This window comes from Actinomadura parmotrematis (genome assembly GCF_019458805.1).
In the GTDB taxonomy this organism is placed as follows: domain Bacteria; phylum Actinomycetota; class Actinomycetes; order Streptosporangiales; family Streptosporangiaceae; genus Spirillospora; species Spirillospora parmotrematis.
Map to the genome: position 1 here is coordinate 1 of NZ_JAIBOA010000014.1, position 111,507 is coordinate 111,507.

General features: G+C 74.3%; 112 protein-coding genes (1 of these 112 only partly in view). 87 read left to right on the plus strand and 25 right to left on the minus strand.

Annotated features, from left to right (window positions below; genetic code table 11):
- The first annotated feature begins 81 nt into the window (after positions 1-81).
- From folP to K1Y72_RS21445, 5 genes are read left to right on the plus strand one after another with little or no spacing between them, the layout of a single operon-like run.
- A complete protein-coding gene (gene folP / locus K1Y72_RS21425; protein WP_258573203.1) occupies positions 82-990 on the plus strand; it encodes a dihydropteroate synthase in 909 nt (302 codons plus the stop codon).
- Positions 987-1,403, plus strand: a complete 417-nt coding sequence (locus tag K1Y72_RS21430) for a nuclear transport factor 2 family protein (RefSeq protein WP_220168200.1) — start codon at positions 987-989, stop codon at positions 1,401-1,403. The genes folP and K1Y72_RS21430 overlap by 4 nt, the downstream gene beginning before the upstream one ends.
- Positions 1,400-1,765 carry a dihydroneopterin aldolase gene (folB, locus tag K1Y72_RS21435; RefSeq protein ID WP_220168201.1) on the plus strand — a complete coding sequence of 122 codons (366 nt, stop codon included), beginning with the start codon at positions 1,400-1,402 and terminating at the stop codon, positions 1,763-1,765. The genes K1Y72_RS21430 and folB overlap by 4 nt, the downstream gene beginning before the upstream one ends.
- A complete protein-coding gene (gene folK, locus K1Y72_RS21440) occupies positions 1,762-2,340 on the plus strand; it encodes a 2-amino-4-hydroxy-6-hydroxymethyldihydropteridine diphosphokinase (RefSeq protein WP_220168202.1) in 579 nt (192 codons plus the stop codon). Before folB ends, folK begins: the two co-directional genes overlap by 4 nt.
- Positions 2,337-2,810, plus strand: a complete 474-nt coding sequence (locus K1Y72_RS21445; protein ID WP_220168203.1) for a DUF3180 domain-containing protein — start codon at positions 2,337-2,339, stop codon at positions 2,808-2,810. The genes folK and K1Y72_RS21445 overlap by 4 nt, the downstream gene beginning before the upstream one ends.
- Positions 2,811-2,841: 31 nt before the next feature.
- On the opposite strand, the gene K1Y72_RS21450 is transcribed toward K1Y72_RS21445, so the two are convergent.
- From K1Y72_RS21450 to K1Y72_RS21460, 3 genes are all read right to left on the minus strand, one after another.
- Positions 2,842-3,864: a hypothetical protein gene (locus K1Y72_RS21450; RefSeq protein ID WP_220168204.1), complete on the minus strand. Its 1,023-nt coding sequence runs from the start codon at positions 3,862-3,864 to the stop codon at positions 2,842-2,844.
- Positions 3,865-3,869: 5 nt separating this feature from the next.
- Positions 3,870-4,076: a hypothetical protein gene (locus K1Y72_RS21455; protein ID WP_220168205.1), complete on the minus strand. Its 207-nt coding sequence runs from the start codon at positions 4,074-4,076 to the stop codon at positions 3,870-3,872.
- Positions 4,077-4,137: 61 nt separating this feature from the next.
- Positions 4,138-5,286 carry an NADH-quinone oxidoreductase subunit D gene (locus K1Y72_RS21460; RefSeq protein WP_220168206.1) on the minus strand — a complete coding sequence of 383 codons (1,149 nt, stop codon included), beginning with the start codon at positions 5,284-5,286 and terminating at the stop codon, positions 4,138-4,140.
- A 139-nt stretch (positions 5,287-5,425) separates the two neighbouring features.
- On the opposite strand from K1Y72_RS21460, the gene K1Y72_RS21465 reads away from it, so the two are divergent.
- The 3 genes from K1Y72_RS21465 to K1Y72_RS21475 are packed head-to-tail and all read left to right on the plus strand — an operon-like array spanning position 5,426 to position 8,777.
- Positions 5,426-6,007, plus strand: coding sequence for a PH domain-containing protein (locus K1Y72_RS21465; protein ID WP_308287171.1), 582 nt, complete (start codon positions 5,426-5,428; stop codon positions 6,005-6,007).
- Positions 6,004-7,521 carry a PH domain-containing protein gene (locus K1Y72_RS21470; RefSeq protein ID WP_308287172.1) on the plus strand — a complete coding sequence of 506 codons (1,518 nt, stop codon included), beginning with the start codon at positions 6,004-6,006 and terminating at the stop codon, positions 7,519-7,521. The genes K1Y72_RS21465 and K1Y72_RS21470 overlap by 4 nt, the downstream gene beginning before the upstream one ends.
- A gap of 47 nt (positions 7,522-7,568) precedes the next feature.
- On the plus strand, positions 7,569-8,777 hold the full coding sequence (locus tag K1Y72_RS21475; RefSeq protein ID WP_258573208.1) for a cytochrome P450: 1,209 nt from the start codon (positions 7,569-7,571) through the stop codon (positions 8,775-8,777).
- Here the strand turns inward: K1Y72_RS21475 and K1Y72_RS21480 are convergent.
- The gene (locus K1Y72_RS21480) at positions 8,753-9,763 is read right to left on the minus strand and encodes an SAM-dependent methyltransferase (RefSeq protein ID WP_308287173.1); all 1,011 of its coding nucleotides are present in this window, start codon (positions 9,761-9,763) and stop codon (positions 8,753-8,755) included. The two genes, K1Y72_RS21475 and K1Y72_RS21480, sit on opposite strands and share 25 nt — an antisense overlap.
- Positions 9,764-9,869: 106 nt before the next feature.
- Here K1Y72_RS21480 and K1Y72_RS21485 point away from each other — a divergent pair, with 106 nt between their 5' ends.
- From K1Y72_RS21485 to K1Y72_RS21505, 5 genes are all read left to right on the plus strand, one after another.
- Positions 9,870-11,066, plus strand: coding sequence for a sensor histidine kinase (locus K1Y72_RS21485; protein WP_220168208.1), 1,197 nt, complete (start codon positions 9,870-9,872; stop codon positions 11,064-11,066).
- A gap of 26 nt (positions 11,067-11,092) precedes the next feature.
- The gene (locus tag K1Y72_RS21490; protein WP_220168209.1) at positions 11,093-11,773 is read left to right on the plus strand and encodes a response regulator transcription factor; all 681 of its coding nucleotides are present in this window, start codon (positions 11,093-11,095) and stop codon (positions 11,771-11,773) included.
- A gap of 164 nt (positions 11,774-11,937) precedes the next feature.
- A complete protein-coding gene (locus K1Y72_RS21495) occupies positions 11,938-12,174 on the plus strand; it encodes a chaplin family protein (RefSeq protein WP_220168210.1) in 237 nt (78 codons plus the stop codon).
- 263 nt (positions 12,175-12,437) lie between these two features.
- Positions 12,438-13,199: an ABC transporter ATP-binding protein gene (locus K1Y72_RS21500; RefSeq protein WP_220168211.1), complete on the plus strand. Its 762-nt coding sequence runs from the start codon at positions 12,438-12,440 to the stop codon at positions 13,197-13,199.
- A 4-nt stretch (positions 13,200-13,203) separates the two neighbouring features.
- Positions 13,204-15,702: an ABC transporter permease gene (locus K1Y72_RS21505; protein ID WP_220168212.1), complete on the plus strand. Its 2,499-nt coding sequence runs from the start codon at positions 13,204-13,206 to the stop codon at positions 15,700-15,702.
- Between the two features lie 730 nt (positions 15,703-16,432).
- Here K1Y72_RS21505 and K1Y72_RS21510 read toward each other — a convergent pair.
- Positions 16,433-16,705, minus strand: coding sequence for a hypothetical protein (locus tag K1Y72_RS21510; RefSeq protein ID WP_220168213.1), 273 nt, complete (start codon positions 16,703-16,705; stop codon positions 16,433-16,435).
- Between the two features lie 277 nt (positions 16,706-16,982).
- Here K1Y72_RS21510 and K1Y72_RS21515 point away from each other — a divergent pair, with 277 nt between their 5' ends.
- The 7 genes from K1Y72_RS21515 to lysX all read left to right on the plus strand — a co-directional run bounded on the left by K1Y72_RS21515 (position 16,983) and on the right by lysX (position 24,162).
- A complete protein-coding gene (locus tag K1Y72_RS21515; RefSeq protein ID WP_220168214.1) occupies positions 16,983-17,921 on the plus strand; it encodes a Rossmann-like and DUF2520 domain-containing protein in 939 nt (312 codons plus the stop codon).
- The gene (panC, locus tag K1Y72_RS21520; RefSeq protein WP_220168402.1) at positions 17,918-18,769 is read left to right on the plus strand and encodes a pantoate--beta-alanine ligase; all 852 of its coding nucleotides are present in this window, start codon (positions 17,918-17,920) and stop codon (positions 18,767-18,769) included. Before K1Y72_RS21515 ends, panC begins: the two co-directional genes overlap by 4 nt.
- Positions 18,770-18,816: 47 nt before the next feature.
- On the plus strand, positions 18,817-19,233 hold the full coding sequence (panD, locus tag K1Y72_RS21525; protein WP_220168215.1) for an aspartate 1-decarboxylase: 417 nt from the start codon (positions 18,817-18,819) through the stop codon (positions 19,231-19,233).
- A 106-nt stretch (positions 19,234-19,339) separates the two neighbouring features.
- Positions 19,340-20,950: an L-aspartate oxidase gene (locus K1Y72_RS21530; RefSeq protein ID WP_220168216.1), complete on the plus strand. Its 1,611-nt coding sequence runs from the start codon at positions 19,340-19,342 to the stop codon at positions 20,948-20,950.
- Positions 20,947-21,804 carry a carboxylating nicotinate-nucleotide diphosphorylase gene (gene nadC / locus K1Y72_RS21535; protein ID WP_220168217.1) on the plus strand — a complete coding sequence of 286 codons (858 nt, stop codon included), beginning with the start codon at positions 20,947-20,949 and terminating at the stop codon, positions 21,802-21,804. Before K1Y72_RS21530 ends, nadC begins: the two co-directional genes overlap by 4 nt.
- 14 nt (positions 21,805-21,818) lie before the next feature.
- Positions 21,819-22,601, plus strand: a complete 783-nt coding sequence (locus tag K1Y72_RS21540; protein WP_220168218.1) for a type III pantothenate kinase — start codon at positions 21,819-21,821, stop codon at positions 22,599-22,601.
- Positions 22,602-22,668: 67 nt separating this feature from the next.
- Positions 22,669-24,162 (plus strand): bifunctional lysylphosphatidylglycerol synthetase/lysine--tRNA ligase LysX, encoded by a 1,494-nt coding sequence (gene lysX / locus K1Y72_RS21545; protein WP_220168219.1) that lies wholly within the window; start codon positions 22,669-22,671, stop codon positions 24,160-24,162.
- Between the two features lie 21 nt (positions 24,163-24,183).
- Here the strand turns inward: lysX and K1Y72_RS21550 are convergent, their stop codons facing one another.
- Positions 24,184-25,398: a cytochrome P450 gene (locus K1Y72_RS21550; protein ID WP_220168220.1), complete on the minus strand. Its 1,215-nt coding sequence runs from the start codon at positions 25,396-25,398 to the stop codon at positions 24,184-24,186.
- 76 nt (positions 25,399-25,474) lie between these two features.
- Complete coding sequence (locus K1Y72_RS21555) at positions 25,475-26,512, minus strand: LacI family DNA-binding transcriptional regulator (protein WP_220168221.1); 1,038 nt, start codon at positions 26,510-26,512, stop codon at positions 25,475-25,477.
- A gap of 617 nt (positions 26,513-27,129) precedes the next feature.
- Between K1Y72_RS21555 and K1Y72_RS21560 the strand changes: the two genes are divergently transcribed.
- Positions 27,130-27,360: a LuxR family transcriptional regulator gene (locus K1Y72_RS21560; RefSeq protein ID WP_220168222.1), complete on the plus strand. Its 231-nt coding sequence runs from the start codon at positions 27,130-27,132 to the stop codon at positions 27,358-27,360.
- Between the two features lie 239 nt (positions 27,361-27,599).
- Here the strand turns inward: K1Y72_RS21560 and K1Y72_RS21565 are convergent, their stop codons facing one another.
- Complete coding sequence (locus K1Y72_RS21565; RefSeq protein ID WP_308287174.1) at positions 27,600-28,649, minus strand: C40 family peptidase; 1,050 nt, start codon at positions 28,647-28,649, stop codon at positions 27,600-27,602.
- 383 nt (positions 28,650-29,032) lie between these two features.
- On the opposite strand from K1Y72_RS21565, the gene K1Y72_RS21570 reads away from it, so the two are divergent.
- From K1Y72_RS21570 to K1Y72_RS21630, 13 genes are all read left to right on the plus strand, one after another.
- A complete protein-coding gene (locus tag K1Y72_RS21570) occupies positions 29,033-29,545 on the plus strand; it encodes an amino-acid N-acetyltransferase (protein WP_220168223.1) in 513 nt (170 codons plus the stop codon).
- 3 nt (positions 29,546-29,548) lie between these two features.
- Entirely contained in the window at positions 29,549-30,466 is a 918-nt protein-coding gene (locus K1Y72_RS21575; RefSeq protein WP_220168224.1) for an RDD family protein, read from the plus strand.
- Between the two features lie 3 nt (positions 30,467-30,469).
- Positions 30,470-31,045, plus strand: a complete 576-nt coding sequence (locus tag K1Y72_RS21580; RefSeq protein WP_220168225.1) for an RDD family protein — start codon at positions 30,470-30,472, stop codon at positions 31,043-31,045.
- Positions 31,046-31,767: 722 nt separating this feature from the next.
- Positions 31,768-32,088: a histone-like nucleoid-structuring protein Lsr2 gene (locus K1Y72_RS21585; RefSeq protein ID WP_220168226.1), complete on the plus strand. Its 321-nt coding sequence runs from the start codon at positions 31,768-31,770 to the stop codon at positions 32,086-32,088.
- 376 nt (positions 32,089-32,464) lie between these two features.
- The gene (locus tag K1Y72_RS21590; RefSeq protein ID WP_220168227.1) at positions 32,465-34,978 is read left to right on the plus strand and encodes an ATP-dependent Clp protease ATP-binding subunit; all 2,514 of its coding nucleotides are present in this window, start codon (positions 32,465-32,467) and stop codon (positions 34,976-34,978) included.
- A gap of 206 nt (positions 34,979-35,184) precedes the next feature.
- A complete protein-coding gene (locus K1Y72_RS21595) occupies positions 35,185-36,003 on the plus strand; it encodes an SCO3242 family prenyltransferase (protein WP_220168228.1) in 819 nt (272 codons plus the stop codon).
- Complete coding sequence (locus K1Y72_RS21600) at positions 36,000-36,836, plus strand: sugar phosphate isomerase/epimerase family protein (protein ID WP_220168229.1); 837 nt, start codon at positions 36,000-36,002, stop codon at positions 36,834-36,836. The genes K1Y72_RS21595 and K1Y72_RS21600 overlap by 4 nt, the downstream gene beginning before the upstream one ends.
- Positions 36,826-37,425 carry an EboA domain-containing protein gene (locus K1Y72_RS21605; protein ID WP_220168230.1) on the plus strand — a complete coding sequence of 200 codons (600 nt, stop codon included), beginning with the start codon at positions 36,826-36,828 and terminating at the stop codon, positions 37,423-37,425. Before K1Y72_RS21600 ends, K1Y72_RS21605 begins: the two co-directional genes overlap by 11 nt.
- Complete coding sequence (locus tag K1Y72_RS21610; protein ID WP_220168231.1) at positions 37,425-38,279, plus strand: TatD family hydrolase; 855 nt, start codon at positions 37,425-37,427, stop codon at positions 38,277-38,279. Before K1Y72_RS21605 ends, K1Y72_RS21610 begins: the two co-directional genes overlap by 1 nt.
- Complete coding sequence (gene eboE, locus K1Y72_RS21615; protein ID WP_220168232.1) at positions 38,280-39,392, plus strand: metabolite traffic protein EboE; 1,113 nt, start codon at positions 38,280-38,282, stop codon at positions 39,390-39,392.
- A complete protein-coding gene (locus K1Y72_RS21620) occupies positions 39,389-40,744 on the plus strand; it encodes an alkaline phosphatase family protein (protein ID WP_220168233.1) in 1,356 nt (451 codons plus the stop codon). Before eboE ends, K1Y72_RS21620 begins: the two co-directional genes overlap by 4 nt.
- 11 nt (positions 40,745-40,755) lie before the next feature.
- Positions 40,756-41,544, plus strand: coding sequence for an N-acetylmuramoyl-L-alanine amidase (locus tag K1Y72_RS21625; RefSeq protein ID WP_220168234.1), 789 nt, complete (start codon positions 40,756-40,758; stop codon positions 41,542-41,544).
- A 38-nt stretch (positions 41,545-41,582) separates the two neighbouring features.
- On the plus strand, positions 41,583-42,176 hold the full coding sequence (locus K1Y72_RS21630; RefSeq protein WP_220168235.1) for a hypothetical protein: 594 nt from the start codon (positions 41,583-41,585) through the stop codon (positions 42,174-42,176).
- Here the strand turns inward: K1Y72_RS21630 and add are convergent.
- Both add and K1Y72_RS21640 read right to left on the minus strand, forming a co-directional pair.
- Complete coding sequence (gene add, locus K1Y72_RS21635) at positions 42,170-43,150, minus strand: adenosine deaminase (protein WP_220168236.1); 981 nt, start codon at positions 43,148-43,150, stop codon at positions 42,170-42,172. The two genes, K1Y72_RS21630 and add, sit on opposite strands and share 7 nt — an antisense overlap.
- Before the next feature lie 167 nt (positions 43,151-43,317).
- On the minus strand, positions 43,318-45,267 hold the full coding sequence (locus tag K1Y72_RS21640; protein WP_220168237.1) for a hypothetical protein: 1,950 nt from the start codon (positions 45,265-45,267) through the stop codon (positions 43,318-43,320).
- Positions 45,268-45,599: 332 nt separating this feature from the next.
- On the opposite strand from K1Y72_RS21640, the gene K1Y72_RS21645 reads away from it, so the two are divergent.
- Positions 45,600-46,547: a PRC and DUF2382 domain-containing protein gene (locus K1Y72_RS21645; protein WP_308287175.1), complete on the plus strand. Its 948-nt coding sequence runs from the start codon at positions 45,600-45,602 to the stop codon at positions 46,545-46,547.
- A 70-nt stretch (positions 46,548-46,617) separates the two neighbouring features.
- Here K1Y72_RS21645 and K1Y72_RS21650 read toward each other — a convergent pair whose 3' ends face one another.
- Positions 46,618-47,499 carry an iron-sulfur binding domain-containing protein gene (locus tag K1Y72_RS21650; protein ID WP_220168405.1) on the minus strand — a complete coding sequence of 294 codons (882 nt, stop codon included), beginning with the start codon at positions 47,497-47,499 and terminating at the stop codon, positions 46,618-46,620.
- 67 nt (positions 47,500-47,566) lie between these two features.
- Between K1Y72_RS21650 and K1Y72_RS21655 the strand changes: the two genes are divergently transcribed.
- On the plus strand, positions 47,567-48,238 hold the full coding sequence (locus tag K1Y72_RS21655; RefSeq protein WP_220168238.1) for a hypothetical protein: 672 nt from the start codon (positions 47,567-47,569) through the stop codon (positions 48,236-48,238).
- 39 nt (positions 48,239-48,277) lie between these two features.
- On the opposite strand, the gene disA is transcribed toward K1Y72_RS21655, so the two are convergent.
- Both disA and radA read right to left on the minus strand, forming a co-directional pair.
- Positions 48,278-49,360 carry a DNA integrity scanning diadenylate cyclase DisA gene (disA, locus tag K1Y72_RS21660; RefSeq protein ID WP_220168239.1) on the minus strand — a complete coding sequence of 361 codons (1,083 nt, stop codon included), beginning with the start codon at positions 49,358-49,360 and terminating at the stop codon, positions 48,278-48,280.
- Between the two features lie 114 nt (positions 49,361-49,474).
- Positions 49,475-50,935, minus strand: coding sequence for a DNA repair protein RadA (gene radA, locus K1Y72_RS21665; protein ID WP_220168240.1), 1,461 nt, complete (start codon positions 50,933-50,935; stop codon positions 49,475-49,477).
- A 178-nt stretch (positions 50,936-51,113) separates the two neighbouring features.
- Between radA and K1Y72_RS21670 the strand changes: the two genes are divergently transcribed.
- Positions 51,114-51,998, plus strand: a complete 885-nt coding sequence (locus K1Y72_RS21670) for an SGNH/GDSL hydrolase family protein (RefSeq protein WP_220168241.1) — start codon at positions 51,114-51,116, stop codon at positions 51,996-51,998.
- A 6-nt stretch (positions 51,999-52,004) separates the two neighbouring features.
- Here the strand turns inward: K1Y72_RS21670 and K1Y72_RS21675 are convergent, their stop codons facing one another.
- Complete coding sequence (locus K1Y72_RS21675) at positions 52,005-53,066, minus strand: alpha/beta fold hydrolase (protein WP_220168242.1); 1,062 nt, start codon at positions 53,064-53,066, stop codon at positions 52,005-52,007.
- 69 nt (positions 53,067-53,135) lie between these two features.
- Positions 53,136-53,834: a class I SAM-dependent methyltransferase gene (locus K1Y72_RS21680; RefSeq protein ID WP_308287176.1), complete on the minus strand. Its 699-nt coding sequence runs from the start codon at positions 53,832-53,834 to the stop codon at positions 53,136-53,138.
- A 207-nt stretch (positions 53,835-54,041) separates the two neighbouring features.
- Between K1Y72_RS21680 and K1Y72_RS21685 the strand changes: the two genes are divergently transcribed.
- The 8 genes from K1Y72_RS21685 to K1Y72_RS21720 all read left to right on the plus strand — a co-directional run bounded on the left by K1Y72_RS21685 (position 54,042) and on the right by K1Y72_RS21720 (position 60,636).
- A complete protein-coding gene (locus K1Y72_RS21685; protein WP_220168244.1) occupies positions 54,042-54,926 on the plus strand; it encodes a sugar phosphate isomerase/epimerase family protein in 885 nt (294 codons plus the stop codon).
- Positions 54,923-55,519, plus strand: coding sequence for a TetR/AcrR family transcriptional regulator (locus tag K1Y72_RS37270; protein WP_220168245.1), 597 nt, complete (start codon positions 54,923-54,925; stop codon positions 55,517-55,519). Before K1Y72_RS21685 ends, K1Y72_RS37270 begins: the two co-directional genes overlap by 4 nt.
- A 58-nt stretch (positions 55,520-55,577) precedes the next feature.
- Positions 55,578-56,363, plus strand: coding sequence for an ABC transporter ATP-binding protein (locus K1Y72_RS21695; RefSeq protein ID WP_220168246.1), 786 nt, complete (start codon positions 55,578-55,580; stop codon positions 56,361-56,363).
- Positions 56,360-57,106, plus strand: a complete 747-nt coding sequence (locus tag K1Y72_RS21700) for an ABC transporter permease (RefSeq protein ID WP_220168247.1) — start codon at positions 56,360-56,362, stop codon at positions 57,104-57,106. The genes K1Y72_RS21695 and K1Y72_RS21700 overlap by 4 nt, the downstream gene beginning before the upstream one ends.
- 46 nt (positions 57,107-57,152) lie before the next feature.
- A complete protein-coding gene (locus K1Y72_RS21705; protein WP_220168248.1) occupies positions 57,153-58,289 on the plus strand; it encodes an LCP family protein in 1,137 nt (378 codons plus the stop codon).
- Between the two features lie 109 nt (positions 58,290-58,398).
- On the plus strand, positions 58,399-59,319 hold the full coding sequence (locus K1Y72_RS21710; protein WP_220168406.1) for a proline dehydrogenase family protein: 921 nt from the start codon (positions 58,399-58,401) through the stop codon (positions 59,317-59,319).
- Positions 59,320-59,370: 51 nt separating this feature from the next.
- Positions 59,371-60,165: a pyrroline-5-carboxylate reductase gene (gene proC, locus K1Y72_RS21715; RefSeq protein ID WP_220168249.1), complete on the plus strand. Its 795-nt coding sequence runs from the start codon at positions 59,371-59,373 to the stop codon at positions 60,163-60,165.
- Between the two features lie 36 nt (positions 60,166-60,201).
- Positions 60,202-60,636, plus strand: coding sequence for a hypothetical protein (locus tag K1Y72_RS21720; protein WP_220168250.1), 435 nt, complete (start codon positions 60,202-60,204; stop codon positions 60,634-60,636).
- Between the two features lie 57 nt (positions 60,637-60,693).
- Here K1Y72_RS21720 and K1Y72_RS21725 read toward each other — a convergent pair whose 3' ends face one another.
- Positions 60,694-61,836, minus strand: coding sequence for an alpha/beta hydrolase (locus K1Y72_RS21725; RefSeq protein ID WP_220168251.1), 1,143 nt, complete (start codon positions 61,834-61,836; stop codon positions 60,694-60,696).
- 197 nt (positions 61,837-62,033) lie between these two features.
- Here K1Y72_RS21725 and K1Y72_RS21730 point away from each other — a divergent pair, with 197 nt between their 5' ends.
- From K1Y72_RS21730 to K1Y72_RS21755, 6 genes are all read left to right on the plus strand, one after another.
- Positions 62,034-63,266 carry an acetoin utilization protein AcuC gene (locus K1Y72_RS21730; RefSeq protein WP_220168252.1) on the plus strand — a complete coding sequence of 411 codons (1,233 nt, stop codon included), beginning with the start codon at positions 62,034-62,036 and terminating at the stop codon, positions 63,264-63,266.
- Complete coding sequence (locus K1Y72_RS21735) at positions 63,266-64,102, plus strand: phosphatase (RefSeq protein ID WP_220168253.1); 837 nt, start codon at positions 63,266-63,268, stop codon at positions 64,100-64,102. Before K1Y72_RS21730 ends, K1Y72_RS21735 begins: the two co-directional genes overlap by 1 nt.
- Positions 64,103-64,450: 348 nt before the next feature.
- A complete protein-coding gene (locus tag K1Y72_RS21740) occupies positions 64,451-64,654 on the plus strand; it encodes a helix-turn-helix domain-containing protein (RefSeq protein ID WP_187233448.1) in 204 nt (67 codons plus the stop codon).
- Positions 64,655-65,032: 378 nt separating this feature from the next.
- Entirely contained in the window at positions 65,033-65,131 is a 99-nt protein-coding gene (locus K1Y72_RS21745; RefSeq protein ID WP_018654693.1) for a 30S ribosomal protein bS22, read from the plus strand.
- Between the two features lie 46 nt (positions 65,132-65,177).
- Entirely contained in the window at positions 65,178-66,194 is a 1,017-nt protein-coding gene (locus K1Y72_RS21750; RefSeq protein WP_220168254.1) for an NAD-dependent epimerase/dehydratase family protein, read from the plus strand.
- Between the two features lie 10 nt (positions 66,195-66,204).
- Positions 66,205-67,149, plus strand: coding sequence for a lysophospholipid acyltransferase family protein (locus tag K1Y72_RS21755; RefSeq protein WP_220168255.1), 945 nt, complete (start codon positions 66,205-66,207; stop codon positions 67,147-67,149).
- 17 nt (positions 67,150-67,166) lie between these two features.
- Here the strand turns inward: K1Y72_RS21755 and K1Y72_RS21760 are convergent, their stop codons facing one another.
- Together K1Y72_RS21760 and K1Y72_RS21765 are read right to left on the minus strand one after the other, a co-directional pair.
- Positions 67,167-68,039: an HAD family hydrolase gene (locus K1Y72_RS21760; protein WP_220168256.1), complete on the minus strand. Its 873-nt coding sequence runs from the start codon at positions 68,037-68,039 to the stop codon at positions 67,167-67,169.
- A 93-nt stretch (positions 68,040-68,132) separates the two neighbouring features.
- Positions 68,133-68,789: a sigma-70 family RNA polymerase sigma factor gene (locus K1Y72_RS21765; RefSeq protein WP_220168257.1), complete on the minus strand. Its 657-nt coding sequence runs from the start codon at positions 68,787-68,789 to the stop codon at positions 68,133-68,135.
- 132 nt (positions 68,790-68,921) lie between these two features.
- On the opposite strand from K1Y72_RS21765, the gene K1Y72_RS21770 reads away from it, so the two are divergent.
- The 8 genes from K1Y72_RS21770 (at position 68,922) to K1Y72_RS21805 (ending at position 77,169) form a co-directional block, all read left to right on the plus strand.
- A complete protein-coding gene (locus K1Y72_RS21770) occupies positions 68,922-70,148 on the plus strand; it encodes a putative quinol monooxygenase (RefSeq protein WP_220168258.1) in 1,227 nt (408 codons plus the stop codon).
- A gap of 14 nt (positions 70,149-70,162) precedes the next feature.
- Positions 70,163-70,420, plus strand: coding sequence for a glutaredoxin family protein (locus tag K1Y72_RS21775; protein ID WP_220168259.1), 258 nt, complete (start codon positions 70,163-70,165; stop codon positions 70,418-70,420).
- Between the two features lie 285 nt (positions 70,421-70,705).
- Entirely contained in the window at positions 70,706-71,443 is a 738-nt protein-coding gene (locus K1Y72_RS21780; protein WP_220168260.1) for a redox-sensing transcriptional repressor Rex, read from the plus strand.
- 22 nt (positions 71,444-71,465) lie between these two features.
- Positions 71,466-72,860: a glutamyl-tRNA reductase gene (locus K1Y72_RS21785; RefSeq protein ID WP_220168261.1), complete on the plus strand. Its 1,395-nt coding sequence runs from the start codon at positions 71,466-71,468 to the stop codon at positions 72,858-72,860.
- A complete protein-coding gene (hemC, locus tag K1Y72_RS21790) occupies positions 72,857-73,774 on the plus strand; it encodes a hydroxymethylbilane synthase (RefSeq protein WP_220168262.1) in 918 nt (305 codons plus the stop codon). Before K1Y72_RS21785 ends, hemC begins: the two co-directional genes overlap by 4 nt.
- Positions 73,771-75,351 carry a bifunctional uroporphyrinogen-III C-methyltransferase/uroporphyrinogen-III synthase gene (locus tag K1Y72_RS21795; RefSeq protein WP_220168263.1) on the plus strand — a complete coding sequence of 527 codons (1,581 nt, stop codon included), beginning with the start codon at positions 73,771-73,773 and terminating at the stop codon, positions 75,349-75,351. Before hemC ends, K1Y72_RS21795 begins: the two co-directional genes overlap by 4 nt.
- 19 nt (positions 75,352-75,370) lie before the next feature.
- Positions 75,371-76,357 (plus strand): porphobilinogen synthase, encoded by a 987-nt coding sequence (hemB, locus tag K1Y72_RS21800; RefSeq protein WP_220168264.1) that lies wholly within the window; start codon positions 75,371-75,373, stop codon positions 76,355-76,357.
- Between the two features lie 158 nt (positions 76,358-76,515).
- Positions 76,516-77,169 carry a bifunctional DNA primase/polymerase gene (locus K1Y72_RS21805; protein ID WP_220168265.1) on the plus strand — a complete coding sequence of 218 codons (654 nt, stop codon included), beginning with the start codon at positions 76,516-76,518 and terminating at the stop codon, positions 77,167-77,169.
- Between the two features lie 29 nt (positions 77,170-77,198).
- Here the strand turns inward: K1Y72_RS21805 and K1Y72_RS21810 are convergent, their stop codons facing one another.
- Positions 77,199-78,872 carry a serine/threonine-protein kinase gene (locus K1Y72_RS21810; protein ID WP_220168266.1) on the minus strand — a complete coding sequence of 558 codons (1,674 nt, stop codon included), beginning with the start codon at positions 78,870-78,872 and terminating at the stop codon, positions 77,199-77,201.
- 155 nt (positions 78,873-79,027) lie between these two features.
- Between K1Y72_RS21810 and hemL the strand changes: the two genes are divergently transcribed.
- Entirely contained in the window at positions 79,028-80,332 is a 1,305-nt protein-coding gene (hemL, locus tag K1Y72_RS21815) for a glutamate-1-semialdehyde 2,1-aminomutase (RefSeq protein ID WP_220168267.1), read from the plus strand.
- Here hemL and K1Y72_RS21820 read toward each other — a convergent pair.
- Both K1Y72_RS21820 and K1Y72_RS21825 read right to left on the minus strand, forming a co-directional pair.
- Positions 80,275-81,150, minus strand: a complete 876-nt coding sequence (locus K1Y72_RS21820; RefSeq protein ID WP_220168268.1) for a dihydrodipicolinate synthase family protein — start codon at positions 81,148-81,150, stop codon at positions 80,275-80,277. The genes hemL and K1Y72_RS21820 overlap by 58 nt on opposite strands.
- 5 nt (positions 81,151-81,155) lie before the next feature.
- Positions 81,156-82,058: an EamA family transporter gene (locus tag K1Y72_RS21825; protein WP_220168269.1), complete on the minus strand. Its 903-nt coding sequence runs from the start codon at positions 82,056-82,058 to the stop codon at positions 81,156-81,158.
- A gap of 73 nt (positions 82,059-82,131) precedes the next feature.
- Here K1Y72_RS21825 and K1Y72_RS21830 point away from each other — a divergent pair, with 73 nt between their 5' ends.
- From K1Y72_RS21830 to ccsB, 7 genes are all read left to right on the plus strand, one after another.
- Positions 82,132-83,031 carry a LysR family transcriptional regulator gene (locus K1Y72_RS21830; RefSeq protein ID WP_220168270.1) on the plus strand — a complete coding sequence of 300 codons (900 nt, stop codon included), beginning with the start codon at positions 82,132-82,134 and terminating at the stop codon, positions 83,029-83,031.
- Positions 83,032-83,098: 67 nt separating this feature from the next.
- Positions 83,099-83,701: a hypothetical protein gene (locus tag K1Y72_RS21835; protein ID WP_220168271.1), complete on the plus strand. Its 603-nt coding sequence runs from the start codon at positions 83,099-83,101 to the stop codon at positions 83,699-83,701.
- A 46-nt stretch (positions 83,702-83,747) separates the two neighbouring features.
- Positions 83,748-84,386 carry a histidine phosphatase family protein gene (locus K1Y72_RS21840; protein WP_220168272.1) on the plus strand — a complete coding sequence of 213 codons (639 nt, stop codon included), beginning with the start codon at positions 83,748-83,750 and terminating at the stop codon, positions 84,384-84,386.
- Positions 84,387-84,434: 48 nt separating this feature from the next.
- Complete coding sequence (locus K1Y72_RS21845; RefSeq protein ID WP_258573224.1) at positions 84,435-85,025, plus strand: TlpA family protein disulfide reductase; 591 nt, start codon at positions 84,435-84,437, stop codon at positions 85,023-85,025.
- On the plus strand, positions 85,022-85,762 hold the full coding sequence (locus tag K1Y72_RS21850) for a cytochrome c biogenesis CcdA family protein (RefSeq protein ID WP_220168273.1): 741 nt from the start codon (positions 85,022-85,024) through the stop codon (positions 85,760-85,762). The genes K1Y72_RS21845 and K1Y72_RS21850 overlap by 4 nt, the downstream gene beginning before the upstream one ends.
- Before the next feature lies 1 nt (position 85,763).
- The gene (gene resB, locus K1Y72_RS21855; RefSeq protein WP_220168274.1) at positions 85,764-87,392 is read left to right on the plus strand and encodes a cytochrome c biogenesis protein ResB; all 1,629 of its coding nucleotides are present in this window, start codon (positions 85,764-85,766) and stop codon (positions 87,390-87,392) included.
- 5 nt (positions 87,393-87,397) lie between these two features.
- Positions 87,398-88,480, plus strand: coding sequence for a c-type cytochrome biogenesis protein CcsB (gene ccsB, locus K1Y72_RS21860; protein WP_308287177.1), 1,083 nt, complete (start codon positions 87,398-87,400; stop codon positions 88,478-88,480).
- An 8-nt stretch (positions 88,481-88,488) separates the two neighbouring features.
- Here the strand turns inward: ccsB and K1Y72_RS21865 are convergent, their stop codons facing one another.
- Positions 88,489-88,692 carry a hypothetical protein gene (locus tag K1Y72_RS21865; protein ID WP_220168275.1) on the minus strand — a complete coding sequence of 68 codons (204 nt, stop codon included), beginning with the start codon at positions 88,690-88,692 and terminating at the stop codon, positions 88,489-88,491.
- A gap of 161 nt (positions 88,693-88,853) precedes the next feature.
- On the opposite strand from K1Y72_RS21865, the gene K1Y72_RS21870 reads away from it, so the two are divergent.
- Complete coding sequence (locus tag K1Y72_RS21870) at positions 88,854-89,765, plus strand: hypothetical protein (RefSeq protein WP_220168276.1); 912 nt, start codon at positions 88,854-88,856, stop codon at positions 89,763-89,765.
- A 19-nt stretch (positions 89,766-89,784) separates the two neighbouring features.
- A complete protein-coding gene (locus K1Y72_RS21875; protein ID WP_220168277.1) occupies positions 89,785-90,033 on the plus strand; it encodes a hypothetical protein in 249 nt (82 codons plus the stop codon).
- 250 nt (positions 90,034-90,283) lie between these two features.
- On the opposite strand, the gene K1Y72_RS21880 is transcribed toward K1Y72_RS21875, so the two are convergent.
- Positions 90,284-90,481, minus strand: coding sequence for a BldC family transcriptional regulator (locus tag K1Y72_RS21880; protein WP_220168278.1), 198 nt, complete (start codon positions 90,479-90,481; stop codon positions 90,284-90,286).
- A 291-nt stretch (positions 90,482-90,772) separates the two neighbouring features.
- Between K1Y72_RS21880 and K1Y72_RS21885 the strand changes: the two genes are divergently transcribed.
- The 18 genes from K1Y72_RS21885 to K1Y72_RS21970 all read left to right on the plus strand — a co-directional run bounded on the left by K1Y72_RS21885 (position 90,773) and on the right by K1Y72_RS21970 (position 110,632).
- The gene (locus K1Y72_RS21885; RefSeq protein ID WP_220168279.1) at positions 90,773-91,006 is read left to right on the plus strand and encodes a DUF4229 domain-containing protein; all 234 of its coding nucleotides are present in this window, start codon (positions 90,773-90,775) and stop codon (positions 91,004-91,006) included.
- Positions 91,007-91,119: 113 nt separating this feature from the next.
- Positions 91,120-91,896: a demethylmenaquinone methyltransferase gene (locus K1Y72_RS21890; RefSeq protein WP_220168280.1), complete on the plus strand. Its 777-nt coding sequence runs from the start codon at positions 91,120-91,122 to the stop codon at positions 91,894-91,896.
- Positions 91,897-92,043: 147 nt separating this feature from the next.
- Positions 92,044-93,300, plus strand: coding sequence for a geranylgeranyl reductase family protein (locus tag K1Y72_RS21895; RefSeq protein ID WP_220168281.1), 1,257 nt, complete (start codon positions 92,044-92,046; stop codon positions 93,298-93,300).
- A 270-nt stretch (positions 93,301-93,570) separates the two neighbouring features.
- Positions 93,571-93,930: an NADH-quinone oxidoreductase subunit A gene (locus K1Y72_RS21900; protein WP_220168282.1), complete on the plus strand. Its 360-nt coding sequence runs from the start codon at positions 93,571-93,573 to the stop codon at positions 93,928-93,930.
- Between the two features lie 2 nt (positions 93,931-93,932).
- Positions 93,933-94,481, plus strand: coding sequence for a NuoB/complex I 20 kDa subunit family protein (locus tag K1Y72_RS21905; protein WP_220168283.1), 549 nt, complete (start codon positions 93,933-93,935; stop codon positions 94,479-94,481).
- Position 94,482: 1 nt separating this feature from the next.
- The gene (locus tag K1Y72_RS21910) at positions 94,483-95,229 is read left to right on the plus strand and encodes an NADH-quinone oxidoreductase subunit C (RefSeq protein WP_220168284.1); all 747 of its coding nucleotides are present in this window, start codon (positions 94,483-94,485) and stop codon (positions 95,227-95,229) included.
- A 95-nt stretch (positions 95,230-95,324) separates the two neighbouring features.
- Entirely contained in the window at positions 95,325-96,575 is a 1,251-nt protein-coding gene (locus tag K1Y72_RS21915; protein ID WP_308287185.1) for an NADH-quinone oxidoreductase subunit D, read from the plus strand.
- Positions 96,572-97,411, plus strand: a complete 840-nt coding sequence (gene nuoE, locus K1Y72_RS21920; RefSeq protein ID WP_220168286.1) for an NADH-quinone oxidoreductase subunit NuoE — start codon at positions 96,572-96,574, stop codon at positions 97,409-97,411. The genes K1Y72_RS21915 and nuoE overlap by 4 nt, the downstream gene beginning before the upstream one ends.
- On the plus strand, positions 97,408-98,706 hold the full coding sequence (nuoF, locus tag K1Y72_RS21925; RefSeq protein ID WP_220168287.1) for an NADH-quinone oxidoreductase subunit NuoF: 1,299 nt from the start codon (positions 97,408-97,410) through the stop codon (positions 98,704-98,706). The genes nuoE and nuoF overlap by 4 nt, the downstream gene beginning before the upstream one ends.
- Positions 98,703-101,441 (plus strand): NADH-quinone oxidoreductase subunit G, encoded by a 2,739-nt coding sequence (locus tag K1Y72_RS21930; RefSeq protein WP_308287178.1) that lies wholly within the window; start codon positions 98,703-98,705, stop codon positions 101,439-101,441. Before nuoF ends, K1Y72_RS21930 begins: the two co-directional genes overlap by 4 nt.
- The gene (gene nuoH, locus K1Y72_RS21935) at positions 101,438-102,772 is read left to right on the plus strand and encodes an NADH-quinone oxidoreductase subunit NuoH (RefSeq protein ID WP_220168288.1); all 1,335 of its coding nucleotides are present in this window, start codon (positions 101,438-101,440) and stop codon (positions 102,770-102,772) included. The genes K1Y72_RS21930 and nuoH overlap by 4 nt, the downstream gene beginning before the upstream one ends.
- Positions 102,759-103,292: an NADH-quinone oxidoreductase subunit NuoI gene (gene nuoI, locus K1Y72_RS21940; RefSeq protein ID WP_220168289.1), complete on the plus strand. Its 534-nt coding sequence runs from the start codon at positions 102,759-102,761 to the stop codon at positions 103,290-103,292. The genes nuoH and nuoI overlap by 14 nt, the downstream gene beginning before the upstream one ends.
- A complete protein-coding gene (locus K1Y72_RS21945; protein ID WP_220168290.1) occupies positions 103,289-104,218 on the plus strand; it encodes an NADH-quinone oxidoreductase subunit J in 930 nt (309 codons plus the stop codon). The genes nuoI and K1Y72_RS21945 overlap by 4 nt, the downstream gene beginning before the upstream one ends.
- The gene (nuoK, locus tag K1Y72_RS21950) at positions 104,215-104,514 is read left to right on the plus strand and encodes an NADH-quinone oxidoreductase subunit NuoK (RefSeq protein ID WP_220168291.1); all 300 of its coding nucleotides are present in this window, start codon (positions 104,215-104,217) and stop codon (positions 104,512-104,514) included. Before K1Y72_RS21945 ends, nuoK begins: the two co-directional genes overlap by 4 nt.
- Positions 104,515-104,524: 10 nt before the next feature.
- On the plus strand, positions 104,525-106,438 hold the full coding sequence (nuoL, locus tag K1Y72_RS21955) for an NADH-quinone oxidoreductase subunit L (RefSeq protein ID WP_220168292.1): 1,914 nt from the start codon (positions 104,525-104,527) through the stop codon (positions 106,436-106,438).
- The gene (locus K1Y72_RS21960) at positions 106,435-108,012 is read left to right on the plus strand and encodes an NADH-quinone oxidoreductase subunit M (RefSeq protein ID WP_220168293.1); all 1,578 of its coding nucleotides are present in this window, start codon (positions 106,435-106,437) and stop codon (positions 108,010-108,012) included. The genes nuoL and K1Y72_RS21960 overlap by 4 nt, the downstream gene beginning before the upstream one ends.
- Positions 108,009-109,571, plus strand: a complete 1,563-nt coding sequence (gene nuoN / locus K1Y72_RS21965; RefSeq protein ID WP_220168294.1) for an NADH-quinone oxidoreductase subunit NuoN — start codon at positions 108,009-108,011, stop codon at positions 109,569-109,571. The genes K1Y72_RS21960 and nuoN overlap by 4 nt, the downstream gene beginning before the upstream one ends.
- Positions 109,572-109,633: 62 nt before the next feature.
- The gene (locus tag K1Y72_RS21970; RefSeq protein ID WP_220168295.1) at positions 109,634-110,632 is read left to right on the plus strand and encodes a polyprenyl synthetase family protein; all 999 of its coding nucleotides are present in this window, start codon (positions 109,634-109,636) and stop codon (positions 110,630-110,632) included.
- Positions 110,633-110,708: 76 nt separating this feature from the next.
- Here K1Y72_RS21970 and K1Y72_RS21975 read toward each other — a convergent pair whose 3' ends face one another.
- Both K1Y72_RS21975 and K1Y72_RS21980 read right to left on the minus strand, forming a co-directional pair.
- The gene (locus K1Y72_RS21975) at positions 110,709-111,308 is read right to left on the minus strand and encodes a GTP-binding protein (protein ID WP_220168296.1); all 600 of its coding nucleotides are present in this window, start codon (positions 111,306-111,308) and stop codon (positions 110,709-110,711) included.
- On the minus strand, positions 111,289-111,507 hold the 3' portion of the coding sequence (locus K1Y72_RS21980) for a DUF742 domain-containing protein (protein ID WP_220168297.1). The gene runs 231 nt beyond the window's last position; only the last 219 of its 450 coding nucleotides appear in the window; the start codon falls outside the window, past its right edge — the gene reads right to left on this strand; it ends in the stop codon at positions 111,289-111,291. Before K1Y72_RS21980 ends, K1Y72_RS21975 begins: the two co-directional genes overlap by 20 nt.

Below are 111,507 nucleotides of genomic sequence, written 5' to 3' on the forward strand. Positions count from 1 at the left end.
CCCGCCCCGCACGCGCGTTGGGCGGGAGCGGAGAGGACGGGCGCGGAGAGGGCGGGGGCGATCTGGGCATAGGGTTGGGGCATGACCAGTGCCGACGTTCCCGGGATGCCCACCCCAGGGCGGTGCCTGGTGATGGGTGTGGTCAACGTCACCCCCGACTCGTTCTCCGACGGAGGCGCCTGGTTCGACGCGGACAAGGCCGTCGGGCACGGGCTCGACCTCGTCGCCGAGGGCGCCGACGTCATCGACGTGGGCGGGGAGTCCACCCGGCCGGGGGCGCAGCGCGTCACCGAGGCCGAGGAGCTGCGGCGGGTCGTGCCCGTTATCGAGGCGTTGGCCGCCGAGGGCGTTCCGGTCAGTGTCGACACGATGCGCGGGTCCGTCGCCGCCGCCGCGGTCGAGGCGGGGGCGCGGCTCGTCAACGATGTCAGCGGCGGGTTCGCCGACCCCGACATGCCCGCGGTCGTGGCGGCGGCGGGCGTGCCCTACGTGGTGATGCACTGGCGCGGGCACAGCGACGACATGTACAACCGCGCGGTCTACGCCGACGTCGTCACCGAGGTCCGCGACGAGCTGCTGGCGCGGGTGGACGTCGTGCTGGCCGCCGGCGTGGACCCCTCGATGATCGTGCTGGATCCGGGGCTCGGCTTCGCCAAGAGCCCCGACCAGGGCCACAACTGGGCGCTGCTGGCGCATCTGGACGCGCTCACCGCCACCGGCCATCCGGTGCTGGTCGGCGCGTCCCGCAAGCGGTTCCTCGGGCGGCTGCTGGCGGGCCCGGACGGTGAGCCGCGGCCGTTCGCCGGCAGCGACGACGCGACGGTCGCGGTGTCCGCGCTCGCCGCGGCCGCCGGGGCGTGGGGGGTGCGGGTGCACCGGGTGCGGCCGAACGCGGACGCGGTGCGCGTCGCGCAGGCCGTCCGGGACGCCGGCGGCGTGCTCGCCGACCGCGCGGACGGTGACAGCGACATGAGCGGAGACTCTCCTTGACCAAGGAGCTGGACGAGGTCCACGCCGAGTTCTACGCCGCGTTCGAGGCCGGTGACCTCGACCGCATGGCGGCGGTGTGGGCGGACGGCGCGTTCGCCGCCGGGGTGAGCTGCGTGCATCCGGGCTGGCCGATGCTGCGGGGCCGCGACGAGGTGCTGCGCTCCTGGGCGCTGATCATGGCGAACACCACCTACATCCAGTTCGTCCTCACCGGCGTGGAGACCGACGTGTACGGCGACCATGCGGTGGTGACGTGCGAGGAGAACGTGCTGACCGCCGACGACGAGAACGAGGACGGGTTCCTCGCCGGGGGCAGCATCGTCGCGACGAAGGTGTTCGTGCGGGACGGCGGGGAATGGCGCCTGCTGCTCCACCACGGTTCGCCCGTCCTGAACAGCGCAGAGGAAGAATGACTCTCGACCGCATCGAACTGCGCGGGCTGCGGGCCCGCGGCCGGCACGGCGTCCTGGCGGCCGAGCGGGAGCTCGGGCAGGAGTTCGTCGTGGACGTCGCGCTCGGGCTCGACACCCGCCCGGCCGCGGCGGCGGACGACCTGTCGCGTACCGTCGACTACGGATCACTCGCGGGCCGTCTCGTCGCCGCCGTGGAGGGGGACCCGGTCGACCTCATCGAGACGCTCGCCGACCGGCTCGCGGGGATCTGTCTGGAAGACCCGGTCGTGGCGGAGGCGGAGGTCACCGTCCACAAGCCGAGCGCCCCCGTGCCGCACCCCTTCACGGACGTGGCCGTGAAGATCAGGAGGAGTCGCCCATGACAGCGTCCGACCCGATGCCCGACCGCACCGCGACCGGTGGCCACATGCTCGTGCAGCACCGCGTGGTGTTCTCCCTCGGCAGCAACCTCGGCGACCGCCTGGACAACATCCAGGAGGCCGTCGACGCCCTCTTCGACGCGCCGGGCCTGCATTTCGTGGCGTTCTCCCCGGTGTACGAGACGGCTCCGTTCGCGCCTCCCGGGCAGGACATCCCCGAGCAGGGCGACTTCCTGAACATCGTGCTCGTCGCCGACACCCGGCTCCCTCCGGAGAACCTGCTGGAGCGGGTGCTGAACATCGAGAACTCGATGCGGCGGGTCCGCGAGGTCCGCTGGGGTCCGCGGACGCTGGACATCGACATCGTGGTGTTCGGCGACGTGTCGTCCGACGACCCTGATCTGACGCTGCCGCACCCGCGCGCGCACGAGCGGGCGTTCGTGCTCGTGCCGTGGGCCGATATCGAGCCCGACGTGCTGCTGCCCGGTCACGGCCGGGTCGGCGATCTGGCCGAGGCCGTCGGTGCGAAGGACGCCGTGACGCGGCGCGACGACCTGACCCTCCAGCAACCTGCATGAAGCCGTCGAAGCCTCCGTTCCTCGTCGCCCTGGTGGTCGTCGTCGCGGCGATCACCTGGGCGGTGGTGCGGACCGCCTACCTGTCGCTGCCGCCGCTGCCGTGGACGGCGGTCCCGACGCTGCTGCTCCTCGCCGCCGGGGAGGTCATCGCGGGCGTGAACGTGCTGCGCCGGATCCGGCACCGGCCGGGGACGCGCCGGGTCGAGCCGCTCGCGGTGGCGCGGATGGCGGCGTTCGGGAAGGCGAGCGCGCACGCGGCGGCGGTGCTCGCCGGGGTGTTCCTGGGGTTCGCGGCGAGCCTCGGCGGCGATCTGGACAAGCCGACGCCGCGCCACGACTTCTTCGTGAGCGGCGGGACGGCGGCGGCGGCGCTGGTGCTGGTCGGCGCCGCGTTCTTCCTGGAGTTCGCGTGCCGGGTGCCGAAGGACCCGGACGAGGAGAGCCGCACCCGCGGGGCGTCCCGCGCCTGACGGGCGGGCGTCCCGCGCCCGGGGGAGGCCCTCAGGGCTTCAGCAGGTACGGGACGCCGGCGTCGAGGAGGCGGCGCGGGAACGCGTCGCGGAGCCGCCAGAGGCCCGCGTCGACGACGAAGTGCGCCATGACGGCGCCGAGGTAGGCGCCGTACAGGGCGCGGGCCGCGCCGTCCGGCGAGCCGTGCAGGTGGGACGCGTAAGCGAGGCCAATGCCGCCGAGGACGGCGATCGCGGTGAGCGCGAGCGTCCCGGCTCCGGGACGGTGGCCGGGGCGCGGCGCGCCCGACAGCAGGCCGACGAGGAGCAGGTACTGGAAGCCGTGCGCGATGGTGAGGCCCGCGACGGCCGGGTACGGGGTGCCGAAGGCGAACACCGGCGCGAAGAACAGCAGCGAGATCAGGTAGACGGCGACGAAGGGACGCGGCCGGGCGGTGCGGCGTGCCAGCCCGTACAGGCCGACGGCGGCGCCGGCGGCGAACACGGCGAGCGCGGCGGGGAACAGGGGCCGCAGCCGCGCGTCGACGCCGAGCTGGAGCAGGTCGGGGTGGGTGAGCAGGCCGGCGATGCCGCCGACGCCCGCGATCATGATGCCGAGGCGCTCGGGGCGCGACAGGGAGCCGCCGCCCTGGCAGATGCCGGCGAGCGCCGCCATGCCGAGGTTCTGCTTCTGGAAGTGGAAGAACTGCCAGGCGAAGAACGCCAGCAGCGCCCACTGGAACCGGCTGTAGGGGACGGCGACCGCGGCGGCGGCGGTCCCGGCGACCAGCGCGGCGGGCGCGACGATGTAGCGGCCGGGGTGGGTGCGGGCGTGGCCGCGGACTTCGGGGAGGGTGAAGAACCATGCCGTCGAGGCGACGTGCACGGACGAGCCGAGGAACAGCAGCGTTCCGAGGGCGGCGCCCGGGTCGTCGCCGGCGGCCGGGGCGAGCGCGATCGCGGCGGCGAACGCCGCCAGCGACAGCGCGATGGTGCCCGCCAGCCAGGTGCGGCGCAGCGTCCGGAACACCGGAGGCTGCGCCACGCCGGCGGCGGTGGGGGACGCCGTCGTCATCGCGGTCAGACGCCGCCGCAGCTTCCGGCGGCGCCCGCCGAGTCGCCGACGACCAGGAACGCGAACGCGGCGGCGGCGAACACCAGCACGATCAGCGCCGCGATGGCGACGCCGAGCAGCGCGCGCTTCGGGCCGCGGCCCTTGCCGGGCTGCGGCGGCTGCGGGCGCCAGCCGGCCCACGGGTCGGCGGCCTGGACGTCCATGGAGGTCATGGGGACTCCTCTCGTCGCGTATGGGACGGCGGAGAGGAGGTGCCGGTTCGCGTCATATGAACTATTTGTCGATATCTCCAACGACGAAGAACATCGACCCGAGGATCGCCACCATGTCGGCGACGAGGGTGCCGGGCAGCATCTCCGACAGCACCTGGACGTTGGAGAACGACGCCGAGCGCAGCTTCAGCCGCCACGGCGTCTTCTCGCCGCGCGACACCAGGTAGTAGCCGTTCAGGCCGAGCGGGTTCTCCGTCCAGGCGTAGGTGTGGCCCTCGGGGACCTTCAGCACCTTCGGCAGCCGCTGGTTGATCGGGCCGGGCGGCAGCTCGGCGAGCCGGTCCAGGCAGGCGTCGGCGAGGTCCAGGGAGGCGTGCACCTGGTCGTGCAGGCACTCGAACCGGGCGAGGCAGTCGCCGCCCGCGCGGGTGACGACGGGGACGTCGAGGTCGCCGTAGGCGAGGTAGGGCTCGTCGCGGCGCAGGTCGAAGTCGACGCCGGAGGCGCGCGCGATCGGCCCCGACACCCCGTACTGCAGGATCTGCTCGCGGGACAGGACGCCGACGCCGCGGGTGCGGGCCCGGAAGATCTCGTTGCCCATGATCACGTCGGTGATCCGGCCCATCCCGGCGCGTACGCCGGCGACGGCGGCGCGGGCGCGCCCGGTCCAGCCGAGCGGCGGCTCCTCCTTGAGGCCGCCGACCCGGTTGAACATGTAGTGCATGCGGCCGCCCGACACCTCCTCCATGACGCGCTGGAGGCGCTCGCGCTCGTCGAACGCGTAGAACACCGGGGTGATCGCGCCGACTTCGAGGGGGTAGGAGCCGAGGAACATCAGGTGGTTCAGCACCCGGTTGAGCTCGGCGAGCAGGGTGCGCGTCCACACCGCGCGGGCCGGGACCTCCATGCCGAGCATCCGCTCGACCGCGAGGACGACGCCGAGCTCGCTGGAGAACGCCGACAGCCAGTCGTGCCGGTTCGCCAGCACGATGATCTGCCGGAAGTCGCGGACCTCGAAGAGCTTCTCGGCGCCGCGGTGCATGTACCCGACGATCGGCTCGGCGGTGCGGATGCGCTCGCCGTCCAGGGCGAGGCGGAGCCGCAGCACGCCGTGCGTGGAGGGGTGCTGCGGGCCGATGTTGAGGACCATGTCCTCGGTGGCCAGCTCGGCGGCGCCCGCGCCGATGCCCACGGTCCGTTCGGTGCTCATGTCAGAACTCATGGTCACGACTCCGTCGTTCCGCCTCGCGCGATCACTCCGCCATCGTCCCATGGCGAACCGTGCCGCTTTTCCGGTTGACTATGCGGCAATGAACGCATCCGCTGGCGAATCACCCCAAGACGCGCCGGTGCCCCAGGCGCCGGCGCCGCCCTCCGCGCCGCCCCCCGCGCCCCGGCAGCCGGGCGGGCCGCCGCCGCACGCGCAGCCGCACTATCCGGTGGACGCGGTGTTCGCGACCGGGGACGGGCGGCAGTGGGCCCGGCTGTCGCGGCGCTACCCGTGGGAACGCCGGATCTCCATGACGCTGTGGGCGGTGCTCACCGGTGCCGTCGGCGCGCTCGTGCTGTGGCGGAGCGGCGGGACGCTCGCCGCGATCCTCTGGACGGCCGCCGTGGTGCTCGCCACCGTCCTCGGCTGGATCGCGGCGGAACTGGCCTACCGGGCGTACGGGTACGCCGAGCGGGCGGACGACCTGATCGTCACGCACGGCGTGCTGGTGAAGCGCCTCATCGTCGTGCCCTACGGGCGGATGCAGTTCGTGGACGTCACCGCGGGCCTGCTGGAGCGCTGGTTCGGTGTGGCGACGGTGCGGATGCACACCGCCGCCGCCGCGACCGACGCCCGCATCCCGGGCCTGCCCGCGGACGAGGCCGCCCGGCTGCGCGACAGCCTCGCCCGCAAGGGCGAGGAACGGAGCATGGGCCTGTGAGCAGCCCCTACAACCGGCCGATCGGCCCCTACGGGAGGCAGGGACCGTACGGGCCGCAGGGGCCGTACGGACCGCCGCAGGGCCCGTACGGTCCGCCGCAAGGCCCGCCGGGCCCGTACGGGCCGCCGCCGCAGCCGTACGGCCCGCCCCGCCCGCCCTACGGGCCGCCCGGCGGTCCCGGCGCGTACCAGGCGCCTCCCGTCCGCTTCTCCGAGGGGACGCACCGGCTGCACTGGGCGACGATGCCGCTGCGCGGGTTCGCGTTCCTGATCGTCTACTTCGTCCTGCTCGGTTTCCCGCTGCTGCTGACTCGCACGAGCGACGACGAGACGGTGCTGTCGAGCCCGTTCATCGCGCTCCGGTTCCTGATCGTGACGGCGGTGTTCGCCGTGCTAGCCGCGGTCGCCGGCCTCTGGGGCTGGCTCGCGGTGCGGTTCCGGGTGGACGGCGACGACCTCGTCGTCGAGAACGGGCTGCTGCGCAAGCGCGCGCGGCGGATCCCGCTGTCGCGCGTGCAGGCCATCGACCTGGTGCGGCCGCTCGTGACGCGCATTTTCGGGCTGACCGAGGTGCGCGTGGAGCTGGCGGGCGGCGACCAGGGCGAGATCGCGCTGCGCTACCTCGGCCGCAACGCCGCCCAGCAGCTCCGCGCGGAGCTGCTGGCGCGCGCCGCGGGCCTGCCGGGCCACACGCCCGAGGCGCCCGAGCGGCCGCTCTGGCGGACGCCGTTCGGGTCGCTGCTCGGGTCGCTGCTCATCCGGCTGCCGGTCCTCGCCACCGTGCTGCTGTTCTTCGCGTCGCTGATGTTCATGGTGGTCGCCCGCGAGCCGGGCATGCTCGCCGTCGCCGTCCCCGCGCTGCTCGGCCTGATCCGCGCGGTCATCGCGCCGATGGTGATGTACGCGGGGTTCACCGCGGCGCTGTCGCCCGACGGCGTCCGGCTGCGGTACGGGCTGCTGGAGACGCGCATGCAGACGGTGCCGCCGGGCCGGGTGCAGGCGGTCGCGCTGGTCGAGCCGGTCCTATGGAAGGCGCTCGGCTGGGCGCGGCTGGACGTCACCGTCGCCGGTTACGCGGGGGAGCGGCAGGCACTGTCGTCGACGCTGCTGCCGGTCGCGCCGCGCGCGGTCTGCCTGCACCTCATCTCGCAGGTCTTCTCGGGCACGAACGTGGACGCCGTCCCGCTGGTGCCGGCGTCCGGGCGCGGGATGGCGCTCGACCGCGCGGACGGCGCCGGTACCGACGAGCGCATCTTCGTGTCCCGGCACGGCTGGCCGGGCCGCCGTACCGACGTCATCGCGCACGCGCGCGCGCAGAGCGTGCGGCTCACCGTGAACCCGATGCAACGCCTCCTCGGCCTGGCGACCGTGCACGTGGACGCGCCGCCCGGCCCGGTGAAGGTGGACGCCGCCGACCGCGAGCTCGGGGAGGCGCGCGCCATCGTGGACGCCGTGGCGAAGCGCTCGCTCGCCGCCCGGCGCGCCGGGGGCGACAAGGCCCGCTGGGCGCGCTGATCGCGAACCGGGTCCGCAGGCCCCACCCGGCCGCATATTGTCCGGGCATGAGTGAGATGTCCTACGACCCCTGGTCGCCGGCGTTCGTCGCCGACCCCTACCCGGCGTTCGCCCGCCTGCGCGCCGAGCGCCCGGTCTTCTTCGACGAGCCGACCGGCCAGTGGGTGGTGAGCCGCCACGCCGACGTGGACGCGCTGCTGCGGGACCGCCGCCTCGGCCGCTCCTACCTGCACCTCGCCACCCACGAGGAGTTCGGGCAGGCCGCCGAGCCGGAGTTCCTGCGCCCGTTCTGGGACCTGGTCAGGGCGGGCATGCTGGACGTCGAGCCGCCCACCCACACCCGGCTCCGCCGCCTCGTGTCCAAGGCGTTCACCGCCCGCATGGTCGAGGGCCTGCGCCCGATGGTCCGCGCGCTCGCGACCGGCCTCGCCGAGGGTTTCGCGGCCAAGGGCGGCGGCGACCTGCTCGCCGAGGTCGCCGAGCCGCTGCCGGTCACCGTCATCGCCGAGATGCTCGGCGTGCCCGAGTCCGACCGGCCGCTGCTGCGCCCCTGGTCCGCCGACATCTGCGGCATGTACGAGCTGAACCCCTCGCAGGAGGCGCAGGAGACCGCGGTGCGCGCCGCCACCGAGTTCTCCGACTACCTGCGCGGTCTCGCCCGCGCGCGCGCAGCCGAGCCCCGCGACGACCTCATCAGCGCGCTCGCCCAGGTCGCCGACGAGGGCGACCGCCTCACCGAGGACGAGCTCATCGGCACCTGCGTGCTGCTGCTGAACGCCGGGCACGAGGCGACCGTGAACGCCACCGGCAACGGCTGGTGGTCGCTGTTCCGCAACCCCGGCGAGCTGGAGCGGCTCCGCGCCGACCACGGCCTCCTCGCCACCGGCGTCGACGAGCTGCTGCGCTACGACACCCCGGCGCCCATGTTCGAGCGGTGGGTGCTGGAGGACATCGAGATCGGCGGCGTCACGATCCCGCGCGGCGCCGAGATCGCGCTGCAGTTCGCCTCCGCCAACCGCGACCCCGAGGCGTTCGACGACCCCGACCGCCTCGACCTCGGCCGGACCCGCAACCCGCACATCACCTTCGGGCTCGGCGTCCACTACTGCCTCGGCGCGCCGCTCGCCCGCATCGAGATGGCCGAGTCGTTCGGCGCGCTGCTGCGCGCCGCGCCCGGCATGCGGCTCGCCGCCGAGCCCGCGTGGAAGGCCGGGTTCGTGCTGCGCGGCCTTCAGGGGCTCGCGGTCGAGATCTGAGCGGGCAGCGGCGCCCCGACCGCCTGGGCGAGCCAGCCGAAGCCGCCGAGGCCGCCCGGATCGGTCAGCTCGGCGTCCTCGCCGGCCGCGCAGAGCGCCGCGACGTAGCCGCGCGGGTCGCGGTGCGCGAGCTCGACGGGCGGCCGCGTCCCGGCGAGGCCGAGGCCGCGCAGCGCCGCGCGCTGCGTCGTCAGCAGCGTCGCGGTCGCGCCCGCCCGCTCCCCGGCGGCCGCGCAGGCGTCCAGCGCGACGTGCGCGGTCACGTCGCACGACCCGTCGGGGACGGGCGGCACCGTCGCGCCGTCCCGGTAGCCGGTGAGGGTGCCGTAGGCGGGGCGGGCCTCGCGGGTGTGGGCGTAGTCGATCGCGATCGCCACGCCCCGCTCCAGGCGGCCGACGACGTCCGCCCACGCCGCGCAGCGCGGGCCGCCGATCTCGGCGCGGTCGCCGGGGGCGCGGAGCGGCCACCAGCGGGCCAGCCAGTCCAGCGCGTCGCCGGGCGGCGGGCCGCCGAGCGTCTCGGCGCCCGTCGGCGGGTCCACCAGCACGGCCCGCGGGCCGTCCGGGGTCTGCTCGACCACGTCCAGCGGCACGTTGTCGAGCCACTCGTTGGCGATCACCAGGCCGGTGACGGACGCCGGCGGGTCGGACCGCCAGGCGACCGCGCCGGGGACGCCGTCCGGGCGCGGCGCGATCTCCACCGCGGTCGGCGCGAGGCGCGGCGCGAGGTCCGGCCCGGCGGCGGCGAGGACCAGCGCGAGCAGCCGCCCCGAGCCCGCGCCGACGTCCACCAGGTCCAGGCGCGGCGGGTGGCCGAGGGCGGCGTCCACCTCGGCGAGCAGCCGCGCGACCGCCTGCGCGAAGCGCGGCGAGGCGTGCACGGACGTGCGGAAGTGCTCGGCCGGCCGCTCCCCGCGCCGGTAGAAGCCGTCCTCGCCGTACAGGGCCCGCTCCATCGCGGTGCTCCAGGTCGTCCACGCCGCCACGGCAGTGACGTTACCCGCCCCCGGCGCCCGGCCGGGGCCGCCCGGTGCCGAGGGTGTCCACCTTGAGAGCGATGCCGGGCGGGCGGCGCGTCCCTAGGCTGGTGGCATGGCCGGGAGAGCGGGCGGGCTGTGGGACGCGTGGCGGGCGCGGCGCGAGCTCGTCGACGCGGCCTTCCTCGCGCCCGTCGCCGTCCTCATGGCGCTGGAGTGGCCCGCCGCCACCGCATCGGGGCCGGCGCACGTCGCGGACCCGCTGCCCTACCTCGGGCTGAGCCTGCTGCTGCTCGCCCCGCTGGTGGTGCGGCGCCGCCGGCCGCGCACGGTCTTCGCGGTGGTCGCGGTGGTGGCGTTCGGGCAGTGGCTCAGCGGCACGCCCCTGGCCATCGCCGACGTCGCCGTCCTCATCGCCATGTACACCGTCGCGTCCTGCTGCACCCGCTGGTGGGGGCTCGCCGCGCTGCTGGTGACCGAGGCGGGCTGCGCCCTGGAGGCCGCCCGGCAGTACCCCGGCGACTGGACGAGGGCGCGCGGGCCGTTCCTGTTCCTCGGCGTCGTGGCCGTCGGCATCGGCCTGTTCGGCGTCTACATGCGGACCCGCCGCGAGCACCTGGCGGCCCTGGAGGAGCGGGCGGCGCGGCTGGAGCGCGAGCGCGACACCGAGGTGCGGATGGCGCGCTCGGCCGAGCGCGCCCGCATCGCCCGCGAGCTCCACGACGTCGTCGCCCACAACGTCAGCGTCATCGTCGTGCAGGCCGACGGCGCCGCGTTCGCCATCGACACCGACCCGGCGCGCGCCAAGCAGGCCCTCGCCGCGATCTCCGGCACCGGCCGGCTCGCCCTCACCGAGATGCGGCGCCTGCTCGGCGTGCTGCGCGAGGCCGACGACAGCGGCCCCTTCGCGCCGCAGCCCGGGGTGGAGCAGCTCGCCGACCTCGCCGACCAGATCCGCCGGGCCGGGCTGCCGGTCGCCGTCCGGGTCGAGGGGACGCCGCGCGAGCTGCCCGAGGGCCTGCAGCTCACGGTGTTCCGCATCGTGCAGGAGGCGCTGACGAACGCCCTCAAGCACGCCGGGCCGGACGCCAGCGCCGAGGTCGTCCTCGGCTACGGCGGCGACGCCGTCGCGGTCCGCGTCGCCGACGACGGGCGCGGCGCCGCCGCCGTGTCCGACGGGCGCGGCCACGGCCTGGTCGGCATGCGCGAGCGGGCCGCCGTCTACGGCGGCGAGGTGACCGCCGGGCCCCGGCCCGGCGGCGGGTTCGAGGTCGCGGTGCGGGTGCCGGTCCCCGCCGGGGTGCGGGCGTGAGCGGACCGGCGGACGGGGGGCTCCCGATGATCAGGGTGGTGCTGGTGGACGACCAGGAGCTGGTCCGGGCCGGCTTCTCGATGGTGCTGGACGCCCAGCCCGACATCGAGGTCGTCGGCGAGGCCGGCGACGGCGCCGACGTGCCCGCGCTGCTCGACGCGCACCGCGCCGACGTGGTCCTCATGGACGTGCGGATGCCGCGCGTCAACGGCATCGAGGCGACCCGCCGGATCGCCGCCCGGCCCGGCCCCGGCGCCCCCAAGGTGATCATCCTGACGACCTTCGACCTGGACGAGTACGCGTTCGCCGCGATCAAGGCGGGCGCCGCCGGGTTCCTGCTGAAGGACGCCGGCCCGGCCCAGCTCGTCGAGGCGATCCGGGCCGTGCACTCGGGGGACGCGGTGGTCGCGCCGAGCACCACCCGGCGGCTCCTCGACCGGTTCGCGCCGCACCTGCCCGAGGCCGGGCCGGCCGCGCACGGCGTCCTCGCGACCCTCACCGAGCGCGAGCGGCAGGTGCTGCTGCAGGTGGCGCGGGGCCTGTCCAACGCCGAGATCGCCGCCCGGCTGCACGTCTCGGAGGCGACCGTGAAGACCCACATGGGCCGCATCCTCACCAAGCTCGGCGTCCGCGACCGGGTGCAGGCCGTCGTGGTCGCCTACGAGACCGGGCTGGTCGCCGGCGGCCGCACCCGGGACGTTCTGTAACGAGATTATTACTCTCCGGTGACTTTTTGCCTGCAGTGCCGGGCGGCTGATTCCCTTACCTCCGGGTAGCTGACTAACTACCGTGAGTGAGTTCGCCGTGCGGCGGCTCATCTGGACGTGCATGTCAGGTCGGGTCCCCGGCCCGTACGTATGGGAGGAACTTCATGTTCAAGAAGCTCGCCGTCACCGGCGCCCTCGGCATGGCCGTCGCCGCCTCGGTGCTGGGCGCCGCGCCCGCCAACGCCGACATCAACACGAGCGGCGCCGGCGGCGTCCTGTCCGGCAACCAGGTCGTCGCGCCGATCTCCATCCCGGTCGACGTCTGCGGCAACGCCATCGCGGTGCTCGGCATCGCCGGCGCCGGCTGCCAGGGCGGCGCCGCCACGCACACCCACAGCTGACGCGCCGGCCCGGCACGCCCCGCGCGGGGGGCGCCGGGCCGCGCGACCGGCGGTACGGAACGCCGGGACCCCGGGCGGTCGGGGTCCCGGCGTTCCGCGTTCCCCGGGGGCGCCGGGGGCCATGGGGCGTCCGTCCTGAGTCGTACGCGGGGGCGCGGGATCGGACGAACGGCCGACCCGATCACGGCCTGCGGGCCGATGTCCCGCGCCGTCCCGGTTCCTAGCGTGGTGGGTGTCCCCAGCGCCCACCCGAGGAGCCCACCGTGACCAGCACGTCCGTCGAACCCCCCGAGACGGCGGCGGCGCCCGCCGTCACCGCGACGCGGGTGACCAGGGTGTACGGGACCGGCGACGCCGCCGTGCACGCGCTGCGCGGCGTCGACGTCGCGTTCGCCCGCGGCGCCTTCACCGCGATCATGGGGCCCTCCGGGTCGGGCAAGTCGACGCTCCTGCACTGCCTCGCCGGGCTCGACGCCCTGGACGGCGGCGGCGTCCGGATCGGCGACGTCGAGCTCGCCGGGCTCGGCGACCGGCGGCTCACGCTGCTCCGCCGCGAGCGGATCGGGTTCGTGTTCCAGGCGTTCAACCTGCTGCCGACGCTCACCGCCGAGCAGAACATCCGGCTGCCCCTCGACCTCGCCGGCCGCCGCCCCGACCCCGCGTGGTTCGCGCGCGTCGTGGACGTCCTCGGGCTGCGCGACCGGCTCGCGCACCGGCCCGCCGAGCTGTCGGGCGGCCAGCAGCAGCGGGTCGCGTGCGCGCGGGCCCTCGTCACCCGCCCCGACGTCGTCTTCGCCGACGAGCCGACCGGCAACCTGGACTCGCGGGCGGGCGCCGAGGTGCTGGGGTTCCTGCGCGCCTCGGTCCGCGACATGGGGCAGACGATCGTCATGGTCACCCACGACCCGGTCGCCGCCGCCCACGCCGACCGCGCGGTGTTCCTCCGCGACGGCCGCATCGTGGGCGACCTGCACCGGCCGACGCCCGAGCTGGTCCTCGACCGGCTGAAGGCGCTGGGCGGCTGACCCGATGCTGAAGACGACCCTCGCGGGCCTGCTCGCCCGCCGCGTCCGGCTGCTCCTCACCTCCGTCGCCATCGTCCTCGGGGTCGGGTTCGTCGCCGGCACGCTCGTGCTGACCGACTCCATCGACCGCGGCATCGGCGCGACCTTCGCCCGCTCCGCCGGCAAGGTCGACGCCGCCGTGCTGCCCCCCAAGGGCACCGACGGCGGGATCCCCGCCGCGCTCGTCGCGCGGCTGCGCGCCGTCCCCGGCGTCACCGCCGTGCACGGCCTCGTCCGCGGCGACGCCGCCCTCGTCGGCCGCGACGGCAAGGCCGTCGGCGTCCAGGCCACCGCCGGGATGTCGGTGCCGGCCGGGCGGCTGCTCCGCTACGGGTTCGACGCGGGCCGCCCGCCCGCCGGCCCCGGCGAGGCCGTCCTCGACGGCCCCACCGCCGACCGCGAGCACTTCCGCGTCGGCGACGCCGTCACCGTCCTCGACTCCCGGCAGCGGCCGCACCGCTTCACCCTCGTCGGCGTCCTGGACCCCGGCCTGGACCCCGACGCCGCGGCCCGCGGCGCCGTCGGCTTCGACCCGGCGACGGCCGCCGCGATGACCGGGACCCGCACCGTCGCGGAGATCGACGTCGCGGGCGCCGCGCCCGCCGCCGTCGCGGCCGCCGCCGGGCCCTCCTACCGGGTGCTGAGCGGCCGCGACCTCGGCGCCGAGCAGGCCCGCGCGGCGGGCGCCGACGTCCGCGTCTTCACCGCCGGGCTGCTGCTGTTCGCGCTCGTCGCGCTGCTCGTGTCGGCGCTGGTCATCTACAACACCTTCGCGATCCTCATCGCCCAGCGGGTCCGCGAGATGGCGCTGCTGCGCTGCGTCGGCGCCACCCGCCGCCAGGTGTTCGGCGGCGTCGTCGCCGAGGCCGCCGCCGTCGGCCTGGCCGGGTCGCTGCTCGGCCTCGCCGCCGGGCTCGGCCTCGGCGCGGGCGCGCTCGCGCTGCTGCGGGCGTCCGGCGCCGACCTGCCGGACGGCGGCGCCGCCCTCACCCCGCGCACCGTCGCGGTGGGCCTCGCCGCCGGGATCACCGTCACGGTCGTGTCGGCGCTGCTGCCCGCCCGCGCCGCCACGCGCGTCGCGCCGGTCAGCGCGCTCCGCAGCGGCACCGAGCCCGCCGGGCCGTTCCGCCTCGGCCGGGTCCGCTCCGCCGTCGCCGCGCTGCTGCTGCTCGGCGGCGGCGCGCTCGCCGGATACGGCGCGACCGGCATGGCCAAGGGGCCCGCGGCGATGTACACGGTCGCGGCGGGCGGCGCCGTCGCGTTCCTCGCCGTGATCGCGGCGATGCCCGCGCTCGTCCGGCCGCTCGCCCGCGCGGTCGGCGCCGTCCCCGCCCGCCTCGGCGGCGTGCCCGCCCGCCTCGCCGTCGGCAACGCCCAGCGCACCCCGCGCCGCACCGCCACGACCACGATGGCGCTGACGGTCGGCGTCGGCCTGGTGACGCTGTTCGCGGTGGTCGCCGCCGGGGGCAAGGCCACCTCCGACGCCCGGCTGGCCCGGTCCTTCCCGGTCGACTTCATGCTGTCCCCGCAGTACGGCGGCGCGTCGGCGGACGCGACCGTCCCCGGCGGCCTCGACGCGCGGCTCCGCGCCCTCCCCGAGCTCGCCGCCGTCGCCGGCGTCCGCGAGCAGGAGGTCCGCGTGGACGGGCGGAAGAGCCGGGCGCGGAACATCACCGGCGGGGCGCTCGGCACCCTCGTCAAGCCGGTCTTCACCAGCGGGTCGCTCGCCGCGTTCGGCCCCGGCACCGCCGTCGTGGACGAGCGGACCGCCGCTGGCCTGCACCTGCGCACCGGCGGGACGGTCCGGGCGGCGGCGGGCGCCCGGACGGTGACGCTGCGGGTCGCCGGGGTGTTCCGCAACGACCTGCCGATCGGCGGTCTGCTCGTCCCCGCGGACGCCTTCGACCGGCTCGCGCCCGGCCGCGGCGCCGCGGCCCTGTACGCCAAGGTCCGCGACGGGGCGTCCGCGGCCGCCGCGCACCGCGCGGTGGAGGCCGCCGCCCGCCCCTACCCGACGGTCAAGGTGGTGTCGCAGGCCGAGCTGCGCGAGCAGCTCACCCGGGCGATCGACACCCTCCTGGCGGTCTTCGCGGGGCTGCTCGGCCTCGCGATCGTCATCGCGCTGTTCGGCATCGCCAACACCCTGACGCTGTCGGTCGTCGAGCGGACCCGCGAGTCGGCGCTGCTCCGCGCCCTCGGCGTCACCAAGCGGCAGCTCCGCCGGATGCTGTCGGTGGAGGCGCTGGTGATGGCCGTGATCGGCGCGGTCACCGGCGTCGTGCTCGGCGCCGCGTTCGGCTGGGCGGGCACGAAGGCGATGACGCCGGGCGCGGTGGTCGCCGTCCCCTACGGGCAGATCGCCGCATTCGTCGCGCTGGCGGGCGCCGCCGGGATGCTCGCCGCGGTCCTGCCCGCCCGCCGCGCCGCCCGCGTCCCCCTCGCCGCGGCCCTGTCGGAGGACTGACCCCCGGGCGCGGGCCCGCCCTGCACGCGAGCCCGCCCCCGGACGCGGACCCGGCCCCGGACGCGGGCACGACCCTGGACGTGGGCACGACCCTGGACGTGGGCCCGACCTGGACGTGGGCCCGCCCCCGGAGGCGGGCCTGCCCTGCACGTGGGCCCGGCCCTGGACGCGGGCCTGCCCTGCACGTGGGCCCGGCCCTGGACGCGGGCCTGCCCTGCACGTGGGCCCGGCCCTGGACGCGGGCCTGCCCTGCACGCGGACCCGGCTCCGGACGTGGACCCGGCCCCGGACGCGGGCACGACCCTGGACGTGGGCCTGCCCTTGGACGTGGGCCCGCCCCCGGAGGCGGGCCTGCCCTGGACGCGGACCCGGCCCCGGAGGCGGGCACGACCCTGGACGCGGGCCTGCCCTGCACGCGGGCCCGGCCCCGGACCGGACCCGGCCCCGGACGCGGGCATGGCCTGGACACGGGCACGGCCTCGGACGCGGGCCTGCCCTGCACGCGGGCACGATCCTGGACGCGGGCCTGCCCTGCACGTGGGCCCGGCCCCGGACGCGGGCATGGCCTGGACGTGGGCACGGCCTCGGACGTGGGCCCGCCCCGGGCCGTGGGGGGTCCGGGGCGGGCGGGGGCGGTCGGGCGGCGTCACGGAGGGGCGGGCCAGGCGGGACCGCTCATCGTGCGGGGGTCGCCCGGACGGCCGGACGGGGAACGGGCTCGTCCCTCCGGTCAGTCGTTCCCGTCGCCGGTCGCGCCGGCGGTGCCGCTGTGGTTGGCGTGGTTGTGGACGCCGTTGCCGTTGCAGTCGGTGCCCGACTGGCCGGCGACGGAGACCGAGCCGCAGGTGACGCCGTACCCGCCGACGATGGTGACGGCGACGTTGTTCCCGACGGCGTTCCCGTGGTTGCTGTTGGAGGTGCCAGCGAAGGCGGGGGCGGCCATGAGGGCGGTGCCGGCGAGCGTCGCGGAGACGGCGGCGGTCCTGAGAGCGATCTTGATCACGCTGTGCTCCATCTCTTGGGGGGCGGAGCGCCCGGTTCTTCCTTCACCTTGCGTGACGGCCGTCACATCTCAGAGTTACTCCGGCCGGACGACTCGCCACAAGTGTTCACGGTGAGTCACTGTTCAAGTGTGACGCGTTACCGCAAGTTAGGGTGACGCCCGGTGTTCGTACCGTCACCCTGCGGTGATGGCGGCCGGGATGATGGACGTCCCGCACGCCGCGGGTACCCTGGGCGCGTAACGTCCGGTACCCGTCACGAGGACTGGAACGAGAAGCATGGACGCACCACCGCCGCACTTCGGCGTGCCCGGAACCGACCCGCGCGACCGTCCCGCCCGGCTGGACGTCGGCGTCGTCGGGGCGGGCCGCGTCGGCACCGCGCTCGGCGAGGCGCTCGCCCGCGCCGGGCACCGCACCGCCGCCGCCTCCGCGGTCTCCGCGGCCTCGCGCGAGCGCGCCGCCGAGCGGCTCCCCGCCGCCCGCCTCACCGCCCCGCAGGACGTCGTCGCCGCCGCCGACCTCGTCCTGCTGACCGTCCCCGACGACGCCCTCGGCCCCCTCGCGGCCGGGCTCGCCGCGACGGACGTCCCGGTCGCGGGCAAGCTCGTCGCGCACACCAGCGGCCGGCACGGCACCGCCGTGCTGAACCCGCTGACGGCCGCGGGCGCGCTGCCGCTCGCGCTGCACCCGGTGATGACGTTCACCGGCCGCGCCGACGACGTGAACCGGCTGGACGGCGTCGCGTTCGGCGTGACCGCGCCCGACGTGCTGCGGCCGGTCGCCGAGGCGCTGGTGCTGGAGATGGGCGGCGACCCCGTCTGGATCACCGAGGAGCGCCGCCCGCTCTACCACGCCGCCCTCGCCGGCGGCGCGAACCACCTGGTCACGCTGGTGGTGGAGGCGATGGACCTGCTGCGGCAGGCCGGCGTCGGCGAGCCGGGCCGGATGCTCGGGCCGCTCCTCGGGGCGTCCCTGGACAACGCGCTGCGGCTCGGCATCGACGGCCTCACCGGCCCCGTCGCGCGCGGCGACGCCGGCACCGTCGCGGGCCACGTGACCGAGCTCGCGCGGGTGTCACCGGAGGGGCTGCGCGCCTACGTCGCGCTCGCCCGGCTCACCGCCGACCGGGCGCTCGGCGCCGGAATGCTGAAGCCCGAGGACGCCGAGCGGCTCCTCGAAGTCCTGGCCGATCCGGAGGAGAGGGGGGCGTGGTGACGCCCGTCATCGCCCAGACCCGCGAGGAGCTCGCGGCCGTCCGCGCGGACGCGCAGGGCACCGTCGCGCTGGTGCCGACCATGGGCGCGCTGCACGAAGGGCACCGGTCGCTGATCCGGCGCGCCCGGCAGCTCGCCGACACCGTCGTCGTCAGCGTCTTCGTCAACCCGCTCCAGTTCGGCGCGGGCGAGGACCTGGACCGCTACCCGCGGACGTTCGCCGCCGACGTCGAGGCGTGCGCCGCCGAGGGCGTGGACGTGGTGTTCGCCCCGACCGTCCAGGTCATGTACCCGGACGAGCCGCAGGTCACGGTGAAGGCCGGGCCGATGGGCGAGCGCGTCGAGGGCCTCACCCGCCCCGGCCACTTCGACGGAATGCTCACCGTCGTGCTGAAGTTGTTCCACCTGGTGGGGCCGGACGTCGCGGTCTTCGGGCAGAAGGACGCCCAGCAGCTCGCGATGATCCGCCGGATGGCCGCCGACCTGAACGTGCCGGTCGCGATCGAGGCCGGGCCGACCGTCCGCGAGTTCGACGGCCTCGCCCTGTCCAGTCGCAACCGCTACCTCGGCCCGGCCGAGCGGGCGACGGCGGTCGCGCTGTCGCAGGCCCTGCAGGCCGGGGCGGACGCGGTCGCGGGCGGCCCGGAGGCGGTGCTCGCCGCCGCCGGGGCGGTGCTCGGCAAGGCCGCCGCCGCCGACCCGCCGCTGGAGCCGGACTACCTGGTCCTGGTCGACCCGGCGACGTTCGCGGACGTCGGCGCCGGCCACACCGGCCCGGCCGTGCTCGCCGTCGCGGGCCGCGTCGGCGCCACCCATCTGATCGACAACGTCCCGCTGTCCCTCGCCTGACCGACCGCCCGCCCATCCGTCCGCCCGACCGCCGCAAGGAGCCCCTCATGTTCCGCACGATGTTCAAGAGCAAGGTCCACCGCGCCACCGTCACCCAGGCCGACCTGCACTACGTCGGGTCGCTCACGCTGGACCGGGACCTGATGGACGCCGCCGACCTGCTGCCCGGCGAGCAGGTCGCGATCGTCGACATCGACAACGGCGCGCGGCTGGAGACCTACCTCATCGAGGGGGAGCGGGGCAGCGGGATCGTCGGCATCAACGGCGCGGCGGCGCGGCTGGTGGCGCCCGGCGACCTGGTGATCATCATCAGCTACGCGCAGATGAGCGACGCGGACGCGCGCGCGTTCACGCCGTCGGTGGTGCACGTGGACCGTGACAACAAGATCATCTCGCTGGGCAGCGACCCGGCCGAGCCGGTGCCGGGCGCCGAGGGCGTCCGCGGCGACCTCGTGCACGGCTGATCCGGGTCGGCGGCGGGCTCGGCGGGCGTTCTCGTGGGGGTGACGATAAGACCCTCCGGGGGTTAGTGTCACAATGACGAGAACAGATCCCCGCCGAGGAGCGCACATGATCTCCGCACGGCTCGCCGCCCCCACCCCCGGCTGGACCAGGGACGCCGACGTGGTCGTCGTCGGGTCCGGCATCGCCGGCCTCGTCGCCGCGCTGCGCTGCCGCCCGCACGGCCGCGTGCTGCTGGTCACCAAGGCCCTGCTGGACGCCGGTTCCACCCGCTGGGCGCAGGGCGGCATCGCCGCCGCCCTCGCCCCCGACGACACCCCCGCCGAGCACCTCGCCGACACCCTCACCGCCGGCGTCGGCCTCTGCGCCGAGGACGCCGTCCGCGTCCTGGTCACCGAGGGCCCGGCCGCCGTCCGCGACCTCATCGCGCTCGGCGCCGCCTTCGACCGCTCGGCCGGCGGCGAGATCTCCCTCACCCGCGAGGGCGGCCACCACCGCCGCCGCATCGCGCACGCCGGCGGCGACGCCACCGGCGCCGAGATCAGCCGCGCGCTGCTCGCCGCCCTGAAAGAGTCCGGCGTCGAGGTCATCGAGCACGCGCTCGTGCTCGACCTCCTCCGCGACGCCGCCGGGCAGGCCGCGGGAGTCACGCTGCACGTCATGGGGGAGGGCCAGCCGCACGGCGTCGGCGCCGTCCGCGCGCGCGCAGTCGTGCTCGCCACCGGCGGCCTCGGCCAGGTGTTCTCCGCCACCACCAACCCCGAGGTGTCCACCGGCGACGGCGTCGCGCTCGCGCTGCGCGCCGGCGCCGACGTCGCCGACCTGGAGTTCGTCCAGTTCCACCCGACGGTGCTCTGGCTCGGCGCGGGCGCGCGCGGCCGCCAGCCGCTCATCTCCGAGGCGGTGCGCGGCGAGGGCGCCCACCTGGTGGACGCCGCCGGCGTCCGCTTCATGGTCGGCCGCCACGAGCTCGCCGAGCTCGCCCCGCGCGACGTCGTCGCCAAGGGGATCATGAACCGGATGCGGGAGACCGGCGCCGACCACATGCTGCTGGACGCCCGCCACTTCGGCGCCGCCATGTGGGAGAAGCGCTTCCCGACCATCCTCGCCGCCTGCCGCCACCACGGCGTCGACCCCGTCACCGAGCCGATCCCGGTCGTCCCGGCCGCCCACTACGCCAGCGGCGGCGTCCGCACCGACCTGTACGGGCGGACGTCGGTCCCGGGCCTGTACGCGTGCGGCGAGGCCGCCTGCACGGGCGTGCACGGCGCCAACCGGCTCGCGTCCAACTCGCTGCTGGAGGGCCTGGTGTTCGCCGGGCGCATCGCCGAGGCGCTCGGCGCGGGCCTGCCCGAGCCCGGCGAGCCGGTCGCGCCGTCCGCCGCCGGGCCGCTGCCCGGAACGGGCGCCCGCGCCGCGATCCAGGCGACCATGACCGCGCACGCCGGCGTCGTCCGCACCCGCGAGGGCCTGGAGACGGCGGCCCGCGACCTCGCCGCGCTGCCCGACGGCGGCGGCGAGCCCGGCGTCCCGGCCTGGGAGGCCGCCAACCTGCACGCCGTCGCCACCGCGATCGTGACCGCCGCCCTACAGCGCACCGAGACGCGCGGGAGTCACTGGCGCGAGGATTTCCCCGACGCGTCCGAGGACTGGCGCGGCCACCTCGTCGGCCGCCTCGCCGGCGGCACCCTCACCACCACCTTCGAGGAGCACCGATGACACCCGAGCTGACCGCGCGCCTGGAGGCCGCCGGCCTCGACCCGGACGGCGTGCTCGCCCTCGTCCGCACCGCGCTCGCCGAGGACGGCGCGGCGGACGTCACCAGCGAGCCGATCTTCGGGCCGGACGAGACCGCCGCCGGCGCGTTCACCGCCCGCGAGGACGGCGTCGTGGCGGGCGTCCCCGTCGCCGGGGCGGTGTTCGAGGAGACCGGCGTGGCGTACCTGGCCAAGGTCGCCGACGGCGACCCGGTGACGGCCGGCCAGGTGCTGCTCACCGTGGCCGGGCCGACGCGGGCGGTGCTGCGCGCCGAGCGGATCGCGCTGAACCTGCTCACCCACCTGTCCGGCATCGCCACCGAGACGCGCCGCTGGACCGACGCGATGGCCGGGACCAAGGCCCGCGTCCGCGACACCCGCAAGACGCTGCCGGGCCTCCGCGCCCTGCAGAAGTACGCGGTGCGCTGCGGCGGCGGCGTCAACCACCGGATGGGCCTGTCCGACGCCGCGCTGGTCAAGGACAACCACATCGCCGCCGCCGGGTCGGTCACCCGCGCCTACCGGGCGATCCGCGCCGTCTACCCGGCGCTGCACGTCCAGGTCGAGTGCGACACCCTGGACCAGGTCCGCGAGGCCGTCGAGATCGGCGTCGACGACATCCTCCTGGACAACATGCCGCCCGCCGTCATGGCCGAGGCCGTCGCGCTCGTGGCGGGCCGCGCGACCCTGGAGGCGAGCGGCGGGCTGTCCTTGGACAGGGCCCGAGATGTGGCCGTGACCGGTGTGGACTACCTTGCAGTAGGTGCGCTGACCCACTCGGCGCGCGTGTTCGACATCGGCCTTGACTTTTCCTGACCAGCGGGGACCTGATGCTGCTCACCATCGACGTCGGCAACACCCACACCGTCCTCGGCCTGTTCGAGGGCGAGGAGGTGATCGAGCACTGGCGGATCAACACCGATCCCCGGCGCACCGCCGACGAGATCGCCGTCGTGCTCCAGGGGCTCGTCCAGCAGAGCCCGCTGCTCGCCGACACCGACATCAGCGGCATCGCGCTCTGCTCGACCGTCCCGTCGGTGCTCCACGAGATGCGCGAGATGTGCCGCCGCTACTACGGCGACGTGTCCGCGGTCATCGTGGAGCCCGGCGTGAAGACCGGCGTCCCGGTCCGGATGGACAACCCCAAGGAGGTCGGCGCCGACCGCATCGTCAACGCGCTCGCCGCCGTCCACCTGTACGGCGGCCCGGCGATCGTCGTCGACTTCGGCACCGCCACCACCTTCGACGCGGTGTCGGCGAAGGGCGAGTACGTCGGCGGCGCCATCGCCCCCGGCATCGAGATCTCCATCGACGCGCTGTCGGCGCGCGGCGCCCAGCTCCACAAGATCGAGCTGGTCCGGCCCCGCTCGGTGATCGCCAAGAACACCGTGGAGGCCCTGCAGTCGGGCATCATCTTCGGGTTCGCCGGGCAGGTCGACGGCCTGGTGGAGCGCATGTCGGACGAGCTGGCGGCCGACCCCGAGGAGGTCACCGTCATCGCGACCGGCGGCCTCGCCCCGCTCGTGCTGGAGGAGTCCCGCAGCATCGACCACTTCGAGCCCTGGCTGACCCTGGTCGGCCTGCGCCTGATCTACCAGCGCAACACCCCCTGAGGCCGCGGCGGGGCCGGCGTCGGCGGCGCGTCAGCGCGGGCCGGCGCGGGTCGATAGCCTGGGGGACGTGAGCGACGAGACCACCTACGACGACCTTCCGGAGCAGATGCGGGTGCGCCGGGAGAAGCTCGACCGGCTGCGCGAGAGCGGCATCGACCCCTACCCGGTGACCTTCCCCCGGACGGCGACCAACGCCGAGATCCGGGAGAAGTACCCCGACCTGGAGCCGGGCACCGAGACGGGCGACAAGGTCGGCGTCACCGGTCGCGTCATGCTGATCCGCAACACCGGCAAGCTCGCCTTCGCGACGATCCGCGACGGCTCGGCCGACCTCCAGATCATGCTGTCGCTCGCCAACGTCGGCCAGGAGGCGCTGGACGCCTGGAAGCGCGACGTCGACCTCGGCGACCACATCGGCGTCGAGGGCGAGGTGATCACCTCCCGCCGGGGCGAGCTGTCGATCATGGCGGACCGGTACGCGATCACCGCCAAGTCGCTGCGGCCGCTGCCCGAGAAGCACGCCGGCCTCACCGACCCCGAGGCCCGCGTCCGGATGCGCTACGTCGACCTCATCGTCAACGACGAGGCCCGCGCGATGGCGCGCGTCCGCAGCGCGACCGTCCGCGCCGTCCGCGACTTCTGGCACGAGGAGGGGTACCTGGAGGTCGAGACGCCGATGCTGCAGCCGATCCACGGCGGCGCGGCGGCCCGGCCCTTCAAGACCCACATCAACGCCTACGACATGGAGCTGTACCTGCGGATCGCGATCGAGCTGTACCTGAAGCGGCTCGTCGTCGGCGGGATCGAGAAGGTCTTCGAGATCAACCGCAACTTCCGCAACGAGGGCGCCGACTCCACGCACAACCCCGAGTTCACGATGCTGGAGGCGTACGGCACCTACCTCGACTACAACGACATGGCCGACCTCACCCAGCGGATGTACCAGAAGGCCGTGGTCGCGGCCCTCGGGACGACCGTGGTGCGGCACGGCGACGTCGAGGTCGACCTCGGCCTCGCGCAGTGGCCGCGGATCACGCTGTACGGGTCGGTGTCGGAGGAGCTCGGCGAGGAGGTCACCCCGCACACGCCGATCGAGGCGGTGCGCGCCCTCGCCGACAAGCGGGGCGTCTCCTCGGATCCGAAGTGGGGCCAGGGCCGGCTCGTCCAGGAGGTCTTCGAGGAGCTGATCGAGCACACCCTCGTGCAGCCCACGTTCGTCCTGGACTACCCGCTGGAGACCTCGCCGCTCACCCGCCAGCACCGCGACGAGCCGCTGCTCACCGAGAAGTGGGACCTCATCGGGTTCGGCACCGAGCTCGGCACCGCCTACTCCGAGCTCGTCGACCCGGTCGAGCAGCGCCGCCGCCTCACCGAGCAGTCGCTGCTCGCCGCGGGCGGCGACGCCGAGGCGATGCAGCTCGACGAGGACTTCCTGCGCGCGCTGGAGTACGCGATGCCGCCGACCGGCGGGATGGGCGCCGGCATCGACCGGATGATCATGGCGTTCACCGGCAAGGGCATCCGCGACACCATCCTGTTCCCGCTGGTCAAGCCGGAGTAGCCGGGCCCGCCGCCCGCCCCGTCACCGCAGCGCGACGGGGAGGGCGGCGAGGCCGCGCAGGACGAGGTTGGCGCGGTAGGCGGGCGCGCCCGGCAGGAGCGCCGGGTCGCGGTCCAGCAGGCCGCGCAGCGCGAGCTCGCCCTCCAGCCGGGCGAGCGGCGCGCCGAGGCAGAAGTGGATGCCGAGGCCGAACGCCAGGTGCCGGGCGGCCGGGCCGGACGCGCCGCCGTCCAGGTAGCGGGCGAGGTCGAGGCGGTCGGGGTCGGCGAACACCGCCGGGTCGCGGTTGGCGGCCCCGATCAGCAGCAGCACCAGCTGCCCCTTGGCGATCTCGTGCCCGGCCAGCTCGGTGTCGGCGAGCGCCGTCCGCAGCGTCAGCTGCACGGGCGGGTCGTAGCGGAGCAGCTCCTCGACGGCCGCGGGCATCGCCTCGGGGTGCGCGCGCAGCCAGGCGAGCTGGTCGGGGTGGCGGAGCAGCGCGAGGGTGCCGTTGCCGATGAGGTTGACGGTCGTCTCGTGCCCGGCGACGAGCAGCAGGACGCAGGTCGCGAGCAGCTCCTCCTCGGTCAGCGCGTCGTCGCCCGGCGGGACCGCGACGAGCGCGCTCAGCAGGTCGTCGCGGGGCTCGGCGCGGCGGCGCGCGGCGAGGCCGCGGAAGTAGGCGGCGAACTCCTCGCGCGCGGCGTCCCGGGCGGCGAGCTCGGCCGGCGGCAGCAGGAAGTCGGGGTCCAGGCCGCGGGCGAGGATGTCCGACCAGCCCTTGAACCGGTCGCGGTCCTCGGGCGGCACGCCGAGCAGCTCGCTGATGAGGATCACCGGCAGCGGGTAGGCGAGGCCGGCGATCAGGTCCACCTCGCCGCGCAGGCCGCCGAGCAGCTCGTCCACCAGCGCCGCGATCCGCGGCCGCAGCCGCTCGACGAGGCGGGCGGTGAACGCCTTGCCGACCAGGCGCCGCAGGCGCGTGTGGTCGGGCGGGTCGAGCGTCAGGAACGAGCGGCGCCGCACCGGCGCCGTCCGCCACACCGCGCCGCCCTCGGGCCGGTGCCCGAACCCCGGGTCGCGCAGCACCCGGCCGCACAGGTCGTAGGACGCCGTCACCCAGAGGCCCGCGGCGGTGCGGGCGAGCGGCCCGCGCGCGGCGATCTCCCGGTAGCGGGCGTAGGGGGCGGCGTGGAACGCCGGGTCGAACGGGTCGAAACCAAGGATGCCGGACGGGTCCGCGATGGCCTGCTCCATGGCACAAGGTCACCGCGTTACCGGACGCGATGTCAACAGCGCGGTGCCGCCGGCACGGGGCCGCCGGCACGGGCGGTCAGGCCGACTCGCGCACCACCAGCTCGGGGCGGAGCACCACCTGCCGGTGCAGGTGCGCGTCGCCCTCGACGACCTCGGCGAGCGCCAGCTCGGCGGCCTCCCAGCCGAGCTCGCGGCGCGGCTGGCGGATCGTGGTGAGCGGCACCGCCGCGCTGCCGGCCAGCTCGATGTCGTCGTAGCCGACCACCGCGATGTCGGCGGGGACCCGCACGCCGAGCCGGATCAGCTCGTTGACGAGGCCGATGGCGAGCAGGTCGTTGGCGCAGAACACCGCACCGGGCAGCGGGTCCTTCTCCAGCAGCCGGTGCGCGGCGGCCCGGCCCTCGGTCGGCGTCAGCGCGGCCTGGGCGAGCAGCACCGGCTCGGGCCGGCCCCCCTCCAGCAGGGCGCGCCGGAACCCGTCGCGGCGCTGCCCGATCGGCGCGGGCTCGGGCCGCCCGGTGACGAACGCCGTCCGGTCGCGGCCGAGGCCGGTGAGGTGCGCGGCGGCGATCTCGCCGCCGGCGACGTGGTCGACCTGCGCCGAGCAGGCCGTCGCGGCGGCGCGGTCGAGCAGCACGACGCTCAGGCCCGCCGCGCGCAGCCGGTCGAGCCCGGCCGGGTCCAGCGCCACCGGGATCACCAGGGCGCCGGTGGCGCGCTGCCGCACGAGCAGCTCCAGCGCCCGCCGCTCCTTGTCGGGGGAGTGGTCGTTGGTGAGCCACAACGCTTCGTAGCCGGCCTCGTTCAGGGCGAGCTCGGCGCCGCGCGCGACATCGGTCGCGTAGGGGTTGGCGAGGTCCTCCACGAGCACCCCGAAGACGCGCGGCCGCCCCGGCTCCGCGCCCGCGTCCGGGCCCTTCCCGGACCCCGTCTCGGGTCCCTGGCGGAGGCGCCGGGCCGACTCGTTGCGCACGAATCCGAGTTCCTCGATCGCGGTGCGTACGCGGTCGCGGGTAGCTTCGGCCACGAGGTCTGGCCGGTTTAGGACATTCGAAACGGTCCCAACTGAGACTCCGGCACGCCTTGCTACCTCGCGAATACTGCTCTGTGGCAACTCACTCCTCGTCGGCCCCTGACCTGTTTTCGCAGCTCAGAATGGTTCAGGCGGCGCGCGACCGAATCGCCGGTCACGCACCGTGCCCATAGGGGCACAGACCGCGTTCAACCGACGCTTGACGGGCCGGATCCGGCCGCCTAGCGTTCCCAGCCGAAGCGTAGCTTGAAACGATTCACGATCTTCAACCGCGGACGGGGCGGCGGAGTCCCGGGCGCGGGCGAGGAGGCGGACGGAGAGGATGGGCCGTGACGGCTGGAGTTCATGACCCGTCCCGCTACAGGCGCACCCCCTTCCCGGCGGGGCCGGCCACGGCGACGTGGACGGGCCGGCCGCACCCGGGGGTGCGTTCGTGCTCCGTCCGGCCAACGACTGAATCGTCACCCGGAGTTCCCCTATCGCGCCCGGCAATCGGCCTTTCGGCCACCTCCGGCCAAGCTCGCGGAACGGAAACCGATGATCCGGGTCCGGAACCCGCCGGGCCCCGGCAACCCCACGCGACGTACAGAACCCCGGCGTGCGGCGCTCCGGCGCGCGCGACCGGGGACGCTCACCCGTACCTGTGCAGCGGGCGGCTGCATCCCCGCGGTCATCAACCACGGACGAGGGAGGACGGAGTGGAACAGGCCACACTCGTACGACGTGGCGCCGACGATCCGCGACTGAACGAGGACGAGCTGAAGCTCCTCGCGCAGATCGCCAGTGGCGTCACCGCCGATGTGGCGGCACGCAAGCTGGAACTGAGCGCTCGCACCCTGCGCAGGAGGCTGCGCACGATCTGCGATCGGCTCGATGTCAACACTCCTATCGAGGCCGTGGTGTGGGCGGCCCGCAGGCAGCTCATCTAGCACCACCGGCAGTAGCACCACCGGCAGTAGCACCGCGAGCTCCGTCCTCCCCCGCAGCGGCGGCGCCGGCGGCCTGGCAGGTAGGTCCCTCCAGGCGGCGTCGCCGCGGACGTTGTTCGACGGAGATCCACCCTCCGGCCCGCGCGCCCCGGACCCCGTCCGGCAGGCCCACCCTCGCGCGGCGCCCCCCGCCCTCTTCCTCCCGCGCGCCCCGCGCGCGGCGCGCTCCGCCCCGCCGGTCAGGCGACGCGGACGGCCCCGGCGAACGGCCGGCCGGCCATCGGAGCGATCTTGACGACGTCGCCGGTCTGCGGCGCGTGCAGCATCTTGCCGTCCCCGACGTACATCCCCATGTGGTGCAGGTCGGAGTAGAAGAACACCAGGTCGCCGGGGCGCAGCTGGTCCCGGGAGACGCGGGTGCCGGCGTTCCACTGGCTGCCGGTGTAGTGCGGCAGGCTGATCCCGACCTGCGCGTAGGCCCACATGGTGAGGCCCGAGCAGTCGAAGGTGGACGGGCCGGCGGCGCCCCACACGTACGGGCGCCCGAGCTTGGTCATCGCGATGCGCAGCGCCTCGGCGGCCTTGCCGGTGCCGGCGACCGGCAGCTTCGCGAGCTGGCTCGGATCCTTCTTCACGATCTTCCCGCGGAGCCGCTCGTAGAGCGCGGTCACCTTCTTGCGCTGCGCGTCCATCCGCGCGCGCAGCGCGGTGACCTGCGCGGCGCGCTCCTTGGCGGCGTCGCGCGCGCGCTGGGCGGCCTGCATGGCCTGGATGAGGCCCTGCACCCGGGAGCCGTCGCGAGTGGCGAAGTAGCGCAGCGTCGAGGACTGGTCGAGGACCGCCTGCGGCTCCTGGTCGGCGAACAGGCGCGCGACGGGGTCGGTCCCGCCCTGCTGCATGTAGCTGGACGCGGCGAGGCGGGCCAGGTCGTCGCGCAGCCCCGCGAGGGCGCGCTGCTGGCGGGCGGCGTTGCCGGTGGCGACCTCGGCGGCCCGCTGCGACTGCTGGAGCTTGACCTTCAGGCCGTTGTACTGCTCGGTGAGCTGCTCCAGCTGGTCGGCGAGCTTGTGCGCCTGGTCGGTGAGCTGCTGCGTCGAGGGGCTCGGGTCGGCGTGCGCGGGCGGCGTCGCGGGGGCGGCGAGCGAGCCGGCCGCGAGGACGCCGGCGGTGACCAGCGCGCGGGACGCGGTGCGCGAGGCGGTGCGGGACGTACGGGTGCGGGCGCGGCCCGCGCGGGTGCGGGCGGTGCCCGATCGGCTTGGGAAGGCTCCAGGGCGCGGTGGCTCCACGGAAATGCTCCTCTGCTCGTCCGCCTACCGGGCTGCTGACGGGTGAGGGCCTGCGCGACCGGCCCTTCCGGGAGTACGCACGAAAGTGCGGGCGGGCTCACGGATCGACCCCGGATCCGGACGGATGCGGGGAGAACCCCGGCGATCGTCCGAAAATCGTTCCCCGGCTCCCCTGGACACTGGCCGTATACCGGGGACTCGGCGTCCCGGCCGCCGCGGCACGGCGGTCCGAGTTCAGCGCAGGACACTAACGCAGGGGGGTTCGGTTTCCAACGGGAACACGCGAAGAGCCAGGTGGGCAAGGGGGTATCGGGCGTCCCGTCCGGGTTCGCGCCGTGGGCGGGAGCGCGGCGGGGAATGGCGTCCACTAATCTCGTCTCCTTGTGGAAGTGGTGATCAGGCGCGCCCGTGCGGTCGACGTCCAGCGGATCGGGGAACTGGTCGACGTGTACTCGGGGGAGGGGCGGCGGCTGCTCAGGAAGTCGGCGGTGACCCTTTACGAGGACGTCCAGGAGTTCTGGGTGGCCGAGGACGCCGGAACGGGGCGGGTGATCGGCTGCGGCGCCCTGCACGTGATGTGGGAGGACCTCGCCGAAGTGCGGTCGGTCGCCGTCGCGCCCGGCTGCAAAGGGCACGGCGTCGGGCACCGGATCGTCGTCCGGCTCCTGGAGACCGCGCGCGAACTCGGGGTGCGGCGCGTTTTCTGTCTTACCTTCGAGGTGGAGTTCTTCGCCCGGCACGGATTCCGGCCGATCCTCGGAACCCCGGTGGCCCCCGAGGTCTACGAGGAACTCCTCCGTTCCTACGACGAAGGCGTGGCAGAGTTCCTGGACCTCGACCGGGTCAAGCCCAATACGTTGGGGAACACCCGCATGTTGCTTCGCCTGGAGGATTGACCGATGAGCGAGACCCCCCACCGCGGCGGCCCGTATTCAGCCGGGCAGGGCAGCGGGTCCTACGGACCTCCTCCGCCGTACCGCGAGCCCGACCCGCGGCGCCGCCGGGCCGAGCAGCCGCCGTCGCGGCCGCAGCCGCCGGCGCGGCAGGAGCAGTGGCCGCAGGAGCAGCGGAGCGAGCCGCGCCAGCCGAAGACGCGCCAGTTCAACCCGGGCGACTACGACGCGGGCGGCTACGACGCCGGCGGTTACGACGCGGACGGCTACACCGAGGACCTGTCCGGGTACGCGCAGGGCGGCGACACCTCCGAGCAGGGCCGCCGGGGGTACGGCGGCGGGGAGGCGGCCGAGCCGCAGGAGCTGCCGACGGCGCCGATCGGCCGCCGCGTCCTCGCCCGGATCATCGACAACGGCCTGGCCGCCGTCATCGGGTTCGCGCTGATCCTGCCGATCACCCTCGGCATCTACGGCCTGGACACCTCCGGGTCCAAGGCCACCGACGAGGGCGGCATCTGGAACTGGCCGATCATCTTCATGCTGTTCGCCGTGATGGCCGTGCTGCCGTTCGCCGCCGAGGCGGCGCAGCTCGCCATGAGCGGCCGCACGCTCGGCAAGCGCTTCCTGCACATCGCCGTGGTGGCCGACGACCCGCAGGGCGCGCCGCTCACGACGGCGCGGGCCGTCGGCCGCGCGGCCATCAACAACGTCGGCTACCAGATCGCGTTCTTCGTGTTCCTCACCCTGTCGGTGAAGGTGTGGTCGTTCGCCTTCTACGGCGCGGCGCTGGCCTACGCGGGCGTGCTGATGTCGTACCTGTGGGCCGTCTGGGACGAGCCGCTCCGCCAGTCGCTGCACGACCGCCTCGCCGGCACCTACGTGGTCGACGAGCGCGGCTACGGCGACGGCGGCTACGAGGGCTAGGCCGTGCCCGGCGCGGAGAGCGTCCCGGAGGGGGTCCCGGACGGGGATCCCGAGGGCGTCGCGGCGGGCGTCCCGGACGGCGCCGTGCTGGCCGACCCGGGCCAGCGGCTGCTGGCCCGGATCGCCGACACCCTCATCGTCGCCCTGCCCGTCGTGCTGGTGCTGCGCGAGACCGTCGCGTACCGCACGCTGGAATGGCTCGCACCGCCCCTCGTGGCGGTGCTGCTGTTCGTCTACGAGGCGCCCCAGCTCGCCCTGTGGGGCCGCACGCCCGGCAAGCGGTTCGCCGGGGTGCGGGTCGTCCGCGAGGACGGCCACGAGCCGCTCGGGGCCGCGCGGGCCGTGCTGCGGGCGGCCGTCTACGACCTTCCGATCGCGGCGCGGCCGGTGCCGGTGCTCGGGCTGCTCGCCGGGATCTTCTGGGTGGCGAACGGCGCCTTCGTCTACGAGGGCTCGCGCGGCGCGCTGCCCGACGGGCGCCGCCAGGCGCTGCACGACCGGCTGGCCCGCACCCTCGTCGTCAAAGAGCCCGCCGGGGAATCGGGGGCGGCCGGCGGAGCCGATCCGGCGGCGGGCTGAAAAACGGCGCGTCCCGAATGGGCCGCCCGGAAGTTCCGGCGGGGACTTCCCAGCCCCTATGGGTAAGGGGAAATGGACGATCGGGCGCGCCCGCGCGGCGCCCGCCGGCGCGCGGTCCCGGCGCCCCCGGCGGCCCCGACCGCCGTCAATGCGGACTTATCTGTCCAATAAGGGCCGCGGCGGCGCCCGGCGCCGGGAACTCATTCCCGTCCCGCCGCGTTGGTGCGGCAGGCGTTCACATCGCGGGCACATCGCGGGACGCCGGCGGGCGCGCGGGCGCGGCGGCGCCGCACCCGCCGCATTCGCCCGCCCGCGGGCGCGGTTAGTGCCGTTACGTCAGGGTTAATCGGGAGGCCGGAGGACCGGTGCCCCTGGCCGTTAAGGCCCGCCGGTAAGGCCCGCGGGCGGAAATGACCGGGGCCGGGCGCGCGGCGGCCGGAAAGACCGGGGCCCGGAAACCGCCGCCAATGCATGATCGTACCCGCAGGTCAGCGTGGTGCGCACCACCGGCACCGCGCGGAAATCCCGCCCGTCCCGCCGCCGGGCAATTCCTCCGTACTGCCGCGCCGCGCGGGCGCCGCCCCGGGATTCGAAGAGCATGATTACGAAGCGTTACCGGAGGGCAAGACGCCTACAAGGCGTGTGTTGAATTGTCAGCCACTAGCCGCGCGGTATATCTTTGGGAACCGAATGCAGTTTGCTCCAGCGAAAGGCCTGTCCCCATGGCACAGAAGGTCCAGGTGCTTCTCGTCGACGACCTCGACGGCGGCGAGGCGGACGAGACCGTGGCGTTCTCGATCGACGGTGCCTCCTACGAGATCGATCTGAGTGGCGCCAACGCGAAGAAGCTGCGGGATTCCCTGCAGCCCTTCGTGGACAAGTCCCGCAAGCCGGGGCACGCGAAGCGCAAGCCGCGCCGCACCGGATCCAACCGGGAGCGCAGCGCCGAGATCCGCGCCTGGGCCAAGGCCCGCGGAATCAAGGTCAACGAGCGCGGCCGAATCCCGCAGACCGTGATCGAGCAGTACGAGGCGGCCAACTGACGCCGTTCGTTCGGTCCGCGGCCCGTCCACGGCGAGCGGCGCCCTTCTTCGGGCGCCGCGCCGGTGGGGCGGGCCGTTCGCTTATGGCGTCGTTCGCTTCTGGCGTAGCGAAACGGCGGTTCCCGCTCCGGGGACGCGGTAGACAGGTAGGCATTAAGCAATCCAGGCCGACCGGAGCTCGTGTGCGATCCACTTGCGGAAAGGGCCCCGTTCGCTTGCGGCGTAGCGGGAACATGGCGCCGTCGGGCGGTAGTTGGATGGTGAGTGGCGCCCGTCCCGCGAGGCGGGCGAGGATCGTAACGGGGCGGGCTAGCATGCGGAAGGACAGTTCCGGACGTTCCGGACGCTGCCCGACCGCTCTGTGAGGAGCGACGAGATGTTCGAAAGGTTCACCGACCGCGCGCGGCGGGTTGTCGTTCTGGCTCAGGAAGAGGCCAGGATGCTCAACCACAACTACATCGGCACCGAGCACATCCTCCTGGGCCTGATCCACGAGGGCGAGGGCGTCGCTGCCAAGGCACTGGAGAGCCTGGGGATCAGCCTGGAGGCGGTGCGCCAGCAGGTCGAGGAGATCATCGGCCAGGGCCAGCAGGCGCCGTCGGGGCACATCCCGTTCACTCCGCGGGCCAAGAAGGTGCTGGAGCTGTCGCTGCGCGAGGCCCTGCAGCTCGGCCACAACTACATCGGCACCGAGCACATCCTGCTGGGGCTGATCCGCGAGGGCGAGGGCGTCGCCGCCCAGGTCCTGGTCAAGCTGGGCGCCGACCTGAACCGGGTCCGCCAGCAGGTCATCCAGTTGCTGCACGGCTACCAGGGCAAGGAGCCGGCCGCCTCCGGCGGGCCCGCCGAGTCGACGCCGTCGACCTCCCTTGTGCTCGACCAGTTCGGCCGCAACCTGACGCAGGCCGCCCGCGAGGGCAAGCTCGACCCGGTCATCGGCCGGGACAAGGAGATCGAGCGGGTCATGCAGGTGCTGTCGCGGCGCACCAAGAACAACCCGGTGCTGATCGGCGAGCCCGGCGTCGGCAAGACCGCCGTCGTGGAGGGCCTCTCCCAGAAGATCGTCAAGGGTGAGGTGCCCGAGACGCTGAAGGACAAGCAGCTCTACACCCTCGACCTCGGCGCCCTCGTCGCCGGCTCCCGCTACCGCGGCGACTTCGAGGAGCGGCTGAAGAAGGTCCTGAAGGAGATCCGCACCCGCGGCGACATCATCCTGTTCATCGACGAGCTGCACACCCTGGTCGGGGCGGGCGCCGCCGAGGGCGCGATCGACGCCGCCAGCATCCTGAAGCCGATGCTGGCCCGCGGCGAGCTGCAGACGATCGGCGCGACGACGCTGGACGAGTACCGCAAGTACCTGGAGAAGGACGCCGCGCTGGAGCGCCGCTTCCAGCCGATCCAGGTCGCCGAGCCGTCGCTGCCGCACACCATCGAGATCCTCAAGGGCCTGCGCGACCGCTACGAGGCGCACCACCGCGTGTCGATCACCGACAGCGCGCTGGTCGCCGCCGCGCAGCTCGCCGACCGCTACATCAGCGACCGGTTCCTGCCGGACAAGGCGATCGACCTCATCGACGAGGCCGGCTCGCGGATGCGCATCCGCCGGATGACCGCGCCGCCGGACCTGCGCGAGTACGACGAGAAGATCGCGAACGTGCGGCGCGAGAAGGAGTCCGCGATCGACGCGCAGGACTTCGAGAAGGCCGCCGCGCTCCGCGACTCCGAGAAGCAGCTGCTCGGCTCCAAGGCGCAGCGCGAGAAGGAGTGGAAGGCCGGCGACATGGACGTCGTCGCGGAGGTCACCGAGGAGCTCATCGCCGAGGTCCTCGCCACCGCGACCGGCATCCCGGTGTTCAAGCTCACCGAGGAGGAGTCCTCGCGGCTGCTCCGCATGGAGGACGAGCTGCACCGCCGCGTCATCGGCCAGGAGGACGCCATCCGCGCGCTCTCCCAGTCGATCCGCCGCACCCGCGCCGGCCTGAAGGACCCGAAGCGCCCCGGCGGCTCGTTCATCTTCGCCGGGCCGTCCGGCGTCGGCAAGACCGAGCTGTCCAAGACGCTGGCGGAGTTCCTGTTCGGCGACGAGGACGCGCTGATCCAGCTCGACATGTCCGAGTTCATGGAGAAGCACACCGTCTCGCGGCTGTTCGGCTCCCCGCCCGGCTACGTCGGGTACGAGGAGGGCGGCCAGCTCACCGAGAAGGTGCGCCGCAAGCCGTTCTCGGTCGTGCTGTTCGACGAGATCGAGAAGGCCCACCAGGACATCTTCAACTCGCTCCTGCAGATCCTGGAGGACGGTCGGCTGACCGACGCCCAGGGCCGCGTGGTGGACTTCAAGAACACCGTCATCATCATGACCACCAACCTCGGCACCCGGGACATCTCCAAGGGCCAGGGCATGGGCTTCCAGCGCTCCAACGACGAGCAGGGGTCCTACGACCGGATGAAGGCCAAGGTCGGCGAGGAGCTGAAGCAGCACTTCCGGCCGGAGTTCCTGAACCGCGTCGACGACACCGTGGTGTTCCACCAGCTCACCCCCAAGGAGATCATCCAGATCGTGGATCTGATGATCGCCAAGGTGGACGAGCGGCTCCGCGACCGCGACATGGGCCTGGAGCTCAAGCAGGAGGCCAAGGACCTGCTGGCCGAGCGCGGCTACGACCCGGTCCTCGGCGCGCGGCCGCTGCGCCGCACGATCCAGCGCGAGATCGAGGACAACCTGTCGGAGAAGATCCTGTACGGCGAGCTGAAGGCCGGGCAGATCGTCATCGTCGGCGTCGAGGGCTCGGGCGAGACGGCCAAGTTCACCTTCAAGGGTGTGCCGAAGCCGTCCACCGTCCCCGACACCCCGCCGCCGGTCGAGGGCGCGGTCAACTTCAACAAGGACTGACGGCGTCCGCGCAAGCGGGCGAGGATCGCAACAACAAGGACCGACCGCCGCGAGGCGCCGGAAGGCCCGCATCCCGTTCGGGGTGCGGGCCTTTCCGCATTCCCGGGCGGCTGTCCAGCCGGTGGCCGCAAACGGCCTGCGCCCTCCCCGGCGGCCACGTTCCGGATAGACATGTGCGCACAACGTGACCATCGGGGGGTGTGGCCATGGGTGTGCCGGACGAGGCCGCGGGGGCGACCGCGCGGGCGCTGGCGGAGCTGGTGCGGGCGCCCGCCGCGCTGACCGTTCCGGGCGACGTGCTGGCGGGCGGGGCGGCCGGGCCGCTGCCGGTGCTGGCGTCGGTGGCGCTGTACTGGGCGGGCATGGCGCTGAACGACCACGCCGACCGCGCCCTGGACGCCGTGGAGCGGCCCGCGCGGCCCATCCCGTCCGGGCGGGTGCGCCCCGGGACGGCGCTCGCGGTGGCCGCCGGGCTCACCGGCGCCGGCCTCGCCCTCGCCGCATGGGACGGCCGCCGGACGCTGCGGGCGGCGCTGCCGCTGGCCGCCGCCGTGTGGGCCTACGACCTCGGCTTGAAGGACACCCCGTTCGGTCCGGCGACGATGGCGGCTGCGCGCGCGCTGAACGTCCGGCTCGGCGGGCCCGCGGACGGGTGGGCGGTCGGCGCCGTCGCCGCGCACACGTTCGGCGTGACGGTGCTGTCGCGGGGCGAGGTGGGCGGCGGCGGCCCGGCGCGGGCCGCGACGGCGCTCGCGTCCACGGCCGTCGCCGCCGCTCTGGGGGCGCGGATGGCGCGGCCCGGCGCCGTCGCCGTATACGCGGTGCGGGTCGGGGGCGCCCAGGTGCGTGCGTTCCGCGATCCGCGCGCCGCGACCGTCCGCGCGGCCACCGGTGCGGGCGTCCTCGGCCTGCTGCCGTTGCAGGCCGCCCTCGTGGGCGCGCGCGGACGGCCCGTCGCGGCGTCCGCGCTCGGCGCCGCCCATCCTTTGGCGCGGGCTCTGGCGCGGAAGGTGTCGCCGACGTGAGGTTCGCGTTCGGGACGAACGGGCTGGCGAACCACCGCTTGGACGAGGCTCTGGAGCTGCTCGCCGAACTCGGCTACGAGGGCGTCGCGCTGACTCTCGACACCATGCACCTGGACCCCTGCGGCGACGACCTGGACGCGCGCGCTGAGGTGGTCCGCGAGCGGCTGGACGCGCTCGGTCTCGCCGTCGTCGTCGAGACGGGCGGCCGGTACGTCCTCGATCCGCGCCGCAAGCACTTCCCGACGCTGCTGGACGCGCCCGAGGACGCCGCGCGCCGCGTCGGCCTGCTGCGCCGCGCGGTGCGGGTCGGCGCCGCGCTGGGGGCCGAGGCGGTGTCGTTCTGGAGCGGCGCCGCGCCGCCGGGCCTGCCCGAAGCGGTGGCCTGGGAGCGCCTCACCGCGGGCGTCGGGGCGGTGCTGGAGGACGCCGGCCGGTTCGGCGTCCCGCTCGGGTTCGAGCCCGAGCCCGGCATGTTCGTCGAGACGCTCGCGGGCTTCGAGGAGCTGCGGGAGCGGCTCGGGGCGCCGCCCTGGCTCGGGCTCACCCTGGACGTCGGGCACTGCCGGTGCGTGGAGCCCGAGCCGGTGCCGCGGTGCGTGCGGCGGGCGGCGCCGTACCTGGTGAACGTGCAGATCGAGGACATGCGGCGGGGCGTGCACGAGCACCTGGAGTTCGGCGACGGCGAGATCGACTTCCCGCCGGTGCTCGCCGCGCTGGAGGACGCGGGCTACCGGGGCCTCGTCGGGGTGGAGCTGCCGCGCCACGCGCACGCCGGGCCCGCCGTCGCCGAACGGTCCCTGGCGTTCCTGCGGGAGGCGCGCCGTGCCGGCTGACGGGGCGGCGGGCGCCGCCTGGCTGGCGGACGCGCGCGCCCGCTGCGCGGCGGATCCGGCCGCGGTCGCGCCGCTGTTCGCGGCCGCCGCCCGGTCCTGCGGGCGCGGCGCGGCGGGCGTGCGCGCCCGCCTGGACCTGCTGCTCGCCACCGGGCTGCGCGGCGGCGCCCTCGCGGCGCTGCTCGCCGACCTGTACGGGCACGGCGACACCGCCGAGCGCCTCGCCGTCCTCGCCGCGCTGCCGGTGCTGGACGGGCGGCGCGGCCTCGGCGGCGGGGCGGTCCCGCTGGTGCTGGACGCGCTGCGCGCCAACGACGTCCGGCTCTTCGGGGCGGTGCTCGGCGCCGCCGGCCCGTACGCCGCCGCGCACCTGGACGGTCCCGCCTACCGGCAGGCCGTCCTGAAGTGCGCGGCGGCGGGTGTGCCGCTGGACGGCCTCGCGGGCCTGGAGGCGCGCGCCGACGCCGAGCTCGCCCGCATGCTCGGCGACCACGTCCGGGAGCTGCGGGTGGCGGGGCGGCCCGTCACGCCGGACCTGGCGCGCGCCCTCGCGCGCGTCGCGACCCTCGTCTCGAACGGAGCACGGTGATGCGCCTCTTCGACCCGCACGTGCACATGAGCTCCCGCACCACCGACGACTACGAGGCGATGCGCGCCGCCGGGGTGCGGGCGCTCGTCGAGCCGGCCTTCTGGGTGGGGCAGCCGCGCACCGGCCCCGGCTCGTTCACCGACTACTTCGACGCGCTGCTCGGCTGGGAGCCGCACCGGGCCGCGCAGTTCGGCATCCGGCACCACTGCGCGCTCGCGCTGAACCCGAAGGAGGCGAACGACGCGCGCTGCCGGCCCGTCCTCGACCTGCTGCCGCGCTACCTGGCCAAGGACGGCGTCGTCGCGGTCGGCGAGATCGGGTTCGACGGGCTGACCGATGCGGAGGAGGAGGCGTTCCGGGTCCAGGCCGGGCTCGCCGTCGGGTTCGGGCTGCCGGTGCTGGTGCACACCCCGCACCGCGACAAGGCGGCGGGGACGCGCCGCAGCCTGGAGGTCGTCGCCGAGTGCGGCGTGCCGCCGGGCCTCGTGCTGCTCGACCACCTGAACGAGCTGACGATCGCGATGGCGCGGGACGCGGGCGTGTGGGCGGGCCTGTCGGTCTACCCGGACACCAAGCTCGACGAGCGCCGCACGGTCGCGCTCCTCCGCGAATACGGCACGGACCGCGTGCTGGTGAATTCGGCCGCGGACTGGGGGCGCAGCGATCCGCTGAAGACGGCGAAGGTCGCGTTCGCGATGCTGGCCGCCGGTTTCTCCGAGGACGACGTGGACGCCGTGCTGTGGCGCAACCCCGTCGAGTTCTACGGGCAGAGCGGCCGCCTCGACCTGGACGGCCCGGACGGCGGCGCGCCGCCGGACGGCTACGCGGGCAACACGATCCGGCGGGGCGGCTGAATGCGGTTCCGCCATCCGGACGGGACGCGCGTCCACCTCGCGTACTGCACGAACGTCCATCCGGCCGAGGACCTGGACGGCGTGATCGCGCAGCTCGCGGCGCACGCCCGGCCGGTGCGCGAGCGCCTCGGCGCGCCGCTGCTCGGCGTCGGCCTGTGGCTGGCGCGGCCCGTCGTGGACGCCCTGCTGCGCGAGGGCACCGGGCGGCTGCGGGCGGCGCTCGCCGCCAACGGCCTGGAGGCGGTGACGCTGAACGGGTTCCCGTACCGGGGGTTCCAGGAGCGGGTGGTGAAGCACCGCGTCTACCACCCGGACTGGACGAGGGACGAGCGCCTCCGCTACACCCTCGACCTCGCGCGCGTCCTTGCCGAGCTGCTGCCGGACGATGCCGACGGCGGCAGCGTCTCGACACTGCCGCTCGCCTGGCGCGAGCCCTGGACGCCGCGCGACGCCGGCGCGGCGCGCCGCAACCGCGAGCGGCTCGCCGAGGGGCTCGCCGGGCTCGGCAGGACGATCCGCGTCGGGTTCGAGCCCGAGCCCGGCTGCGTCGTCGAGACCACCGAGGGGGCCGTCCGGCACCTGGCGGGGCGCGACGGGCACGGGGTGTGCCTGGACGCCTGCCATCTCGCCGTCGCGTTCGAGGACCCGGGCGAGGCGGTGGCGCGCCTCGGCGCGGCGGGCCTGCCCGTCGTGAAGCTCCAGGCGTCGGCGGCGCTGCATCTGGACGACCCGGCGGACCCGGCCGGGCGGGCGGCGCTGGAGGCGTACGCCGAGCCGCGCTTCCTGCACCAGGTGCGCGAGCGCGGCCACGGCGCGGGCGCCGACGACCTGCCCGCCGCCGCCCTGCCGGGGCGCGGCGCCTGGCGCGTCCACTTCCACGTCCCGCTGCACGCCGACCCGCCCCCGCCGCTCCGCTCCACCCGCGACGTCCTGGACGGGACGCTCCGCGCGCTCCTCGGCGGCGCGCGGGCGCTCACCCCGCACGTGGAGGTCGAGACCTACACCTGGGGCGTGCTGCCCGGCGCCCCGCCCGACCGCGCGGACGGGATCGCCGCCGAACTCGCCTGGACCCGCGACAGGCTCACCGCCCTCGGGCTGAAGGAGGACACGTGACCTCGCTCGTCGTCGTCGACGTCGCCGGTCTCACCCCGCGCCTGCTCGCGCACATGCCGCGCCTCTCCGCCGCGATGCGCGGCCGGGCGGCGCTCGGGACGGTGCTGCCCGCCGTCACCTGCCCGGTGCAGTCCACGTTCCTGACCGGCGAGCCGCCCGCGCGCCACGGCGTCGTCGGCAACGGCTGGTACTTCCGCGGCCTCGGCGAGGTGCTGCTCTGGCGACAGCACCACCGCCTCGTCGGCGGCACCAAGGTCTGGGAGGACGCCCGCCGCGCCCGTCCCGGCTACACCGTCGCGAACGTCTGCTGGTGGTACGCGATGGGCGCGGACGTCGACTGGACGGTGACGCCGCGGCCCGTCTACCACGCCGACGGCCGCAAGTCCCCCGACTGCTACACCGCGCCGCCGGAGCTGCGGGTCGAGCTGACGCGCGCGCTCGGCCGGTTCCCGCTGTTCGACTACTGGGGGCCGAAGGCCGGCATCGCCTCCACCCGCTGGATCGTCGGCGCGGCCCGGCTGCTGCTGGAGCGCCACCGCCCCGACCTGACCCTCGTCTACGTCCCGCACCTGGACTACGACCTCCAGCGGTTCGGGCCGGACGGGCCCGAGGCCGTCGCGGCGGCGCGGGCCGCCGACGCCGAGCTCGCGCCGCTGCTCGCCGACGCGGCCGCGGCCGGCGCGGTCACGGTCGTGCTGTCGGAGTACGGCATCACGCCGGTGTCGCGGCCGGTGGACGTCAACCGGGCGCTCCGCCGCGCCGGGCTGCTCGCGGTGCACCGGCAGGCCGGCATGGAGTACCTGGACCCGTGGACGTCGCGGGCGTTCGCCGTCGCCGACCACCAGGTCGCGCACGTCTACGTCCGCGACCCCGCCGACGTCGCCGCGACCGCGGACGTCCTCGCCGACCTGCGGGGCGTCGCCGAGGTGCTGGACGGCGACGGCAAGGCCGACGCGGGCCTCGACCACGCGCGGGCGGGGGAGCTCGTCGCGGTCGCCGAGCCGGACGCCTGGTTCACCTACTACTACTGGCTCGACGACGCGCTCGCGCCCGACTTCGCGCGGCACGTCGACATCCACCGCAAGCCCGGCTACGACCCGGCCGAGCTGTTCTTCGACCGGTTCGGCAAGGCGAAGGCGGCGCGGGCGCTCGCCCGCAAGGAGCTCGGCCTCCGCTACCGCATGGACGTCGTGCCGCTCGACCCGTCGATGGTGCGCGGCAGCCACGGGCGGCTCCCGGACGGGCCGGACGACGGGCCCGTCCTGCTCTGCTCGGAGCCCCTGGAGCGCGGCGCGTACGAGGCGGTCGAGGTCAAGGGACTGCTGCTGTCGCTCGCCGGTCTGGCCCTGTAACGTCCGCTGCCATGGTGACTTGGCGGGTTCTGGGTGTCGGGACGGCCGCGCTCGCGGTCGCGGGAGGCGCCGCCGGCGTCGCGGTCGGGTCGGCGGGGGACGCGCCGCCCGCGCGGGCCGTCGCGGCGGCGGCGGGCAAGCCGCTGGCGGGGAAGGTCATCGTCATCGACCCGGGGCACAACGGGCTGAACTACAAGCATCCGAAGACCATCAACAAGCTCGTCCCGGCCGGGCCGAAGAAGAAGGCGTGCGACACCACCGGCACCGCCACCGCGTCCGGCTACACCGAGCACGCCTACACCTGGGACGTGGCGAACCGGACGGCGAAGCTGCTGCGCGCGCAGGGCGCCACGGTGAAGCTGACCCGCCCGAACGACAAGGGCGTCGGGCCGTGCGTGAACCAGCGCGCCGCGATCGGCAACAAGGCGCGCGCCGACGCGGCCATCTCGATCCACGCGGACGGGGCGCCGGCGTCCAAGCGGGGGTTCCACGTCATCCTGCCGGGTTACGTGAAGGGGTACACCGGGCCGATCGTCGCGCCGTCCAAGCGGCTCGGGTACGACGTCCGCAACGCCTTCAAGAAGGGCAGCGGGCAGCCGTACGCGAACTACGTCGCCAAGAACGGCATCGACGTGCGCACCGACCTCGGCGGGCTGAACATGTCGACCGTGCCGAAGGTCTTCATCGAGTGCGGCAACATGCGCAACGCCACCGACGCCAAGCGGATGAAGAGCGCCGCGTGGCGGCAGAAGGCGGCCGCCGCCCTCGCGGCGGGCCTCGCCGCCTACGTCGAGCGCTGACCGCGGGTTCTGTCGTACCCCGCGCCTAGTATTCGAACATGCGATCGAACATGCGGGGCGCGGGCGCGGCGGACCGGTTGCCGATCTTCCGTTCCCGGTTGCAGGGCGAGGTGCTGGCCCGGCTGCTGCTCGGGCCGGCCCGCGAGCTCACCATGCTCGACCTCGCCGTCATGCTGCGCACCGACCTCGCCTCGGTGGTCGCCGAGGTCGACCGGCTCGCCCGCGCCGGGCTCGTGGCGCTGCGGCGCGGCGCCTCCGGCCGCCTCGTCGCGCGGGACGCCGCGAGCCCCCTCTACGAGCCGCTCGCCCGCCTGCTCGCGCTGACGTTCGGGCCGGCTGCGGTGCTCGGCGAGGAGTTCGGCCGCCTGCCGGGCGTCCGCGAGCTGCACCTGTTCGGGGCGTGGGCGGCGCACTACGCGTCGCCCGACGGCGGGCCGCCCGGCGACGTGGAGGTCCTCGTCGTCGGCGATGTCGACCGCGTCGCCGCCTACGACGCCGCCCAGGAGTCCGCCGCCCGCCTCGGCCTGCCCGTCCACCCGGTGGTCCGGGCGCGGGAGGCGTGGGAGGGCGACGGCGACCCGTTCCTGCGCGAGATCCGCGCCGGCCCCCTGATGCGCGTCGGCCGCTACTGAGCGGCGGGCGCGGCGAGCCAAGCGCCGATCCCGGCGTCAAGGCGGGCCTTCGTCGTGGCGGGCGCGAACGAGGCGGCGACGGCGTTGCGGGCCAGCTCGGCGAGGACGGCGTCGCCGTACCCGAACGCGTCGCGGACGCGCGCGTACTCGGCGGCGAGCGGCGCGCCCGTCATCGCCGGGACGTCGGTGTTCACCGTGACGAGCAGCCCGGCGTCGCGGAGGCGCGGCAGCGGATGCCCGGCGAGCGACGGCGCGAAGCCGAGCGCGACGTTGGACGACGGGCAGACCTCCAGCGGGATGCGGCGCTCGCGGACCTCGGCGGTGAGGTCCGGGTCGTCCAGCACCCGGACGCCGTGGCCGAGCCGTTCGGCGCGGCCGCCGCCGATCGCCTGCCGCACGCTCGCCGCCCCCGCCGCCTCCCCGGCGTGGTGCACGACGTGCAGGCCCGCGTCGCGGGCGGCGGCGAACACCGCCTCGAACGGCTCGCCGGGATGCGCCTCGTCGCCGGCGAGGCCGACGGCGACGACCTCCTCGTGGCGGCGGGCGAGCTCCAGCGTCCGCCGGGCGCGCTCGACGGAGCGGCGGCGCGAGTGGTCCAGGATCAGCCGCGTCTCGATCCCGAAGTCCTCGCGCCCCCGGGCGAGCCCTTCGAGGACCGCCTCCAGCGGCATCTCCGGCGCGCCGAGGCGCTCGCCGTGGGCGGCGGCGGTGAACGACGGCTCGGCGTAGCGGGTGCCCTGCGCGGCCTCGTCGGCGCAGTACTCGTAGGCGATGCGGCGGAAGTCGCCGGCCGTCCGCAGGCAGTCGCGCACGAGCGTGTTCTGCTCGAAGAAGCCGGCGAACCCGGACGGGGCCGCCTGCGCCGGGACGTCCAGCCCGTTGGCGGCGCCGATCTCCTGGAGCGTCGTCCAGCGGACCGAGCTCTCCAGGTGGACGTGCAGGTGGGCCTTCGGCAGGGCTACGAGATCGCGCACGGAGCGCAGGCTAGGCCCGCGACGCCCGGCCGGACCACCGGTTTTCCGCCCGCCCCGTGACCACCCGGTCGCCCCCCGTCGAGATGCGGCGTGTTGCCCACTTCGAAGATCGAAAGTGGACAACACGCCGCATCTCAACGTTCGATGACCGGGTGGTCATGATGGGGCTACTCGTCGAGGGCGCGCTTGACCAGCTCGCGGGCGGTGCCGGTGACGAGGCGGGCGCCCTCCCGTCCCACCCGGAACGACTGCCGGGCGAGGGCGCCGGCGACCTTGGCGGGCGACAGCTCGCTCGGCGGCTGCTCCCGCCGCGCTTCGCCGTGCGGGACGTGGCCGGGCGCGTGGAACGGCTCGGCCGTCTGCCAGGCGACCCCGGTGTCCTGCTCGGGTCGGCCGGCGAACAGCCGCTCGCCCTGCTCGGCCGACAGCCGCTCGCGCTGCGGGTTGGCGACCGGCCCGATGTAGCCGTCGGTGTCGCCGTCCTGGCGGACGTTGTGGGCGGGCGCCGTGCGGCCGGCCGGCGCCGGCCCGGTGTCGCCCGCCGCCGCCCGCCCGGACGCGTCGCCGCCCGAGGGCCGCCGCTCCTCGCGGCGCGCGGCCGGACTCTCCACGGTCGCGATGGGCCGCACCCGCCGCACACCCTGGGGCGGCGTCGTCCCGGCGGCCTCGCGCGCCACCCAGGCCGCCCCGCCGCTGATGTCCCCCGTCAGCCGAGCCGCCTCCCCGCCGGCCCCCCCGACGACCTCGCGCACAGCCCCGGCCGCCGCACCCCCGACGACCCGCTCCCGTCCAGCCCTGCCGTGCCGCCCGCGCCCCGCGCCGTTGCTCTGTTTGCGTTCCGCGCTGTCGCTCTGTTTGCGTTCCGCGCTGTCGCTCTGCTCGCGTTCCGCGCCGTCGCTCTGCTCGCGTTCCGCGCTGTCGCCCTGTCCGCGCCCCGTGCTGTCGCTCCGCTCACGCCTCACGTCGTGGCTCGCCTCGCGCCCCGAGCCGGAGCCTTGCTCGCGGCTCGGGCCGTCGTCCGGCTCGCGGTCCGCGCTGTTGATCGGCTCGTGGGCCGGGCTGTTGTCTGGCCCGCGGACCGTCTTCGGCTCGTCGGGCTCGCGCGTTCCGCGCGCGGGGCGCTCGCTGCCGTTGCGCGCTGTCCGCGGAGCGGGGTCGTCGCTGTCGCGCACGTCACGGGAGGGCTGACCGGCGGCGTCGTGTGTGGCGCCCACGGCCTGCCCGGCGGTGTTCACGGTCTGGTCCGCGCTGTCGCGGGCGGTGGTGACGGCCTGCCCGGCGGTGTCGGTCGCCTGGGCGGTGGTGTCCGCCAGCCGGCCGGTCGTGTCGCGGGCGGTGTCGGTCACCTGGTTCGTGGCGTCGCGGGCGGTGTCCGCGGCCTTGCCGGTGGTGTCGCGGACGGTGGCGGTGGCCTGGTCGCCCACGTCGCGCACGGCGCCGGTGGCGTCCCTGGCGACGTCGGGGACGTTCTGGACGGCGTCGCCCGCGCCGCGGCCGACCTCGCCGAGGGCCTTGCCGGCGCCGCGGCCGACGCCCTGGAGGGTGCCGGCCGCGCCGCGGCCCACTTCGCCGAGGGCCTTGTCGGCGCCCCTGCCGACGCCCTGGAGGGTGTCGCCGGCCCCCCGGCCGACCTCGGTCAGGGCGCCGCGGGCGCCGCCGCCGACGTCCTGGAGGGCCGCGCCCGCGCCCCGGGTCAGGTCCCGCAGGATGTCGGGGTTGTTGTCGATCGTGGTGAGGACGCGTTCGAGGATCGCCGCGACGTTGTCCAGCCGCACCTTCAGCAGGGCCTGCGCGTGCACGCCCTTCAGCGTCAGGTCGACCTGGCCGAGGAAGACGTCGGCGCCCACGTTGAGGCGGACGAGGTCGAGCACCTCGGCCTGGAGGGAGACCTTGGCCCGCAGGTCCTGGACGGTGAGGTCGAGTTCCTCGACCGTCAGGTCGGGCACGTCCAGCAGGACGTCCGGCTCGTCGCGGTTCGACGAGCGGCGCGCGGCGGCGTGGTCGATGGCGGTGCGGTCGACGTTCGCGCGGCCGTCACGCCCGGCGCGCTCGTCCCGGCGCTCGACGTCGCCGCCCTGGCCGCGCCATTCGGCCGTGCCCTCGGTCCCCTCGGCCATGAGCTCCCCCGTCCGCCGGTGGCCTGTGCCGCGCCTCCTACCCGGAGCGGATCGCCGCCAAGCGTGCGGCGGGGCGCTGAGCTGCGGCGACGCGCGGCCGGGTCGGGTCCGGGTCATGCGGCGGGCAAGGCGGTGCCAGGTTCGGCCGCGTTCCGTCCCGATGCGGCGAAATGGCTGTGATGCCGCGTTTCTGCTGGTGGGGGGCGGATAGACCGCCGTATGAAGATGACGGGCGATGACGCGACCGCGGATCCGAGATCCGTTCCGAGTGCGACGAGAGTCCGCGCCGCACCTGCCCCGCCAGGGGCCGGCCGCGCGGAGGAGGGGTCGACGTGCAGACCAAGACCAGCGGCAAGGAACTGATGGACCTGGAGGTCACCGGCAAGGACGGGACCAAGCTCGGGACCGTCAAGCAGGTGTACCTGAACGACGCCAGCGGCGCCCCGGAGTGGATCACGGTGGTGACCGGCTGGTTCGGCCAGCGGGAGAGCTTCGTCCCGCTCGCCGGGGTGGACCGCAAGGGCGACGTCCTGCAGGTCTCCTACGACAAGGACAAGATCAAGGGCGCGCCGAGCATCGACGCCGACCAGCACCTGGACCGGCAGGAGGTCGCCGAGCTCTACCGCTACTACGGCCTCCAGCCCGACAGGGGCGCCGTCCCGAACCAGCCGAACCGCACGCCCGGCCAGGGCGACGCCGGCCGCATGCAGGCCGACCAGGGCCGCCGCGCCGGGCAGCAGGGCAAGGCCGCCATGCTGGGCGGCCAGGCCGGCCAGGAGACCCTGCGCAAGCCGGGGATGCGGGACGCGGCCGGGGCCGAGGACGCCGAGCTCGTCCGCTCCGAGGAACGCCTCCGCGTCGCGACCGAGCGCCGCGAGGCCGGGCACGTCCGCCTGCGCCGGTGGGTGGAGACCGAGGACGTGCGCATGTCCGTGCCGGTCACCCGCGAGCGCATCAAGGTGGAGCGGGTGCCGATCGACGGCGAGCAGGCGACCGGCGAGTTCGCCGACCTCGTCCTCGGCGAGGACGAGCGGGAGGTCGTGCTGCACGAGGAGCGCGCCGTGGTGACCAAGGACACGGTCGCCGTCGAGCGCGTCCGCGTCAGCGTCGAGCGCGTCACCGAGGAGCAGCCCGTCGAGGACCAGGTCCGCAAGGAGCGGATCGAGGTGATCCCGGACGACGGGGTCCAGCTCGACGGCGACCTCGCCGAGCGCGACATGAAGGACCGCGCCAAGGACCAGGTCCTGAAGGACCGCGATCCCAAGGGCCGCCGGAGCTAGTCCGGCCCGCCGCGGCACCACCGGGCCGCCCGTCCCCGCGAGGGGCGGGCGGCCCGGCGCGTCCCCTAGGTCAGGCGGGGAGGGCGTAGCGGCCGTCGTCGAGGGGATCGATCAGGCCGTCGGCGATGAGGCCGTCGAGGGCCCGCTCGCGCTGGACGGCGTCGGACCACACCACGTCCAGGGCGGGCTTGCCCACCGGGCCGTGCGCCTCGCGCAGCACGGCGAGCAGCCGGCCCCGGCACTGGCGGTCGGTGCCCGCGTACGACTGGCCCCGGCGCGGCGGCCCGTCGTAGGCGGGACGGCCCCGCGCCTGCCACTCGCAGCGCTCCAGGACGGGGCAGTCGACGCAGCGCGGCGACCGGGCCGTGCAGACGAGCGCGCCGAGCTCCATCGCCGCGACCGCCCACCGCGCCGCCGTCGCCGGCTCGGCGGGCAGCAGCGACTCGGCGAGCGTCACCTCGGCGCGGGTCTGCGCCTTCGGCGGGTACTCCACGCCCGTGACGACCCGCGCCAGCACCCGGCGAACGTTGGTGTCGAGGACGGCGTGCCGCTGCCCGAACGCGAAGCTCGCGACGGCGGCGGCGGTGTAGGAGCCGATGCCGGGCAGCGCGAGCAGCGCGGCGTGGTCGCCCGGGACGGCGCCGCCGTGCCGCTCGGTGATCGCGACGGCGGCCTGGTGGAGCCGCAGGGCGCGGCGCGGGTAGCCGAGCCGGCCCCAGGCGCGCACCGCCTCGCCGGACGGCTCGGCGGCGAGCGCGGCGGGCGTCGGCCAGCGCGCCAGCCACTCCCGCCAGACCGGCAGCACCCGGGCGACCGGCGTCTGCTGGAGCATGATCTCGCTGACGAGGACGCCCCACGGCGTCGCGTCCGCCGCCCGCCACGGCAGGTCGCGGGCGTGCGCGGCGTACCACGCCAGGACCGGTTCGGTGATCGAAATTGGGGAGGTCCGCATGATGAGTTGCCATTCTGGCACGGCGGGTCACCGCCCCCGTCCCGATCGGCGAAGAGATACTGAGCGTATGGAGGAGGACACCGAACGCGATCCCGACGACCTCGGCTTCGACCAGTACTGGAAGCGGCGGGCCGTCGCCCTCGCCGCCGTGCTCGGCGTCGTCGGCCTCGGCGCCTACGCCTGCGTCGGCGGGAGCGGGGACGACGAGCAGGCGCCCCGCCGCGAGACGGTGCAGAACGCCGCGGCCGTCGGCGCGCCGAGCCCCGCGCCGCCGACGCTGCCGGCGGCGGCGCCGACCGTGACGGTCACCGCGCGGGTCACCAAGACCGCCGCCGCGCCCCGCCGGGCCGGGGACGCCTGCGCGCCGGACGCGCTGGTCGTCAACGTCGCCTCGGCCCGCGAGGTCTACGCGGCGGACGACCGGCCGCAGTTCGCGCTGACCGTCGTCAACACCGGCGCCAAGCCGTGCACGTTCGACGTCGGCAGCCGCGCCCTGGACCTGCGGATCAGCTCCGGCGCCGACCGGGTGTGGGCGGCGAGCCGCTGCGACGCGGGGACCGGCACGTCCATCCAGATGCTGCGGCGCGGCATCCCCTACGCCAAGACCTTCACCTGGGACCGCCGCCGCGCCGGCGAGGAGTGCCGGGGCGACCGCCCGAAGGCCCGGCCCGGGACCTACGTCGCGCAGCTGAAGGGCCAGGGCGTCAAGACCAAGAAGCAGGTGTTCGCGCTGCGGTAGCGCCCGCCGGGCCGGGCCGTCCGCGCGAGGGCGGCCCGGTCAGACGTAGCGTTCCAGGATGGAGGACTCGGCGAGCCGCGACAGGCCCTCGCGGACGCTGCGCGCCCGGGACTCGCCGACGCCGTCGACGGCCTGGAGGTCGTCGATGCTGGCGGCGAGCAGCTTCTGCAGGCCGCCGAAATGCTCGACGAGGCGCTCCACGACCAGGCTCGGCAGCCGCGGCACCTTGGCGAGCAGCCGGTACCCCTTCGGGCTGACCGGCAGGTCGAGCGCCTCGGGCCCGGCGAACCCCATCACCTCGGCGACCGTGGACAGGTCGAGCAGCTCGTTGGCCGTCAGCACGTCCAGGGCGGCGAGGACGGCGTCCACGCCGCGGTCGCGGGTGTCGGCGGACGGGTAGTCGCGGACGATCAGCTCGCGGTCGACGTCGACGCCCGACACCAGCTCGTCGAGCTGCAGCGACAGGAGCCGCCCGTCGGTGCCGAGCTCGACGACGTAACCCTCGATCTCGTCGGCGATGCGGCGGACCATCTCCAGCCGCTGCACGACCGCCGCGACGTCGCGGACGGTGACCAGGTCCTCGATCTCCAGCGCCGACAGGGTGCCCGACACCTCGTCGAGGCGCAGCTTGTAGCGCTCGAGGGTGGCGAGGGCCTGGTTGGCCTTGGACAGGATCGCCGCCGAGTCCTCCAGGACGTAGCGGATGCCGTCCAGGTAGAGGGCGATGATGTGCATCGACTGGGAGACCGAGATCACCGGGTGCGGGGTCTGCCGGGCGACGCGCTCGGCGGTGCGGTGCCGGGTGCCGGACTCCTCGGTCGGGATGGTGGAGTCGGGCACCAGGTGCACGGCGGCGCGGACGATGCGGTGCTGGGAGTCGTCGATGACGATCGCGCCGTCCATCTTGGCGAGCTCGCGGAGCCGGGTCGCGGAGAACTCCACGTCCAGCTCGAAGCCGCCGGTGCAGACCTCCTCGACCTCGGCGTCGTAGCCGAGCACGATGAGCGCGCCGGTGTGGCCGCGCAGGATGCGCTCCAGGCCGTCCCTCAGCTGGGTGCCCGGCGCCACCGCCGCGAGCGTGGCGCGGCGGCGTTCGTCATGACCCTTGTTGTGTGCTGGCACCTGGCCCCCGGGGATGTCGCTGGACGGCGCCAGTTTACCGAGGCCGGCCGCCGGCCGGTCCGTCCCCGGGCCGCAAGCGTGCGACGGCGCACCCGACCTGTGGCGGGAGACGCGTCAGGGCGCGGTGAAGGCGACCTGGAGCGCCTGGGTGAGGCTGTCGACCTCCATCACCTTCATGCCCTCGTAGCTCATGAGCTGCGGGTCGGCGCGCTTCAGCGGCGAGCCGTCGCCGAGCTCCAGCGAGCCGCGCGGCACGACGGCGTACTTGAAGCCGAGCCGGGTCGCCTCGGCGAGGCGGCGCTGCACGCCCGGCACGATCCGCACCTCGCCGGCGAGACCGACCTCGCCGACGGCGATGAGGTGGCTGGACAGCGTCTGCTCGACGGTGGACCCGGCGACGGCGAGCGCGAGCGCGAGGTCGACGGAGGTCTCGGTGAGGCGGACGCCGCCGACGGTCGACACGTACACGTCCTGCTCGTGCATGGAGATCTTGCAGCGCTGGGCGAGGACGGCGAGGACCATCGCGACCCGCGAGGTCTCCAGCCCCGACGAGGCGCGCCGCGGCGACGGCAGGTGCGACTTGGCGACGAGCGCCTGCACCTCGGCGACGAGCGGGCGGCGCCCCTCCAGGGTGACGGTCACGCAGGTGCCGGGGACGGGCTCGTCGCGGCGGGTGAGGAACAGCCCGGACGGGTCGGCGACGCCGACGATGCCGACCTCCGACAGGTCGAAGCAGCCGAGCTCGTCGGTCGGGCCGTAGCGGTTCTTCACGGCGCGGATCATCCGCAGCCGCGAGTGCCGGTCGCCCTCGAAGTACAGGACGACGTCGACCAGGTGCTCCAGCAGGCGCGGGCCCGCGATGGCGCCCTCCTTGGTGACGTGCCCGACGAGCACGACGGTGATGCCGCGCTCCTTGGCGACGCGGATGAGGTTGGCGGCGACCTCGCGGATCTGGGTGACGCCGCCGGGCGCGCCGTCGACCTCGCTCGTGCCGATCGTCTGGATCGAGTCGACGATCATCAGGGTGGGTTCGACGGCGTCGACGTGGCCGAGGACGGCCGACAGCTCGGTCTCGGCGGCCAGGTACAGGTCGTCGGTGATCGCGCCGACCCGGTCGGCGCGGAGCCGGACCTGCTCGGCGGACTCCTCGCCGGTGATGTAGAGGACGGGGGAGCGGCCCGTCTCGCCGGCCTGCCCGGGGACGGGCTCGCGGGCGGCGTCGGCGGACGAGGCGAGCGCGGCGACCTCCAGCAGCAGCGTGGACTTGCCGATGCCGGGCTCGCCCGCCAGCAGCAGCACGGCGCCGGGGACGATGCCGCCGCCGAGGACGCGGTCGAGCTCGTCGAGGCCGGTCGGGCGGGTCCGCGCGGACCGCACGTCGACCTTGCCGATGGGCCGCGCGGGCGCGCTGACCGGGCCGGCCGACACGACGCGGGCGGGCGTGGCGCTCGTCCCCTCGACGATCGTGCCCCACGTCTGGCACTCGCCGCAGCGGCCCACCCACTTGGACGTCTGCCAGCCGCACTCGGAGCAGCGGTACGCCGCCGAGCGCGCGGCCGCCTTCGTCTTCGCCATGCGCAGCAGCGTAGGCGCCGCCACCGACAGTTCGGGCCAGGTGGTACGGGTGGGGCGGCGTGCGCCTCCTGTGACTCCATGTAGTTACATGATGACGGGCCGCGTCCGGCGGCTTATGGTGGCGGGGCCCGGGCCCGGTCGCCGGCCGATCGGGGCCTCCGCTGAAAGGACGCGGTACATGCACCTCAAGAAGGCACTGGGGGTGGCGTCGGCGGTCGCGGCGCTGCTGGCGCTCGGCTCGCCCGTGGCGGCGCGGGCGGACGGGACCGCCGCGGCCCAGGGGAAGAGTTATGTGGCCCTGGGTGACTCGTTCACCGCCGGTCCGCTCATTCCCCGGTCGGCGGGCGGCGTGCCCGGGTGCCTGCGCTCGGACCACGCCTACCCGTCCCTGGTCGCGGCCGGCCTCGGCGCCCGCCTCACCGACGCGAGCTGCAGCGGCGCCGAGACCGAGCACATGTCCTCCCCGCAGACGACGCCGCTCGGCGTGAACCCGCCGCAGCTCGACGCGCTGGCGGAGGACACCGGCCTCGTCACGCTCGGCATCGGCGGCAACGACGTCGGCTTCGGCCAGATCGCGGTCACCTGCGGCCTGCTCAGCGTCAAGGACCACGCCGGCGCGCCCTGCACCGCCCGCTACGGCGACGAGCTCGCGCGGCGGGTCGACGCGACGGCGCCGAAGGTCGCCGCCGTCCTCGCCGAGATCCACCGCCGCTCCCCGCGGGCCCGCGTGCTCGTCGTCGGCTACCTGCGGCTCGTCCCCGAGGCGCCCGGCTGCTGGCCGGTCGTGCCGCTCGCCGCCGGCGACCTGGCGTTCCTGGACGCGGCCGAGCGGCGGCTGAACGCGATGCTGGAGAAGCGGGCCGCCGCGGCCGGCGCCACCTTCGTGGACGCCTACCGCGACGGCCTCGGGCACGACATGTGCGCCCCGCCCGGCCGCAAGTGGGTCGAGGGGATCGCGCTGACGTCCGCGGCCGCGCCGTTCCACCCGAACGCCGCCGGGATGCGGGAGGTCGCCGCGCGCGTCGCCGCCGCCGTCCCGGCGGCCCGCAGCACCGACGCCTGACGGGGCTCAGGACGCGGGCAGCGCCTTGCGGGCGCGCGCGATCAGGTCGCCGAGGTGGTCGGAGACGACGCTCGGCCGCTCCAGCATGGCCATGTGCCCGCTGGTCGGGACGACCTCCAGCCGGGCGTCCGGCACGCAGGAGGCGATGCGCAGGCTGTGCTGGACGGGCGTCAGCAGGTCGTTCTCCGCGCCGATGACGAGGTTGTCGATCCCGGCGAGGCGCCCGCAGTCGCTGATCACCTCGGTCGTGATCATCGAGTGGAAGAAGTCGATCAGGGCGTCCATCCGGGTGTCGGCCATCATCTCCTCGGCGAACCGCACCGCCGCCGGGGACGCGTCCGGGCCGAACGCGATCAGGTCCTCGATCACCATGGAGCCGTCCCGGCCGAGGTGGCGGACCTTCTCGATGGCGGCCGACCCGGCCCCGGCCAGCCGCAGCGAGCGCGGCAGGACGCGGCTGGTGACGCGGGCGAGCGCGGCCGGCATGCCGAGCGTCACGGCGCCGAGGTTGCCCGAGGAGGTGCAGAGCAGGCCGGTCGCCACGACCTTGCGGCCGATCAGCTCGCTGTACTCGTCGGCGAACCGCATCGTCGTCATGCCGCCCATGGAGTGCCCGACGAGCACGACGGGCGTCTCCTCGGGGACGGTCTGGTCGATGACGTCCTTGAGGTCGTGCGCGAGGCGGTGCAGGCCGTAGCCGTCGCGCGCGCCCCCGTCGGAGCGGCCGTGCCCGCGCTGGTCCCAGAAGACCAGGCGGCCGAGGCCGCGCAGGGCCTTGCGCTGGAAGTGCCAGGAGTCCTGGGTGAGCGTCCAGCCGTGCGAGAACACGACGGCGAGGTCGGTGCGGTCGGCGCCGTCGATCTCGGCGTAGAGCCGGGTGCCGTCGGACGCGCGGACGGGGGCGGGGGTGCCGCGCAGGGAGCCGAACGGCTCGGCGGCGTAGGGGTCGGGCCGCAGCTTGAGGCGGCGGACCGCGCGGCGCTGGGCGGCCAGGCCGGCGCCGGCGCCGGCGGCGCCGAGGGCGGTGGCGGCGAGAAGGGTGCGGCCCGTGGTGGCGGCGCGTCCCATGGGTGACCTCCAGTTCAGCGGATCCCGACATTATTGTCCGGGCGTCCAACAGTCTCGGCGGCGGGGTGCCTAGCGGTTCTTCCACCAGATGTTGACGGCGTAATCCACCTCCAGCCCGGGATGCTCGGCGAGGAAGGCGCCCGCGAGATCGGGCGGGAACTCGATGCGCAGCACCGCCGCGAAGTCCTCGCGGCTCTGGAACGCCCAGCGCATCAGGACCGGCTCGCGGGCGAAGCCGCGCCGCGTCCAGAACCGCTCGACGGCGGCGGGGTCGTAGGACGGCAGCCAGCGCCGGAACCAGCCGCCGAAGGTGGAGCGGGCGGCGTCGTTGTCGACGATCATGATGGTGCCGCCGCGCCGCACGACGCGGTCCAGCTCGGCGAGGCCCGGCTCGCAGCCGGGGCCGAAGAAGTAGGCCCAGCGCGCGTGCGCCACGTCGACGCAGGCGTCCGGAAGCGGCAACGCCTGCGCGGCGCCGACGCGGACCGTGACGTTCGGCAGGTCGCGGGTCCGCTCCCGCGCGGCGGCGGCGAGGCGGGCGTGCGGCTCGACGCCGACGACCCTCGCGGCCTCGGCGGCGAACAGCGGCAGGTGGAAGCCGGTGCCGCAGCCGACGTCGAGCACGGCCGCCCCCGCCCAGGGGCGCAGCCGCCGGAGCGCCGCCTCGATGGCGCCGTCCGGGTCCACGGCGCGGTTCTCGATCTCGTAGACGCGCGGGGAGTTCCAGATGTTGGGGCTCGGCACGGCCCCCGGTGCGATGTCGGCCACGGGTACCGAGCGTAGCGACCGGCGCCGCGCGGAAATCCAGATCACGCCGGGTCGCGGGTTCCAGCGGCCCTCCGGGCGCATAGGCTTTCGGTGCGTGGGCGCCGCCGGCCGGGAGGGCGGCGCGGGCGCCGTGCGACGGACCGGAGACCCGCCGGGCCGCCGGGACGCCCGCCGTCCCACCGCCGAGCGAAGAACGGGCAGGGAGCCTTGACCCCGCAGCGAAACGGCGCCGCCGCACCGGCCATCCGCGTGCCGGACGCCCCGATCACGCTGTCCACGGCGTCGGTCTATCCGGAGAAGGTGCCGAGCGCCTTCGAGATCGCGGCGCTGCTCGGCTACGACGGCGTCGAGGTGATGGTCTCCACCGACGCCTCCTCGCAGGACCTCGGCGTGCTCCGCCGGCTGTCGGACTACCACCAGGTGCCGATCAGGTCGATCCACGCGCCCTGCCTGCTGCTCACCCAGCGAGTCTGGGGCCGCGAGCCGTGGGGGAAGCTGGTCCGCTCCAAGGAGGTCGCCGAGGAGCTCGGCGCCGACGTCGTGGTCGTGCACCCGCCGTTCCGCTGGCAGCGCGACTACGCCCGCGACTTCGTCGAGGGCGTCGCCCGCATGCAGGAGGAGACCGACGTCCTGTTCGCGGTCGAGAACATGTTCCCGCTGAAGGCGCGCGGCGCCGAGGCCGGCATGTACGCGCCCGACTGGAACCCCGTCGACCAGGACTTCGCGCACGTCACGCTCGACCTGTCGCACACCGCCGTCTCGGGCTCGGACGCCGTCGCGATGGCCGCCGACCTCGGCGACCGGCTGCGCCACGTCCACCTCGCCGACGGCGTCGGCGTCACCAACAAGGACGAGCACCTGGTGCCGGGCCGCGGCTCCCAGCCCTGCGGGCCGATCCTGGAGACCCTCGCCGAGGGCGGCTTCGGCGGCCACATCGTGCTGGAGGTCAACACCCGGCGGGCCGACAGCCGCGCCGAGCGGATGGAGGACCTCGCCGAGGCCCTGGCGTTCGCGCGGCTGCACCTCGCCGCCGCCGACCGCACCTGGGAGGTCACCTCGGGCGGTGAGGTCTCCCGGCGGAGCCTGCGGTGACGGGTGCCGCGCCCGAGGCGGGCCAGGGGCCGCGCGGGCGGCGCCCCGGCCCGACCGAGACGCGCGCGGCGATCCTCGACGCGGCCCGCGCCCTGTTCGGCGACAAGGGCTACGACGGCGCCTCGGTGCGCGCCGTCGCGCGCGCGGCGGGCGTCGACCCGGCGCTCGTGCACCACTTCTACGGCGGCAAGCAGGGCCTGTTCGTCGCCGCGATGCGCTTCCCCGTCGACCCCGCCGAGGTGCTGGCGCGGTTCGCGACGGCCGACCGCGCCGCGTTCCCCGAGACGATGGCCCGCACCTTCCTGGAGTTCTGGGACGACCCCGACCGGCGCGCCCCGATCCTCGCGCTGTTCCGGTCGGCGATGACCAACGAGCGGGCCGCCGCGATGATGCGCGAGTTCGTCACCGCCGCGCTGCTGGAGCGCGTCGCCGAGGGGCAGGGCGTGCCCCTGGAGCGGGTGCAGGCCGCCGCCGCGCAGCTCGTCGGCATGGCCGTGCTGCGCTACGTCCTCCGGGTCGAGCCGATGGCCTCGCTCGGCCGCGACGAGCTCGTCGCGCTGCTCGCGCCCGCCCTGCGCGCCCACTTCGGCTGACCGCACCCGCCCCCCGGCGACCCTTGACCGGGCCGCCGTGCCGGCATAAATTCATCACATGATGAATTCGGCTCCGGCGATCGAGGCCCGCGGCCTGCGCGTGGTCCGGGGCGGCCGCGCGGTCCTGCACGACCTGTCCTTCGAGGTGGCGCGCGGCAGCGTCGTCGGGCTGCTCGGGCCGAGCGGCTGCGGCAAGTCCACGCTGCTGCGCGCCCTGGTCGGCGTGCAGGTCGTCGCGGGCGGCACCGTCACCGTGCTCGGCGCGCCGGCCGGATCGCCTGGCCTGCGCCGCCGCGTCGGCTACGCGACGCAGGCGCCCGCCGTCTACACCGACCTCAGCGTCGGCGAGAACCTGCGCTACTTCGCCGCCGTGCTCGGCGCGCCGCGCGCCGCCGCCGACCGGGTGATCGAGGAGGTCGGGCTCGCCGACCACCGCGACCGGGCCGTCGGGACGCTGTCGGGCGGCCAGCTGAACCGCGTCAACCTCGCGGTGGCGCTGGTCGGCCGCCCCGAGCTGCTCGTCCTGGACGAGCCGACCGTCGGCCTCGACCCGGTGCTGCGCGAGGAGCTGTGGAAGCTGTTCCGCGAGCTGGCCGGGAACGGGACGACGCTGCTGGTGTCCAGCCACGTCATGGACGAGGCGGGCCGCACCGACCGGCTGCTGCTCATGCGCGAGGGCCGGTTCCTCGCCGACGACGCCCCGGACGCGCTGCTGGAGCGGACCGGCGCCCGCGACCTGGAGGAGGCCTTCCTCCGCCTGATCACCGACACCGCCGACACCGCCGACACCGCCGACACCGCCGACACCGCCGACACCGCCGACACGCCGGGGAGCACGGCATGAGCACCGCCTTCACGCCGAGGATCACCCTCGCCACCACCCGCCGCATCCTCGCCCAGCTCCGGCACGACCCGCGGACGATCGCGCTGCTCGTCCTCGTGCCGAGCCTGCTGATGGTCCTGCTGCGCTACGTCTTCGACAGCCCCGGCCTGTTCGACCGGGTCGGGCCGCAGCTCATCGCCGTCTTCCCGCTGGTGATCATGTTCATCGTGACCAGCGTGGCGACGCTGCGCGAGCGCACCGGCGGGACGCTGGAGCGGCTCATGGCCACCCCGACCGGCAAGCTGGACTTCCTGCTCGGCTACGCCCTCGCGTTCGGCGCGCTCGCGGTCGTCCAGGTCGGCGCCGTGCTCGCGGTCTCGCTCACCTGGCTCGGCCTCGACCTCGCCGGGTCGGTCGGGTCGCTGTTCCTGGTCGCCGTCCTCGACGCGCTGCTCGGCATGGCGCTCGGGCTGCTGGCGAGCGCGTTCGCGCGCACCGAGTTCCAGGCGGTGCAGTTCATGCCGGCGTTCGTGCTGCCGCAGCTGCTGCTCTGCGGCCTGTTCGTGCCGCGCGACCAGATGGCGTCCTGGCTGCACGCGGCGTCGGTGGTGATGCCGATGTCCTACGCCGTGGAGGCGATGCAGCAGCTCACGCGGTACAGCGACGTCACCGGCACGCTGGTGCGGGACGTCCTGGTGATCGCCGGCTGCACGCTCCTCGCGCTCGGGCTCGGCGCCGCCACCCTGCGCCGCCGCACGGCTTGAGCGTTTGGTCACTAATGAGTGTTTTCGCCTGGTAGCTTCTGGCGCCATGACGTCCCAGGACCCCTTCGGCCCCGACCGGCCCGCCGACCCCGCCGCTCCCGGCGGCGGCACCGCCGTCACGATCGCCGGCCAGGACGGGGACGGGGGCGGCGGCCACCGGGCCCGCCCGCGCCGCAAGCGCGTCTGGCTGCGCGTCCTCATCGCCGTCGTGGTGTTCTTCGCGCTGCTCGCCGCCGGGATCGCCGGCCTGCTCTGGCAGCGCGAGTCGGCGCTCAACGGCAACATCAAGCGGCAGCAGGGCTGGCAGCCCGAGGGGCAGCGGCCCGGCCCGTCGGCGATCGGCACCGACAACTGGCTGCTCGTCGGGTCCGACACCCGCGCGGACGCGGGCACCACCGGCAAAGGAAACGATGACCTGTGGAAGCCGGGGCGGCAGCGCTCCGACACGATCATGCTGCTGCACCTGCCGGCCGACAAGAAGAAGGCCTACCTGGTCTCCTTCCCGCGCGACTCCTGGGTCGAGGTCCCCGGCTACGGCAAGCAGAAGATCAACGCGGCGTTCTCCTACGGCGGCCCGAAGCTGCTCACCGAGACCGTGGAGAAGCTGACCGGCGTCCGCGTCGACCACTACGGCGCGATCGACTTCGCCGGGTTCAAGGCCATGACCGACGCGCTCGGCGGCGTCACCGTGGACATCAAGCAGAGCGTCTACGACCCGGCCCGCAAGAAGCAGTGGCAGGCCGGGCGGCAGAAGCTGAACGGCGAGGACGCGCTGCTGTACGTCCGCCAGCGCTACAACCTGCCGAACGGCGACTTCGACCGGATCAAGCGCCAGCAGGCGTTCCTGAGGGCCCTCGCCGGGCAGGCGGCGGACGGCGGGACGCTCGGCAACCCGCTGAAGCTGAACCGCTTCCTGGAGGCGTTCACCAAGTCGATCACCGTGGACGACACGATGAGCGGCGGGAAGCTGCGCTCGCTCGCCCTCGGCCTGCGCGGCCTGCGCCCCGCCGACGTCACCTTCCTCACCGCCCCCTACAAGGGCACCGGGACGCGCGGCAAGCAGAGCGTCGTGCTGCTCGACCCCAAGCGGTCGGCCGCCCTCTTCGAGGCGATCAAGACCGCCGACATGCCCGGCTACGTGGCGAAGTACGGCGGCAACAAGGTCGGCGGCCCCGTCTCCTGACCCGGCCGGCCCCGCGCCGCCCGTGATCCGCGGCGGGCACCGGGTAGGACCCGGTCGGGGACCGGACGCGGGATCCGGCGGAAGGGGGCGGGCCGTGCCGTACCGGCCGCTGGTGAGCCGCGCGCTGCTCGCCGCCGCGGGGAGCGGCGGCGTCCGCAGGGTCCTGGCGACCGCGCCGGGCACCCGGGAGGTCCTCCGGCGCTTCGTCGCGGGCGAGACCGCCGAGGACGCGCTCCGCGCCGGCGACCGGCTGGCCGGCGAGGGCCTGCTCGCCACCTACGACATGCTCGGCGAGGACGCCGGGGACCGCGCGCGGGCGGACGCCGCCACCCGCGGCCACCTCGACCTGCTGGCCCGGATCGGCGCGCGCGGCCTCGGCCCGCGCGCCGAGGCGTCCCTCAAGCTCACCGCCCTCGGGCAGGAGCTGGACGAGGACCTGGCGCTGGCGAACGCCCGCCGGATCTGCGCCGCCGCCCGCGACGCCGGGACGGCGGTGACGCTCGACGCCGAGGGCCCGGCCACCGTCGCCTCGACGCTGCGGATCCTGCGCGAGCTGCGCCGCGACTTCCCGGGCACCGGCGCGGTCGTCCAGGCGTACCTGCGGCGCGCCGAGGAGCTCTGCGCCGAGCTGGCCTTCGAGGGGTCGCGGGTGCGGCTCTGCAAGGGCGCCTACGCCGCTCCCGAGGAGGTCGCCTTCACCGGCCGCGAGGACGTCGACCGGTCCTACGTGCGGTGCCTGAAGGTGCTGATGACCGGCGCCGGCCACCCCATGGTCGCCACCCACGACCCGCGCCTCATCGAGATCGCGGGCGCGCTCGCCCGGCTGCACGACCGCGACGCCGACACCTTCGAGTACCAGCTCCTCTACGGGGTCCGCCCGAACGAGCAGCGGCGCCTCGCCGCCGAGGGCGCCCGGGTCCGCGTCTACGTCGCCTACGGCACGCAGTGGTACGGCTACTTCATGCGCCGCCTCGCCGAGCGCCCCGCCGGCCTCGCCGCCGTCCTCCGCTCCGCCGCCACCCGCGGCTGACGCGCGCCCTAGGGTGGGGGCGTCCGTGAACCCCCACGTCAAGGTGTACGAATGATCGCGATTCTGGGTGCCGGGAAGATGGGCGAGGCGCTGCTGTCGGGCGTGCTGCGGGCGGGCCTCCGGCCGGCGGAGCTGACCGCCACCGCCCGCCGCGAGGAGCGCGCGGCGCTGCTGCGCGAGCGCTACGGCGTCGCGACCGCCTCCAACGCCGAGGCGGCGGCGGCCGCCGACACCCTGATCCTGGCGGTGAAGCCGCAGGACATGGGCGCGCTGCTGGCCGAGATCACCGGGCACGTCTCCCCGGACCGGCTCGTGGTGTCGATGGCGGCCGGCATCACCGCCGCGTTCATCGAGGAGCGGCTGCCCGCCGGCGTCCCGGTCGTGCGGGTCATGTCCAACACCCCGGTGCTGGTGGACGAGGCGATGAGCGTCATCTCGCCCGGCTCGCACGCCACCGAGGAGCACCTGAAGCTCGCCGAGGGGCTGCTCAGCCCGGTCGGCAAGGTCACCCGCATCCCCGAGTCGCTCCAGGACGCCGCGACGGCCCTGTCGGGCAGCGGCCCCGCCTACTTCTACTACCTGGTCGAGGCGATGGTGGACGCCGGCATCCTGCTCGGCATGCCGCGCGCCGCCGCGCTGGAGATGGTCGTGCAGTCGGCCGTCGGCGCCGCGGTGATGCTGCGCGACTCCGGCGAGCACCCGGTGCTGCTGCGCGAGGCCGTGACGTCGCCGGGCGGCACCACGATCGCGGCGATCCGCGAGCTGGAGCGGCACGGCGTCCGGGCCGCGGTCCTGGAGGCGATCGAGGCCGCCCGCAACCGGGGGCGCGAGCTCGCCGGCGGCTGAATTGAGCCGATCGCCGCTCCGGTACGTGCTCCCGGTATGGGCATTGTGCTGCGGATCCTGACAGCGGCCGGTCTGGCGGTGGACGCGGTCGTCCACTGGCGGTTCGCGCCGGAGATGGCGAGCGTGCCGGGCGGCTCCATCGGTGCCGACACGATCTTCTACGCGCAGGCGGTGGCGGCGGCGGTCGCGGCCGTGCTGGTCCTCGTGCGGCCGCGCCGCTGGACCTACGCGGCGGCGTTCCTCGTCGCGGCGAGCGCCGTGGCGGCGCTGCTCCTCTACTACTACGTGGACGTCGGCGCGCTCGGCCCGCTGCCGGACATGTCCGAGCCTGTCTGGTACACCGAGAAGACGCTCAGCCTGGTCGGCGAGGGCGTCGCGGCGCTCGCCGCGCTGGCCGGCCTGCTGACGGCGGGCCGCGCGCCCGGCGCCCGCACCGAGGACGCCGGCGAGCGCGACGTCTCGCGCGTCTGACGAGGACCCCCCGCACGGCGTCGCCCGTCACCGCGCGCCGTGCGGGGCGCCCTCGAATCAGGCGACCGCCTCGGCTCCCGCGGCCGCGGCGGCGCCCGGACCCGTCACGGTGTCCCCGTGGCGGGGCTCCGCGGTGACGCGCGCGACGAAGCGGGCGGTCTCGCGCATCGCCGCGCTCGCCTCGGGCAGCACCCGGTTGAGGATCTGGAAGACGTGCATCTGGCCCTTCCAGACCTGCAGCTCGCAGTCGTTGCCGGCCTCCGTCAGCGCCCGGTGCAGCGCCTCGGAGTCGCCGCGCAGCACCTCGGCGCCGCCGACCTGGATGAGGATCGGCGGCGTCTCGCTCCACGGGCAGGTGAGCAGCGCGAGGCGCGGGTCGGCGAAGTCGCCCGACCCGACGACGAGCCGGGCGACCCGGCGGGCCGCGCTGGCGCTGATGTAGGGGTCGCGGGCGAGCCGCTGCGCCTGCGTGGACAGCTCGCAGGTGAGGTCGGCCCAGGGGGAGAACAGCACCGTCCCGGCCGGGCGCGGCAGGCCCGTCCGGCAGATCTCGCCGGTCAGCGACGCGGCCAGGTGGCCGCCCGCCGAGTCGCCCGCAATGACGATCCCCGAGGCGGGGACGCCGCGCGCGAGCAGCCACTCGTAGGCGGCGACGGCGTCCTCCAGCGGGGCGGGGAAGGGGTGCTCGGGCGCCAGCCGGTAGCGGGGCACGAGCACCGGCAGGCCGGTGTCGACGGCGAGCCGCGAGGTGATCGGGCGGTGCGTGCGCGGCGAGCAGACGACGTAGCCGCCGCCGTGCAGGTAGAGGATCGCGCCGGCGCGGCCGCGCTCGCCCTCCCGGCTCACCACCCACTCGCCGCGCACCCGGCGCCGCTCGCCGTCCTGCTCGACGCCCGGGTCGTCCAGCGGCTTGATCATGACGCGGGAGGAGGGGCGGAGCAGCAGGGACGCGGCGTCCACGCCCGAGCGCGCCGTGCGGATGCCGCGCGCGTACCCGGGGACGCTGTTCATGAGGGGGTAGAAGCCGAGGCGCAGCGTGCGCGAGATCGCGCGGCTGCGGACGCTCGGGCGGCGCTCGTGCGGCGCGCGGCGGTGCGCGGCGGCGGCGGTGTCGGTCGCGGGCGGGGTGACGGGGTCGGCGTCCGGAAGCGGCAGCGGGGTCACCTCCGGCGGCAGTCCGTCGTACCTGAGCGGTTCCATGTCCACCCCACCTGCCGTCTGTTTCATGTGTGTTACCGGTTAGATGCCCCATTAATGGGAGTTGTTCACGTCACAACTTTGTAGCAATGCTGCTGGTTTGGCCCTCTGCCCTTTACGCGTCCGTACACGCACGGTGGCGCCCGGTTGTGATCCATGCCACCCGGACCGGCGGAGCGCGGGGGCGATACCGTGAGGTCATGAGCGCAGATCCGGCCCCCGCCGCCACGGCCCCGTCGGCACCGGACGGCTGCGGGCTGCGGGTCCTCTGGGACGAGCGGCTCACCGCCTACGACTTCGGCCCCGGGCACCCGATGAACCCCGTCCGGGTCGAGCTCACCGTCGCGCTCGCCCGCGAGCTCGGCGTCCTGGACGCCGCCAACGTGGACGTGCGGGACTTCGCGGCCGCCGACGACGCGCTGCTCCGCCTCGTCCACGAGGAGGGTTACATCGCCTCCGTCCGGCACTCGGGGCAGACCGGCCTGCCCGACGAGCGGCGCGGCATCGGCACCGCCGACAACCCGGTCTTCCTCGGCATGCACGAGGCGTCCGCGCTCATCGCCGGGGCCTCGGTCGCGGGCGCCCGCGCCGTCTGGAGCGGCGACGCCGAGCACGCCGCCAACATCTCCGGCGGCCTGCACCACGCCCTCGCGGGCGCGGCGAGCGGCTTCTGCGTCTACAACGACCCCGCCATCGCGATCGCCTGGCTGCTGGACAACGGCGCCGAGCGCGTCGCCTACGTCGACATCGACGTCCACCACGGCGACGGCGTCCAGGACGCCTTCTACAACGACCCGCGGGTGCTCACCGTCAGCCTGCACGAGTCGCCCCGCACGCTGTTCCCCGGCACCGGCCTGCCGACCGAGACCGGCGGCCCGGACGCGCCCGGCTCGGCGGTCAACGTCGCGCTGCCGCCCGGCACCGGCGACGCCGCCTGGCTGCGGGCCTTCGAGGCCGTCGTCCCGGCCGCGCTGCGCGCGTTCGGGCCGCAGTTCCTGGTCACCCAGCACGGCGCCGACGCGCACGCCCTGGACCCTCTCGCCCACCTCATCCTCACCATCGACGGGCAGCGCACCGCCTACCGGCGCCTGCACGAGCTGGCCCACGAGGTCGCCGGCGGCCGGTGGCTGGCGACCGGCGGCGGCGGGTACGAGCTCGTCCAGGTCGTCCCCCGCGCCTGGACCCACCTGCTCGCCGAGGCGGCGGGCCGCCGCCTGGACCCGGAGACGGCCACCCCCGAGACCTGGCGCGACTTCGTGCGGGAGCGCACCGACGAGATCGCGCCGCGCCGCATGACCGACGGAACTCTGGAGGTGCGCGTGCACACCTGGGAAGAGGGCTTCGACCCGGCCAACCCGGTGGACCAGGCCGTCCTGGCGACCCGCCGGGCGGTCTTCCCCGAGCTCGGCCTCGACCCGATGGCGGACCTCTGATGGCCCGCCCGGGGAGGCGGGCGAAGGGCGCGGGGGCGCCGTCCCGCGACGAGCTGCGCGCCCACCTGGTCCGCACGATGATCGCCGGCGGGGTCGCCACGCCGCGCCAGAACAACCTGCTGCACTTCCGGCGGCTGGCCGCCGGCGACCCGTACTACGCGTTCGGGCTGGAGTTCAAGCGCGGCTACACCGAGCGCGAGATCCTGGAGATCATGGTCGAGCGCTGCGGCGTCGACCCCGACCCCCGGCACGTCTACGGGGACGACACCATCGACCCCGACCTGACGATCGGCGCGCTCGACCGGATGGCGGCGCGGATCGGCGCGGCCGCCGAGGCCCGCTCGCCGGTCGTGGTCGCCACCGGGCACCCCGCGACGCTGACCGAGGTCTACCAGGCCGTCGCGCGGGCCCTCGCGGCGCGCGGCTGCGCCGTCCTCACCCCGGCCGACGGCTGGGAGTACGAGGTCGACCGGCCCTACGGCGGCACCGAGCTGCGGCGCCTCGTCTACGCGCCGGGCGGCGTGGCGATGCTGGAGGGCGACGACGGCCGCACCCACCACACGCACGACCCCGCCCCGATGGAGCGGATGCTGGCCGTCCTCGCAGCGGAATCCGGACAATGGCCGGATCTGGCCATCGCCGATCACGGCTGGGCGGGCGCGGCCGGGCAGGCCGGCGTGGACGCCGTCGGCTTCGCGGACTGTAACGACCCCGCGCTGTTCGTCGGCGAGGCCGAAGGCAGGATCGTCGCGACGGTGCCGCTCGACGACGGCGTGTCCCCGCAGCACTACCGGCCTTTGACCGCCTATCTGCTGGAGCGTTCCGGGCTCGGCTGAGCGGAGTTTCCGGAAAACACCCGCAAACGGTGGCCGGAATGCGTCACGCGAAGTGACGCGGCGGCCGTAGCGGGACTCCCGGGACGCGGCCGTTCGGCCGGTGACGCCTGAGCCGCAGGTCATCGCCTGTTTCCGGGACGCGGGGCGGTACCGCCGCACTCTCGGTACCGCCACCTCCACGCTCCGTATGAAAGGACAGTGTGTCCTTTCCGTTAGGGCCGGAGACGGAACCCACCGCAATTCCCCTCTTGCGACTCGCGGTACTCGATTTACGCTGGATGAAGTACACGTGCGTGATCAAAGTCACCCAAAGGGCCGGTGCGCGGCACGTGTGGAAGAGGGCGTCCGATGAGCTCAGGCGAGCGACCTCTCAGCGAGGTCAGGTTCCTGACCGTGGCCGAAGTGGCGGCGGTGATGCGGGTGTCCAAGATGACCGTCTACCGCCTCGTCCACTCGGGCGAGCTCCCCGCGATCCGCGTGGGCCGCTCGTTCCGGGTACCCGAGCAGGCCGTTCACGACTACCTGCGGGATGCGTACATCGAAGCGGGGTGAGCGGGCCCCGCTCGGGCGGGGGCGGATCCGGGACGGCGGTCCCGGCGCCGGCGGGGCGGGCGCGAGCCCGCGCCGCGGCGACGTCATCGGGGACGACGACGAGCAAGGACCGGCCGGCGGACCACGCGGCCGCCGGCCCCGGCGCCCGCGGGGGACGCGTTCCCCGCGGGCGCCGGGAACGGTCCGGAGACGCGCGGTTGCGCGGCGTTCCGGCGGGTAGGGGAGCGGCCTGGGCGGCGCGTGCGGCGACCGGCGGCATGACCTCGGTCGGCGCAGCGGTACCCTTGGGCAGCGGACGGTGAACGGCGGAGGCGTACGGCCTCCCGGCGGGACCGTCCGTCTCCTGTACGAACTTCCGAAATCGTCGAGCGAGGTCTCGTGGGCTCTGTCATCAAGAAGCGCCGCAAGCGGATGGCCAAGAAGAAGCACCGCAAGCTGCTGAAGAAGACGCGCATCCAGCGTCGCAACAAGAAGTAATCACGCCGGCCACCAGCCGTAAGGGGTGGGGCGCACAGTGTCCTCCATGCCCTCTGCCGCGGCCCGTGTCGTCCTCGTCACGGGCGTCTCCCGTTTCCTGGGGGCGCGGGTCGCGAACACCCTCCAGGCCGATCCCGGCATCGAACGGGTCATCGGCGTGGACACGGTGCCCCCGACGATGTCGCTGGGGCGCACCGAGTTCGTGCGCGTCGACATCCGGACGCCCGGCATCGCCAAGATCATCGCTTCGGCCGAGGTCGACACCGTGGTGCACCTGAACCTGGTGACCTCGCCGGCGGCGTCCCGGTCGAAGGCGAAAGAGCTCAACGTCATCGGCACCATGCAGCTGCTGGCGGCGTGCCAGCGGTCGCCCGACATGCGCAAGCTCGTGGTGCGCTCGTCGGCGGCCGTCTACGGCTCCTCGCCGCGCGACCCGGCGGTGTTCACCGAGCGGGACGAGCCGGCCGAGGCCCCGTCCGGCGGCTACGCCAAGGACGCGGTCGAGGTCGAGGGCTACGTGCGCGGGCTGGTGCGGCGCCGCTCGGACCTCGCGGTCTCGGTGCTGCGCTTCGCCAACTTCCTCGGCCCCGGCGTCGACTCCCCCCTCACCCGCTACCTGCGGCTGCCCGTCGTCCCGACCGTGCTCGGCTTCGACCCGCGGCTGCAGTTCGTGCACGAGGACGACGGCGTCGAGGTGCTCCGCCGGATGACGGTCGAGGACCACCCGGGCTGCTACAACGTCGCGGGCGACGGCGTGCTGCTGCTTTCGCAGGCGCTGCGCCGCGCGGGCCGCCCCTCGGTGCCGATGCCGGCGCAGTCGATCGCCGCCTTCGGCGACCTCGGCCGCCGGTTCGCCGGCCTGTCGGGCTTCTCGCCCGAGCTGCTGCGCTGGCTCACCTACGGCCGCGTCCTCGACACCGCGGCGCTCGCCGACGAGCTGGCGTGGCGTCCCAAGTACAGCTCCGAGGCGGCCCTCGCGGACTTCGTGTCCGTGCGGGGCCCGGGGCCGGGCGCCCCGCTGCGGCTTCTGGACCGGCTCATCGCGACGCCGGTCCGCGACTGAGGAGGGGCCGATGACGAACGCGCAGGAGAGCGGCGGCGAGGGCGCGCGGGTCATCCCGCTCACCCCGCCGCACCGGCCCGCGGCCGCCGTGCCCGGGCCGCCCGGCGGCGCGCCCGACCGCGACCCGCTGGAGCGCCGCGTCGCCGCCGGCCTGGCGTTCCTGCGCCGCCGGCTCCAGGGCGACTACGAGGTCGACGAGTTCGGCTTCGACCCCGAGCTGAACTCCGCGGTGCTGCTGCCGGTCGCCCGCGCCCTCTACGAGCACTGGTTCCGCGTCGAGCTGTCGGGCCTGGAGAACGTCCCCGCCGGGACGGGGGCGCTGCTCGTCGCCAACCACTCGGGCACGATCCCCATCGACGGCGTGATGCTGTCGGTCGCCGTCCACGACCACCTGCACCGCGACCTGCGGCTGCTCGGCGCCGACCTCGTCTACCAGGTCCCGCTGCTCGGGCACCTGGCCCGCAAGGCCGGCCACACCCTCGCCTGCCCCGCCGACGCCGCCCGGCTGCTCGGCAAGGGCGAGCTCGTCGGCGTCTTCCCCGAGGGCTTCAAGGGCGTCGGCAAGCCCTACGCCGACCGCTACAAGCTGCAGCGCTTCGGCCGCGGCGGCTTCGTCGGGACGGCGCTGCGCGCGGGCGTCCCGATCGTCCCGGTCGCCATCGTCGGCGCCGAGGAGATCTACCCCAAGATCGCCGACCTGAAGCCGCTCGCCCGGCTGCTCGGCCTGCCCTACTTCCCGGTGACGCCGACGTTCCCCTGGCTCGGCCCGGCGGGCCTCGTCCCGCTGCCGTCCAAGTGGGTCATCCGCTTCGGCGAGCCGATCCCGCTGGACGGCTACGACACCGCGTCCGCCGACGATCCGATGACGGTCTTCAACCTCACCGACCACGTCCGCGAGACCGTCCAGCAGATGCTCTACGACACCCTCCTCCGCCGCGGCCCCGCCTTCGTCTGACCCCCGCCGGCCGCGCGTCAGCGGTTGTGGTGGCGGCGGAGGGCGATGCCGGCGGCGACGCCGCCCGCGAGCGCGCCGGCGCCGGCGGCGGCCGGGAGCGCGACCATGGTGACCTTGCGGCCGGTGCGGAAGTCGTGGACGGGCCAGCCGTTCTCGCGGGCGTGGTCGCGCAGCGCGGCGTCGGGGTTGACGGCGTGCGGGTGGCCGACGGTCGTCAGCATCGGCAGGTCGTTCACCGAGTCGCTGTAGGCCGAGCAGCGCGCCAGGTCCAGGCCCTCGCGCTGGGCGAGCGCGCGGATCGCCTCGGACTTGGCGGGGCCGTGCAGCAGGTTGCCGATGAGGCGGCCGGTGTAGACGCCGTCCGCGGTCTCGGCGACGGTGCCGAGGGCGCCGGTGAGGCCGAGCCGGTGCGCGATGGTGCGGGCCACCTCCACGGGCGTGGCGGTGACGAGCCAGACCTGCTGGCCCGCGTCCAGGTGCTGGAGGGCGAGGCGGCGGGTGCCGTGCCAGATGCGGTCGGCCATCACCTCGTCGTAGATCTCCTCCGAGAGCCGGACGAGGTCGTCGACCTGCTGGCCCGCCACGAACGACAGCGCCATCTCCTTGGCGCTGCCGATGTGCTCGGCGTTCTCCGAGCCGCGCAGGCGGAACGCGGCCTGCCCCCAGGCGAACATGGCGAGGTCGCGCATGGTGAACAGCTTGCGGGAGGCCAGGCCCTTGGCGAAGTAGTAGATGGACGCGCCGCGCATCATCGTGTTGTCCACGTCGAAGAACGCTGCGGCGGTCGGATCGGGATCGGGGAGCGGATCGAGGGCCGCCGCCGCCGCGGCGGCGGCCTCGCCCGCGCTCACAGGGTCGTCTTCCTTGCCGCGATGCCAGAAAAGCCGCATGGGGCGAGCCTAGTCAATGCCCCACCGCCCCCAGGGGGTTCGTCCTGTATTGGGACGGTGCTCACGCCCGGCGCGGGCGGCGGAGCGCGGCGATCAGCTCCGCAGGTCGTCGGGCAGCAGCCGGGCCAGCGTCCGCACGGCGCGGTGCTGGAGCGCCTTCACCGCGCCGGGCTCCCTCCCCATGATCAGCGCGGTCTCGGCGACCGACCGGCCGTGCAGGAAGCGCAGCACCACGCACTCCCGCTGCTCGGGGCCGAGCCGGTCGACGGCGGCGAGCAGCGTCCGGCTGGTGATCGCGTCGAACAGGGCGCGCTCGGGGCCGTCCGCCGGGCCGTCCGGCTCCGGCAGCGCGCCGAGCAGGTCGGCGAGCAGCTCGGCGGAGACCTCCCGGCGGTGGCGGCCGGACGCCAGGTGGCCCGCGACGAGCTCGCGGGCGAGGCCGACCAGCCAGGCCCCGAAGTCCCGGCCGGACCGCCGGTAGCCGCCGATCCCGTGGAGCGCCCGCAGGAACGTCTCGCTGGTCAGGTCCTCGGCGAGCGGGTGGGAGCCCACCCGGTAGAGGACGTAGCGGTAGACGAGCTCGACGTGCCGGTCGTAGAGGCAGCCGAACGCCTCGGCGTCGCCGTCGCGGGCGCGCAGCACCAGGTCGTCGGCCGCGGGGGCGCGGGCGCCGCGGCGGCCCCGGGCGGCCGCGTGCGGGGACGACCACGGCAGCGCCGTCACCCGGGCGGCGAGGGCCGAACCGCTCATGCAGGTCTCCTCGGGGCGGACGCGGCCTCCGGCCGTCCCGCCACTCTAGATACCGCGAGGTACTCAGGCAACGAGGTGCGGCGGAGGAGCGGGTTACCCCTCCGCGCCCCGCATCGGGCACCATGGGGCGCGATGGTCGAAGCACTTCTCGCGCTGCTGGCGACCCTGGGTGCCCTCGCGGCGACGGGGTTGCTGGTCATGCGCGCCTCCAAGGACCGGCTGCTCTACCTGATCGCCTGGTCGCTGACGCTGGTCGGCATCTCCCTCGCGCTGCTCTGCATGACGATCGGGTTCCTCGCGGGGTTCAACTCCGCGCTGTTCCGCGTCCTGGAGCTCGGCGCGACCCTCATCGCGCCGCTCTGGCTCGCCCTCGGCATGATCGAGCTGATCGCGCGGTACGTGCAGATCCGCTTCGCGGCCTGGCTGTTCGTGGTGTCCTACACGGTGGTCGCGCTGGTCATCGGCGTGCTGGACCCGGTGCAGGCGTCCTACAAGTTCACCAAGGCGCTGCCGAAGCCCTCGCAGGTCTACGACAAGCTGCCGACGCTGCTGATCGACGGCGCGCACCTGGTCGCGGTGATCGCGCTGGTCGCCTGCACCGCGGTCACCGCGGTGCTGGCCTCGCGGCGCGACCGCGAGGCGGGCGAGCTGCTCATCCCGGTCGCGCTCGTCGCGCTCGCCGGCGCGATGATCGTCGGCGGCACCCGCGGGCTGCTGCCCGGCGCGCTCGCCCCGATCCTCCTCGGCGGCGCCGCCGGCCTCGTCTGGTACGGCGCGATGCGCACCATCCCGGTGTACGAGGACGGCGAGGACTACGACGACGAGTACCGCGAGGAGGGCACCGGCTACGACGCCCCGCCGGCGCCGCCGGCGCCGCCGGAGCGGCCGAAGCGCGGCGAGCTGCGGTTCCCCGAGCCGTCCGCCGAGGACCTGCTGCGCCCCGAGGGCGCGAACGCCCCGGTGACGACCGTCGACGGGTTCGGCCCGCCCGCCGCGGCGGCGGCCGCCGGCCCGGTCTGCGGCCAGATCACCGTCTACACCCTGCTGGACGGCCGCGAGGAGGCGTTCGACCGCCTCGCCGGCGAGCTGGTCCAGGCGGCCCGCACCGGCGAGCCGGACACGCTGATCTCGGCGGTGCACGAGGTCGTGAACGCCCCGACGCAGCGCATCCTGTACGAGCTGTTCCGCGACGAGGCCGCGTTCGCCGCCCACCAGCGGCAGCCGCACGTCGCGCGGTTCCAGGCCGACAGCCGGACGCACGTCCTGGCCACCAACGTGATCGAGCTGCGCCTCGGCGCCGCCAAGGTCACGCCGCTGCCCGCCCCCGGCGGCCGCTCCGGCCAGGTGTCCCGCCGGTGAGCGCCGGCGAGGCAATGAACAGGGTCACCATCACGCTGATCGGCAAGCCGGGGTGCCATCTGTGCGATGACGCGCGGGCGGTGGTGGAGCGGGTCGCCGCCGATCTCGGGGCGGTCGTGGAGGAGCGCGACATCACGGTGTCGGAGGAGGACCGGCGGGCCTACTGGGAGCAGATCCCGGTCACGCTGGTGAACGGCGTCCAGCACGATTTCTGGCGGGTGGACGAGGCGCGGCTCCGCGCCGCGGTGCTCGCGTCGCGCGCCGACCGGTAGAGGCGGCTCGGCGGCCGTATCCGGCCTGTTCTTTCGGTCACATCCCGGCCGTCGGCTACTATTGGCGCTGCGCCAAGAAAGTCCAGTTTGGCCTGGATTTCGCGGTCTAGGCCTCTTCGGAGGCCGGTGTCCGGTGGCGGCGCGGAACGGGAGGCGACTTTGTGCGCGTATTCACAAAGGCTTACCCTGGAGGACAGCCCTGCGCGGCCGGGCGGTGGCCGAGCGGTCGCCGCCGCCGACGGCACGGGGCACGGACCGCAGCGCCCCGCCCCCGAAGAGCAGGCCGTGACACCACGACAGAACCGCAATCGCGACCGCGCCGGACGCGGCATCCCCGAGGCCACCGTGGCGCGCCTGCCGGTGTACCTGCGGGCGCTGCACGCCCTCCAGGAGCGGGGCGTGGCCACCGTGTCCTCGGAAGAGCTGGCGTCCGCGGCCGGGGTGAACTCCGCCAAGCTGCGTAAAGACCTGTCCCACCTCGGCTCGTACGGCACCCGCGGGGTGGGATATGAGGTCGAATACCTGGTCTACCAGATCTCCCGTGAGCTGGGTCTCACCCAGGACTGGGCCGTCGCCATCATCGGGGTCGGTAACCTGGGCCGCGCGCTGGCCGGTTACGGCGGGTTCGCCTCGCGCGGGTTCCGGGTGGCGGGGCTCCTGGACGCCGACGAGGCGCTCGTCGGCCAGGAGATCGCCGGTAGGACCGTGCGGCACATCGACCGGCTGGAGGACGTCATCGCGAGCGGGCGGGTGTCCATCGCGGTGATCGCCACGCCCGCCCACGCGGCGCAGAAGGTGTGCGACCGGGTGGTGGCGGCCGGCGTGACGAGCGTGCTGAACTTCGCTCCGGTGGTCCTCTCGGTGCCGGAGGGAGTGGACGTGCGTAAGGTCGACCTGTCGATCGAACTGCAGATCCTGGCGTTCCACGAGCAGCGCAAGGCCGGCGGCCCGGGAGACCGCCGCCTCTCCGGCGAGGGTCCGCCGGGCCCGGCGCAGTACGTGGAGACGGTGGAGGCGGGATGAGCGGGCAGGAGGAGCGCCGGGCATGAGCGTCCTGGTAGTGGGGCTGAGCCACGGCAGCGCGCCGGTGGCCATGCTGGAGCGGGCGGCGGTGGCCGGGGACGACCTGGTCAAGCTGCTGCACGCCGTGCACGGCAGCGCGCACGTCGGCGAGGCCGTCATCGTCTCGACCTGCAACCGGGTCGAGGTCTACGCCGTCGTCGACCGCTTCCACGGCGGCGTCACCGCGATCACCGAGCTGCTGTCGCTGCACTCGGGGCTGCCGCAGGAGGACCTCGCCCGGCACCTGTACGTGCACTACGAGGAGCGGGCCGTCCAGCACGCCTTCGCCGTCGCGTGCGGCCTGGAGTCCATGGTCGTCGGCGAGGGGCAGATCCTCGGCCAGCTCCGCGCCGCGCTCCGCCTCGCGCAGGAGCAGGGCACGATCGGCAGCGAGCTGCACGACGTCGTCCAGTCGGCGCTGCGGGTCGGCAAGCGCGCCCACGCCGAGACCGGCATCGACAAGGCGGGCGCGTCGCTCGTCGGCGTCGGCCTCCAGGTCGCCGAGAACCACCTCGGGCCGCTGGAGTGCGCGCGCGCCCTCGTCGTCGGCGCGGGCGCGATGAGCGGCCTCGCCGTCGCCACCCTCGGCCGGTACGGCGCCCGCGAGATCGTCATCGCCAACCGCACGCACGCCAAGGCCGTCCGGCTCGCCGCCGAGTCGCCCGTCCCCGCCCGCGCCATCGGCCTGGACGAGCTGGACGGCGCGCTCGCGGACGCCGACCTCGTCGTGTCCTGCACCGGCGCCGCCGGGCGGGTGCTCACCGCCGCGCAGCTCCGCGCGCACGGCATCGGCTCCGACGGCCGCCGCCGGTTCTTCCTCGACCTGGCCCTCCCGCACGACATCGACCCCGACGTGGACGGCCTGCCCGGCGTCGCGCTCGCCGGCCTGGAGCGGCTCCGCACCTCCCCGGAGGCGGCGGGGGCGATCGGCCCCGAGGCCGTCGAGGCGGTCCGCCGCATCGTCGCCGACGAGGTCGCGGCGTTCCTCGGCGCGGCCCGCGCCGCCGCCGTCGCGCCGACCGTCGTCGCGCTCCGCAGCAAGGCCGCGCAGGTCGTGGACGCCGAGCTGGCCCGCCTCACCGGCCGGCTGCCCGAGCTCGACGACCGCGCCCGCAAGGAGATCGCCCACACCGTCCGCCGCGTCGTGGACAAGCTCCTGCACAGCCCGACGGTCCGCGTGAAGGAGCTCGCCGCCGCGCCCGGCGGCGACGCCTACGCCGACGCGCTGCGCGAGCTGTTCGACCTCGACCCGAAGGCGCCGCAGGCCGTCGCGCGCGCCGACCTCGACGCCGCCGCCCCCGCCGCGCCCGCCGCCGTCAAGGCCGCGCGCCCGTGGGCCCGCGGCACCGCAGACAGCGAAGGAACCCCGACGACATGACCACCGGCGACGCGCCGCTGCGCCTCGGCACCCGCAAGAGCCTCATGGCGACCACCCAGTCACAGCTGGTCGCCGACGCATTGTCGCAGCGTACGGGGCATGCCGTGGAGCTGGTCGGGGTAACGACGCAGGGTGACGTTTCCAAGGCCCTGCTCGCGCAGATGGGCGGTACGGGGGTTTTCGTCAGCGCGCTGCGCGACCGCCTCCTCGACGGGGAGGTGGACTTCGCGGTGCACTCCCTGAAGGACCTGCCGACCGGTCCCGCCGCCGGCATCGCCCTCGCCGCGACGCCCCGCCGCGACGACCCGCGCGACGCCCTCTGCGGCCCCGCCAAGCTCGCCGACCTGCCGCGCGGCGCCCGCGTCGGCACCGGGTCGCCGCGCCGCGTCGCCCAGCTCCGCGCGCTCCGCCCCGACCTGGAGGTCGTGCCGATCCGCGGCAACGCCGACACCCGGCTCGGGAAGGTGACGAGCGGCGAGCTGGACGCCGTCGTGCTCGCGTACGCGGGCCTCACCCGCATCGGCCGCCTGGAGGAGGTGGCGGAGGTGTTCGAGCCCGAGCAGATGCTGCCCGCCCCCGGGCAGGGCTCGCTCGCCCTGGAGTGCCGCGCCGACCGCACCGACCTCGTGGAGCTGCTCCGCGCCGTCGACGACGCCGGGACGCGCGCCGCCGTCACCGCCGAGCGCACCGTCCTCGCGGTGCTGGAGGCCGGCTGCTCGGCGCCCGTCGGCACCTACGCCGTCCTGAATGATGAAGAGCTGCATCTGACCGCCAACGTCGTGTCCGGCGACGGCACCCGGCAGATCAGGCTGACCGCAAGCGGCCACCCCGCCGAGGCCGAGCGGATCGGGCGCGACCTCGCCCGGCGGATGCTCGACCAGGGGGCCGACCAGCTGATGGGGGAGCCCACGTGAGCCCCGTTGATGTCGAATCCGCGACCGGCGCCGGGCTGGTCTCGCTCGTCGGGACGGGGCCGGGGGACCCCGACCTGCTGACCCTGCGCGCGGCCGCCGAGCTCGGCCGCGCGGACGTCGTGGTGGCCCGCCGCGACCGGCTGCACCCCGAGATCCTGGCGCACTGCCGCGCCGACGTGGAGTTCCACGACACCGCCGACGGCGGCGACCCGGTGAAGGCGGCCGCGCGGGCCGCCAAGGCCGGCAAGCGCGTCGTCCGGCTGTTCGCCGGCGATCCGGGGCTGGCCTGCGCGCTCGCCGAGGAGGGCGGCGCCCTCGCGAAGGCGGGCGTGCCGTTCGAGATCGTGCCGGGCGTCCCGTCGGTCACGGCGGTGCCCGGCTACGCCGGCATCCCGCTGACCGACGCCAAGCACCGCGAGGTCCGCGTCATCGACGCGGCCGAGGGCGGCGTCGACTGGGAGCGGTTCTCCGACCCGGCGGCGACGCTGGTGATCCTCGGCGCCGAGAACAGCGTCGGCGAGGTCGCCAAGGGGCTCATGGCCGCCGGCCGCCCCGACTCCACGCCCGCCGCGATGACCAACCTCGGCACCACCACCGAGCAGGAGACGGTCGTCTCGACGCTGGCGCGGCTCGCCGCCGACACCAAGGGCATGGAGCCGCCCGGCCTCATCATCGTCGGCGACGTGGTGAACTGGCGCGACAAGCTGTCGTGGTTCGAGACCAAGGCGCTGTTCGGGTGGCGGGTGCTGGTGCCGCGCACCAAGGAGCAGGCCGCGTCCCTGTCGGAGCAGCTCCGCGCGTACGGCGCGGTGCCCGACGAGGTCCCGACCATCTCGGTGGAGCCGCCGCGCACGCCGCAGCAGATGGAACGTGCCGTCAAGGGCCTCGTCACCGGCCGCTACGAGTGGGTGGTGTTCACCTCCACCAACGCGGTGAAGGCCGTCCGCGAGAAGTTCACCGACTACGGCCTGGACGCCCGCGCGTTCGCCGGCCTGAAGGTCGCCGCCGTCGGCGAGCAGACCGCCGCCGCGCTCGTGGAGTTCGGCGTCGTGCCCGACCTCACGCCGTCGGGGCAGCAGTCCAGCGAGGGCCTCGCCGAGGTGTGGCCGCCCTACGACGAGGACCTGGACCCGATCAACCGGGTGCTGCTGCCGCGCGCCGACATCGCCACCGACACCCTCATCGCCCGGCTGACCGAGCTCGGCTGGGAGTGCGAGGACGTCACCGCCTACCGGACGGTGCGGGCCGCGCCGCCGCCCGCCCCGATCCGCGAGGCGATCAAGGGCGGCGGGTTCGACGCGGTGCTGTTCACCTCCTCGTCGACGGTGAAGAACCTCATCGGCATCGCGGGCAAGCCGCACAACGTGACGGTCATCGCCGTCATCGGCCCGCAGACCGCCAAGACGGCCGAGGAGTACGGCCTCCGCGTCGACGTGATGGCCGACCGGCCGTCGGTTTCGGCCCTGGCGGAGGCGCTCGCCGAGTACGGTGCGAAGCGGCGGGCGGCCCAGGTCGAGGCGGGCGACCCGCTGCGCAAGCCGAGCCAGATGCGCCGGGGGGCGCGCCGCCGCAAGTAGAAGCCCGAGGAGTTCCCACATGTCCGCACGGTTCCCCGTGGCGCGGCCGCGCCGGCTGCGCCGCACGCCCGCCCTGCGCCGCCTGGTCGCCGAGACCCGGCTCGCCCCGGCGGACCTGGTGCTGCCGATGTTCGTCAAGGAGGGCCTCGGCGAGCCGGCGCCGATCGCCTCGATGCCGGGCGTGTACCAGCACACCCGCGACAGCCTGCGCAAGGCCGCCCACGAGGCGGTCGAGGCGGGCGTCGGCGGGCTGATCCTGTTCGGGATCCCGGCCGTGAAGGACGCCGCGGGGTCGGGCGCCGACGCGCCCGACGGCGTCGTCCAGACGGCGCTGCGCGACCTGGCGTCCGATCTCGGCGACGCCGCCGTCGTCATGACCGACCTCTGCCTGGACGAGTTCACCGACCACGGCCACTGCGGCCTCCTCACCGACGCCGGCGAGATCGACAACGACGCCACCCTGGAGCGGTACGCGTCGGTCGCCGTCGCGCAGGCGCGGGCGGGCGCGGACGTCGTCGCGCCGAGCGGCATGATGGACGGCCAGGTCGCCGCGATCCGCGCGGCGCTGGACGGCGCGGGCTTCCCCGAGCTGCCGATCCTCGGCTACTCGGCCAAGTACGCCTCGGCGTACTACGGGCCGTTCCGCGACGCCGCCGAGTGCGCGCCGCGGTTCGGCGACCGCGCCACCCACCAGCAGGACCCGGCCAACGCCGACGAGTCGATCCGCGAGATCCTGCTGGACCTGGAGGAGGGCGCCGACATGGTCATGGTGAAGCCGGCCGGCGCCTACCTGGACGTCGTCCGCCGCGTCCGCGACACCGTGGACGTCCCGGTCGCCGCCTACCAGGTGAGCGGCGAGTACGCGATGATCGAGGCCGCCGCCCGCAACGGCTGGCTGGACCGCGAGCGCACCATCGACGAGTCCCTCATCGCCATCCGCCGCGCCGGCGCCGACATCGTCCTGACGTACTGGGCCACCGAGGTCGCGCAGCGCCTCGCCCGCTGACCCCGCCCGCTGGCCCCGCCCGCCGCCGTGAATCGTTGACGGGGGCTAGGCGCGCCTGGTCACTTGGGACCGTTTCCAGGGGGTTGGCGTGTCCGGCCTGCGGCGATGGCGGCATCATCGGCTATCAAGGATCGACCATCGGACCTTGGGGGGCGGAGATGCTGGCGGTCTCGGGGGGCAAACGGCAGCGGGAGCGCGAGGAGCGGGAGCGCCGCGAGCGGATGCTCGCCGCGGCGCGCCGGTACGCGGCGCTCGGCTGGCCCGTCACGCCCGGCGCGCAGGTCGGCGCCGACCGGGCGTGCTCCTGCGACCGGATCGGCTGCCCCGACCCGGCCGCGCACCCGGCGTCGGGCGCGTGGGGGTTCCAGGCCAGCGCGGACGCGGCCGTCCTCGGCCTGCGGTGGGCCGACCGGCCCGAGGCGAACGTGATCCTGCCGACCGGCCGCGTCTTCGACGTCCTGGACGTCCCGGCCGCCGCCGGCGCGGCCGCCCTGGAGCGGATGGCCGCGGACGGCGCGCCCGCCGGGCCGGTCGCCGACGTGGCGGGCGAGCGGTACCTGTTCTTCGTCGCCACCCGCGGCGCGCCCGCCGACGAGGACGAGTGGTGGTCCTGCCATCTGGACACCTCGCCGGAGACCGACGCGGAGGTCCCCGGCATCCGCTGGCACTGCCGCGACAGCTACGTCCTCGCTCCCCCCTCGGCGCTTCCCTACGGCCGTGAGGTGAGCTGGATCCGCCCGCCGGACGGGGAGCCCCTCCCGGACCCGCTGCGCGTCCTGGAGGTCCTCTCGGACTGCTGCGAGGCCGTCTAGGGCCGGCGCCGCGGCGCCGGCCCCGCGCGTCAGCCCTTCGGGGCCGCGACGGCCCGCTTGTTCCACCCGCTGTAGGTGGTGGTGAACGTCTGCGCCTTGCCGGTGCCGGTCGTCTTGAACACGACGCGGACGGGGTGGGACGCCTTGTCCAGCCGCACCGTGAAGGCGACCTGCTTCACGCCCGCCCGGCCGAGCTCGGCGAAGAACGGCCCGACGCCCGGCGCGGCCGCCAGCTTGTCGATCGCGGCGGTGCCGGTGTAGCCGTCCTTGCCGAGGGCGACGGCGTCCGCGGCGCGGAGCAGCGTCGCCGCGTTCGCCGCCGACGACCCGAGCCGCGCCTGCGACACCGCGCCCGCGTAGCCGCGCGTCCCGCCCGCCTTGTACTTGCGCCACGCCTTGCCGACGCGCAGGTAGACGGTGCCGCGGACGACGACAGCGCGGGCGGCGCGGCGGGTGCCGCCCGATCCGGCGACCGTCATCGACTCCGACCCGGCCGGGTCCGCCGGCGGCAGGCTGAAGGAGCCCCTGGCCGTCAGCGGCGCCGCGCCGGCGCGCCGGAACGAGAACGTCCCGCCGGGCGTCTTCGCCACCGCCGCGTCGATCCTGGCGGCCAGCGCGGCGCCGTCCGGGCCCGCCGGGGGCGCCGTGGTCGCGACGGTCTGCGGGACGCCGCTGGTCGCCGGGTGCGGCGGGTCGGCGGCGGAGTCCTTCTTCTTGCCGAGGACGGCGGCCGCGCCCGCGACGCCGCCGACGATGACGAGCGCCGCCACGATCGCGACCAGCGGCTTGGTGCGGCTGCGCCGCTTCGCCCCGCCGGGCGCGACCGCGTTGCGGCCGGTGGACCGGTCCGGGCGCGGCTCGGGCGCGGCGGCGGCCTGCGCGGCGAGCTCGGTGATGCGGCCGCGGCCCTGCGCCTCCCAGGCGGGCCCGTAGGCGGCGACGGCGGCGTCCTCGACGGCGCCGAGGAACTCGGCCGCCGACGCGGGCCGCTTCTCCGGCTCCTTGGCGAGCCCGGACGCGATCAGCTCGCGCAGCGGGCCGGGCACCGCGTCCACCGGGATCTCCGCGTCGCGGTGCGCCTTGGCGAGGCCGCGGCCGGTGAACGGCGGGGCGCCGGTCAGGCACTCGAAGAAGATCGCGGTGGCGGCGTACAGGTCGCTGCGCACGCCGGCCGGCGCGCCGTCCCACAGCTCGGGCGCGGCGTAGGACGAGCCGGACTGCGCCTCGGTGCCGGGCGGCGCGAGGGCGAAGTCGGTGAGCCGGGCGTCGCCCTCCTTGTCGATGAGGATGTTGCAGGGCCGCAGCGCGCCGTGCACGACGTCCTCGGCGTGCGCGGCGCCGAGGCCGGCGAGGATGCCGCCGAGCAGCGAGAGCGCGGCGAGGGGGCCGGTCGGGCCCTGCGCGGCGAGGAGCCGGCGCAGCGTCACGCCGTCCACCCGCTCCATGACGATGGCGGTCCCGTTGGGCGACTCGACCAGGTCGTAGAAGTCCGCCACGTTGGGGTCCTCGAGCTGGGAGAGGCGGCGCGCGGCGCCGCGCAGCCGGGACAGGTAGGCCTCGTCCCCGTCCAGGCGCGGGTCCAGGTACTTGATGGCGACCTTGGTCTGGGTCATGTCGTCCACCGCCAGGACGACCTTGCCGATCACCCCGCCGCCGAGGTCCTGTTCCTGCGTGAAGCCGGGAACCGTCCAGCCGTTGACCACGTGGATTGCGTCCCTTCAGATACGGCCGGCGCGATGCACCACACAGTATTGATGTTCTCCGCCGCGAACGGGGCGGACTTCACGTTGCTGGAATACCGGCCCGTAGCGGGCGTGGTCAAGGCCAGTGTCCTAAATGCAACTGACAGACTGGAACCGTGACCGACTACCGAGTGTCCCAGCAGCTGTTCGACCGGGCGAACCGGGTGGTTCCGGGCGGGGTGAACTCGCCGGTGCGGGCGTTCCGCGCCGTCGGGGGCACGCCCCGCTTCATCGCCTCCGCGCGCGGCCCCTACCTCACCGACGCCGACGGCAACGAGCTCGTCGACCTCGTCTGCTCGTGGGGCCCGATGATCCTCGGGCACGCGCATCCGGCGGTCGTCGAGGCGGTCCGCGAGGCGGCGGCGCGCGGGACGTCCTACGGGGCGCCGACCGAGGGCGAGGTGGCGCTCGCGGAGGAGATCGTGGCGCGGACCCCGGTCGAGCGGGTCCGGCTGGTCAACTCCGGCACCGAGGCGACGATGTCGGCGATCCGGCTGGCCCGCGGGTTCACCGGCCGCACCAAGATCATCAAGTTCGCGGGCTGCTACCACGGGCACGTGGACGCGCTGCTCGCCGCCGCCGGGTCGGGGGTGGCGACGCTGGCGCTGCCCGACACCCCGGGCGTGACCGGCGCGACGACCGCCGACACGATCGTGCTGCCCTACAACGACGTCGCCGCGCTGGAGCAGGCGTTCGCCGACCACGGCCACGAGGTCGCCTGCGCGATCACCGAGGCGGTGCCGTGCAACATGGGCGTCGTGCCGCCGCTGGACGGCTTCAACGCGCTGCTGAAGCGGCTCTGCGAGCGGGCCGGCGCGCTGCTGGTCGTCGACGAGGTGCTGACGGGGTTCCGCGCGTCGGCGGCCGGCTGGTACGGCGTCGAGGGCGTCGCGGGCGACCTGGTCACCTACGGCAAGGTGATGGGCGGCGGGCTGCCCGCGGCCGCGTTCGGCGGCCGCGCCGACGTCATGGCCCACCTCGCGCCCGCCGGGCCCGTCTACCAGGCCGGCACCCTGTCGGGGAATCCGCTCGCCACCGCGGCGGGCCTCGCCACGCTGCGCAACGCGACGCCCGAGGTGTACGCCGCGATCGACGACGCCGCGCGGGTCGTCGGGGACGCCGCGTCCGAGGCGCTCGCCAAGGCGGGCGTCCCGCACCGCCGGCAGGCCGCCGGGAACCTGTTCTCGATCTTCTTCACCGAGGAGCCGGTGCACGACTTCGCCGGCGCGCAGGGCCAGGACGCCCGCGCCTACGCGGCGTTCTTCCACGCCGCCCTCGACCGCGGCGTCTACCTGCCGCCGTCGGCGTACGAGGTGTGGTTCCTGTCGGCCGCGCACGACGAGGCGGCGATCGACCGCATCCTTCAGGCGCTGCCGCACGCGGCGCGGGCGGCGGCCGAGGCCGCGTCCAGCGCCGAGTAGGCGTCCAGCGCCCGCCGGACGCTCTCGGGGCGCGGCGCGCGGAGCGGCGTCCGGACGCCCGGGTCGCCGATCACGCCGAGGCGGGCCAGGCACGCCTTGACGACGGCGGGCGACGGCTCGGCGAACAGCGCGTCCGCCAGCGGCAGCAGGGCGTTGTGCTCGGGCAGGGTGCGCGGCGCGGGGGCGAGCAGCGCGGTCGTGGAGATCGCGCCCGCCGCGCCGAGCCGCGCCATCGGGTAGGCGAGCGCGTCGTCGCCGCAGAGGACGGGCGTGCGGGTCTCGGCGAGCAGCCGCAGCGTGGCGTGGTCGAGGGCGCCGGGGCAGTGCTTCATCGTGGCCACGCCGTCCAGGTCGAGCAGTTCCAGCAGCGTCTCGACGCGCAGCTCCTTGGCCGTCCGGTAGGGGACGTTGTAGGGCACGAGCGGGACGTCCACGGCGGCGGCGACGTCCCGGAAGTGGTCCAGGACCGCCTCGTCGGACGGCCGCAGGTAGTAGGGGACGACGACGAGCAGCGCGTCGGCGAGCGGCGCGCGCTCGCGGGCCTCGGCGACCGTCGCGGCGGTGCCCATCGCCCCCGCGCCGACGACGAGCGGCACGCCCGCGCCGGACGCGACGCCCCGGACGACGTCGAGGACGGTGCGGCGCTCGGCCTCGGTGAGCAGCGCCGCCTCGCCGGTGGTGCCGAGCGCGACGAGGCCGTCCGCGCCGAGGTCCAGGACGTGCCGGGCGAGGCGCTCCAGGGACGCGGTGTCGACGTCCCCGGCGGCGGTGAACGGCGTGACGAGGGACGGCAGCGTCCCGTGCGGCGCGGCGGGCATGGCGGTCACCTCGGGGTGTCGGGGACGAGGGCGGGGCGCGCCCGCAGGCCGGCGATGACGACCCCGGCGACGATCAGGGCGGCGCCGGCGAGCTGGGCGGCGGTGACGCGCTCGCGCAGCACGACCGCGGCCGACAGGAGGCCGAAGGGCGGGACGAGCAGCGAGTACATGCTCACGGTCCCGGCGGGGTAGCGGCGCATCAGCCATCCCCAGGCGCCGAAGCCGAACAGCGTCGAGGCGTAGGTGACGTAGGCGAGCGACCCGGCGCCCGCCCACGTGACGTGCCGGACCGCGTCCGGCAGCGCCCCCGGCCCCTCGAACAGCAGCGACAGCGCGAGCAGCGGCAGCACCGGCACGAGCGACATCCAGACCATGAACCCGAAGGTGTCCACGGGCGCCGCCGCCGTCTCGTTCATGCGCCGCATCGCCACGTTCGACAGCGCCCACATCGCCGCGCCCGCCACGCACAGCGCGAACGGCAGGACCGGCCCGGACGTCCCGCCCGACTGGACGACGCCGAGCACCGCGACGCCGCTGAACGCGACGGCCATGCCCGCGGCGCGCATCGCGGTGATGCGCTCGCGCAGCAGGACCCCCGCGAACAGGAAGGTGAACAGCGCCTGCGTCTGCAGCACCACCGACGACAGCCCGGCGGGCATCCCGAGGTGCATGCCGATGAACAGCAGCCCGAACTGGCCGACGCCGAGGGGCAGGCCGACGAGCCAGAGCCACCGCCACGCGACCGGCGGGCGCCGCACGAACAGGACGGCGGGCAGCGCCGCGAACGCGAAGCGCAGCGCGGCGAACAGCAGCGGCGGGAAGTCGTCCAGCCCGACCTTGATCGGCACGAAGTTGAAGCCCCAGACCGCCGCGATCAGCGCGGCGAACAGGGTGTGGCGGAGGCGCATGGCCCCTATGCTCCGACCAGCGATGATTTAGGACAATCTAGAAGTTCTTGACGGCACGGTTTAGAATTGCTTCATGCTGGATCTGGAACGGCTCCGCGCCCTGCACTCCGTCGCGACCTACGGCTCGGTGAGCGCGGCGGCCGACGTGCTGCACGTCACCACCTCGGCGGTGTCGCAGCAGCTCGCCAAGCTGGAGCGCGAGACCGGGCAGAAGCTGCTGGAGCGCAACGGCCGCGGCGTCCGGCTGACCGACGCCGCCGAGCTGCTCGTGACCCACGCCGAGCACATCCTGTCCCTCGTCGAGCGCGCCCAGGCCGACCTGGAGGCGCACCGCGGCACCGTCGTCGGGCGGCTCACCCTCGGCGCGTTCCCGACCGCGGTGCGCGGCCTCATCCCCGGCGCCCTCGGCCGCCTGCACCGCGAGCATCCCGACCTGAGCGTCCAGCTCCAGGAGCTCGACCCGTACCAGAGCATGCCGCTCGTCGTCCGCGGCGACCTCGACATGGCGATCGTGCAGGACTGGGACAACGAGCCGCTGCCGAACCCCGAGGGGCTCCAGCGCGGCGCGATCTGCGACGACGTCGCCGACGTCGCGCTGCCGCCCGGCCACCCGCTGGCCGGCCGCGCGGAGATCGGCCTGAAGGAGCTGGCCGGCGACCCGTGGATCAGCTCCTCGCCCGGCAGCGTCTGCTGCGCCTGGCTGATCAACACGCTGCGCGGCTTCGAGGCCGAGCCGCGCATCGCCCACATGGCCTACGAGATCCCGACGCAGCTCGCCCTCGTCGCGGCCGGCCTCGGCAGCGCGATCCTGCCCCGCCTCGGCCGCTGCGACGTGCCGCCCGGCGTGACGATCCTGCCGCTGCGGCCCGCGATGACGCGCCGCGTCTACGCCGTCTGGCGGGAGGAGACCGCCCGCCGCCCCGCCGTCCGCGCCGCCCTCGCCGCCCTCCGCACCGGCCTCCCGCCGCTCTGACCTGTCGGCCGGGCCGCCCGGCGGCCCGTCCGCGCATCGTCCGGGGCGGGCGGGGGAGAATGGGCCGGTGACTTTCGAGCTGCTGGTGTGGCATGAGGACGGGCCGGTCTCGCGCGAGCGGGCCGCCGCGACGGACCTGGACGGGCTCGCGCCCCACCCGCAGGTGGCGGCGTTCGCCGAGGAGTTCGGCAGCCTGCGCCCCGAGGCGGTCCCGCGCGTCCACGGCGGCGGCGCCGTCGTCGCCATGGAGCCCGACCGGGTCGACGAGCTGTCCACCGAGGTGTTCGCGCTCGCCAAGGCGCACGGGCTCGTCGTCTGGGATCCGGGCCGCGCGCTCGTCCACAACCTCGGCCCCGGCGGCGTCTACGAGGGCATGCAGTTCCACACCGGCGACGGGCTGATCGTCCTGGAGCCCGACCTCGGGCTCGTCCGCGACTCGCTCGCCCGGCTCGGCCCGGCCAACCCGTTCGCGGCGCTGGTGGTGTTCGGGGAGCACTTCGTGCAGGCGTCCCCCGAGCCCGGCGGGTTCGAGCTGGAGTACAAGGACAGCGCCCGCGGCGAGCTGCACCGCACCCACGTGGGCGGCGTCGCCGACGTGCAGCGGGCGTTCGAGGAGTACGCCACCGGCGACCGCGGCTTCCTGGACCGCCACGACTGGACGCTCGCCTGACCGCGCCGGACGGTCCGCCGGAGGGCGCGGGTAACCTGGCGACGCGATGACTGAGACCACGACTGTCCACCTGCTGCGCCACGGCGAGGTGCACAACCCCGAGGGCGTCCTGTACGGGCGGCTGCCCGGCTACCGGCTGAGCGAGACCGGCAACCTGATGGCGGCGACGGCGGCCACGTGGTTCGCGGGCCGCGACGTCACGGCGCTGTTCTCCTCCCCGATGCAGCGGGCGCTGGAGACCTCCGCGCCGCTCGTCGACACCTTCGACCTGCCGGTCACGGTCGACGACCGGCTGATCGAGGCCGACAACCACTTCGAGGGCCTCACCTTCGGGGTCGGCGCGGGCTCGGTGCGGCGCCCCGAGCACTGGCGCTACCTGTACAACCCGTTCCGGCCGTCGTGGGGCGAGCCCTACCGGGAGATCGCGGCGCGGATGCGGTCGGCGGTCATCCGGGCGCGGGACGCGGCGCGCGGCCACGAGGCCGTCGCGGTCAGCCACCAGCTGCCCATCTGGATCCTGCGGCTGCACGCCGAGAAGCGCCGCCTCTGGCACCACCCGGGCCGCCGCGAGTGCGCGCTCGCCAGCGTCACCAGCCTCACCTTCGAGGGCAACCGGCTGGTCGAGGTCGCCTACGCCGACCCGTCGGCGGGCCTCGGCTCGGACGCCGGTGTCGCGGGCGCCTGACCGGCCCACTACATTGAGTACTACACGCTGTAGTAGTAGGAGGGTCCGTTGAACCCCCGCACCATCGCCGCCGCCCGTGCCGCCGCGGGCGCCCTCGCCCTCGGCGGGCTGCTCGCCGGCTGCGCGGGGAGCAGCGCCGACGCCGGGCCGGGCGGCGGCGACAACCGCTTCATCGGCGGCGACGGCAACGTCCAGCGGATCGCCGCGTCCGCCCGCGCGTCCACGCCGTCGGCGTCGGGCAAGACGCTGGAGGGCGAGGACCTCGCCCTGTCGTCGTTCAAGGGCAAGGTCACCGTCGTCAACTTCTGGGCGTCCTGGTGCGCGCCGTGCCGCGGCGAGGCGCCGTCGCTGGAGCAGGTCTACGGCCAGAACAAGGCCGAGGGCGTCCAGTTCGTCGGCGTCGACTTCAAGGACGCGGCGGAGAACGCCAAGGCGTTCCAGCGCAAGTTCAAGGTCACCTACCCGAGCTTCTTCGACGCCGACGGGCAGATCGGCCTGGCCTTCCGCGACGTCCCGCCGAACGCGATCCCGAGCACCCTGGTGCTGGACCGCCAGGGCCGCGTCGCCGCCCGCATCATCGGCGCGACGACCTTCTCCAAGCTGAACCCCCTCGTCACGGAAGTCCTGGCCGAGAAGTGAGCGCGACTGAGACGGTGACCAGCGGGTCGTTGCTGGCGGCGGCGCCGCTGGCGGCGGCGGCGGGTCTCGTCTCGTTCGCCTCGCCCTGCGTGCTGCCGCTCGTTCCCGGCTACCTGTCGTACGTGACGGGCATGAGCGGTGCGGACCTCGCGGCGCAGCGGCGGGGGCGGCTGACGGCCGGGGTGCTGCTGTTCATCGCCGGGTTCTCCGCCGTGTTCGTCGCGATGGGCGCGGTCACCGGCGGCGTCGGCCGCTGGCTCGCCGAGTACGCCGACCCGATCAGCCGGGTGCTCGGCGTCGTCACCATCGTGTTCGGGCTCGCGTTCATGGGCCTCGTCCCGGGCTTGCAGCGGACGGTGAAGTCCGGGCGGCTGCCCGCCGCCGGGCTCGCCGGGGCGCCGCTGCTCGGCGTCCTGTTCGGGCTCGGCTGGACGCCGTGCATCGGCCCGACGCTCGGCGCCGTGCAGATGCTGTCGTTCAGCGAGGGCAGCGCGGGCCGCGGGGCGCTGCTGTCGCTCGCCTACTGCGCCGGCCTCGGGCTGCCGTTCCTGCTCACGGCGCTCGCCTACCGGCGCGCGCTCGGCGCGTTCGGCGTCGTCAAGCGGCACTACCCGCTGGTCATGCGGATCGGCGGCGGGATGCTCGTCCTCATCGGCGTGCTGCTGGTGACGGGGCTGTGGAACGACCTGACCATCCAGCTGAAGTCGTGGATCAGCGGCTTCGAACCGGTTATTTGAGATGACAGACACACAAGGCACCGAGTCCGCCACCGAGGCCCCCGCCGAGCGGCGGGCGCCGGGCGACGCCCCGGCGCGGCCGAGGGGCCTCGGCCCGCTCGGCTGGCTGCGCTGGGGCTGGCGGCAGCTGACCACCATGCGCACCGCGCTGGTCCTGCTGTTCCTGGTCGCGGTCGGCGCCGTCCCCGGCTCGATCCTGCCGCAGCGCGGCGAGGCGCCCGAGCGCGTCGAGCAGTACCTCCAGGACCACAGGACGGCGGGCCCGTTCCTGGACAAGCTGAAGATGTTCGACGTCTTCGCCTCGCCCTGGTTCGCGGCCATCTACATCCTGCTGTTCGTGTCGCTCGCCGGCTGCGTGATCCCGCGCGCCGCCAAGCACCTCCAGGCGATGCGGGCCCGCCCCCCGGCGGCGCCCCGCAACCTGGAGCGGCTGCCGCAGGCGGCGTCCTTCGAGACCGGCCGGACGCCGGACGAGGTCCTCGCCGAGGCCCGCAAGGTCCTGAAGCGCCGCCGGTTCCGGGTGGACGCGGCGGACGGCGCGGTCGCCGCCGAGAAGGGCTACCTCGGCGAGACCGGCAACCTGGTGTTCCACCTGGCGCTGCTCGGGCTGCTGTTCGCGCTCGGCCTCGGCAACTCCTTCGGCTACCGCGGCAACGTGCTGCTGAGCGAGGGCAAGACGTTCGCGAACTCGCTCAGCAACTACGACCAGTTCAAGCCGGGCCGCCAGTTCGACACCGACGAGATGGCGCCGTTCACCCTGACGCTCGACAAGTTCAAGGCCGAGTACGAGACCAAGGGCGACAAGCGCGGCCAGGCGACCGACTTCTCCGCGCGGGTGCGGTTCAAGGACGACCCGTCCGCCAAGGAGCGGCCCTACGACCTCAAGATCAACCATCCGCTGAAGGTCGGCGGCGCCAAGGTCTACCTGCTCGGCCACGGGTACGCGCCGAAGTTCACCGTCCGCGACGCCAAGGGGAACATCGCCTTCCAGGACAGCGTGCCGTTCCTGGCGATGGAGCCGCAGAACCTGACGTCCGAGGGCGTCATCAAGGTCCCCGACGCCGACCCCGAGCAGCTCGCGTTCTACGCGATCCTCTGGCCGACGGCGGTCGCCTCCGACGACGGCAAGCAGATCGTGTCGGCGTTCCCGGCGGCGCTCCGCCCCGTCCTCACGATCTCGACGTTCACCGGCGACATCGGCCTGGACTCGGGCGTCCCGCAGTCGGTGTACCAGCTCCCGGCGCTGAAGGACGGCAGGCTGAAGCCGCTGCCCGGCGGCAGCAAGCTGCTGGAGCCGGGCGAGTCGTTCACGCTGCCCGGCGGCAAGGGGACGGTCACCTTCGACGGCCTGGACGAGTGGATCAGCCTGTCGGTGAACGACGACCCGGGCCGCGTCCCGGCGCTGGTCGCGGCCGTCCTCGCCGTCTTCGGGGTGGCGACGTCCTTCCTCGTCCGGCGCCGCCGGGTGTGGGTCCGTGCGGGGGCCGGGGAGGACGGGCGTACCGTGGTGCGGGTCGGCGGGCTGACCCTGGGGAACCCGACCGCGGAGTTCGATGAGATCACGGCCGCGCTGAGCGGCGCGCGGCCTGGCGGCGAGGAGCCCGCCCCGGCCACCGGAAAGAAGGAGTGACGAGGGTGGATTCCGCCTCGCTCGCGAACCTGAGCGACAAGCTCATGCTGACCACGGTCGTGCTGTACATCGTCGCGCTGGTCGCCTACGCCGCCGACCTCGGCTTCGGCCGGGGGCGCCGCCGCGCGGAGACCGCCGAGGCGCGGGAGGAGGCCCGGCGCGAGAGCCGGGTCCTCGCCGGCGCCGGCGGCGGCGACGCCGTGGACACGACCGGCACGACGGACGGCGCGACCGGCACGACCGACGACGCGCCCGCCGACGTCCCCGCCGGGACCGCCGGGGAGGAGGGCGGCCGCGACTGGGGCCGCCTCGCGGTCCTTTTGAACCTGTTCGGCTGGGCGGCGAACCTCGGCGTGATCGTCACCCGCGGGATGGCGGTGCACCGCTGGCCGTGGGGCAACATGTACGAGTTCCTCACCGCGATCTCGTTCGCCGCGGTGACCGCCTTCCTGATCGTGGCGTTCCGCTACAAGGCGCGGTTCCTCGGCGCGTTCGTGATGGCCGCCGCCGTCATCGCGCTCGGGATCGACAACATCTGGCTGTACAACTCGGCCGGCCCGGTGATGCCCGCGCTGAACTCCTACTGGATCGCCATCCACGTCACCGCCGCGATCATCGCGACGGGCGCGTTCACCGTGGCGGGCGCGACGACGATCCTGTACGTGCTGAAGTCGCGGCGCGAGGCGCGCGGCCCGATCCCCGCGGACGCCCTGCTCGCCCGCGTCCCCTCCACCGAGCAGCTCGACCGGCTGGCGCTCCGCGTCACCATGTTCGCGTTCCCGATCTGGACGGCCGCCATCATCATGGGCGCCATCTGGGCCGACGACGCGTGGGGCCGCTACTGGGGCTGGGACCCCAAGGAGATCTGGTCGTTCGTCACCTGGATCGCCTACGCCGCCTACCTGCACGCCCGGTCGACGGCGGGCTGGAAGGGCCGCCGTGCCGCGCTGCTGTCGCTGGTGGCGTTCGCCTGCCTGATCTTCAACTTCTTCGGCGTCAACTACATGTTCAAGGGCAAGCACTCCTACGCCGCGCCCGCCCCGGCCCCGGTCGTGCGGACCGTCGAGCGGAGCGGGGGCTCCGCCTAGGGCACGTCCTAGGGCTGGTCCTCGCCGCGCAGCCGCCGGTCGAGGTCGCGCAGGAACTCGGGGTCGTCGTCCGGGCCTTTCGGTCCGGGCGGCGGCCCCGCGGCGTTGGCGGCGCCGCCGGGGGGCAGCTCGGCGGGGAACGAGACGCGTCGGGTGCGGACGAGCACGAGCCAGCCCGCGACGAGCAGCAGAACGATCAGGGCGAACGCCATGAGACGAGACTAAGCCCTGCGCGCTCCGCGCACCGGGGGTGGTCCGATCCGGCCGCATCCGGGCGCCGCGCCCGCCCGTGACCTAGCGGGATGACGCGGTGTCGGGCGGGGGCTTACCCTGCCTCTCGGGCCCCGGCGCGGGGCGCGGACGGAGGAGCCCGATGCGCTTCAAAGGCATGCACCGCAAGCCGCGGGACGGCGCCGGGCCGCCGGCCGAGCAGCTCCGTCCCGACGGCGCCGGCCGGCCGGGACCGCGCGCCGCCCCGTCGCGCGACCGCTTCGGCCGCTTCCGCAAGAACGGCCGCGACGACGGCGCGCTCCGCAAGGACCCCGACCTGCCGCCCGAGGCCGTCCAGGGCCGCTTCTCGCGCGCCGCGCTCCGCCGCGGCGACGGCGTCCCCGGCTGGAGCGACTACGAGCTGGCGCCCGACCTCCCGCGCACCGCGCCGCGCCCGCCGGACGCGCCGTGGGCGCCGGACGGCCGCACGCACTGCGGCGTCCTGGAGCGCGTCCTGCACCGCCAGTGGGACGCGCGCGAGGCGCCGCCGACGCCCGAGGTCGTCCGCGCGGTGGACAGCCTGGCGGCGCTGCCGGACGGGTTGAAGGAGCGGCTCGCCGCGGGCCTCGACGGCATCTACGTCGGCCCCGGCGGCGTCCCGGCGCTCGACGACATGGGGCACCTGCGCGACCATCCGCTGCCGTCGGGCCGCGGCACCTGGGACATCTGCGCGGGCGCCTACGGCGACCGCAAGGTGGTGGTGGGGGACCGGCCGTCGCCGACGCCCGACGTGATGATGCACGAGGTCGGGCACGCCCTGGACGACGTCGACGGGACGGCGGGGGAGTGGCAGTCCGACAGCGCGGCGTTCCGGGGGCTGTACGAGCTGTGCCGCCCCCACCTGGCCAGCGGGTTCCACACGCAGGGCGACGTGCTCGGCCGGCGGGAGTTCTTCGCCGACGCGTTCGCCGCGATCTCCTCCCGCCAGCGCCCGGCTCTGGTGGATATGCTCGCCGGCAACATCAGGGTGGCGCTGGAGGTCATGCTCTTCTTCAACCGCCGTTACGGCATCTGAGGCTCGGAGGCGATGGGCGATGTACGTGATCCGGCTCCCGGACGGCACGCTGCGGGTTCCGCACGGCGTGCTGTCGGGCCCCGACGACGCGCCGACGATCGCGCAGGCGTACGTGGAGATCGGCCCGGACGACCCCGACTACGCGCGGCTGCTGCCGGACTCGGTGACCGAGGAGGAGCTGGCGGCGAAGCGGGCCGGATGGCGGGCGGGCGACGCCGAGCTGGCACGTACCTTCGAGGCGTGGAAGGCCGAGCGCGAGGACGACTGAGCGCGCGGCGCGCCGGCCGGTGGAAAGGCGCGGAATGGCGCCGCCGGTAAAGATGAAGGAATTTCGGGTTCGTTGCGGGGGCGTTCCTGGTCCGCGGAACCGGCCATTCTTCCGCAGGGCCGGAAAAGGGCGCTGCGGGACCGGTTCCCGGGGCGGCCGGGCGCGGGGGGTGGCGGGAGCCGGGCTGGAGGAGAAGCGGCACCGGGCTGCGCCTCGCGCCGGCCGCCCAGGGCCGGCGGGTCGTGCTGGTCTAGCGCTCCACGCCCACGGGCTCGTCCCCGCGGAGCAGGGCGTGCACCTCGGACTCGCGGAAACGGCGGTGGCCGCCGGGAGTGCGGATACTGCTGATCCGGCCGGCCGCGGCCCAGCGGGTGACCGTCTTAGGGTCGACCCGGAAGAGGGCTGCGACCTCCCCTGGGGTCAGCAGGCGCTCACTGGTGCTCTCCACGTTTTCTCTCCCCCTTTGTCCCGCTCTCGGCGCGGGTGGACTGTTTCCTAGTGTGGCGGGTCAAGACCGATTTCTCCCTTGTTTTCGGAAAACATCACGCTGCGTAGTTTTCCGAGCTGGAACGATGACGTGAAGTGAGCGCGGCAGGGGACACATCGGTCACGCGGTTCCCACGAGGATCACCCGGTCCGGCGCCGAAAGGGCCGTTGAGGCCCGCTCCGCGCGACCGGATGGGCCTCCGGCCGGGCCGAGCCCGGCCCGCGCGGGGGTGCGGGTACCCTCGTAACCGTCATGCACCCTGTACTCCGTTACTCCCTCGCGCGGCTCGGCATCTTCGCCGCCACCGCCGCGGTGCTGTGGTTCACGCCCCTCCAGCAGGCGCCCGTGTTCCTGCTGCTCGCCGCCGTCCTGCTGAGCGGCGTCATCAGCTACGTCCTGCTGTCGCGCCAGCGCGACGCGGTGTCGGCCGCCGTCACCGACAAGGCCGCCCGGATCGAGCGCGCCCGCACCGGCAAAGAGGTCTGACCGCCCCTCCGCACAGGCCGCCGCACCGGCCTTCCCACGGCGCCCGCCGGGCCCCTGACCCGCTGGCGCGGGCGGTGCGCGCCCGCCGGGGAGGCGCCTCCTAGGGTGGGGGCATGACCCGCGCCTCTCTCGACAAACGCCCCGCCGACGTGGCGGCCATGTTCGACGGCACCGCCGAACGCTACGACCTGCTGAACACCCTCATGACGGGCGGCCAGGACCGCCGCTGGCGGCGCGAGGTCGTCCGGGCCCTCGGCGCCCGCCCCGGCGAGCGCGTCCTCGACCTCGCCGCCGGCACCGGCACCTCGTCCGTCCCGTTCGCCGAGGCGGGCGCCGACACCGTCGCCTGCGACTTCTCCCTCGGCATGCTGCGCGTCGGGGTGAAGCGTCAGGCAGAGCGAACGGAGCGAAGCGAGGGTCGCTCTGCGGCTGTTGCCGGGGGTGCGGGGGTCGCCCCCCGCGAGGGGCGACGCGTGCGGCGGCTCAGCTTCGTCGCGGGCGACGCGCTGCGGCTGCCGTTCGCCGACGCCTCCTTCGACGCGGTGACGATCTCCTTCGGGCTGCGCAACGTCGCCGACACCGCCGGCGCGCTCCGCGAGCTGCGCCGCGTCGCCAAGCCGGGCGGCCGGCTGCTGATCTGCGAGGTCAGCCACCCGCCGAACCCGGTGCTCGCGCTCGGCCACCGCACCCACCTGAAGTACGGCCTGCCGCTGCTCGCGCGGGTCAGCTCCAACCCCGACTCCTACACCTACCTCGCCGAGTCCACCCTCGCCTGGCCCGACCAGGCGGCGCTGGCCCGGCTGATCCAGGAGGCGGGCTGGACGGACGTCGCCTGGCGCGACCTCACCTTCGGCGTCGCCGCGCTGCACCGCGCCGCCAACCCGCGCTGATCGTTTCCGGTCCGGATGGGACAGACGTATTCGGACCGGTCCAAATCCGGCGGCTCGTAGAGGTATCCACGGGCCGCCGCGAAGGAATAGACTCCCGAACGGATTCTTGTGAAGTACTTCACAAGCGAACGAGCTAAGAGGAACGCTGTGACCGACTCCACCCGACACGCGGACGTCATCGTCGTCGGGGCCGGGCCCGCCGGATCGTCGACCGCCTACTGGCTGGCCCAGGCCGGACTCGACGTGCTGCTGCTGGAGAAGGCCACCTTCCCGCGCGACAAGATCTGCGGGGACGGTCTCACGCCGCGCGCCGTGCGCGCCCTCATCTCCATGGGCGTGGACATCAACGCGCCCGGCTGGTCCCGCAACAAGGGCCTGCGGATCTACGGCGGCGGCGCCAAGGTCGAGCTGGCCTGGCCCGAGCTCGCGAGCTTCCCCGACTTCGGCCTCGTCCGCACCCGGATGGACCTGGACCAGCTCCTCGCCGAGCACGCCGCGAAGGCGGGCGCCCGGCTGCTGCAGGGCTGCAACGTCACCGGCCCGATCCTGGACGAGCGCACGGACCGCATCACCGGCGTCACCGCGAAGTTCGAGGGCGAGGAGGTCGAGTTCCACGCCCCGCTCGTCGTCGCCGCCGACGGCAATTCCACCCGGCTGTCGCTCGCCATGGGCCTCCAGCGCCGCGAGGACCGGCCGATGGGCGTCGCGGTCCGCCGCTACTACACGAGCCCGCGCCACACCGACGAGTACATGGAGGCGTGGCTGGAGCTGTGGGACGGGCAGCGGCTGCTGCCCGGCTACGGCTGGGTGTTCCCGGTCGCCGACGGCACCTGCAACGTCGGCCTCGGCCTGCTCAACACCAGCAAGTCGTTCCAGAACGTCGACTACCGCGGGATGCTGAAGTCCTGGACGGCGCAGATGCCGCCGGAGTGGCGGTTCGACGAGGAGCACGCGACCGGCCCGACGCGCGGCGCCGCGCTGCCGATGGGCTTCAACCGGCAGCCGCACTACACCCGCGGGATGCTGCTCGTCGGCGACGCCGGCGGCATGATCAACCCGTTCAACGGCGAGGGCATCGACTACGCGCTGGAGTCCGGCCGGCTCGCCGCCGACATCATGGTGCAGGCGCTCGCCCGCAGCACCCCGGCGCAGCGCGAGCGGACGCTCTACGAGTACCCGCGCATCCTGAAGGACGAGCACGGCGGCTACTTCACGCTGGCCCGCGTGTTCGTGCAGGCCATCGGCGACCCGCGGGTGATGAAATTCCTCACCACGCACGGCCTGCCGCACCCCACGCTGATGCGGTTCACGCTGAAGCTGCTGGCCAACCTCACCGACCCCCGCGGCGGCGACGCCATGGACCGCCTCATCAACGCGATGCAGAAGGTGGCGCCGTCCGCATGAGCGAAACGACGGGACGCGGCACGGCGCTGCGCGAGACGGGTACCGGGGACGGCTCATGAACCGGCGAGCGGGGACGACCGCATGACCCGACCCCCCGAGGGGAGTGCTATTGATCACCTTGGCTAGGGTGGCCACCCGTGTCCGTGACCGAGCTCACGGAGGTACGGGCGAGGCCGCCGCGGGCCCCCCGCCCGGCGCCGCGCGGAACGCGCGCGGCGCGGGGCGCGCCCCGTACAGCGTCGTACGTTCCGAGGAGAGGCAGTAGAGACGATGGATCTCTATGTTCCGATCATCGTGCTGGGAGTGCTGGCGTTCCTGTTCGCCGCCGGCTCGGTGGCGATGGCCTCCGTGACCGGCCCGAAGCGGTGGAACCGGGCACGGCTGGACGCCTACGAGTGCGGCATCGAGCCGACGCCGCAGCCGGTCGGCGGCGGCCGGTTCCCCATCAAGTACTACCTGACGGCGATGCTGTTCATCGTCTTCGACATCGAGATCATCTTCCTCTACCCCTGGGCGGTCGCCTTCGACCACCTGGGGATTTTCGGTCTTGTGGAGATGGTCCTTTTCATCCTCACCGTGCTGGTGGCGTACGCCTACATCTGGCGGCGCGGTGGACTGGAGTGGGACTAGATATGGGTCTAGAGGAGAAGCTGCCCAGCGGGTTCCTGCTGACGACGGTCGAGCAGGTCGCCGGCTGGGCGCGCAAGAGCTCGGTGTGGCCGGCGACGTTCGGCCTGGCCTGCTGCGCGATCGAGATGATGGCCGCGGGCGACCCGCGGCACGACTTCTCGCGGTGGGGGATGGAGCGGGCGTCGGCGACGCCCCGGCAGGCCGACCTGATGATCGTCGCGGGCCGGGTGAGCCAGAAGATGGCGCCGGTGCTGCGGCAGATCTACGACCAGATGACCGAGCCCAAGTGGGTCATCGCGATGGGCGTGTGCGCCTCCTCGGGCGGCATGTTCAACAACTACGCGATCGTGCAGGGCGTCGACCACGTCGTGCCGGTGGACATCTACCTGCCGGGCTGCCCGCCGCGGCCGGAGATGCTGCTCGACGCGATCATGAAGCTGCACGACAAGATCCAGAACACCAAGCTCGGACCGCAGCGCGCCAAGCAGATCCAGGAGCTGGAAGAGGCCAAGCGCCGCCAGTTGCCGCTGCTCGGACAGGGGACGATCTGACATGAGCTCTCACCACCCGGAGCAGGCGGCCGAGCAGGCCGCGGACCGGCTCCCCGAGCCCGCCGAGGACGCGCCGCAGGAGCAGCCCGTCGCGCGCATGGGCATGTTCGGCGCGCGGACGACCGGCGACACCTCCGGCTACGGCGGCCTCGTCGTCCGGCGGCGGCCGAAGCTGTCGTCCGAGCGGCCCTACGGCGGCCCGGAGGGCGCCGCCGAGGCGGGCGCCTTCGACGCGGTCGCGGACGCGCTGGAGTCGGCGCTGCCGGAATTCGGCGACGCGGTCGAGCGCGTCGTCGCCGACCGCGGCGAGCTGACCCTGCACGTGCGCCGCGAGCACCTGGTGTCCGTCGCGCGGGCGCTGCGGGACCGGCCGGAGCTGCGCTTCGAGCTGTGCAGCGGGGTGTCGGGCGTGCACTACCCCGACGACGCGGGCGCGGAGCTGCACGCCGTCTACCACCTGCTGTCGATCACCCACAACCGGCGCATCCGGCTGGAGGCGTCCTGCCCGGACGCCGATCCGCACCTCCCGTCGCTGGTGGAGGTCTACCCGACCAACGACTGGCACGAACGCGAGACCTGGGACTTCTTCGGGATCGTGTTCGACGGGCACCCGGCGCTCACCCGCATCGAGATGCCGGACGACTGGGTCGGCCACCCGCAGCGCAAGGACTACCCGCTCGGCGGCATCCCCGTCGAGTACCGCGGCGCCGAGATCCCGCCGCCGGACGAGCGCAGGAGCTACGTGTGAGCCCTTCCACGAAGTACACCGAGTACGACGCCTACGCCGCGGACGACGCGGCGGAGGGCCGGGTCTTCGACGCGGGCGGCCAGGACTGGGACCGCATCGTCAAGGAGGCCGCGGACGCCGGCGAGGAGCGCCTCGTCGTCAACATGGGGCCGCAGCACCCGTCGACGCACGGCGTGCTCCGCCTCGTCCTGACGCTCGACGGCGAGACGGTCACCGACTGCCGGGTCGGCATCGGGTACCTGCACACCGGCATCGAGAAGAACATGGAGTTCCGCACCTGGACGCAGGGCACCACGTTCTGCACCCGGATGGACTACCTGGCGCCGATCTTCAACGAGACGGCGTACTGCCTCGGCGTGGAGAGGCTGCTCGGGATCACCGACGCGATCCCCGAGCGGGCCCAGATCATCCGGGTGATGATGATGGAGCTCAACCGGATCTCCTCCCACCTGGTCGCGATCGCCACGTTCGGCCTGGAGCTCGGCGCCACCACCGTCATGCTCAACGGGTTCATCGAGCGCGAGTACACCCTCGACCTGTTCGAGGAGATCACCGGCCTGCGGATGAACATGGCGTACGTGCGGCCGGGCGGCGTCGCCCAGGACCTGCCGAGCGGCGCGATGAGCAAGCTCCAGGACTACCTCGACCGGATGCCGAAGCGGTTCAGGGCGCTGCGCAAGCTGATGGACGACAACCCCGTCTACAAGGCGCGGACGGTCGATGTCGCCTATCTCGACCTTACCGGGTGCATGGCGCTCGGGATCACCGGCCCCGTCCTCCGCTCGACCGGGCTGCCGTGGGATCTGCGCAAGTCGCAGCCCTACTGCGGCTACGAGACCTACGACTTCGAGGTCGCCACGCAGACCACCTCCGACGTCTACGGCCGGTACCTGGTCCGGATGAAGGAGATGGAGGAGTCCCTGCGGATCGTCGAGCAGTGCGTGGAGCGGCTGCAGACGGTCAAGGGCCCGGTGATGATCCAGGACAAGAAGATCGGGTGGCCGGCGCAGCTGGCCATCGGCGCGGACGGCATGGGCAACTCGCCGCGGCACATCGCGCACATCATGGGCACCTCGATGGAGGCCCTCATCCACCACTTCAAGCTGGTGACCGAGGGGTTCCGGGTGCCGGCCGGGCAGGCGTACGCGGCGATCGAGTCGCCGCGCGGCGAGCTCGGCGTGCACGTGGTGTCCGACGGCGGCACCCGCCCCTACCGGGTGCACTTCCGCGACCCGTCCTTCACCAACCTTCAGGCGACGCCCGCGATGGCCGAGGGCGGCATGGTCGCCGACGTCATCGCCGCGGTCGCCTCGATCGACCCCGTGATGGGAGGCGTGGACCGATGACCGACCAGGTGTTCCAGATCGAACGCCCGTACGGGGGCGGCGACCCCTACGACCTGGAGACCCGCGCGCGGCTGGAGCGGGACGCCAAGGAGATCATCGCCCGCTACCCCAAGCCCCGGTCGGCGCTGCTGCCAATGCTGCACCTGGTGCAGTCCGAGGACGGGTACATCACCCGGCGCGGCATCGAGTTCTGCGCCGACCAGATCGGCATCACGCCGGCGCAGGTGACGGGCGTCGCGACGTTCTACACCCAGTACAAGCGCGAGCCGGTGGGCGAGTTCCACGTCGGCGTCTGCATCAACACGCTCTGCGCGGTGATGGGCGGCGACGAGATCTGGCGGGAGCTGTCGGAGCACGCCGGCGTCGGCCACGACGAGACCACGCCGGACGGCAAGGTGTCGCTGGAGCGCATCGAGTGCAACGCGGCCTGCGACTTCGCCCCCGTGGTGATGGTCAACTGGGAGTTCTTCGACAACATGACGCCCGAGCGCGCCAAGCGCCTGGTCGACGACCTGCGCTCGGGTAAGGAAGTGCTTCCTTCCCGCGGCCCGCAGGGCCTCTGCTCGTGGAAGCAGGCGTCCCGCGTCCTCGCCGGGTTCCCCGACGGGCGCGCGCACGAGGGCGTCCAGGCGGGCCCCGAGTCGCTGCGCGGCCTGGAGCTCGCCAGGGAGCGCGGCTGGGAGGCGCCGACGGTCGAGCAGGCGCGCGCGTCCGAGGACGAGCCGCCGCACGAGCCGGTCAAGCCCGGCGAGGTCGGCGACCCGCCGCCGAACGAGCCCGGCGAGCCCATCGGCGGCGACGTGAAGCCCGGCAGCCAGGAGGGTCTCAACAAGTGACCACGCTCACCCCCATCCTGACCAAGTACTGGGACCAGGCCGACTCCTTCACCCGCGCGGGCTACGAGCGCGAGGGCGGGTACGGGGCGCTGCGCACCGCGCTCGGCATGGACCCGGACGCGATCGTGCAGGCGGTCAAGGACTCGGGCCTCCGCGGCCGCGGCGGCGCGGGCTTCCCCACCGGCATGAAGTGGGGCTTCCTGCCGCCGTCCAGCCCGAACCCGCGCTACCTCGTCGTCAACGCCGACGAGTCCGAGCCGGGCACGTGCAAGGACATCCCGCTGATGCTGGCGAACCCGCACGTGCTCGTCGAGGGCGTCATCATCAGCGCCTACGCGATCCGCTCCAACCACGCCTTCATCTACGTGCGCGGCGAGGTCCTGCACGTGATCCGCCGCCTCCAGCAGGCGGTGGCCGAGGCGTACGAGGCGGGCTACCTCGGCACCGACATCCTCGGCTCGGGCTACGACCTGGAGCTGGTCGTGCACACCGGCGCCGGCGCCTACATCTGCGGCGAGGAGACGGCGCTGCTGGACTCGCTGGAGGGCTACCGCGGGCAGCCCCGGCTGAAGCCGCCGTTCCCGGCGGTCGCGGGCCTGTACGGCGGGCCGACCGTCATCAACAACGTCGAGTCCATCGCCTCGGTCCCCTCGATCGTCGCCAACGGCGCCGAGTGGTTCGCCTCCATGGGCACCGAGAAGTCGCAGGGCTTCGGCATCTTCTCGCTGTCGGGCCACGTCACGCGGCCCGGCCAGTACGAGGCGCCGCTCGGCATCACGCTGCGCGAGCTGCTCGACATGGCGGGCGGCATCCGCGAGGGCCACCGGCTGAAGTTCTGGACGCCGGGCGGCTCGTCCACGCCGATCTTCACCGAGGAGCACCTGGACGTCCCGCTGGACTTCGAGTCCGTGGGCGCGGCCGGGTCGATGCTCGGCACCCGCGCGCTGCAGATCTTCGACGAGACGGTCTGCGTGGTGCGGGCCGTCCTCCGCTGGTCGGAGTTCTACGCGCACGAGTCGTGCGGCAAGTGCACGCCGTGCCGCGAGGGCACCTACTGGTACAAGCAGATGCTGAAGCGGCTGGAGGCGGGCCAGGGGAGCGAGGCGGACCTCGACACGCTCCTGGACCTGTCCGACAACATCCTCGGCCGGTCGTTCTGCGCGCTCGGCGACGGCGCGACGAGCCCGGTGGTGTCGTCCATCAAGCTCTTCCGCGACGAGTACGTCGCGCACTTCGAGCAGGGCGGCTGCCCCTTCGACCCGGCCAAGTCCACCCTCTGGGCAGGTGCCAAGTGACCGTCACCGAGAACAACCCGAAGCAGCAGCAGGTCGAGATGGTCGCGCTGACCATCGACGGCTTCGAGATCGAGGTCCCCAAGGGGACGCTGATCATCCGGGCCGCCGAGCTGCTCGGCATCCAGGTCCCGCGCTTCTGCGACCACCCGCTGCTCGACCCGGTCGGCGCCTGCCGCCAGTGCCTGGTCGAGGTCACCGACATGGGCAACGGGCGCGGCATGCCGAAGCCCGCCGCGTCGTGCACCACCACGGTGATGCCCGGCATGGTGGTGAAGACGCAGCTGACGTCGCAGGTCGCCGACAAGGCGCAGCACGGCGTCATGGAGCTGCTGCTCATCAACCACCCGCTGGACTGCCCGGTCTGCGACAAGGGCGGCGAGTGCCCGCTGCAGAACCAGGCGATGTCCAACGGCCGCGGCGAGACGCGGTTCGTGGAGGCCAAGCGGACGTTCCCGAAGCCGCTCGCCCTGTCGACCGAGGTGCTGCTGGACCGCGAGCGCTGCATCCAGTGCGCCCGCTGCACCCGCTTCTCCGACCAGATCGCCGGGGACGCGTTCATCGACCTGCTGGAGCGCGGCGCCAAGGAGCAGGTCGGCACCGCCGAGGACCGGCCGTTCCAGTCCTACTTCTCCGGCAACACGGTGCAGATCTGCCCGGTCGGCGCGCTCACCGGCGCCGCCTACCGGTTCCGGTCGCGGCCGTTCGACCTGGTGTCGGCGCCGAGCACCTGCGAGCACTGCGCGTCCGGGTGCGCGCTGCGCACCGACCACCGCCGCGGGAAGATCACGCGGCGGCTGGCGGGCGACGACCCGCAGGTCAACGAGGAGTGGAACTGCGACAAGGGCCGCTGGGCGTTCACCTACGCGACCCAGCCGGACCGCCTGACGCAGCCGCTCGTCCGCAACGCGCGCGGCGTGCTGGAGGCCGCGTCCTGGCCCGAGGCGCTCGCCGCCGCCGCGGCCGGTCTCGCGGGCGCGCGCGGACGGGCGGGCGTCCTGCCCGGCGGTCGTCTGACTCTGGAGGACGCCTACGCCTACGCCAAGTTCGCGCGGGTCGCCCTCGGCACCAACGACGTGGACTTCCGGGCGCGGCCGCATTCGGCGGAGGAGGCCGACTTCCTGGCCTCGTCGGTCGCGGGCCGTCCCATCGAGGTCGCCTACTCCGACCTGGAGAACGCGCCGGTCGTGCTCCTCGCGGGCTTCGAGCCCGAGGAGGAGTCGCCGATCGTCTTCCTGCGGCTCCGCAAGGCGTTCCGCAAGAAGGGGCTCCGCGTGTACGGCGTCGCGCCGTTCGCGTCGCGGGGTCTCGCCAAGGTCGGCGGGACGCTGCTGCCGGCGCTGCCCGGCGCCGAGGCCGAGGTCCTCGGCGCGCTCGTCTCGGGCGACGCCGAGGTCGCGGACGTGCGGGGCCTGCTGGAGTCGCCGGGCGCGGTCGTCCTGGTCGGCGAGCGGCTCGCGACGAGCCCCGGCGCGCTGTCCAGCCTCGTCCGGCTCGCCGCCGTCACCGGCGCCCGCCTCGCGTGGGTGCCGCGCCGGGCCGGGGAGCGCGGCGCGATCGAGGCGGGGGCGCTGCCGGCGCTGCTGCCGATCGGCCGCCCCGTCGCCGACGACGCCGCCCGCGCCGAGGTCGCGGCCGTGTGGGGCGGCGCGGACCTGCCCGCCGCGCCGGGCCTCGACACCGCCGGCCTGCTGGCGGCGGCGGCGCGCGGCGAGCGCGGCGCGCTGCTCGTCGGCGGCGTCGACCCCTACGACCTGCCGGACGCGGACGCGTTCCTCGCCGCCCTGGACGCGACGCCGTTCGTGGTGAGCCTGGAGCAGCGGCCGAGCGCCGTCACCGACCGCGCGGACGTGGTGCTGCCGGTCGCGGCGGTCGCCGAGAAGTCCGGCACGTTCGTCGACTGGGAGGGCCGCGGCCGCCCGTTCGACACGGTGCTGCGCTCCTCCAACCGGATGGCGGACCTGCGGATCCTGGACCTGCTCGCCGGGGAGATGGGGGTCCGGCTCGGGCTGCCCGCCCCGGAGGCGGCGCGCCGCGAGCTGACCGAGCTCGGCGCGCACCGCGGGCCGCGTCCCGACGGGCCGGGCGTCGCCCCGCCCTACCGGGCCGAGCCCGCCGCCGGCGAGGCCGTCCTCGCGACGTGGCGGCTGCTCCTCGACCGCGGCACCCTCCAGGACGGCGAGCCGTTCCTCGCCGGCACCGCCAAGCCCGCCGTGGCCCGGCTGTCGCCGGCGACCGCCGCGGAGCTCGGCGTCCCGGCGGGCGGCGCCGCCGAGATCACCGTCACCGGCCCGCGCGGCGCGGTGACGGTGCCGCTGGAGGTCACGCCCGGCATGACCGACCGCACCGTCTGGCTGCCCACCAACTCGGCGGGCGCCGCCGTGCACCGGGACCTCGGTGCGGGCGCCGGCGACGTCGTCGCCATCGCGGCCACCGCCGCGCCCGCCCCGGACGCGGTGCCGGAGACGGTGCCGGAGACGGCGGGCGGCGCGCTCGTCGTCGACGCGCCGGACGGCGCCGCCGCGCAGGGCGGCCTGCGGTCCGCCCTCCGCGCCGACGAGGGCCTCGTCGCCGGGGCGACCGCGACCGGCACGCCCGTCGCGGACGACCCCGCGCTGCGCGCGAACCTCGCCGAGCGGCAGGCGTCCGACCAGGCCATCACCGACAGGCCGTTCGCGGAGGACGCGGACGGCGAGGAGCCCGCGCCGGAAGGCCCGCAGGCTGGAGGTAGTGCATGAGGCCGCTCGCTGACGCAACCGCGCCCTCGGATCCGAACCTGTCGTCCTTCGGCCAGGATCCCTGGTGGCTGATCGGCGGCAAGGTGCTGGCGATCTTCGTGTTCCTGGTGCTGACGGTGCTGCTGTCGATGTGGGTCGAGCGCCGCGTCATCAGCCGCATGCAGCTGCGCGTCGGCCCCAACCGGTGCGGGCCGTTCGGCCTGCTCCAGGGCCTCGCCGACGGCGTGAAGCTGGCGCTGAAGGAGGACATCGTCCCCCGCCAGGTCGACAAGTTCGTGTTCGTCCTCGCGCCCGTCCTGTCGGCGGTGCCGGCGTTCATCTCCTTCATCATCATCCCGTTCGGGCCGACGGTGTCGGTGTTCGGGCACCACACGCCGCTGCAGGGCACCGACCTGCCGGTCGCGGTGCTGCTGGTGCTGGCGATGTCGTCGATGGGCGTCTACGGCATCGTCCTCGCCGGCTGGTCGTCGATGTCGCCGTACTCGCTGCTCGGCGGGCTCCGCTCGTCCGCGCAGGTGATCTCCTACGAGATCGCGATGGGGCTGTCGTTCGTCGCGGTGTTCCTGTTCGCCGGGACGATGTCGACCAGCGGGATCGTCGCGGGCCAGGAGCACGTCTGGTACGCGGTGCTGCTGCTGCCGTCGTTCATCATCTACGTCATCACGATGATGGGCGAGTCCAACCGCATCCCCTTCGACCTGCCCGAGGGCGAGGGCGAGCTGGTCGGCGGCTTCCACACCGAGTACTCCTCGCTGAAGTTCGCGATGTTCTTCCTCGCCGAGTACATCAACCTGGCGACGCTGTCGGCCCTCGCGACCACCCTGTTCCTCGGCGGCTGGCGGGCGCCGGCGCCCATCTCCACGGTGTGGGCGGGCGCCAACACCGGCTGGTGGCCGGTGCTGTGGTTCCTGGTGAAGATCTGGCTGTTCATCTTCTTCTTCATCTGGCTGCGCGGCTCGCTGCCGCGCGTCCGCTACGACCAGCTGATGAAGCTCGGCTGGAAGGTCCTCATGCCGGTCTCGATCGGCTGGATCCTCGTCGTCGCGACGATCCGGGCGCTGAAGAACGAGGGCCACGCCGTCGGGTCGCTGTTCATCTACATCGTGATCCTCGCGGCGCTGGTGCTGGCCGGGACGATCGCCTGGGAGCTGCTGCGCGGCGGGAAGAAGCCCGACGCCGCGCCGGCCGCGGAGTCCGCCGACCCGGCCGCGGGCGGCTTCCCCGTCCCGCCGCTGGACGCACCCCACTACCACGGGCGCCCGGCGGCGGCCCCGGCCGTCGCCCCCGCCACCGACACCTCGCGTAAGGAGGTCACCAGTGGGATTCACTGACTTCCTGAACCCGGTCAAGGGGTTCGGGGTCTCGTTCCACCAGATGTTCGTGAAGAGCGAGACCGTCCAGTACCCCGAGGTGAAGAAGCCGACGGCCCCCCGCTTCCACGGCCGGCACCAGCTGAACCGCTGGCCCGACGGCCTGGAGAAGTGCGTCGGCTGCGAGCTGTGCGCCTGGGCGTGCCCCGCCGACGCCATCTTCGTGGAGGGCGCCGACAACACCGCCGAGGAGCGCTTCTCGCCGGGCGAGCGGTACGGCCGCGTCTACCAGATCAACTACCTGCGCTGCATCCTCTGCGGCCTCTGCATCGAGGCGTGCCCGACGCGGGCGCTCACGATGACCAACGAGTACGAGCTCGCCGACGACAGCCGCGAGTCGCTCATCTACACCAAGGACATGCTGCTCGCGCCGCTGCGCGAGGGCATGGAGCGGCCGCCGCACGCGATGCGGCTCGGCGAGTCCGAGGAGGAGTACTACCGCCTCGGACTCCAGCCGGACGAAGGAAGTGACCGCAAATGACCGCCCTTGTCGCACCGGGGAGCACTGCCGTCCCGGCGGGCGCCGCCGTGCTGGCGGCCCGGGTCGCCGACGCCCAGCCGGGCGAGGCGTTCCTGTTCTGGGTGCTGGCCGCCGTGTCGGTCTGCGCCGCCCTCGGCATGATCTTCATGCGGAAGGCGGTGCACTCGGCGCTGCTCCTCGCCGCGGTGATGCTCTCGCTCGCCGCGCTGTACGCGGTGCAGGACGCGCCGTTCCTGGCGTTCGTGCAGGTCATCGTCTACACCGGCGCGGTGCTGATGCTGTTCCTGTTCGTCCTCATGCTCGTCGGGGTGTCCTCGACCGACTCGCTCGTCGAGACGATCCGCGGGCAGCGCCTCTGGGGGACGGTCGCCGCGCTCGGCTTCCTCGTCCTGCTGGTCGCCGGCCTCGGCAACGCCTCCCTCGGCGACTCGGCCGGCCTGAAGCAGGCCAACGCCGAGGGCAACGTCGTCGGCCTCGCCCGGTTGCTGTTCACCAAGTACGTCTTCGCGTTCGAGGCGACGAGCGCGCTGCTCATCACCGCCGCGCTCGGCGCGATGGTGCTGGCGCACCGCGAGCGCACCGCGCCGAAGAAGACGCAGAAGGACCTGTCGGTGGCGCGCTTCAAGTCCGGCGACCACCCCGGCCCGCTGCCCGGCCCCGGCACCTACGCCCGCCACAACGCGGTCGACATGCCGGCGCTGCTGCCCGACGGCACCCCCTCGGAGCTGTCGGTGAACCCCGTCATCGCGGCCCGCGAGGGCACCGCCCACATGCACAGCGACCTGCACGGCGAGACCGAGCAGCAGGCCCTGGAGCACGACGTCGAGGCCGTCCGGGCGGCGACCGCGCGCGGCGCGGGCGCCGCCGCCGAGGGCCGCGCCGTCGTCCGCTCCGGCGGCGTCTCCGAAGGGGAGGGCGACCGGTGAGCCCCGGCCACTACATCGCACTGTCGGCGATCCTGTTCACCATCGGCGGCCTCGGCGTCCTCGTGCGCCGCAACGCCATCGTGGTGTTCATGTGCGTCGAGCTCATGCTGAACGCCACCAACCTGGCGTTCGTCACCTTCGCCCGGATGCACGGCAGGCTGGACGGCCAGATCATCGCGTTCTTCGTGATGGTGGTGGCCGCGGCGGAGGTCGTGGTCGGCCTGGCGATCATCATGACCATCTTCCGGACCCGCAGGTCCTCGTCGGTCGACGACGCGAACCTGCTGAAGTACTGAGAGGCGGGGCATGAAAGCGGAAGGCTTCCAGGCCGTGGCCTGGCTTCTGATCGCCCTGCCCCTCGCGGGCGCGGCGATCCTGCTCCTCGGCGGGCGCCGCACCGACAGGTGGGGGCACCTGCTCGGCACCACGATGTCGCTCGCCTCGTTCGCCGTCGGCGTCGCCGCGTTCGTGCAGATGCTCGGGTACGGCGCCGAGGAGCGGCGCCGCACCCTGCACCTGTGGGACTTCATCGACGCCGGCACCGTGAAGGTCGGCGCGGACCTGCTGCTCGACCCGCTGTCGATCAGCTTCGTGCTGCTCATCACCGGCGTCGGCTCGCTGATCCACATCTACTCCATCGGCTACATGGCGCACGACCCCGACCGGCGCCGGTTCTTCGCCTACCTGAACCTGTTCGTCGCGGCGATGCTGACGCTCGTCCTCGGCGGCAACTACACCGTCACCTTCCTCGGCTGGGAGGGCGTCGGTCTCGCGTCCTACCTGCTCATCGGGTTCTGGCAGGACAAGCCGACGGCGGCGACGGCGGCCAAGAAGGCGTTCGTCGTCAACCGCGTCGGCGACCTCGGCATGGTCGGCGCGCTGATGCTCATGTTCAGCGTGTTCGGCACCTCCGGCTTCGACCAGATCCTCGGCACCGGCGCCGAGCACGTCGGCGCCGCCGCGCGGCTCGGCTCGGGCACCGCGACGGCGCTCGGGCTGCTCCTGCTGCTCGGCGCCTGCGGCAAGTCCGCGCAGCTCCCGCTCCAGTCGTGGCTGCTGGACGCGATGGAGGGCCCGACCCCGGTGTCGGCGCTCATCCACGCCGCGACGATGGTCACCGCCGGCGTCTACCTGATCGTCCGGTCCGGGCCGATCTTCGAGATGTCCGACACGGCGCGCCTCGTCGTCACCATCGTGGGCGCGGCGACGCTCCTCGCCGGTGCGATCATCGGGTGCGGCAAGGACGACATCAAGAAGGCCCTCGCCGGCTCGACGATGTCGCAGATCGGCTACATGCACCTCGCCGCCGGGCTCGGCAAGGCCGGCTACGCCCTCGCCATCGCGCACCTCATCGCGCACGGCTTCTTCAAGGCGGGCCTGTTCCTCGGCGCCGGCTCGATCATGCACGGCATGAACGACGACGTGAACATGCGCCACTACGGCGGCCTGTGGAAGTACATGAAGGTCACCTTCGCGACCTTCGGGCTCGGCTACCTCGCCATCATCGGGTTCCCGTTCCTGTCGGGCTGGTTCACCAAGGACAGCATCATCGAGGCCGCGTTCGAGAAGGGCGGCACGTCCGGCGCGATCCTCGGCGGCTGCGCGCTCCTCGGCGCCGGCATCACCGCGTACTACATGTCGCGGGTGATGTTCCTGACGTTCTTCGGCGAGAAGCGCTGGCAGGAGGACGTGCACCCGCACGAGTCCCCGAAGGTGATGACGGTCCCGCTGATCGTCCTCGCCGTCGGCTCGGTCGGGATGGGCGGGTTCCTCATCCTCGGCGGCTTCTCCGACTGGCTCGCGCCGGTCGTCGGGGAGCCCGAGGAGCACGGCTTCAAGTGGATCAGCATCCCGGGGACCGCGACCTTCGTCCTCATGCTCGTCGGCGCGGCGATCGCCTGGCGCCAGTACGGCGCCCGCAAGGTCCCGGTGGAGGCCCCGAAGGGCTCGTTCGTCACCGTCGCGGCCCGCCGCGACCTGTACGGCGACGCGCTCAACGAGTCGCTCCTCATGCGCCCCGGCCAGTGGCTGACCCGCCTCGCGGTCTGGTTCGACAACCGGGGCGTCGACGGCGCCGTCAACGGCATCGCCGCGGGCGTCGGCGGCACCTCGGGCCGCGTCCGCCGCGTCCAGACCGGCTTCGCCCGCTCCTACGCCCTCTCCATGTTCTTCGGCGCGGCGCTCGCCCTGGCCGCGCTCCTGGTGGTGAACGTCACGTGAACGACTTCCCCTGGCTGTCCCTGCTGATCGCGCTGCCGCTCGTCGGCGCGCTGGCGGTCGCGCTGCTGCCGACCGCCCGCGAGAAGCTCGCCAAGCAGGTCGCCCTCGCCTTCTCCCTCGCCGTGACGGTCCTCGCGCTCGTCATGGCGGCGCGCTTCGACACCGGCGGCGACCGGTTCCAGTTCACCGAGACGCACTGGTGGATCAAGGAGTTCGGGGTGCACTGGGCGCTCGGCGCCGACGGCGTCGCGCTCACCCTGATCGTCCTGTCGGTGATCCTCGTCCCGCTGGTGGTGCTGGCGTCCTGGACCGACGCCGACCGGTCCGGCGGCGTCGACGGCACCCCGCCGAAGCGGTCGGTGAAGACCTACTTCGCGCTGCTCCTCGCCCTGGAAGCGATGATGATCGGCGTCTTCGCGGCGACCGACGTGTTCCTGTTCTACGTCTTCTTCGAGGCGATGCTCGTCCCGGTGTACTTCATCATCGGGTCCTACGGCGGCCCGCAGCGCTCCTACGCCGCGGTGAAGTTCCTGCTGTACTCGCTGCTCGGCGGCCTGCTGATGCTGGTCTCGGTCATCTGGCTGTACCCGCTGTCGGCGAAGCCGCCAGCCGAGGGCGGCCTCGGCCACGGCACCTTCCTGTTCGAGGAGCTGCGCGGCCTGCACGTCGACCCGACCACCGCCAAGTGGCTGTTCCTCGGCTTCTTCATCGCCTTCGCGATCAAGGCGCCGATGGTGCCGGTGCACACCTGGCTGCCGGACGCCGCCGCGCAGTCCCCGGCCGGATCGCTCGTCCTCGTCGTCGGCGTCCTCGACAAGGTGGGCACCTACGGCATGCTCCGGTTCTGCCTGGAGCTGTTCCCCGGCGCCGCCAAGTGGGCGACCCCGGTCGTCCTCGCCCTCGCCGTCGTCAGCATCATCTACGGCGCGGTCCTCGCGATCGGCCAGGTCGACCTGAAGCGCCTCGTCGCCTACACCTCGGTGTCGCACTTCGGGTTCATCGTCCTCGGCATCTTCGCGATGACGACCGCCGGCCAGTCCGGCGCGGCGCTCTACATGGTCAACCACGGGTTCTCCACCGGCGCGCTGTTCCTCGTCGTCGGCTTCATGATCGTGCGGCGCCGGTCGGCGAGGATCTCCGACTTCGGCGGCGTGCAGAAGGTCGCGCCCGTCCTCGCCGGGACGTTCCTGATCGCCGGCCTGTCCGGGCTGTCCCTGCCGGGCCTGTCGCCGTTCGTGTCGGAGTTCATGGTGCTCACCGGCACCTTCGGCCGGTACCGCGTCCCGGCGGCGATCGCCGCCGTCGGCATCGTCCTCGCCGCCATCTACATCCTGTGGACCTACCAGCGGACCATGGGCGGCCCCGCCGTCGAGTCGGTGCGGGCCATGCCGGACCTGTCGGCCCGGGAGAAGCTCGTCGTCGCCCCCATCATCGCGATCATCGTGGCGATGGGCTTCTTCCCGCAGCCGGTGCTGGACGTCATCAACCCCTCGGTGAAGCAGACGCTGGCCCGGGTCGACCGCCAGGACCCGGCCCCCAAGATCAACGTCGCGGAGAACGGAGCGCGTCCATGACCGCGAGCACGCTGCTGGCGCAGGGGGCCGACATCCCGGCCCCCCACATCGAGTACGACCAGCTCGGCCCGACCCTGCTGGTCTTCGGCGCCGCGCTCGTCGGCGTCCTCGTCGAGGCGTTCGCGGGCCGCGCCGCCCGCTTCGGCGCCCAGGTCACCCTCACCGCGCTCGGCCTCGTCGGCGCGCTCGGCTGGACGATCTGGCTCGCCGCCGACAGCAAGCCCCACCACGTCGCCGCCGAGGGCGCCATCGGCGTCGACGGCCCGACGCTGTTCCTGCAGGGCACCATCCTCATCCTGGCGATCCTCAGCCTCATGCTGATCGCCGAACGCCGCAACGCGCACTTCACCGCGCAGGCGTCGGCGCTGCCGGGCACCGAGGCCGAGCAGGAGACCACCGCGGCCGGGATCGTCCAGACCGAGGTCTTCCCGCTGATGCTGTTCGCCGTCGGCGGCATGCTGATGTTCCCGGCGTCCAACGACCTCCTGACGATGTTCGTCGCGCTGGAGGTCATGTCGCTGCCGCTCTACCTGCTGTGCGGCCTCGCCCGCCGGCGGCGCCTCCTCTCCCAGGAGGCGGCGGTCAAGTACTTCCTGCTCGGCGCGTTCTCCTCGGCGTTCTTCCTGTACGGCACGGCGCTGCTGTACGGCTACGCCGGCTCGGTCCGCCTCGGCGACATCGCCGCCCAGCTCGACAAGGACGCCGGCAGCGAGACGCTGCTCCTCGCCGGCGTCGCGCTCCTGTCCGTCGGGCTGCTGTTCAAGCTCGGCGCCGTCCCCTTCCACATGTGGAAGCCCGACGTCTACCAGGGCGCCCCGACGCCGATCACCGCGCTCATGGCGTCCTGCACCCTCGTCGCCGCGTTCGGCGCGATGCTGCGGGTCTACTACGTCGGCCTGGAGCACCTGAAGTGGGACTGGCGGCCCGCCATGTGGGGCGTGGCGATCCTCACCATGGTCGCCGGCGCGATCATCGCGATCACGCAGACCGACCTCAAGCGGATGCTCGCCTACTCCTCGATCGCGCACGCCGGCTTCCTGCTGACGGGCGTCATCGCCACCTCCACCGACGGCCTGTCGAGCACCCTGTTCTACCTGGTCGCCTACGGCTTCACCACCATCGGCGCGTTCGCCGTCATCACCATGGTCCGCGACACGGGCGGCGAGGCCGCCCACCTGTCGCGCTGGGCGGGCCTCGGCAAGCGCTCCCCGGTCGTCGCCGGCGCGTTCGCCTTCTTCCTCCTCGCCTTCGCCGGAATCCCGCTCACCAGCGGCTTCACCGGCAAGTTCGCGGTGTTCAAGGCGGCCGTCGAGGCCGGCGCGACGCCCCTCGTCGTCGTCGGCGTGCTGTCGTCGGCGATCGCGGCGTTCTTCTACGTCCGGGTCATCGTGGTGATGTTCTTCAGCGAGCCGGAGGCCGACGGACCCACCGTCGTCGCCGCCCCGGTGACCGCGGCTGCGGTCGCGCTCGGGCTGGCGGCTACTGTGGTACTCGGTGTGCTCCCCCAGCCGGTGCTGGACCTTGCGGGGCATGCCGCGACACAGATGTTCGTCCGGTAGTGATCCGGTAGGGGGTTTGGGTGAGTAGCGCTTCCGCCGCGCGTCCGGGTGGGCAGGCCACCGTGGCTTCGGGCCCCTTCGGCCTGCCCATCGACGCCGGCCTCGCCGCCGACGCCCGCGAGGGTCTCGCCGCCGTCGAGGCCCTGCTGCTGGAGTCGGTGCAGAGCGACGATCCGCTGCTCACCCAGGCGTCCAAGCACCTGGTCGAGGCCGGCGGCAAGCGCTTCCGCGCGATGCTCGTCGTCCTCGCCGCCCAGTTCGGCGACAAGGACGCCCCCGGCGTCGTCCCCGCCGCCGTCGTCGTCGAGCTCACGCACCTCGCGACGCTCTACCACGACGACGTCATGGACGAGGCGCCCGTCCGGCGGGGGCAGGAGTCGGCGAACTCGCGGTGGACCAACACCGTCGCGATCCTCACCGGCGACTACCTGTTCGCCCGCGCCTCGGACCTGCTCGCCGACCTCGGCCCCGACGCCGTCCGCATCCAGGCCCGCGCGTTCGCCCGCCTCGTCCGCGGGCAGATCCAGGAGACCGTCGGCGTCCCCGAGGGCGGCGACCCGCTGAAGCACTACCTCCAGGTCGTCGCCGACAAGACCGGCTCGCTGATCGCGGTGTCCGGCCAGTTCGGGGCGCTGCTGGCGGGCGCGCCCGCGCACGTCGTCGACACCGTCACCTCGGCCTGCGAGAAGATCGGCATCGCGTTCCAGCTGTCCGACGACATCCTGGACATCGCCTCCGAGGCCGAGCAGTCGGGCAAGACCCCCGGCACCGACCTGCGCGAGGGCATCCGCACCCTGCCGATGCACCTGGTCCTCCAGGGCGACGCCACCGGCCCCGACGACGCGCGCCTGCGCGAGCTGCTGGACGCCGACCTCACCGACGACGCCCTGCACGCCGAGGCCCTCGCCCTGCTCCGCGCCCATCCGGCGATGGACCGCGCCCGCACCGACCTGCGCCGCTGGACCGACGACGCCCGCACCGAGCTGATGACGCTCCCGGACATCCCGGCCCGCGAGGCGTTCCTCGGCCTCTGCGACTACGTCGTCACCCGCACCGGCTGACCGGGGTCACCCGCACGGGCTGACCCGCACCGGCCGGCGCCGGGCCGCGCGGTCCCCCGTGCGGCCCGGCCCGCCGTCAGGCGCGCTGCGGCTCGGCGGCGAGGCCGCGGGCCTTCATGGCGTGCAGCACCATGTCGATGAGGACGCGCTTGCACGACTCCAGGCTGCGCGCGTCGCACAGCATGACCGGCACCGCCGGGCCGAGGTTCAGCGCCTGCTGGATCTCGCCGAGCTCGAACCGCTGCTCGCCCTCGAAGCAGTTGACCGCGACGACGAACGGCGTGCCGCGCCGCTCGAAGTAGTCGACCGAGGGGAAGCAGTCCGACAGCCGCCGGGTGTCGGCGAGGACGACGGCGCCGAGCGCGCCGAGCGCGACCTCGTCCCACATGAACCAGAAGCGCTCCTGGCCGGGGGTGCCGAACAGGTAGAGGACGTACTCGTCGCGCATGGTGATGCGCCCGAAGTCCATCGCGACGGTGGTGGTCTTCTTGCGCTCCACGCCCGACACGTCGTCGACGCCGACGCTCTCGTCGGTGAGGATCTCCTCGGTGCGCAGCGGCCGGGTCTCCGAGACCGTCCCGACCATGGTCGTCTTGCCGACGCCGAACCCGCCCGCGATCACGATCTTGACCGCGGTGGGCAGCCGGCGGGCCGGCTCAGAGCGCTCGGAGGCCATCGATCACCGCCTGGTAGAGCCTGATGTCGTGCATGTCAGCTTCCGGTTCGGGTTCCTGCAAGGTGATGAGGCTCTGGTCGAGCAGGTCGCCGAGCAGGACCCGGACGGTCGCGACCGGCAGGTCCAGCAGGCCGGTCAGCTCGGCGACCGAGATCGCGGCCTGGCTGAGCCGCAGGATCGCCAGGTGCTCGGGGCCGAG

Excerpts from the sequence above, each read along its gene's own strand:
- K1Y72_RS21640 (WP_220168237.1), bottom strand. The coding sequence starts at position 45,267 with ATGGCCGAGGGGACCGAGGGCACGGCCGAATGGCGCGGCCAGGGCGGC.
- K1Y72_RS21650 (WP_220168405.1), bottom strand. The coding sequence starts at position 47,499 with ATGCGGACCTCCCCAATTTCGATCACCGAACCGGTCCTGGCGTGGTAC.
- K1Y72_RS21910 (WP_220168284.1), top strand. The coding sequence starts at position 94,483 with ATGAGCTCTCACCACCCGGAGCAGGCGGCCGAGCAGGCCGCGGACCGG.
- K1Y72_RS21730 (WP_220168252.1), top strand. The coding sequence starts at position 62,034 with ATGAGCGCAGATCCGGCCCCCGCCGCCACGGCCCCGTCGGCACCGGAC.
- K1Y72_RS21485 (WP_220168208.1), top strand. The coding sequence starts at position 9,870 with ATGGCCGGGAGAGCGGGCGGGCTGTGGGACGCGTGGCGGGCGCGGCGC.
- K1Y72_RS21445 (WP_220168203.1), top strand. The coding sequence starts at position 2,337 with ATGAAGCCGTCGAAGCCTCCGTTCCTCGTCGCCCTGGTGGTCGTCGTC.
- folP (WP_258573203.1), top strand. The coding sequence starts at position 82 with ATGACCAGTGCCGACGTTCCCGGGATGCCCACCCCAGGGCGGTGCCTG.
- panD (WP_220168215.1), top strand. The coding sequence starts at position 18,817 with ATGTTCCGCACGATGTTCAAGAGCAAGGTCCACCGCGCCACCGTCACC.
- hemC (WP_220168262.1), top strand. The coding sequence starts at position 72,857 with ATGACCACCGGCGACGCGCCGCTGCGCCTCGGCACCCGCAAGAGCCTC.
- K1Y72_RS21900 (WP_220168282.1), top strand. The coding sequence starts at position 93,571 with ATGGATCTCTATGTTCCGATCATCGTGCTGGGAGTGCTGGCGTTCCTG.
- K1Y72_RS21590 (WP_220168227.1), top strand. The coding sequence starts at position 32,465 with ATGTTCGAAAGGTTCACCGACCGCGCGCGGCGGGTTGTCGTTCTGGCT.
- K1Y72_RS21455 (WP_220168205.1), bottom strand. The coding sequence starts at position 4,076 with ATGACCTCCATGGACGTCCAGGCCGCCGACCCGTGGGCCGGCTGGCGC.
- K1Y72_RS21750 (WP_220168254.1), top strand. The coding sequence starts at position 65,178 with ATGCCCTCTGCCGCGGCCCGTGTCGTCCTCGTCACGGGCGTCTCCCGT.
- K1Y72_RS21825 (WP_220168269.1), bottom strand. The coding sequence starts at position 82,058 with ATGCGCCTCCGCCACACCCTGTTCGCCGCGCTGATCGCGGCGGTCTGG.
- K1Y72_RS21830 (WP_220168270.1), top strand. The coding sequence starts at position 82,132 with ATGCTGGATCTGGAACGGCTCCGCGCCCTGCACTCCGTCGCGACCTAC.
- K1Y72_RS21450 (WP_220168204.1), bottom strand. The coding sequence starts at position 3,864 with ATGACGACGGCGTCCCCCACCGCCGCCGGCGTGGCGCAGCCTCCGGTG.
- eboE (WP_220168232.1), top strand. The coding sequence starts at position 38,280 with ATGCGGTTCCGCCATCCGGACGGGACGCGCGTCCACCTCGCGTACTGC.
- K1Y72_RS21675 (WP_220168242.1), bottom strand. The coding sequence starts at position 53,066 with ATGGGACGCGCCGCCACCACGGGCCGCACCCTTCTCGCCGCCACCGCC.
- nuoL (WP_220168292.1), top strand. The coding sequence starts at position 104,525 with ATGAAAGCGGAAGGCTTCCAGGCCGTGGCCTGGCTTCTGATCGCCCTG.
- K1Y72_RS21695 (WP_220168246.1), top strand. The coding sequence starts at position 55,578 with ATGATGAATTCGGCTCCGGCGATCGAGGCCCGCGGCCTGCGCGTGGTC.
- K1Y72_RS21625 (WP_220168234.1), top strand. The coding sequence starts at position 40,756 with ATGGTGACTTGGCGGGTTCTGGGTGTCGGGACGGCCGCGCTCGCGGTC.
- K1Y72_RS21585 (WP_220168226.1), top strand. The coding sequence starts at position 31,768 with ATGGCACAGAAGGTCCAGGTGCTTCTCGTCGACGACCTCGACGGCGGC.
- nuoE (WP_220168286.1), top strand. The coding sequence starts at position 96,572 with ATGACCGACCAGGTGTTCCAGATCGAACGCCCGTACGGGGGCGGCGAC.
- K1Y72_RS21475 (WP_258573208.1), top strand. The coding sequence starts at position 7,569 with ATGAGTGAGATGTCCTACGACCCCTGGTCGCCGGCGTTCGTCGCCGAC.
- K1Y72_RS21530 (WP_220168216.1), top strand. The coding sequence starts at position 19,340 with ATGATCTCCGCACGGCTCGCCGCCCCCACCCCCGGCTGGACCAGGGAC.
- nuoN (WP_220168294.1), top strand. The coding sequence starts at position 108,009 with ATGACCGCGAGCACGCTGCTGGCGCAGGGGGCCGACATCCCGGCCCCC.
- K1Y72_RS21885 (WP_220168279.1), top strand. The coding sequence starts at position 90,773 with ATGCACCCTGTACTCCGTTACTCCCTCGCGCGGCTCGGCATCTTCGCC.
- K1Y72_RS21875 (WP_220168277.1), top strand. The coding sequence starts at position 89,785 with ATGTACGTGATCCGGCTCCCGGACGGCACGCTGCGGGTTCCGCACGGC.
- K1Y72_RS21755 (WP_220168255.1), top strand. The coding sequence starts at position 66,205 with ATGACGAACGCGCAGGAGAGCGGCGGCGAGGGCGCGCGGGTCATCCCG.
- proC (WP_220168249.1), top strand. The coding sequence starts at position 59,371 with ATGATCGCGATTCTGGGTGCCGGGAAGATGGGCGAGGCGCTGCTGTCG.
- K1Y72_RS21725 (WP_220168251.1), bottom strand. The coding sequence starts at position 61,836 with ATGGAACCGCTCAGGTACGACGGACTGCCGCCGGAGGTGACCCCGCTG.
- nuoH (WP_220168288.1), top strand. The coding sequence starts at position 101,438 with ATGAGGCCGCTCGCTGACGCAACCGCGCCCTCGGATCCGAACCTGTCG.
- K1Y72_RS21840 (WP_220168272.1), top strand. The coding sequence starts at position 83,748 with ATGACTGAGACCACGACTGTCCACCTGCTGCGCCACGGCGAGGTGCAC.
- K1Y72_RS21460 (WP_220168206.1), bottom strand. The coding sequence starts at position 5,286 with ATGAGCACCGAACGGACCGTGGGCATCGGCGCGGGCGCCGCCGAGCTG.
- K1Y72_RS21760 (WP_220168256.1), bottom strand. The coding sequence starts at position 68,039 with ATGCGGCTTTTCTGGCATCGCGGCAAGGAAGACGACCCTGTGAGCGCG.
- K1Y72_RS21490 (WP_220168209.1), top strand. The coding sequence starts at position 11,093 with ATGATCAGGGTGGTGCTGGTGGACGACCAGGAGCTGGTCCGGGCCGGC.
- K1Y72_RS21770 (WP_220168258.1), top strand. The coding sequence starts at position 68,922 with ATGGTCGAAGCACTTCTCGCGCTGCTGGCGACCCTGGGTGCCCTCGCG.
- K1Y72_RS21610 (WP_220168231.1), top strand. The coding sequence starts at position 37,425 with ATGCGCCTCTTCGACCCGCACGTGCACATGAGCTCCCGCACCACCGAC.
- K1Y72_RS21870 (WP_220168276.1), top strand. The coding sequence starts at position 88,854 with ATGCGCTTCAAAGGCATGCACCGCAAGCCGCGGGACGGCGCCGGGCCG.
- K1Y72_RS21670 (WP_220168241.1), top strand. The coding sequence starts at position 51,114 with ATGCACCTCAAGAAGGCACTGGGGGTGGCGTCGGCGGTCGCGGCGCTG.
- K1Y72_RS21550 (WP_220168220.1), bottom strand. The coding sequence starts at position 25,398 with ATGGAGCAGGCCATCGCGGACCCGTCCGGCATCCTTGGTTTCGACCCG.
- K1Y72_RS21805 (WP_220168265.1), top strand. The coding sequence starts at position 76,516 with ATGCTGGCGGTCTCGGGGGGCAAACGGCAGCGGGAGCGCGAGGAGCGG.
- K1Y72_RS21945 (WP_220168290.1), top strand. The coding sequence starts at position 103,289 with ATGACCGCCCTTGTCGCACCGGGGAGCACTGCCGTCCCGGCGGGCGCC.
- resB (WP_220168274.1), top strand. The coding sequence starts at position 85,764 with ATGACAGACACACAAGGCACCGAGTCCGCCACCGAGGCCCCCGCCGAG.
- K1Y72_RS21765 (WP_220168257.1), bottom strand. The coding sequence starts at position 68,789 with ATGAGCGGTTCGGCCCTCGCCGCCCGGGTGACGGCGCTGCCGTGGTCG.
- K1Y72_RS21865 (WP_220168275.1), bottom strand. The coding sequence starts at position 88,692 with ATGGCGTTCGCCCTGATCGTTCTGCTGCTCGTCGCGGGCTGGCTCGTG.
- K1Y72_RS21975 (WP_220168296.1), bottom strand. The coding sequence starts at position 111,308 with ATGGCCTCCGAGCGCTCTGAGCCGGCCCGCCGGCTGCCCACCGCGGTC.
- K1Y72_RS21700 (WP_220168247.1), top strand. The coding sequence starts at position 56,360 with ATGAGCACCGCCTTCACGCCGAGGATCACCCTCGCCACCACCCGCCGC.
- K1Y72_RS21890 (WP_220168280.1), top strand. The coding sequence starts at position 91,120 with ATGACCCGCGCCTCTCTCGACAAACGCCCCGCCGACGTGGCGGCCATG.
- K1Y72_RS21515 (WP_220168214.1), top strand. The coding sequence starts at position 16,983 with ATGGACGCACCACCGCCGCACTTCGGCGTGCCCGGAACCGACCCGCGC.
- K1Y72_RS21505 (WP_220168212.1), top strand. The coding sequence starts at position 13,204 with ATGCTGAAGACGACCCTCGCGGGCCTGCTCGCCCGCCGCGTCCGGCTG.
- K1Y72_RS21630 (WP_220168235.1), top strand. The coding sequence starts at position 41,583 with ATGCGATCGAACATGCGGGGCGCGGGCGCGGCGGACCGGTTGCCGATC.
- K1Y72_RS21540 (WP_220168218.1), top strand. The coding sequence starts at position 21,819 with ATGCTGCTCACCATCGACGTCGGCAACACCCACACCGTCCTCGGCCTG.
- K1Y72_RS21655 (WP_220168238.1), top strand. The coding sequence starts at position 47,567 with ATGGAGGAGGACACCGAACGCGATCCCGACGACCTCGGCTTCGACCAG.
- K1Y72_RS21705 (WP_220168248.1), top strand. The coding sequence starts at position 57,153 with ATGACGTCCCAGGACCCCTTCGGCCCCGACCGGCCCGCCGACCCCGCC.
- K1Y72_RS21495 (WP_220168210.1), top strand. The coding sequence starts at position 11,938 with ATGTTCAAGAAGCTCGCCGTCACCGGCGCCCTCGGCATGGCCGTCGCC.
- nadC (WP_220168217.1), top strand. The coding sequence starts at position 20,947 with ATGACACCCGAGCTGACCGCGCGCCTGGAGGCCGCCGGCCTCGACCCG.
- hemB (WP_220168264.1), top strand. The coding sequence starts at position 75,371 with ATGTCCGCACGGTTCCCCGTGGCGCGGCCGCGCCGGCTGCGCCGCACG.
- folB (WP_220168201.1), top strand. The coding sequence starts at position 1,400 with ATGACTCTCGACCGCATCGAACTGCGCGGGCTGCGGGCCCGCGGCCGG.
- K1Y72_RS21720 (WP_220168250.1), top strand. The coding sequence starts at position 60,202 with ATGGGCATTGTGCTGCGGATCCTGACAGCGGCCGGTCTGGCGGTGGAC.
- K1Y72_RS21905 (WP_220168283.1), top strand. The coding sequence starts at position 93,933 with ATGGGTCTAGAGGAGAAGCTGCCCAGCGGGTTCCTGCTGACGACGGTC.
- K1Y72_RS21735 (WP_220168253.1), top strand. The coding sequence starts at position 63,266 with ATGGCCCGCCCGGGGAGGCGGGCGAAGGGCGCGGGGGCGCCGTCCCGC.
- K1Y72_RS21575 (WP_220168224.1), top strand. The coding sequence starts at position 29,549 with ATGAGCGAGACCCCCCACCGCGGCGGCCCGTATTCAGCCGGGCAGGGC.
- radA (WP_220168240.1), bottom strand. The coding sequence starts at position 50,935 with ATGGCGAAGACGAAGGCGGCCGCGCGCTCGGCGGCGTACCGCTGCTCC.
- K1Y72_RS21595 (WP_220168228.1), top strand. The coding sequence starts at position 35,185 with ATGGGTGTGCCGGACGAGGCCGCGGGGGCGACCGCGCGGGCGCTGGCG.
- K1Y72_RS21785 (WP_220168261.1), top strand. The coding sequence starts at position 71,466 with ATGAGCGTCCTGGTAGTGGGGCTGAGCCACGGCAGCGCGCCGGTGGCC.
- folK (WP_220168202.1), top strand. The coding sequence starts at position 1,762 with ATGACAGCGTCCGACCCGATGCCCGACCGCACCGCGACCGGTGGCCAC.
- K1Y72_RS21740 (WP_187233448.1), top strand. The coding sequence starts at position 64,451 with ATGAGCTCAGGCGAGCGACCTCTCAGCGAGGTCAGGTTCCTGACCGTG.
- K1Y72_RS21775 (WP_220168259.1), top strand. The coding sequence starts at position 70,163 with ATGAACAGGGTCACCATCACGCTGATCGGCAAGCCGGGGTGCCATCTG.
- K1Y72_RS21820 (WP_220168268.1), bottom strand. The coding sequence starts at position 81,150 with ATGCCCGCCGCGCCGCACGGGACGCTGCCGTCCCTCGTCACGCCGTTC.